Source organism: Aeromonas sp. QDB54 (assembly GCF_027707385.1).
Classification (GTDB): Bacteria; Pseudomonadota; Gammaproteobacteria; order Enterobacterales; family Aeromonadaceae; genus Aeromonas; species Aeromonas hydrophila.
This window is the reverse complement of sequence record NZ_JAPCIT010000008.1, coordinates 57,672-173,014: the sequence shown is the minus strand read 5'-3', so window position 1 is coordinate 173,014 and position 115,343 is coordinate 57,672. Positions and strand designations below refer to the sequence as shown.

Genomic DNA, 115,343 nt, shown 5'->3' with positions numbered 1-115,343 from the left:
GTCAAGGCCGTGCAGGGCGGTGATCTCGTGGCCCAGCATGTGGGTCGCCCAGTCCTGCGGTACACCGGCCCCGATCAGGCCGTTCAGCGCCAGGGTGGCGCTCCACATGATGTTGGCGCGCACCTCGTAGTTTTCCGGTTCCACCAGCGCCTTGGGGCCCTCTTCCAGCAGGGTCAGCAGCAGACCTTCGGCGAAGCGATCCTGCACCTTGGCGTTGACCGGATAGGTGAGGTACTGCTCCAGGATGTGGATGAAGGCATCCACCACCCCGTTGGCCACCTGACGGGCCGGCAGGGTGTAGGTCAGCACAGGATCGAGCACGGCGAAGCGTGGCATCACGAACGGCGAGAAGAAGTGCACCTTGTCGCCGCTGCTGCGACGGGTCACCACGGCGCCCATGTTCATCTCGGAACCGGTGGCAGGCAGGGTCAGCACGGCGCCGAGCGGGATGGCGGAGCGCACTTCGTTGCCCACGGTCTCGAGGATGTGCCAGGGATCCCGGGCCGGATCATAGTGGGCGGCCGCGGCGATGAACTTGGTGCCGTCGAGCACGGAGCCGCCGCCGACGGCCAGCAGGAAGTCGACCCGCTCGGCGCGGGCCAGCTCGACCGCCCCCATCAGGGTTTCATAGGTGGGGTTGGGCTCGATGCCACCGAATTCAAACAGGGTCATGCCGGCCAGCTCGCTGCGGATCTGGGCCAGCAGGCCGCTGCGCACCACGCTGCCGCCGCCGTAGGTGATGAGGATGCGGGCATCGCGCGGCAGCTGTTCACGCAGCTGGGCGACCTGGCCCTTGCCGAACAGGATCTTGGTCGGGGTATGCAGGGTAAAGTTGTTCATCGACATTGCCTTTGTGAGTATCTGGCGGCCTGGCCGCAAAAATGTGATTGCATTTTTCTCCAGACAACCAATACCATCAAGGCAACATCCTGCTTTATTTTTGCCTATTCCTACAAAGCAACCAAAACAGAACCCAAGAGCATCCCATGCAGACCCGCTACACCGATCTCGCCGCCAAGCTGGCCCGCCACGTCACCGCCCCCGGCATCACCCCCTCGCCGGTGGGTCAGGTGAGCCTCATCTACACCGCCGAATACCACGGCCGCACCCCGGTGCTCTATCAACCGCGGATGATAGTGATCCTGCAGGGGCACAAGGTGGGCTATCTGGCGGACCAGGTGTTTCGCTACGACCCCAATCACTACCTGCTGATGACCCTGCCGCTGCCCTGCGAGTGCGAGTGCTTCGCCTCCCCCGAGCAACCCCTCATCGGCTTCTCCCTCGAGATCAACCTGGTGACTCTGCAGGAGTTGCTGCTGGAGCTGGGGGATGCCCTGCCCGCCCCCACCCCGCAAAAGAGCGGCGTGCACTCGGTGCCCCTGTCGGAGGCCATGTTCTGTGCCGCCGAGCGGCTGATCGATCTGATGGACAAACCCCATCACGCCAGAGTGCTGGGGCCGCAGACGGTGCGGGAGATGCTGTTCTATGCCCTGCACGAGGGGGGCGGCTCCGCGCTGCAGGCGCTCGCCAACCGCCACAACCATGTGGGCCAGATTGCCCGTGTGCTGCGTATGATAGAGTCGCGTTACGCCGACAACCTGACCATGGAGGAGCTGGCGCGGGAGGTGAACATGAGCGTCTCCGCCTTCCACCACCACTTCAAGGCGGTCACCGCCACCTCGCCGCTGCAGTACATCAAGTCGTTTCGCCTCCACAAGGCGCGGATGATGATGCTGCACGACGGCATCAAGGCGGGGACCGCGGCGACCAGGGTCGGCTACGAGAGCAACTCCCAGTTCAGCCGGGAGTACAAGCGCTTCTTCGGCAGCACGCCGACGGATCAGGCCTCCCGCTTTCGGGAAGGCCAGCTGCGCATCATAGAGGGATAACCAGAGAGGAATTGTTCATGCGTGCACTGCTTTGCCTGCTCACCGCCTGTCTGCTGACGGCCTGTACCGGCCTCGCTGACGGCATCCGCCCCGTTACCGGCTTCCAGCTCGATCGCTACCTCGGCACCTGGTACGAGATTGCCCGCCTCGACCACGGTTTCGAGCGCGGACTGGAGCAGGTGAGCGCCACCTACAGCCTGCGCGACGACGGCGGGGTCAAGGTGCTCAACCGCGGCAAGCAGAGCGATGGCAGCTGGCGTGAAGCCGAGGGCAAGGCCTACTTCGTCGACAAACCGGACGAGGCACGGCTCAAGGTGAGCTTCTTCGGCCCCTTCTACGGCGGCTACAACGTCATCGAGCTGGATCCCGATTACCAGCTCTCGCTGGTGACCAGCTACAACCACGACTACCTCTGGATCCTCGCCCGCTCACCCAATCCACCCAAGGCCAACGTGGATGCGCTGGTCGCCAAGGCGGCATCGCTGGGCTTTGCCACCGATCAGCTGATCTGGGTCAAGCAGACCCCCTGAGCCTGCCGTGAAACAAGAAAGGGCAGCCCGCGGGCTGCCCTTTTTCATGGACGTTCGAGTGATAATCAGAGCCGGAAGCGGCCAATCTCCTGCTCCAGTCGCTCGGTCAGCCCCTTCAGCTCGGCCGCCTGCGCCGCCTCCTGATTGGCCTGCTCGGCCAGCTCCTGGGAAACGTGGCGGATGTTTTCGGTGTTGCGGCTGATCTCGCTGGTGACCGAGGTCTGCTCTTCGGCCGCCGCCGCAATCTGGGTCGCCATGTCGCTGATGGCGCCGATTGCCTCGTTGATCTGCCCCAGGCTCAGGTTGGCGGACTCAGCATCCTCCACGCTGGTGCCCGCCAGCTGGCGGCTGGTCTCCATGCCGCTCACCGCCCGGCGGGTGGTCTGCTGCAGGGTCTCGATCATCTGCTGGATCTCGTCGGTGGAGTCGTGGGTGCGGCGCGACAGCACCCGCACCTCGTCCGCCACTACCGCAAAACCGCGACCCTGCTCACCGGCCCGGGCGGCCTCGATGGCGGCGTTGAGCGCCAGCAGGTTGGTCTGCTCGGCGATGCCGCTGATGGTGGCCAGAATGCCGCTGATCTTCTGGGCATGGGCATCCAGCTCCACAATGATCTGGCTGGCGTCGGCCACTTCGTCCGCGAGCCCCGTGATGCTGCGCTGGCTCTGGCCGACCTGCGACTGGCCGGCGACCGCCAGCTTGACCGCATCGCCCGAGGTGGAGGCGGCAAACTCGGCGTTGCCGGCGATCTCCTGGGTGGCGGAGGCCATCTCGGTCACCGCGGTCGCCACCATCACGATCTCGTCCTGCTGCTGGCGTACCCGCTGGCTGCGGGACTGGGCGCCGGCCGCCTGGGCGCGAGACTGGGCCGCCAGCTCGACGGTGACGTCCCGCAGCCGGCTGACGATGCCGTGCAGCCGCGCCACGAACTGGTTGAAGCTCTCCGCCAGCTGACCCACCTCATCCTTGCTGCGGGTGTTGATGTGTACCGTGAGGTCCCCCTCGCCGTGAGCGATATCATGCAACGCGCCGGCCACCCGGCCCAGATCGGCAAACAGATACTTGAACATGGCGGTGAGCAGGGCGCTGAATACCAGCATCAGCACCAGAGTCAGCCCCACCAGCTGCCACAGCAGGGTGGCAAGCGGCGCCTCCAGCACGTCGCGATACATCACCATGGCCAGCAGCCAATCGGTGCCCGCCACCGGCTGCACCGCCAGCAGCACGTCACGCCCGTCCAGGGTGGCGGCGTGCAGCTCGTTGTTCTCGCGGCCCCACTGCTGGAAGGTGGCCGCCGACAGGTCGGGGGAGAGCTCAGCTATCTGCTTGAGCGCCAGCTCCTTGTTGGGGTGGCCGACGATGAGGCCGCTGCTGTCGAGCAGCATGGCGTACCCCTCGCCCTGCACCTGCATCGCCAGCACCTCGTCGATCAGCTTGTCGAGCGCCAGGTTGGCCCCCACGGCGCCGACCAGTTCGCCCTGATGGAGCACCGGCTCGGAGAGGGTGACCACCAGCTTCTGCATGGTGACGCTGACATAGGGAGCGGTGACGATGAGCTGCCCCGCCTTCACCGCGTCCTGATACCAGGGGCGCTCGCGCGGGTCATAGTTGCCGGTGTTGAGGGAGGGGTCCTGGCGGGTCATCACTCCCTGGGTCGAGCCAAAGTAGGTGAGCCCGAACCCGCCCGAGGTGTAGGCCTGCTTCAGGTGCGGCACCAGCTCGGCCTGCGGGTTGTCGGCGATCAGGTTCACCAGCGCGTGCACCGTGTTCTTGCGATCCGCCATCCAGTCGCCGATGGCAACCGAGTAGGCGTGACCATAGTTGATCGCCTCGCTCTGGATGGCGCTCATGGTGCGGGATTTGAGGGTGTGAAAGGCAACGATGCCGAGCAGTGAGGCCATCAGCAGCACCACCCCCAGACTGGTGGCCAGCAGCTTGCCGCGCAACGAAAGTGTCATGACTACGGATCCTTGTTGTTGTGACGGGCCAGGGAGAGACCCTTATTTAATCAAGGCTATCGGCGAACAGGTACCGGGACTTTAGTGACTCCGTTCAGTTTGTGCCTTTTAAGCCGCAGGACGTGCTACCGATCACGAAAATGGCGACATCCCTGTCTGCCAGCCCTCGTTTCGGCGAGCAAGGCGTCAGCTGTCGACGGGTCGATGCGACCTCAGAGCGGGGTCTCGCCACCCAGCTCGGTCAGCAGCAAATTCAGCAGCGCGGGCGGGCGCTCCCCGTGCCAAGCCAGCGCAGTGGTTACCACCTGCACCTCTCCCGCCAGGGGGCGGATCACCACGTTGGCCGGGGCGCTCTTGCGCAGGGTCTCGGGCACCAGGGCCACCCCCTGGCCACAGCCGACGAAGGCCACCTGGGAGGCTACGGTACGCGCCTCATGCAGCACCCGGGGAGCGAAGCCCGCCTCGTGGCAGCAGGCCATCAGGGTATCGAAATAGGCCGGGTTGAGGGCGCGGGGGAACAAGACGAAGGGATCCTCCGCCAGGGCAGCCAGGGGCACGGACGCTTCCCTCGCCAGCGGGTGGGTCAGGGGCAGGGCCACCGCCAGCCTGTCCTGCTTCAAGGGGCGCACTCGTATACTCCCCTCATCCCGCCCGGCCAGCCGCACCAGGGCCAGATCCAGTTCGCCGCTCTCCAGCGCCGGGATGGCGTCGGCGCTGTCTATCTCCCGCACCGAGACGGTGACGCCGGGATGGCTCAGCTTGAGCCGCTCGATCACCGCCGGCAGCTCGTCCAGCATGGCGGAGGTGATGGCCCCTATGGTCAGCAACCCCACCTGACCCGATGCCGCCTCCCGCACCGCCAGCTCCAGGTGTTCGAGCTGATCCGCCAGCCGCCGCACCGCAGGCAGGATCGCCTGACCCGCCGGGGTGAGCTGCACCCCCTTAGGGGTGCGATCGAACAACTTCACCCGCAGGGCATGCTCCAGCACCTTGATCTGCTCGGTCAGGGGCGGCTGGGTCATACCGAGGCGGCGGGCTGCGCGGCCGAAATGGCGCTCCTCGGCCACTGCCAGAAACAGCCAGAGATGGCGGACGAGTCGGAAATTGATCATGGTTGATAGCCTGTTCGAATCGGGTCGTTACTTTCTTTGAATTTTACGTATAGGCATAGGCTCACAACAATGACGCCGACCCTCTCAACAACATAGGAAGCGACGTGCAAGCCTACCTGATGTTTATCGCCATGGCAGGACTCACCATACTGAGTCCTGGCCCCAGCACCCTCAAGTCCCTCACCAATGCCCTCAATCACGGGCTGGGACCGGCCCTAGTCGGCATGGCCGGCCTCACCTGCGGGGTGCTGGGGGTGGCCACCCTCTCCGCCACCAGCCTGGGGGTGCTCCTCGCCACCTCCCCCACCGCCTTCGAGTGGGTGCGCTACGGCGGCGTGCTCTACCTGGCCTGGCTCGGGGTGAAGCTGTGGCGCAGCCCCCCTCCCAGGATGGGTGAGAACCCGCCATCGGCCCGCCACCGGCTGTTCTGGGAGGGTGTCATGCTGCAATTCACGAACCCCAATGCGCTGATCTTCTTCCTCTCCATACTGCCCCAGTTTATCGACCATCGGCGCGCCTATTTGCCGCAGTTCCTGTTGCTGGTTTCCAGCTTCTGCCTGCTGATGGTGCTGGTGCACGGCGGCTACATCTTCTCGGCCCGCAAGGCGCGGCGCTGGCTGCAAGGGGGTGGCGGGCGCTGGATCAACCGCCTCGGCGCCCTCGCCTTCGGGTTGCTCGCCATGGTGCTGCTGCGGGGCTAGGAGGCCCCGCACTCTCGATGCCCACCAGGGCGCGTATCACCCGGCGGCCATGTAGCGCTCGCTCTCTTCGAAGAACTCGGCCAGCGCCCACCACATCAGCACAGGGTTCGAATACATGGGGAAGTGGCCGCAGCGGGGGATCTCGGTCAGCCTGACCCCGGCCTGCGACAGCGCCCCCAGATAGGAGAGGTGGGCGTTCTGCTCCCCATACAGGAAGTGCCGGGGGCACGGCAGGGCGAGGAACTTGCCGAGCAGACCCCCCTCATCCGAATGGGCCACCATGGAGCGGAAGATGGGGCGCACCGCCTCGGTGCATACCTTGTGACGCAGGCTGGCGGCATAGAGGGCGCTCGCCATGTCCCGGCCATGGCGGGTGCGTTCGATGAAGGCGGCGAAGAAGGCCTCGTCACTCTGCGCCGGGTAGGCCTGCACCTGACGGCTCAGGAAGCAATCCTCCGGCGCCAAGTTGCCCTCCATGCTGGTGAAGCTGAGCACCCGCTCGGGATGGCGATATGCCAGCAGCAGGGCGGTCAGCCCGCCCATGGAGTGGCCCACCAGATGGAAGCGCCCGAACCCCTTGCTCTCGATCATCTTGAGTGCCGTCAGCACCAGCAGATCCAGATCAATGCGATCCGGCCTGTCCAGGGTGGTTGCCCCGCAGCCGGGGGCATCCCAGGCGAGGAAGGGGCGATCGTCGAAGTCGGGATGGTGGACGAGGTCGGCGTAATCCTCCTTGGTGGAGCCGAAGCCGTGCAGGAAGACGACGGGGGCACGCGTACCCGGGCGGCCGATGGCGGCGATGCCGAGCCGCACCTCCCCCAGTTGCAGGGCTTGGGTCCATTCGGTGAAGCGGGGGGACATGGGATCTCCTTGGTATGGATGGGCCAACGATGGCGGCCCCCGATTATGGCCAGCCCCGGCGAGCCGGTGAATTTTGATCAGCGTATCAACACCATTCGCTCAGACTATGACGATGGCGCTGTTCATTCGATTTACCAGTTCCTGCCCGCCCCTCGCGCCAATGAAAAAGGCCGCCATATGGCGGCCTTTTTAGGCAACATTATCCCTATCTCACCCGGGCGATGGCGGTATTGAGCCGCATATTGGTCGCATCCAGCCCTGGGGTCTGACCATGGAAGTCGAACTCCAGCCTGACACCGGGGCGGAACAGCAGGCAGTGGGTGGAGCCGCCGAAGTGGAACATGCCAAGCGGATCCCCCTTCTGCACTCGATCCCCCGCCTGCACCGTGATCTCGCAGCTCGACACCTCGGCCATCCCCACCGGCACCACGCACATCAGGCCGATTTTGGGGTTGTCGGCCTCGATGAAGATGAGTGCCCGGGTCGCCACCGAGGTGAGGAACGGCTGGGAATTGTTGGGGGCGCTGGGATCCGCCCCCTGCGGGTCGGCAAAGCCTTCGAACTGGTTTTCCAGATAGTAGGTGCCGTTGACGATGCGCACCTTGCGGATGGTGCCGCTCACCGGGCTGTGCCAGCGGTGGTAGCTGAGCGCGCTGAGGAAGGCCTGGTAGACGGTACCACCTTCGAAACGGGGTGCCAGATCGTCAAAATCGAGCATGTTGTCCAGCGAATAGGGCTGCCCCTTGAGCCAGAACTGATCGCTGCGGCTCACCTCCTTGCGCACCTGCAGCGGCGCCGATTCGCAGGCGTTGACGATGACACTGTCATCCGTCGGCGCAGATACCGGCCGCACCCCGGCCCGAAACCGGCGGGTGAAGAAGTCGTCCCAGCAGCTGAACCCGTGGTATTCGGCCGCCGGCTCGCACTCGAAGATCTGCTCGAAGCTGCCCGGCGTGGGGTTGGGCCCCTCCCCGACCGCCTCGTTCGCCACCTTGACCATCTCGGCCTTGGCCACCTTGCCAAGCCAGGGCACCACCAGGGTCTCCTGATCCAGCCGGCTGACCGGTTCATTCAACACGTAGCGGGAAGCCGGGCTCTGCAGGAACTGGGCCCAGTAGTCGAGGATCTTCTTGAACTGCTGGTTGATCAGGGCGTTGGCAAAGAAGTGATAGCCGGACTGGGTAGCCATGGGCCAGTCGAGCAGGGCATTGATGGGAAAGCCGATGAGACCGGATGGCTCGTGGCTGGGGATGTCCTGATACGCCTCGGGCGCCGTGGTCATGATGCCGTTGAGCAGCCCCAGGAACTCCTCGAACGAGCGTACCTCTGGCTGGCCGAGCGGGGTCAGGTGCTTGTGGCGCCAAGCTTCCTTGAACATGGCTTCGGCCTGGGCATGCAGCGCAGGGTCGGCATGGACCAGATCCCGCAGCTCGGCGATGGGGGGCACCAGCGCCCGCGGCTGCTGGGTCACGTAGTGCTTGATCCGCCGGATCCAGCGCTCGATATGGGCGCCATCCTGGGGGATCCAGCCACCGGGACGGGACTTGTTCAATCGGGTTTCAACTGCCTTGTTCATGGTTCGCTCTCCTCAGCTGATGTTCACGCCCACAATCCACGGCTTGAGCATTGAGTGCCGGCCTACCAACGGCTTGCCTGGGCACCGACCCTGTTATGTAGCACAGGGAACGCGGCGGGACGATTGCCAGAAACGACAGGGCAAACCGGCGCAACAACGACTAGCGGTCGGGATGAACGAGTACAACGGGAGGGAACGCCCTGCAACGACAGGCGAGACAAGGGACGACGAGAAAAAACGGGAGGCCCGGAAAAGCGAAAAGCCAGCTCAATGAGCTGGCTTCTCTGAAAAATGGCAGGGGCGGCAGGACTCGAACCCGCAACCATCGGTTTTGGAGACCGCTGTTCTACCAATTGGAACTACGCCCCTGCAACAAACGAGGCGAATTATACAAAGCCGGGATCAAAGGTAAAGGCTTTTTTCTCACTTTCGGTGCGATTGCACAAAGGACGAGCAGATCTCGTCACTTTTTACAGCCAAAGGGGGTAACTCGCTGTATTTACAGCCTTGTTTGGGTAGGAAAGCAGCGGCAATGGGGGTAGGGTGAAGAGGTGGCCAGGCAATGAGGAGGCTGCTCATGCTCAATTATCGGTTACTTCAACAACTTGCACCGCTCAACTTCCGGGATGAGAGCAAAACCGAGGCCCTGCCGGACTATCTGGCACGGGTCGCCCCGCTGGTGCCCTTCATTCCCGACAATGTGCTCTCCCAGTGGATTTACCGCCATTGGCGCGGTTTTGAATCCAACTGGAGCTTTATCGATCTCGCCCGCCACCAGTTCGAGTGTGAAAGCTGGCCGACCGCCAGGATCATCGAGCAGACCGGTTCCCGCCATATGGAGGTGGTCGAACGCTGGGGCGAGATGCTGAGGCACAACCGTTACGTCCGTCGCTCCTGGCTCGGGGAGTACATGCTGAGTCAGGGTACCTGGTCCGAACCCATCATAGTGCTGGCATCGGCGGCGGGCAGCAGCTACCCGGACGGTCACCCGCTGCCACAACCCTATTGTCTGCTGGAGGGGCATCACAGACTCGCCTATCTGCGCAGCATGGCCGCAGATGCGCAGCCCTTGCAGGCCGAACACCAGGTGTGGGTTTGCCGGCCAGTTCACGAAAGTTAAACGTTTTTCCGAGCAAATCTTGCCTTTGAAATAAATTTTTGACAATTCAAAATGCGACTCTATAATCTGTCCGGTTTGAAAAAAGGTCAGGACAGGACGATGCAGTTTTTGCTGAAAAAGACAGCCTTGCAGACGGGTGGAGCGCACCAGAGCGGCCCCGTTGTTTCCGGTTCCCGACCCACAGATCCCCAATTGTTTTTAAAAAAAGCCCCTGTTTCAGGGGCTTTTTTTTGTGCCCGAAAAACCTTCATTGATGTCAAAGGGAATGCAGACGATGACCAATCCACTCTATAAGAAACATGTCATCTCCATTTCGGACCTGACCCGGCCCGACATGGAACTGGTGGTCGCAACCGCACAGCGGTTGAAGGCCGAGCCCGACACCCGCTTGCTGAAAGACAAGCTGGTTGCCAGCTGCTTCTTCGAAGCCTCCACCCGTACCCGCCTGTCGTTCGAGACCGCGGTCCAGCGCCTGGGTGGCAACATCATCGGCTTCGCCGACGGTGGCAACACCAGCGCCAAGAAGGGCGAGACCCTGGCCGACTCCATCAAGATCATCGGCTCCTACACCGATGCGGTGGTGATGCGTCACCCGAAAGAGGGGGCTGCCCGCCTCGCCTCCGAGTTCTCCCGCGTGCCGGTCATCAACGGCGGCGACGGCTCCAACCAGCATCCGACCCAGACCCTGCTCGACCTCTTCTCCATCCACGAGACGCAAGGCAAGCTGGACGGCCTCAACGTCGCCTTTGTCGGTGACCTCAAGTACGGCCGCACCGTGCACTCGCTGGCCCAGGCCCTCAGCCTGTTCAACTGCCGCTTCTTCTTCATCTCGCCGGAAGCGCTGGCGATGCCGGACTACATCTGCGAGGAGCTGGAAGAGAAAGGCATCCAGTTCAGCGTGCACGAGACCATGGAAGAGGTAATGCCGGAGCTGGACATCCTCTACATGACCCGGGTCCAGAAAGAGCGCTTCGACGAGACCGAATACAAGCACATGGCCGCCAAGTTCGTGCTGGAAGTGGCCACCCTGGAAGGCGCCAAGCCTACCATGAAGATCCTGCACCCCCTGCCCCGCGTCGACGAGATCGACGTCGCGGTCGACAAGACTCCCCACGCCTACTACTTCCAGCAGGCGGAGAACGGGGTTTATGCACGCCAGGCGCTGCTGGCTCTGGTACTGAACGAAACCGTCTAAGGGAAAGGGGTATATCATGTCCGAGAAGAACCAACTGCAAGTCGAAGCCATCCGTCACGGCTCCGTCATCGACCACGTCCCCGCCGGCCAGGGCATCAAGATCCTCAAGCTGTTCCAGCTGATCGAGACCCAGGAGCGCATCACCGTCGGTTTCAACCTGAAATCCGGCGCACTGGGCAAGAAGGATCTCATCAAGATCGAGAACACCCGCCTGACCGAACAGCAGGCCAACCAGCTGGCACTGTTCGCCCCCAAGGCGACCGTCAACATCATCGAAGACTTCGCCGTGGTGAAGAAACACCAGCTGGAGCTGCCGGAGTTCATCGCCGGGGTGTTCCACTGCCCCAACTCCAACTGCATCTCCCACAACGAGCCGGTGGACAGCTACTTCCGGGTGCGCGAGGTGAAAGGCGTGGTGCGGATGAAGTGCAAGTACTGCGAGAAGTCCTTCACCCAGGACATCGTCAGCGAACGCTACTGATAGCCAGACTCAAAAGATATCCAGGTGGGCCCCAAGGGGCCCATTTTTGACCCCTGTCACATCACCAAATAACCAGTTGGTTATAATTTGCCATCCAAACAGAGCTATTCCCGCTCATTTCCTGCCAGTGCATTGATTGCCAGTATTTTTTGCTGATATTCAGCGAATTCGGCAGATATCGAGCGTTTACCGTCGGTCATCATCAAAGGAATTCGCCGTGGTCAAAACCCTCAGTCGTCCCGTGGAACAAGAGCCCGATCTGGCCCAGCTGGATGCCTGTCGCCAGATCATCGGCCAGCACTGCTACAGCACCCAGGAGGAGATCCGGCGCGAGCTGTCGGAGCGCGGTTTCGCCGACATCAGCCAGTCCACCATCTCCCGTCTGCTGCGCCGGCTCGGCGTAGCCAAGGCCCAGAACGCCAACGGCAAGAAGGTCTACACCCTGGTGGACGAGCAGCTGGAGCCCGCCGGCAGTACCCGCTCCATCCACGACATGGTGCGTGAAGTGGTGCACAACCAGCAGATGGTGCTGATCCACACCACTCCGGGTGCCGCCACCGTGGTGGCCCGCCTGCTGGATCGCAACGCCAATCCCGAGATCATGGGCGCCGTCGCCGGCAACGACGTGGTGCTGGTCGCCCCGCGCCACATCAGCCGCACCCGTCAGGCCCATGCCGCCGTGGTGCGCACCCTGGCACAAGCCCGCTAAGCCCTCTCCCCCGAAGAGATCGAGGCGACCAGAAGGTCGCCTTTTTGTTGCCGCTGATCTTCGCCAAAACGGTTCATCCGCATCCCCCCCCCTCCCCACGACTTGAGTCGTCATGAGTCAGCCATAAAAAAACGGGAGCCAGCGGCTCCCGTTTTCAGCTTTCTCTTCGTTGTAGATCAGAGCACAGCACCCAGGCTCAGGCAGACCACGATCAGCACTGTCAGCAGGCCAAGCAGCGGCGCCACCCATTTCAGCCAGCGTACGTAGGGCACCTTGGCAATCGCCAGGCCACCCATGACCACGGCGGAGGTCGGGGTCACCAGGTTCACCAGGCCGGAGGCGGACTGATAGGCGGTGACCACCAGCTCGCGGCCCACGTTGGCGAAGTCGGCCAGCGGCGCCATGATCGGCATGGTCAGCACGGCCAGACCAGAGGAGGACGGCACCAGGAAGGAGAGCACCACTTCCAGCACGAACATCACGTTGATGAACACCACGGTGGAGAGGCCGGTCACGATCCCTTCTGCGCTGTGCAGTATGGTGTGGGTGATCATGCCGTTGTCCATCACCACCACGATACCGCGGGCGATACCGATGATGAGGGCAACACCGAGCAGGTCGCGGGCACCGTCGATGAAGTTGGAGGTCAGCTCCTCTTCACTCATGCGGGAGATGACACCGACGATGATGGCGGCAGCCAGGAACACGCCGGAGATCTGCGCCATCCACCAGCCCAGCACGGCCACCCCGTAGATCATCACGGCGAAGGCGGCGACGAAGATACCCAGCACGATTTTACGGGTCAGGGTGAACTCCAGCATCTGGTCGCTCTTGTTGCCAAGGAAGTGGGCACGGTTCTCTTCCCACTTGTCAGCCACCAGGGATTTGCTCGGGTCGTTGCGCACCATCTTGGCGTAACGCATCACATAGGCCACGCACAGCAGCCAGCCGGCGACCAGCATGGCGACACGTAACCAGATGCCGTCGGTGAAGGAGATACCGGCCGCGTTGGCGGCAATCACGGTGGCGAACGGGTTGATGGTGGAGCCCAGGGTACCGATACCGGCCCCCAGCAACACGGTTGCGGCAGCCACCACCGGGTCGAAGCGGGCGGCCATCATCACAGGCACCAGCAGGGTGTAGAACGGCAGCGACTCTTCGGCCATGCCGTAGATGGTACCGCCCGCGGCGAACAGCGCCATCAGGATCGGAATCATCCACTCTTCACGGCCGCGCAGACGGTCGGTTACACGCTCGATACCGGCATCGATGGCACCGGTCTTGGTCACAATGCCAAGAAAACCACCGATGATCAGGATGAACAGGGAGACGTCGATGGCGCCTGCCTGATAAGTGTCATGGTTATAAAGACCGTCGATAGGTGCCAGCAGCACGTCGACGATCCCCTGGGGATTACCCTCCACCAGTTTGTAGGTACCCGCCACCGGCACTTCCTTGCCGAGGGCTTCGTTCATGGTCATTTCATATTTGCCGGCCGGCACTATCCAGCTCAGGGCGGCCACCAGGGCGATCAGCACGAACAGTATCGTGTAGGCTGACGGGAACTTGAATTTGGTCATGGTCCAGCTTCCTTCTGTGGGTGTGGTATCCATGCAGGCTGCGGGTCGTAGGGTTAGAGGTATTATGCCGCTGTCACATGGTCGAAAAGCCGGGGGTCACCCCCCGGCACCACTACTGCGACCTTAGTCGCCCAGCGTAGCAACCATCACTGCCTTGATGGTGTGCATCCGGTTTTCGGCCTCGTCGAACACGATGCTGTGCTCGGATTCGAACACGTCCTCGGTCACTTCCAGGCCTTTCATGCCATATTTGTCAGCCACTTCCTTGCCCATGGTGGTCTCATCGTTGTGGAACGCCGGCAGGCAGTGCATGAACTTCACATCCGGGTTCTTGGTGGCGTTGATGACATCCATGTTGACCTGATACGGGGTCATCAGTTTGACGCGCTGATCCCAGGCTTCTTTCGCTTCACCCATGGAAACCCAGACATCGGTGTAGAGGAAGTCGGTACCCAGCACACCCTCTTTGACGTCTTCGGTCAGGGTGATGCGTGCGCCGGTCTCTTCGGCGATCAGGCGGCACTTGGCAACCAGCTCTTCTTCCGGCCAGAAGGCTTTCGGCGCAACCAGGCGGATGTCCATGCCCATCTTGGCGGCACCGACCATCAGGGAGTTACCCATGTTGTTGCGGGCATCACCCAGGTAGGCGAACTTGATTTGATCCAGACGTTTTCCCTTGCCGTGCTCCAGCATGGTCATGAAGTCGGCCAGGATCTGGGTCGGGTGGAATTCGTTGGTCAGGCCGTTCCAGACCGGTACACCGGCGTAGGCACCCAGCTCTTCCACGATCTCCTGACCGTAGCCACGGTATTCGATACCGTCATACATGCGGCCCAGTACCCGGGCGGTGTCCTTCATGGACTCCTTGTGACCGATCTGGGAACCGCTTGGGCCGAGGTAAGAGACTTGCGCGCCCTGGTCGAAGGCCGCCACTTCAAACGCACAGCGGGTACGGGTGGAGGTCTTCTCGAAAATCAGGGCAATGTTTTTGCCGGTCAGGTGTTTACGCTCATAGCCACCGTATTTGGCTTTCTTCAGGTCGATGGCCAGATCGATCATGTATTGGATTTCGCGCGGGGTGAAGTCCAGCAGTTTCAGGAAGTTACGGTTACGCAGATTAAAAGCCATGATGAGTTCTCTCTATATTTGTTCAGACCAATTTAGGCAGTAGTGTTGACTACGCATTCTTCAGTACAGATTTGTAACTACGCATTCACAGTACGGGTGGCGACGATATTGGTACCGGCTTCGCCCTTGAGGATGGCCAGGCCATCTTCCAGCGAACCGATGCCGACCATGCCGCCGGTCGCTTTGACAAATTCACAGGAGGCTTCGACTTTCGGCCCCATGGAGCCAGCATCGAACTTGACCCCGGCCAGCTCGTCCGGGCTGGTGATCCGCAGCGGACGCTGGGTCGGTTTGCCCCAGTCCAGATAGACGGCATCGGCATCGGTCAGGATCAGCAGGGCGTCGGCCTTGATCTGCTTGGCCAGGTAGGCGGCTGACATGTCCTTGTCGATGACGGCTTCGATGCCGGTCAGGCTCTGGCCATCCCAGGTCACCGGGATGCCACCACCACCGGTACAGATGATGAGGTGACCCTGGGCGATCAGGGTTTCGATGGCGTCGCCTTCGACGATGCGCTGGGGCAGCGGGGACGGCACCACACGGCGGAAGAACTTGCCGTCAGCCTTGACCACCCAGTGCTTCTCTTCTGCCAGGGTGCGGGCTTCCGCTTCTTCGTAGACGGGGCCGATAAATTTGGTCGGATTGGCAAACGCCGGATCCTTGGGATCGACCTGCACCTGGGTCAGCAGCGCGGTGACGTTGCGGCTCGGCATCAGGTTTTTCAGCTCCTGGATCAGCATGTAGCCGATCATGCCCTGAGACTCGGCGCCCAGCACATCCAGCGGATAGGGGGATACCTTGGTGTAGGCACTGTTTTGCAGGGCCAGCAGACCGACTTGCGGGCCGTTGCCATGCACCAGCACCACGTTGTACTCCTGAGCGATCAGGGCGATGGTCTTGGCGGCGGTGGCGATGTTCTTGCGCTGGATGTCAGCTTCGAGCGGCTCGCCACGACGGAGCAGAGCATTGCCACCCAGGGCGACGACGACAGTTGGTTTTTTCATGAGTGTTACTCTCGAATCTTGGTATTTGTGGCGCCGGCCTCTTGCCGGTGCCACGCCGTCTTGTTAGATGCCGTCGCGTTCCATCGGGCAGCTCATGCAGCGGGCGCCGCCGCGACCACGTCCCAGCTCTTCACCCGGGATGGGCAGCACTGTGATGCCGGCCTTGTCATACTTCTCGTTGGTGTAGGTATTGCGCTCGTAACCCACCACCACGCCGGGACGCACGGTCAGCACGTTGTTGGCATCGTTCCACTGCTCGCGCTCGGCCTCGAAGGTGTCACCACCTGTGGTGATGAGCTTGAGCTGATCGACACCCAGTGCCTTCTCGATGGCGGTGACGAAGTAACCCTCTTCCTTGATGTTCATGCCGGTGGCGCCGCCCGGAGTCAGGCTCCAGCAGTTCACATCCTTGCGGATGACTTCCGGATAAACGGAGAAGGTGTCTATGTCCATGTGGGTCATGACGGTATCGAGGTGCATGCAGCTGCGGTGTTTCGGCAGTTGCATGGCGATGACCTGTTTGGCCTGGCCGTGTTTGAACAGACCGCGAGCCAGGTGTTCGACCCCTTGCGGTGTGGTGCGCTCGGACATGCCGATGAGCACGGAACCGCGGCCGATGACCAGTACGTCGCCACCCTCGATGGTGGAGTTGTCGTAGTCGCGATCTTCATCACCGAAGTATTTGATGAAGTCTTGGCCGGCGAACTGCGGGTGCCAGCGGTAGATGGCCTTCACATGGTTGGTCTCGCGACGACGGGCGGCCTTGGCCATGGGGTTGATGGAAACGCCACCGTAAACCCAGCAGGAGGTGTCACGGGTAAAGAGGTGGTTGGGCAGCGGCTCGATGATGAAGTCGGTCGGGGCGTGCATGCCGACGACCATGTTGACGCCGCTGTAGGGCATCTCGGAGTAGGTCAGGCCGCCGGAGAGAATGCGGGCCAGTTCACGGTGCGGCATGTCTGCCAGGAAGCAGCGCACGTCGTTGGCAAAGGAGGTGCCGAGGCGATAGTCGGAGACCTGATGTTGCAGCAGCCAGGTTTTGGCTTCCGGCACGTCCAGGGTTTCGGCCAGCAGATTGGTCAGCAGGAAAACTTCGACATTCTGATCGCGCAGTACCTGAGCGAATTTGTCGTGCTCCTGACCGGCACGTTCAACCGACAGGACGTCATCAAACAGCAGATCCTGGCAGTTGGAAGGAGTCAGACGCTTCAGACTGAGGTTGGGGCGGTGCAACATGACACGGCGCAATTGGCCAACTTCAGAACCTACATAAAATTTGCTCATGATTATATTCCGTCTAGCAGTGGTCCCTGCGAGTGATTGAATAGATTCCTTCTATTCATGCTCGTGGCTAAGGCGGGATATTCTGTATGTAGGGTAATCGGCTTGTGTTCTATCCTGCCCTTGCCTTTCGAGACCGAGGTTAGACCTGCGAATCACACCAAACTTAGACATTGATCACATTCACTTATAACTGAATAAAATCACGGTTTATTCTTTGATAGGGATAACAGAACTGACAATCTCCCATTCATCACCTTCGTTTAAATACGCACTTTTCATCGTGAATTTTTCATATTTCTTCTTGTTTCATTCATCTACTATATCTACTAAGGGATATATAGAAAAACAAAAAACCTTCAATTTCATAGAGATAAAAACATAATCAACATTCATTGAATTTAATATGCAAAAAATTGAATTTTATGAGATTTCAAAGCGGTGATACGGGGAAATAAATAGTCATTGCCTGCCTGCTCACTGAATAATCTGTTTGTTGTCCCAGATCATGGCATCTCGTCCAACCCGCTCGCGCAGGCCCGCTGCGGCGCACCTGCCGGCTCATCATTTATATGGATATGCACCCAGTCCGCATCTTGGCCGATCATTTTTCAGGACGCCTGCCATCGGCTCTTTTCAAACTTTTTTCATTAGTTGAATTTATTTCAGCACCTTGCGTCACCAACCACCTCGGCTTAACTCAGAAAGTGATCAGGATCACACCCGTTTTATCACCAAGGAGCTAACCATGAAGATCAAATCACTGCTGTTGTTTGCAAGCCTGCTGCTGCCCATGACCCCTGCATTGGTCAGTGCAGAAGGGGCGCCGGCCATGCCGCTGGTGGTATGCCAGGTCGATAAGGCTCCCCAGATGCTGGTACCGGCCTATATCTGTCAGTGGTATGGCGGCAGCCAGTACTACTGATAGTGAGAGCCCAAGAGGAGGCCACCTCCTCTTGGCTTGTCATGGCCCAACCCCCTCCTATACTCAATGCAGCTGTTTTTCATAGGGATAGGAGACGGTCATGATCCTGCTGGTCGGTGGCGAAAAAGGGGGGAGCGGCAAGAGTTGCCTGGCCCAGAATCTGGCGGTTTACCTCAGGACCCAGTTTCATGGCGAGGTGTTGCTGGTCGATTGCGATCCACAGCGCACCACCTCGGACTGGATCCAGGAGCGCAATGACAATCCGGACCTGCCCCAGATAAATTGTGTTCAACTCTACGGCAACATCCGCAACGACCTGCTCAGCCTGAAAAACCGCTATGACTATCTCATTGTCGATTGCGGCGGCCAGGACAACCGGGCACTGCGTTCCACCATGGCTGTCGCCACCCACGCCCTGATCCCGCTACGTCCCAAACGCCGCGACCTCAAGACCTTGCCGCACATGGAAGACCTCATCACCACCTGCAAGATGGTCAACCCCAGCCTGCGGGCAGCCGTGGTGCTGACCCAGTGCCCTGCCCTCCCCAATCAGGTGAAACGGATCCTGGAGGCCAAGGAGGTGTGCGCTTCCTTCGGTGTCGACGTACTCAACTCCATTACCTATGGCCGCAATGTCTACGATGACAGCGAGGAGAAGGGGTTGTCGGTGATGGAAATAGAACCGGATGGCAAATCGGCCGAAGAGATCCGGGCCATTGCCAAGGAGTTTCTGGAGCTGGGGGTGTGAGATGGGCCTTGCCGACCTGAAGAAAAAACACAATCTGCATCATCAGAAGAAGTTCACCATTGACGAGTTCATCGAAGATGCTGACTTCTACGCCAAGGGCAAACCCCAGGTTGTCAGTCTGGAGCTGAATCTGCATCGGGAGGAAGCCCTCACTGCACTCGCCTTCATCGAGAATGGTGAACACCTGAAACCCAGCTACAAAAAAGCGACCTTTTCACTGAGCACCACGGCCATCGATGAGCTTGGCAGCCTGACCCAGCAGGATGGCATGAACAAATCCCTGTTGCTGCGTCTGTTTACCCATTACTTCTCCTCCTTGAGCCCGGAAGAACGCCAAACCATCTATGAACGGCTTCAGGAACACAACTGACACGACAGTCGTGACACTTGTTATCGCCCCCAGCTCCCCGCGCTCTGCTCCCCTTATCCCTTTCTGAACCCCGGTTAAACGGCGTGTGAGATATTCGCCATTCACCTCGTGAGCAAAGCGCCGGAAAAGCTCTCGTAATAGTCGGAAGATAGGATCAAAAAACCTGAACACAAATAAACCAACTAACTGATTTAAAATGAAATATATCGAAACAAGTTTCCTTCGTAACGAGATGCGTAAAAACGTTTTTCAATCTACCGTTGTCGTGCCCCGTGAAATCCTTATAGTTACTCCTGCACGGACGCAATGAAGTCGGTCAGGAAGACTGGCTGCCAGGGTTGGGCAAATGGACTCACCACAGGATGTGGTAAAGGACACCTCCCAGGACGGAGAAAGTGCGACGGGAACGGATGACTCGTCAGGCCATGATGGCTAAAGGACACCCCAAAGGATTGGGAAGGGGAAACCTAAAGGAAGAGGTATAGTCAGGGATTGCAGGGAGCAACTTCGTTCAAGGACATGAGCGATAAGACTATCGGGGGCGACGCAAGTCGCCCCCATCTTTTTTGGCCATTTTTCTTCGACGGCCAGCCTCCAACATCTACTCGAGCCGGAAGTGGCCCACAATCTCCCGTAACCTGTCGTAGGTCTGCTGCATCGCGGCGGAGCTGGCTACCGTCTCCTCCCCGTTGTGAGTCAGCTGGCGGATCACCTCGGCAATCGCACTCATGTTGCGATTGATCTCTTCGGCTACCGCACTCTGCTGTTCCGCCGCCGTGGCGATGTGGCTGATAAGATCGTTGATCTCCACCACCTCTCCCGCCATCAGATCCAGCGATTCATTGACCCGGGTGGTGTTCTCGGCGGCGCCCTGGCAACTCTGCTTGGTGTTGCTCATGGCATCCACCACCGTCTGGGTACCCCGCTGCAGACTGGCCAGCATGGTCTGGATCTCCGCCGTGCTCTGCTGGGTGCGAGCGGCGAGGGAACGCACCTCGTCGGCCACCACCGCAAAGCCACGCCCCTGTTCACCGGCGCGGGCCGCCTCGATGGCGGCGTTGAGGGCCAGCAGGTTGGTCTGCTCGGCTATGCTGCCGATCACGCCCAGTACTGAACCAATCTGCTGCACATCTTGCTGCATGGCCTCGATGGAGCGGGCAGTGGCCTCCACCTCGTCCACCAGCGCCATCACGCTGGCCATGGCCTGATCCACCACCTGGCGGGACTGGCTCGCCAGCTGCTGGCTCTGGCCGGTCAGCTGGGCCGTGCTGGCCGCACTCTCCGACACCGAGACGGCGGTACGGCTCATCTCGTTGATGGCGGTCACCACCTGCTCGGTCTCCCGCACATGATCCGCCAGCAGGGACTGGACGGCACCGGTCTGGCTGGCCAGCCCCTCGATACCGCTGTTGAGCTGGCCACTGGCTTGCCGCACCTCGTTCATCATCTCCTGCAGCCGCTCGATAAAGCGGTTGATACCGGCCGAAATCTGGCCCAGATCATCGGTACTGGTTACCGCCAGCCGACGGGTCAGATCCCCGCTGCCACGGGAGAGCTCCAGCACCAGATCCCGCAGCGAAAGGATGGGACGATAGGCCAGATTGAGCGCCAGTACGGCGAGCACCATCACCACCACCGCCACCCCGAGCAACGCCATGATGATCTGGCCGTTGAGCGCCTGGGTCATGGTACGGATGTAGTCGAGATCGATGTAGCCAGTCAGCGTCCAGCTGCTGCCACGGATATCCAGCGGATTGGGACGAGCCTCGTTCTCCCCCTGTGGCTTGCTGCTGTAGAGCACATTGCCCTGGCCATCGGCCAGCGAGAAGTAACGCCCCTCGCCGCTCACCTTCTCCAGCAGGTTCTTGAACTCGCTCATGTCGAGGTAATAAAGGTAGGCAGAGTCGGCCCCTCGCGGCACCAGAATGGAGATGACGGGCTTGCCATCCACCTGCTGCAGCGGGCTGACGGTGATCTGGTTGTTGGCGGCGGGGATCAGCTTGCGCAGCGCATCGACCTTGGCCGTATCGTTGATGACCCCGCTCACGTCGAACGCCATGTCGCCGATCACCTTGACGATATTGTGAAAGCCGGTCTCTTCCAGCGTCTTCTTGACGTTGGTCACCCCGAAGTTGAGGTTGGCCGCCAGCAGGATTTTTTGATTGATGTCGCTGGCCAGCTTCTCTTTGACCAGGGAGATCTGCTCGTTGATGTTCTGGGTGGCCTGAGTGCGGATGTAGGCGCTGATGAAGTGATTGACGCTGAACCAGGCAGTGCCGATGGTGACCAGAATGGCCAGCAGCAGCAAGACGTAAATCTTGACCTTGAATGGCATGGGATCCCTCCAGAAGAGAGGGCTGGCACTGCCAACCCTCTCTGCCAATCGTTATTTCTTCTTGGCGTACTTCATGGAGTCCAGCGCCACCGCCAGAATGATGATGCCGCCCTTGATGATGAACTGCCAGTAAGGGCTGACCCCGATATAGGTCAAACCATAGTTGATCAATGTAAAGATGAGTACCCCGGTGATCACCCCGGCGACCGTGCCCACCCCGCCGGCAAACGACACCCCACCCACCACGCAGGCGGCGATGGCATCGAGTTCATACATGAAGCCGAGGTTGTTGGTGGCACTGCCGATCCGGCCTGCTTCCAGCATACCGCCGAAGGCGTAGAACACCCCAGCCAGCGCATAGATCATCACCAGGTTGACCGCCACGTTGACGCCTGAGACCTTGGCGGCTTCCGGGTTGCCGCCGATGGCGAAGATGTTCTTGCCAAAGCGGGTCTTGTTCCACAGTACCCAGACGAACACGCTGGCGATGGCGGCATAGAAGGTCAGATAGGATAGCTTGAAGCCGCCCAGCTTGATGAACCCCTGCGCGAAGCTGGAGAAACGGGGGTCAAAACCGGCTACCGGCGAGGCGCCCACCGAGTCAAAGTAGAGGGAGTTGATGCCGTAGACGATGATCATGGTGCCCAGGGTGGTAATGAACGGGGTGACGTTCAGATAGGCCACGATGAGACCGTTGACCAGACCAATCAGGGCCCCCACCACGCACACCAGCAGGATCACCGCAGGAATGGGCACTTCGCCCAGGCTGGGAAACACCTTGTTGACGTTGGTCAGCGCCTGCAGCATGGTCGCCGCGATGAGTGCCGCCAGGCCGACCTGACGACCGGCCGACAGATCCGTACCCTGGGTGATGATGATGCCAGCCACCCCCAGCGCGATGATGACCCGTACCGAAGACTGGGTCAGGATGTTGCTGAAGTTGGTGAGACTCAGGAAGGAGGGTTCCTTGATCACGATGATCATGAGCAGCACCAGCAGCACCACGTAGATGCCGTTCTCCTTGAGCGCCCGCATCAGATTGAAATTTTTAGCCGACTCCATAAATGTCTTCCTGTCTCTAGAGGTACAGAGATGCCAGGCGCAGTATCTCGCTCTGGTCAGTTTCTTTGGTATTGACGATCCCGGCGACCCGGCCATTGCTCATGACCATGATGCGATCCGTGATGCCGAGCAGTTCGGGCATTTCCGACGAGATGATGATGATGCCCTTGTCCTTCTTCGCCAGCTCCAGGATGAGCTGATAAATCTCGAACTTGGCCCCCACATCGATGCCACGAGTCGGTTCATCCAGCATCAGGATCTCTGGTTGGGTCAGCAGCCAGCGGCCGATGATCACCTTCTGCTGGTTGCCCCCCGAGAGGGAGCCGATCTGGGTCTGCTGGGTCGGTGTCTTGACCCGCATGGAGTCGATGACCCACTGGGTATCGCTCTTCATCTTGTTGTCGCTGAGCAGCCCCATGGAGCCCTTGTAGTTGTCCATGTTGGCGATCAGGGAGTTGAAGGCGATATCGAGGCGCGAATAGATGCCGGTGGAGCGCCGCTCCTCGGTCACCAGTGCAAAACCGTTGCGGATCGCCTCGTGGGCATTGTGGTTCGCCACCGGCTGACCGTGCAGCTTGATGACCCCTTCACTGCGATCACGGATGCCGAACAGGGTCTCGACGATGTCGGTGCGCTTGGCCCCCACCAGTCCGGCGATGCCGAGGATCTCCCCCTTGTGCAAGTTGAAGGTGATGTCCTGAATGGAGGGCTGGTTCTTCGCCGTCAGGTGCTCGACTTCGAGGATCACCTCTTTCGGCTGGTTGGTCTTCTCCGGGAAGCGCTGGGTCAACTCACGGCCGACCATCATGCCGATGATCTGATCCATGGTCATGCCCTTGAGCGGCTGGGTCGCCACCCACTGGCCATCCCGCAATATGGTGATCTCGTCACACAGCTGGAAGATCTCTTCCATCTTGTGGGAGATGTAGACGATGCCGCAGCCCTTCTCCTTGAGCTTGTTGATGATCTTGAAGAGGTGGCTCACCTCTTTCTCGGTCAGCGAGGAGGTGGGCTCGTCCATGATGACGATCTTGGCGTCATAGGAGAACGCCTTGGCGATCTCGATCATCTGCATCTGGGAGACGGAGAGGGTTCCGACCTTGACCCGCGGGTCGATGTCGATGTCCAGCTCGTCGAAGATATGCTTGGTGTCCTGATACATCTTGCCGTGGTCGACGAACAGCCCCTTGGTGGGATAGCGGCCGAGCCACATGTTGTCCATCACCGAGCGTTGCAGCACCAGGTTCAGCTCCTGATGCACCATGGAGACGCCATTCTCCAGCGCCTCTTTGGAGGAGGTGAAGTTGATCTCCTGCCCCTTGAAGAAGATCTTGCCCTGATCCTTCTCGTAAATGCCGAACAGGCACTTGAGCAACGTGGATTTTCCTGCCCCGTTCTCGCCCATCAACGCATGCACAGAATGAGGACGGACCCGTAAATTGACATTATCGAGTGCCTTGACGCCGGGAAAGCTTTTACTGACGTCAATCATCTCCAACAGCCATTCTGATTGTTGCTGTGTTGTCATATCAGCCATCACATCTGGTTGAAACTGAGGGCAAGGGGAGACCCCTTGCCCGGGAGGAGGGAATTATTCGAATTTGGACAGGTTGTCAGCATCGACACCAACGTAGGGAACGCGCACAACCTTGTTGACGATGTTCCACTTGGTGCCTTCACCGGCCGCTTTGCCTTCTGCCAGGTTCTTGGTCAGCTCGTAAGTCGCCTTGGCCTGGTTGGCGGCATCGTTCAGCACGGTACCGGCCATGGCACCGCTCTTGACCAGTGCCAGCGCTTCCGGCAGAGCATCAACCCCGAATACCGGGATGGCGGTCTTGCCCTGAGCCTTCAGCGACTCGACGGCACCCATCGCCATGCCATCGTTGTTGGCGATGACCACTTCGATCTTGTTGGCGTTGGGGCCGGAGATCCAGGCGTCCATCTTGTCCTTGGCCATGGCGGTATCCCACATACCGGTATCCATGTGCAGCTGCTCGGTCTTGATGCCGCCGTCGTTCAGGGTCTTGATGACGTAGGTGGTACGGGCTTCCGCATCGGGGTGACCCGGCTCCCCTTTCAGCAGCACGAACTGGATGACGCCATCCTTGTTCAGATCCCAGGCCGGGTTGGCTTTCCAGTGCTTGGCGATCAGCTGACCCTGGATGATGCCTGACTCCTTGGAGTCGGTACCCACGTAGTAAGCCTTGTCATAGCTGGCGAGATCGGCAGCGCTCGGCTCCTTGTTGTAGAACACCACGGGCACATCCTCGCCACGGGCCTTCTCGATCACGACCGGGGCCGCCGCCGGGTCAACCAGGTTGATGGCCAGCGCCTTCACGCCTTTGGCCAGCAGTACGTCGACCTGATCGTTCTGCTTGGACTGGTCATTCTGGGAGTCATTCATCAACAGCTCCACCCCCGGGTTGGCCGCCGCTTCCTTCTCGATTGCCTTGCGCACTACCGCCATGAAGTTGTCGTCGTATTTGTAGACGGTCACCCCGATGCGGGTTTCGGCATGAGCGGTGGCCCCAGCCATCAGGCTCATCAATACGGCGGCAATGGTCGTGATCTTTCTCATTGTTATGCTCCGATCTCTCTATCTGTTTTTGTAGGGAATGCTGTACACCAAGTGAACTGGCGCCAGCCTAATGTAATCAGTTTGTTGTATGACAATCTGTGATCATGACAACAAAATGAAAACGTTTACACTCTGTTACATAGCAACAAATAAATTAAAAATCATGCAGTTACATTTGATTGTCGAGGGTAAAGCCCTGAACGAAGCTCTTTCTTGTTAAGCAATCGCTCAGATTCAGCGTAGAACACAGTTCCAATAGTAGCCGCCCGGCTGCAACCAATATTCCGGCCGCACGCTCTGGCTCCAGGAGTCATCGCCCCCAATCCCCATATGAAAGCCATCGAGACAGAGGTGCAGCCCTCCCTCGGCCACCAGATCGGTCTGGTGGCGGGCCTGTGCCAGCTGCTGCTGACTGAAGCGGCTCAAGCTGAAATGGAACAGCCCCTCGACCTCGACACTACCCAGCTGCAGCTGGCGGGTGTCACAGCGCAGTCCGTTGTCGGTCGGGAACACATACGCGGTGTGCAGCGCATCGAGCGACGACTGCCAGCGACCGAGGTCGGCAGCCAGCAGGCGATCCGGATAATTCTCATGCGGACCGCGCCCCAGCCAGCTCACCTCCTCCCCTGTCACCAGCACCTCGTCGGTCAGCCAGAGCCGGGCGCCGATACGTGGCAGAGAGAGCATCTCGGCCGCTACCTGCACCTCGATGGCAAGGCGCATGGCCCCATCCTGATCGAATTCGTGGCGCCAGCGGGTCAGCAGCTTGAGCGTATCGCCGACGAAGTAACCGTGGCGTACCGTCACAACCCCTTGGTCAGGGCTCACTACCAGGTCGAGGCAGCGGTGCTGCAGCTCATTGAGCCCGGCCTCCTGCCAGCGCGCGATCCAGGCGTTGGGATCGGCGTGGTCTGCCTCGCTGGTGCCGATGTCGTTGTCGAGCGGCGCCCGATAGAAGTGATCGGCAATGGCCTCTTTCAGTTGCTCGCGGCCCAGCTTGCACCAGCTTTGGACGCGGCCGCTGGCCTTGTCCAGCCGCCACTCGCTGGTGGCCGCCCGGATCTGCCAGCCATCCGCCAGCTCGATAAAGGTGGCTGGCGGGCGGGTGGCGGGCAGTGCCAGCGGCGCAGGCAGCATGCATTGCTGGCGCGCTACCTCGTGACCAGCCGCTGACCAGTGCGTGGCAGCGGGCTGCACGATGGCGAGATCCAGCCAGGCGAGCGCCCCCGGCGCAAAGGCCGGCAGCCGTTCCAGCAGAGTCAGCGTCACGCTGCCCTGCGGTGCCAGGATGAGTGGGCATTCACCCTGGCTCACCACTACACCGTCTTCACACAGCCGCCACTGCAACCGCTCGTTGTCCGTCTCGCGAAACAGGTACTCGCTGCGGATCTCGACCGTCAACGGCTGGCGTTCGAGCAACGTCAACCCGAACGGCTGCTGGGCACGTTTTGCCTCAAACAGGGCGGGATGGGGGGTGCGGTCGGGGAACACCAAACCGTTGCAGCAGAACTGGCGATCATTCGGGGTATCGCCGAAATCACCGCCATAGGCCCAGAAATGGCGGCCGTCATCGGTCAGCTTGTCCAGTCCCTGATCGACCCAATCCCAGACGAAACCACCCTGCAATCGCGGATGATCACGAAATGCCTGCCAGTAGTGGGCATAGCCCCCCAGGCTGTTGCCCATGGCGTGGGCGTATTCACACAGGATCAGCGGGCGGGTCTCGCCCGGCAGGCCGATCCACTTGGCCAGCGCCCACTTGGGCACCGCCGGGAAAGGCTGATCCTGATGGGTGCGGGCATACATGGGGCAGATGATGTCGGTGGCCGGCGTATCGGCCCCACCCCCTTCGTATTGCACCGGACGGCTCGGATCCGCCCGCTTGACCCAGCCATACATGGCATCGTGGGCCGGGCCATAACCCGACTCGTTGCCAAGGGACCAGATGATGATGCAGGGGTGGTTGAAGTCGCGAGCCACCATGCGGGTCACCCGCTCTAGGAAGGCGTTGCTCCAGACGGGATCCCGCGCCAGCCGCCCCATGGGGGTCATGCCATGGGTCTCCAGGTTCGCCTCGTCCACCACGTAGAGACCGAGCCGGTCGCACAGCCGATACAGCTCGGGGTGATTGGGGTAGTGAGAGCAGCGCACCGCGTTGAAGTTGTGCCGCTTCATCAACAGCAGATCCTGCTCGATGGCGGCGGGGGTCACCACATGGCCACTGGCCGCATCGTGTTCGTGACGGTTGGCGCCGCGAATGAGCAGCGGCTGGCCGTTGACCCGCAGCAGGCCGCCACGGATCTCCACCGCCCGAAAGCCCACGTCATAGGCTTCGCTCTCGATAGGTTCCCCCTGCTCGTCCAGCAGGGTCAGGGTGAGGCGATAAAGGTGGGGGGTCTCGGCGCTCCATTTGCGCGGGGCCGCCACCTCGAGCCAACACTCGGCGCGATCGTCATACGCCCCTTTCTCGTCAATGGCTTGCGTGCCGATCGGCTGACGCAGGGTCGCCACCCGCTCACCGCCGTCATAGAGATTGGCCACCACCGACAGACCGGCCCCATTGGCCGCCTGCAGCGCGATCTTGAGGCGGCCATCGCGATAGCAGGCGTCCAGCTCTGGGGTGACCCTAATGTCCATCAGATGACGGGCCGGTTTGTGCAGCAGGCTGACGGAGCGGAAGATGCCGCTCATGCGCCACATGTCCTGATCTTCCAGATAGGAGCCGTCAGACCAGCGCAGCACCAGCACTGCCAGCCGGTTGTCACCGCCGCAGAGGAAAGAGGTCAGGTCAAACTCGGCAGGCAGCCGGCTGTCCTGGGAGTAACCGACCCAGCGACCGTTGCAGAAGAGGTGAAAGGCACTGTCCACCCCGTCAAAGATGATCCGGGTCTGGCCGCTGGCGAGCCAGTCGGCCGGCACGCTGAAGTCGCGGGAATAGCAGCCGGTGGGATTCTCGGCCGGCACCCGCGGTGGATCGCACGGGAAGGGATATTTGATGTTGGTGTAGATGGGCACATCCGTCGCAGGCCGCAACCCTGGGTAGGCCGCATCCAGCTGCCAGTTGCCCGGCACCTTGATGGCACAGGCATCCGGCAGATCCTCGACCAGCCAGTGCTCCGGCACCAGCTCGGGCGCCGCGAAGAAGGAGAAACGCCACTCCCCATCCAGCAGGGTGCGCGATGGCGAGGCGAGATCATCTCGCGCCGCGGCTTCGCTACGCCAGCTGAACAAGGGGGTATGGGCAGACAGCCGATTCACTGCGGTAATTGCCTGGGTCTGCCAGTCCTGACGGGCCACTATCTCCCTGAGCATTCTTCTCTCTCCCTGCATGAACGCCGAAAACGTATGCAGTGTAGGGGAGTTTTGCCCGGTGATCGGCGATCTCGCTCACACAGATGTAAACGATTACACTGAATTTGTTAAGTAAAACAGGGTAAAAATGCGCTAAATGCAGGTAAAAGGCGAAGGCTCCGGATCACGCGCCGCAAAAACGGCGCTCCGGAGCGATAAACGGAGGTAAATGAAAGGGATCAGCTTCGAACGGGAGCCACCGAGTGGCGGTTGATCAGGGTCGGGGTGTAAATGCGGCTCTGCACCGCCTCGCTTTCGCCCGCCGCCAGCTGCAGTGCCAGCTTGGCCGCCTGGGCAGCCATCAGTTCAACCGGGTAGCGCATGGTGGAGAGCTTGGGGCGCAGGTATCTGGCATAGATGATGTCATCGAAGCCCACCACCGACACCTCCTCCGGCACCTTGAGGCCGTTGTCCGCCAGCACCGAGATGGCCCCCGCCGCCATGGCATCGTTGTAGGCCACCACGGCCGTGATGGGCAGCCCCTTGGCCAGCAGGTTGAGCATGGCGCGCTCGCCACCCTCCTCGTTGGGCATGCCACTCTCCACCAGCTCGGGATCGGCGCGCAGCCCCGCCTCGGCCAGCGCATCCTGATAGCCCTGCAGCCGCAGGATGGCATCTTCGATGGCGTGATCCGAACTGAGGAAGGCGATGTGGCGGTGGCCCAGTTCCAGCAGATGGCGGGTCGCCGTGGCGGCCCCCTGGCGGTTGTTGAGGGCGATGCAGCGCCCCTTGAGCGCCGGAATGTCGCGGTTGATCAGCACCATGCCGGGCACCCGCAGCGCGTAGTCGATCAGCTCCTCGTCGCTCAGCGCCTTGCTGTGCACCACCAGCGCCTCGCAGCGCTTGCCGATCAGCAGTTCGATGGATTCGCGCTCCTGCCGTGCCTTGTGAAAACCATTACCCATCAACAGGTGCAGACCCTGTTCCACCGCCACCGCAGCCACCCCCTTGACCAGGGCGCCGAAGAAGGGATCCGCCACGTCGCCCACCAGCACCCCCATGGTGTCACAGGTCTGGCTGACCAGTGCCCGCGCGTTGGCATTGGGGGTGTAGCCCAGTTCGGCCATGGCCTTCTGCACCACCTCGCGGGAAGCGGCACTGGCCTTGGGTGAGTTGTTCATCACCCGTGAAACCGTTGCCACCGATACGTTGGCCAAACGGGCGACATCCTTGATGGTACTCATGCTGTTTTCACTTATTTCACGGCTCGGGATGGCGCCATTATACCGAGCAATGTCACTGATAACAGGGGGGAAAACCATATTGCTGAAATGATGACCATCAAAACAAGTGTAATCGTTTACACATATTTGTTAGCCAGTTCACAGTTTGCCCGCCGGCCCCTCAGCTAGACTCCTTCACAGGCTTTTTTCAGCGTGGAGATGAGGATGAAAGTACTGGTCACCGGCGGCTGCGGCTACATCGGCAGCCACACCTGCCTGGCACTGCAAGCGGCTGGCATGGAGCCCGTGGTGGTGGACAACCTCTGCAACAGCAAGGCGGGCGTACTGGCTCGCATCGCCGCCATCAGCGGGCGCGAGCCCCGCTTCTATCAGGGGGACATCCGTGACCCGGCTCTGCTGGATCGCATCTTCAGCGAGCAACGGATCGACGCCGTGATCCACTTCGCCGCCCTCAAGGCGGTCGGCGAGTCCACCCGCCTCCCCCTCGCATACTACGAGAACAACCTGAGCGGCACCCTGGTATTGCTGCAGGCGATGCAGCGGGCCGGCGTCCATAACCTGGTGTTCAGCTCGTCGGCCACCGTCTACGGCGACCCGGCCAGCACCCCCATCCGGGAAGATTTCCCGCGCAGCGCCACCAACCCCTACGGCCGATCCAAGCTGATCATCGAAGAGATCCTCGAGGATCTGCAGCGGGCGGAGCCGCACTGGAGCATGACCCTGCTGCGCTACTTCAACCCGGTCGGCGCCCACGAGTCGGGTACCATGGGGGAAGATCCCCAGGGGATCCCCAACAACCTCATGCCGTTTTTGACCCAGGTCGCCATCGGCCGGCGCGACTGCCTTTCCATCTTTGGTAACGATTACCCCACCGTCGACGGCACCGGCGTGCGCGACTACATCCACGTGATGGATCTTGCAGAGGGGCACGTCAAGGCGCTGCAGCACTGCGCCAGCAAGGGTGGCGTACACGTCTACAACCTCGGCACGGGCCAGGGCCAGAGCGTGCTGCAGATGGTCGCGGCGTTCGAGGCGGCCAGCGGTCGCACCTTGCCCTATCGCATCGAGCCAAGACGCCCGGGCGACATCGCCGAATGCTGGGCCGATCCCGCCAAGGCCGAGTGCGAGCTGGGCTGGCGTGCCCGGCGGGATCTGGCCGCCATGTGCGCCGACAGCTGGCGCTGGCAATCCGCCAACCCCCAGGGGTACGAGGCGTGATGTCCGTTTTGCTCCCTTCTCCCGTCGCGGGAGAGGGGCCACAGATGAGCGGCGAACCCGCCCTCATCACTGCCCGCAATTCCTTTATTGAGCTTGAGGAGTGATGATGTTCAACCCGGTTGATCACCCCCACCGTCGTTTCAACCCGCTGACCGGCCAATACGTGCTGGTCTCCCCTCATAGAGCCAAGCGCCCCTGGCAGGGCCAGGTCGAGAAGGTGAGCCAGGCGCCGAGCCAGGCCCATGATCCCGACTGCTTCCTCTGTGCCGGCAACAAGCGCGTCACCGGCGACCAGAATCCCGACTATCGGGACACCTTCGTCTTTACCAACGACTTCGCCGCCCTGATGCAGGACACCCCGGCCGCCAGTGGCGAGCAGGATCCCCTGCTCAAGCTGGAAGCCGCCCGTGGCACCAGCCGGGTCATCTGCTTCTCGCCGGATCACGGCAAGACCCTGCCCGAGCTGCCCCTGCCGGCCATCGAGCAGGTGATCACCACCTGGATGGAGCAGGTGGCCGAGCTGTCGGCCCAGTGGGAGTGGGTGCAGGTGTTTGAAAACAAGGGCGCCGTCATGGGTTGCTCCAACCCTCATCCCCACGGTCAGCTGTGGGGCAGCGACTTCCTGCCCAATGAAATTGCCCGCGAAGAGCAGCACCAGCGCGACTGGCTGGCGGAGCACGGCCGCCCGCTGCTGGTCGACTACGTGGAGCGGGAGCTGCAGGATCGCTCCCGCATCGTGGTGGAGACCGCCCACTGGCTGGCGGTAGTTCCCTTCTGGGCGGCCTGGCCGTTCGAGACCCTGCTGCTGCCCAAGCGCCACGTTCCCTCTCTGCTCGACCTCACTCCCGAGCTGCAGCAGGATCTGGCCATCGCGCTCAAGGAGCTCACCAGCCGCTACGACAATCTGTTCGAGTGCAGCTTCCCCTACTCCATGGGCTGGCACTTTGCCCCGCCCCGCTCCGACTGCCCAGAGGCGTGGCAACTGCATGCCCACTTCTATCCGCCGCTGCTGCGCTCCGCCACGGTGCGCAAATTCATGGTGGGCTTCGAGATGCTGGCCGAGACCCAGCGTGACCTCACTCCCGAGCAAGCCGCCGAACGGCTACGTGCCCTGAGCCCCATTCATTACAACCAGACCAATCAGGCCAACGAGGAGGCCCTATGACCCCGAGCCAGCGCGTCAGCGCCGTGTTTGCCGAGCAGTTTGAGCAACAACCCGACCTGCTGGTGCGGGCCCCCGGCCGCGTCAACCTCATCGGCGAGCACACCGACTACAACGACGGCTTCGTGCTGCCCTGCGCCATCGACTACGAGACCTGCGTCGCCATCGGCCTGCGCGATGACAGCCTGGTGCACGTGATCGCCGCCGACTACGGCAACCAGCGCGACCTGTTCGATCTCGACCAGCCCATCGGCCACCATGCCGACCAGCGCTGGAGCGACTACATCCGCGGGGTGGTGAAGTACCTGCAGGAGCGAGGCTATCCGCTACGCGGCCTCAATCTGGTGGTCTCCGGCAACGTGCCGCAGGGGGCCGGCCTCTCCTCTTCCGCCTCGCTGGAGGTGGCCATCGGCCAGGCCTTCAAGGAGGCGCTGGGGCTCGCCATCACGCAGGCCGAAATTGCCCTCAACGGCCAGCAGGCGGAGAACCAGTTCGTCGGCTGCAACTGCGGCATCATGGACCAGATGATCTCCGCCAGCGGCAAACAGGATCATGCCCTGCTGCTCGACTGCCGTTCGCTGGAAACCCGACTCATCCCCATGCCCACCGATCTGGCGGTGCTGATCGTCAACTCCAACGTACGCCGCGGCCTGGTGGACAGTGAATACAACACCCGCCGCCAGCAGTGCGAAGCAGCCGCCCGTCACTACGGGGTCAAGGCGCTGCGCGATCTGGATCTGGCGGCGCTGGAAGCGGGCAAGGCCGGGCTGGATGAGGTCTGCTATCGCCGCGCCCGTCACGTGGTGGGCGACAACAGCCGCACCCTGGCCGCCGCCGACGCGCTGGCGCAAGGGGATCTGGTGCGCCTCGGCGAGCTGATGGCCGACTCCCACGCCGCCATGCGCGATGACTTCGAAATTACCGTGCCCGCCATCGACGGTCTGGTGGAGATCATCAAGGCCAGGATCGGCACCGAGGGCGGCGTGCGGATGACCGGTGGCGGCTTCGGTGGCTGCGTGGTCGCCCTGCTGCACCCCGACAAGGTGGCCGAGGTGATCGCCGCGGTCGATGCCGAGTACCCGGCCCGCTTCGGCCTCAAGGCCGACAGCTACGTCTGCCGCGCCAGCGCGGGGGCGGGAAAACTATGAGCCCATTGATGATGCAGGCCGACGGCGACGTCGGCCGGATCGGCAACACAGGTGCAGGCAGACTATGAGCGATGCCATGATCCCGTTCGAGCTGGAAAACGAGGAGGGGCTGCGCCTGCGCGGCCTCGATTTTGGCGCCACCCTCACCTCCCTCACCCTGCCGGTGGCGGGCGGGCGCCGCGAAGTGCTGCTGGGCTGCGCCGATGAGGCCTACCCCGCTCAGCAGGTGTGGCTGGGGGCGGTGGCGGGGCGCTTTGCCAACCGCATCGGCAACGCCGAGCTGCTGCGCGACGGCCAGCGCTGGCCGCTGGATGCCAACCAGCCGCCCCACTGCCTGCACGGCGGACGGGCGGGGTTTCATCGCCAGCACTGGCAGATCAAGGAGCGGGAGGCGGACCGGGTCAGACTGACCCTGCTCTCCCGGGCAGGGGATCAGGGCTTTCCCGGCAACCTGCGGGTCACGCTGGAGTACCGGCTGGAGCAGTGCGATCTGGTGGTGGATTTCGTCGCCAGCACGGATGCCGCGACCCCGGTCAGCCTCACCAGCCACACCTACTTCAATCTCGATGACAACCCGGACGGTGGCGATGTGCGCAACCACCTCATCCGCCTCAATGCCGACCGTTTCCTGCCGACCGACCCGAGCGGACTGCCGCTCGCGATCGCACCGGTGGAGGGGCCGTTCGATCTGCGCCACGAGCACCTGATCGGACAAGATTGGCTGAGCCACCCCCAGCAGCAACAGGCCAAGGGGTATGATCACGCCTTTGTGCTCAACGGGCCGAGCGCCGAGTGGGCGGCGCGGGTGGTCTCGGGGGATCGCCAGCTGGCCATGGAGGTCTATACCAACCAGCCCTCGCTGCAGTTCTACACCGGCAACTGGCTGGCCAATACGCCAGCACGCGATGGCCAACTCCATCAGGATCACGCCGGCTTCTGTCTGGAGGCCCAGCAGCTGCCGGACAGCCCCAACCGGCCCGCGCTGGGGGATCCCTGGCTGTTGCCGGGGCAGACCTATCGCCACCAGACCCGTTATCGCTTTATCGCCGCCGGCTGACCCCGGCGCCCTCCGCCAAGCCTGCGCTGACCACCCCAGGCGAGGCCGGGGCGGCGTCACCGTTTCGCGGCACTCTGACTACACGCTGGCCCCGCGCGATCTTCCCCACGCCGATATGGCGGATGAAGAGGGCGCGGGGTCACCCGTCACATCCGCTCGCATACAAGTCCACGCAAGGAGTCGTTATGGATGATCACTACCTCGCCGCCCCCGACCGCTATCAGCGCCAGCCCTATCGACCCGCCGGTCGCCACGGCCTGCGCCTGCCCGGCATAGCTCTCGGCCTCTGGCACAACTTCGGCGCCGAGTGCGATCCCGCCACCGCGAAAGCCATGGTGCACCAGGCGTTCGATCTGGGTATCACCCACTTCGATCTGGCCAACAACTACGGGCCGCCGCCGGGGTCGGCCGAGATCACCTTCGGCAAGCTGCTCAAGGGGAGCCTGGCTCCCTATCGGGACGAGCTCATCATCGCCAGCAAGGCGGGATACATCATGTGGGATGGCCCCTACGGCGACGGCGGCAGTGCCAAATACCTGTTTGCCAGCCTGCACCAGAGCCTGCGCCGGCTCGGTCTGGACTACGTAGACATCTTCTATCACCACAGACCGGATCCGCGCACCCCGCTGGAGGAGACCTGTCAGGCGCTGGCCCTGATGGTACGTCAGGGCAAGGCGCTCTACGTCGGCCTCTCCAACTACCCGGCCCCGCTCGCCGCGCAGGCCGCCGCCCGGCTGGCGGAGCTGGGCACCCCCTGTCTGGTCAATCAGCTCAAATACTCCCTGTTCCAGCGCGATATTGAGCCCGAAACCCTGCCGGTCTGCCGCGAGCACGGCATGGGGGTGGTCGCCTTCTCCCCGCTGGCCGGCGGGCTGCTGAGCGATCGCTACCTGGCCGGCATTCCAGCGGATTCGCGCGCCGCCAGTGCCAGCCCCTTCCTCAAGCCCGAGCAGATCACTGCCGGCAAGCTGGCCACCATCCGTGCCCTGCACGCGCTGGCGCAGCAGCGGGGCCAACCGCTGTCGCAACTGGCGCTGCAGTGGGTGCTGCGCGACTCTGTGGTGAGCTGCGCCCTGATCGGTGCCAGCAGCCCGCAGCAGATTGTCAGCGCGGTGGAAGCCCAGGCCCAGCCCCCGCTGGATGCGGCGCTGCTGCAGCAAATCGAGGGGATCCTGGCCGGTCAGGGCACCGCCTGATCGGGGCCGATGCCGACGGCGAACAAATCTGACCCGAACGAAAACCCATGGCCCCGCCGTCGATCCCGTCGGCGGGGGCCTGGCGCCGACACAATATTCACTGGTTGCCCGCCCGATTTTCCTCCATCATTGGTCGCCCCTGGCTCGGCTCGGGGCCGACTTCATCCGGACCAATAATCAAGAGATCTGAAACATGACAGAGTCTTACGCCCTGTTTGTCGCCTTCGTGCTGGGCATAGTGGAGGGCCTGACCGAGTTCCTCCCCGTCTCCTCCACCGGCCACATGATCATCGTCGGCCACCTGCTTGGCTTCGACGGCCCCAAGGCTGCCACCTTCGAAGTGGTGATCCAGATGGGTTCCATCCTGGCGGTGGTCGCCGTGTTCTGGCGCCGCCTGTTTGGCCTGATCGGCATCCACTTCGGCCAGAAACCGGCGCAAGGACACGCCACCCTCTCGCTGGTGCACATCATTCTCGGCATGCTGCCCGCCGTGATCATCGGCCTCGCCATCCACAGCTGGATCAAGGCTCATCTGTTCGGCCCGCAAACCGTGATGTACGCCCTGGTGGCCGGCGGCATCCTGCTGATCATCGCCGAGAAGTTCCGCCCGGCGGTGCGCTCCGAAACCCTGGACGACATCAGCTACAAGCAGGCGCTCGGCATCGGCCTGTTCCAGTGCCTGGCGCTCTGGCCCGGTTTCTCCCGCTCCGGTGCCACCATCAGCGGCGGCATGCTGATGGGGATCAGCCGTCAGGCGGCGGCCGAGTTCTCCTTCATCCTGGCGGTGCCCATGATGGTGGCGGCCAGCGGGCTGGATCTCTACAAGAGCCGGGATCTGCTCTCCATGGCCGACTTCCCCATGTTCGCGGTGGGCTTCATCACCGCCTTCGTGGTGGCCATGATCGCCATCAAGACCTTCCTGGCGCTGATCCGTCGCCTCGACTTCATCCCGTTCGCCATCTACCGCTTCGTGGTGGCCTTCGCCGTCTATCTGGTGTTCGTCGCCTGATCCGGCCGCAACACCATGCAAAAAGGGACCTCGAGGGTCCCTTTTTTATTGCCGCCATGGCTCAGTAGAGGCGATGGCTGATGCCGTTGAGCAGCCGCGACAGCCCCTTGGTGAACTGCACCGGCGCATCCTGCACCGTGTAGCAGAGGCAGCCGTCCGGGGTGTGCGGACTGTGGGCGTGGCTGGCATCACGCCAGATGAAGTCCCCGGCCTGATAGCGGGTGTCGCCATCTTCGATGGTGCCAGCCAGCAGCAGGGTCAGCTCATAACCCTTGTGGGTGTGCTCGGGAATGCGGCCGCCCGCCTCTATGTGCAGCAGGCTGGCGCGGGCCCCCTGCTCGTCGAGCGGCAGGCTCACCTGCCGGATGGCGCCGATGTGGCGCCAGCTGGGAGCGTGATGACGAGCCAGTACCCGTGGCAACCGGTACGACTGGCCCGCTACCTGCAGCTCGGGTTGGACCGCCGCCGACTGACTCAACGCGGCGGCACTGGCCACCGGCTGCTGCAGGATGCCGGCCAGCATGGCATCGAACGCCACCGGCAAGGGCTCGCACTCTTCGGTGGGCGCCAGGTATTGCCGGGCCAGCTCCTCTTCGCAGGCCCGCAAGCGGGCCGCGCAATCGGGGCAGAGCTCGCAGTGGGCGGAAACGCCGACGGCCAGCGGCAGGGGCAGTTCGTCGGCGGCAAAGGCGCGCAACATGGCCTGAACGGGATGGGCTTTAATCATGGCCTTGCTCCACTTGTTCCTTCAATTTTTGTAATGCCAATCTGAGGCGGGATTTGATGGTGCCGAGCGGCACGCCGAGCCGGTCTGCCAGCTCCTGCTGGGAGAGCTCCTGCAGATAGATGCCGCGCACCACCTGCTGCTGCGGTTCCGGCAAGGTGCCGACGTAATGGGCCATCTGGCGGGTCAGCACGGCGTCTTCGCCGCCGCTCAGGTGCTCCTCTTCCGCCCTGAACTCCAGCATGGGCCACAGCTCTTCGGCACAGAGTTCTTCTTTGCTGGCGCGGCGTCGGCGCAGCATGTCGAAGCTCTGATTGCGCATCACGGTATAGATCCAGGTGGTGGCAGCCCCCTTGTCGGGGTGATAGAGCCGGGCCTTCTGCCACACCAGCAGCATGGTCTCCTGTACCAGCTCCATGGCGTTGGCCTCGCTGCCGAGGTGACGCAACCCGTAGCTGCGGATGCGCGGGGCAAAGTGCTGGAACAGGGTGGCGAAGGCGGCCTTGTCGCCATGCTCGGCCACCCGCACCAGCAGGGATTTCAGATCGCCGGCGGTGTCATCCATGGGGGGCGATATCCTGTGCGGAGTCGATTGTGATTGGCCAGTATATGCCATGGCGCCGTACCTTGAAGAGGGTGATGCGTACCAATACGTGCGCCGCGGCAAAAGGATCACCGGCGCCGTATCAAAGAGAGTTCAGTGACTGGCGACCAGCAACCCGCTCAGCAGGGAGAGCGCCGGCTGGTTGTCTTCCGCCGCCACCAGCCACTGCTTCTGCTCCACCGGGATCGGCAGCACCTCCAGCCAGCGCTGGGCCACCCAGCTGGCATCACCCCAGTCGGGGTTGCGATAGAGGGCCGCGTATTCCGGGTAGTCCTCGAACACCTCCTGCAGCGCCCTGGCCAGCGAGTGCTGGTCGGCATTGAGCCGGCCGGTGCGCCAGGGGGGCAATTGCTCCACCTCCCCGATCCGCAAGCCGTCTGCCTCCTGCCACAGATCGGTGATCCTGACCCGCTCCATGCCGAGCACTGTGATGCCGAGCAGGCCGTCCGGCAGTTGATCGAAGTCGACGATCCGCACCCGGGTGGCGATGGGGTACATGTTGCGCAGCGCATCGGGCTGGCGGGGATCCAGCATGCAGAGGGCGAAGCCCTGATCTCCCGCCTGGGCGATCATGCGCTGGTATCTGGGCTCGAAGATGCGCAGCGGCATGATGCCGCCGGGCAGCAGATGGGCCGAGAGGGGAAACAGCGCCAGTTTCATCGACAGATTCCTCGGTAAAAGGTCCCTGTTGATACGACCGTGCCGACGGGGCAGATCATTCAGAACGAGTTGGAATAAAAAACCCCTTAACAATCAGGGGAAAATAGCCTGGACAAGCCGCTTCGATATGCAGTAGAAATGGATAAGCACCACAATTTCCGTCCAATATTCTGGATTACGGTGCCAAATGCAGTGAAATATCCGCCCGTCCAACTCCGGCGGGCCGTCCCTATAGTTTTCTCGGGCCGATGCGGGTAAAATTCACGCCCTTATATATCAGTCATTTTTCGACGCGCAACCTTGGTGGTCAGTTATGAAAGAGCATATTCATCATCTACTTGAACAAACGGTAGCCAATCTGAAGTCAGCGGGCGTCCTGCCGGCGGACCTGGAAGCCCGCGTGCAAGTAGACCGATGCAAGGAGAAGGCTCACGGCGACCTGGCCACCAACCTGGCCATGCTGCTGGCCAAACCGGCCCGCAAGAATCCCCGTGAGCTGGCCGCTGCCATCATCGAGCACCTGCCCGCCTCCGATCTGATCGCCAAGGTCGAGATCGCCGGCCCCGGCTTCATCAACTTCTTCTTCGACCCGAGCTGGCTGGCCGACCAGGTGGAGGCCATGGTCGCCTCTGCCAACGCCAACGTGAAGCTGCCGGCGCCGCAGACCGTGGTGGTGGACTACTCCGCCCCCAACGTGGCCAAGGAGATGGCGGTGCACCACATCCGTTCCACCGTTCTCGGTGACGTGGCCGCCCGCGCGCTGGAGTTCCTCGGCCACAAGGTGGTGCGTGCCAACCACATCGGCGACTGGGGTACCCAGTTCGGCATGCTGATCGCCTATCTGGAGAAGATGGCCAACGAGCACGCCTCCGACATGGAGCTGCGCGATCTGGAAGCCTTCTACACCCAGGCCAAGCGCCACTACGACGAAGACGAAGCCTTCGCCGAGCGCGCGCGCAACTACGTGGTCAAGCTGCAGGGCGGCGATGAGTACTGCCGCACCATGTGGAAGAAGCTGGTCGACATGACCATGGAGCAGAACCAGCGCAACTACGACCGCCTGAATGTCTCCCTGACCAACAAGGACATCATGGGCGAGTCCATGTACAACGACATGCTGCCGGAGATCGTCGCCGATCTGAAAGCGCGCGGCCTGGCGGTCGAGAGCGAAGGCGCCACCGTCGTCTTCCTGGACGAGTACAAGAACAAGGATGGCGAGCCCATGGGCGTCATCATCCAGAAGAGCGATGGCGGCTTCCTCTACACCACCACCGACATCGCCTGTGCCAAATACCGTTACGAAACCCTGGGCGCCGACCGGGTGATGTACTTCATCGACTCCCGTCAGCACCAGCACCTGATGCAGGCCTGGACCATCACCCGCAAGGCGGGCTATGTGCCGGAATCCGTACCGCTCGAGCACCACGCCTTCGGCATGATGCTGGGCAAGGACGGCCGTCCCTACAAGACCCGTTCCGGCGGTACCGTCAAGCTGGTCGAACTGCTGAACGAAGCCGAAGAGCGCGCCAGCGCCCTGCTGGAGAGCCGCAACAGCGACCTCTCCGCCGAAGAGAAGGCCCAGGTGGTGCACGCCATCGCCATGGGCGCGGTCAAGTATGCGGATCTCTCCAAGAACCGTACCACCGACTACATCTTCGACTGGGATCTGATGCTCTCCTTTGAAGGCAACACGGCGCCGTACCTGCAGTACGCCTACACCCGTATCCAGTCCATCTTCCGCAAGGCCGGCGTCGATGCCGACACCCTGAGCGGTCATGTGATCCTCAGCGAGGAAGCGGAAGAGGTGCTGGCCCAGAAGCTGATCCAGTTCTCCGACGCGGTCAACGGCGTGGCGGACAAGGGCATGCCGCACCTGCTCTGTACCTATCTGTACGAGCTGTCCGGCAACTTCATGACCTTCTACGAAGCCTGCCCGATCAACAAAGATGGCGTCGACGAAGCGACCCGTCAGAGCCGTCTGCTGCTGTGCGCCGCCACCGCCAAGGTCCTCAAGCTGGGTCTGGGCGTACTGGGCATCCACACCCTGGAGCGCATGTAATAGATGGCGACCCGGGATTATGTCGGCAGCCGCCCGCGACGTCGGGCGGGTGGTCGCAACACCAAGAAAGCGGCACCTCGCCGCTTTCCTGTTATCCCGGCCCTGCTGGCCGGGGCGCTGCTGGCAGGGTTCGGCGGCTTCCTCTACACCATCAGTGGCAAGGGTCATGATGCCCCGACCATCGAAGAGCAGGTGAAAGCCAACAAGCCCAAGGCACAGAACAACGGTCTGCCGCAGGAGAAGTGGAGCTATATCGAACGGCTGGAGAACAAGCAGGTCGATATCACCGAGCCGCCGCCCCAGCCGGGCGTGCTGCCACCACCGCCGGCGGAAACCATGACCCTGCAGCCGGAGAAGCTGCCGCAACCGGTGCCGACCGACATTCCCCAGCCGGGTACCCCCATCGGTCAGGTACAGCCCTACAAGCCGCAACCGGTACAACCGGCCAAACCGGCCACCGGCGCACCGGTGGCCAGTGCCCAGGAGCAGGTGATCGACCGCAAGGCCGAACGGGATCGGATGGAGCGGGAGCTGCGTGCCGAACTGGAGCGGGAACGAGCCGAAGCCGCCAAGGCCAAGGCGGCGACCCCGCCCGCGACGGCCGACAACGAACGCTACATGATGCAGTGCGCCGCGCTGCGCTCGCAGGATTCCGCCGAATCGCTCAAGGCGCGCATCGCCTTCACCGCCGGGCTATCTTCCAGCCTGCAGGTGGTCAACGGAGCCGGTGGCGCCGTCTACAAGGTGATGGTCGGTCCCTTCAGCGGCAAGGCGGCGGCCGATGCGGCCAACCGCAAGCTGCAGGGCTCCGGCATCAGCGGCTGCATCCCCAAGAAGGGCTGATCGCAGCATTCATACCACAGGGCCGGGTGGCAACACCCGGCCCTGTTTCTTTTGGTGCCAGTTGCCACCGCGCCTCTCCCGCCCCGTTGGTCGCTCCACACCGCAGGCTTGAAAAGCCGGTTTGCCATCCCCATCTTTCTTGCCATGCACAGTCAGGCCGTCATTCGGCTCAAGCGAGGTAAGTAAAGTGACTACCATAGTTTCAGTTCGCCGCAACGGTCAGGTCGTCATCGGTGGCGATGGCCAGGTTTCCCTTGGCAACACCGTCATGAAGGGCAACGCCCGCAAGGTTCATCGCCTCTACAACGGCAAGGTACTGGCTGGTTTCGCCGGCGGCACCGCCGACGCCTTCACCCTGCTCGAGCGCTTCGAAGCCAAACTGCAGGCCCATCAGGGCAACCTGGAGCGCGCCGCCGTGGCGCTGGCCAAGGACTGGCGCACCGATCGCGCCCTGCGTCGCCTCGAAGCCCTGCTGGCCGTCGCCGACGAGCACAAATCCTTCATCATCACCGGCAACGGTGACGTGGTGCAGCCGGAGCACGATCTCATCGCCATCGGCAGCGGCGGCAACTTTGCCCAGTCCGCCGCCATCGCCCTGCTGGAGAACACCGAGCTCGACGCCAAGAGCATCGTCGAGAAGTCCCTCAAGATTGCGGGCGACATCTGTGTGTTCACCAACGGCAACCACACCATCGAAGTGCTGGATTATTCAGCTAAATAAGTCGGCGAAATAGGGCCGCCAAATAAGGCCGCCAGCCAAACCCCATTTTCCAAGGGGTGGGCCCTGCCCGCCCCGGATACAGGAACGCCATCATGTCCGAGATGACCCCGAGAGAAATCGTCCACGAGCTGGATCGCCACATCATCGGCCAGGCCGACGCCAAGCGCGCGGTCGCCGTCGCCCTGCGCAACCGCTGGCGCCGGATGCAACTCGATGAAGAGATGCGCCATGAAGTGACCCCGAAAAACATCCTGATGATCGGCCCGACCGGTGTCGGCAAGACCGAGATCGCCCGTCGTCTGGCCAAGCTGGCCAACGCCCCCTTCATCAAGGTGGAAGCAACCAAGTTCACCGAAGTGGGCTATGTCGGCAAGGAAGTGGACAGCATCATCCGCGATCTGACCGATGCCGCCATCAAGCTGGTGCGCGAAACCGAGATGGAGAAGATGAAATACCGCGCCGAGGAAGCCGCCGAAGAGCGCATCCTCGACGCCCTGCTGCCCAACCCGCGCAACAGCTGGGGCGAGGAAGAGAAAGCCGACAACTCCAACACCCGCCAGATCTTCCGCAAGAAACTGCGGGAAGGTCAGCTGGATGACAAGGAGATCGAGCTGGAGCTCTCCGCCTCGCCGATGGGCGTCGAAATCATGACCCCGCCGGGCATGGAAGAGATGGCCAACCAGTTGCAGGGGCTGTTCCAGAACCTGGGCCAGAACCAGAAGAAGAAGCGCAAGATCAAGGTCAAAGAGGCCATGAAGGCGCTGATCGAAGAGGAAGCAGCCCGTCTGGTCAATCCGGAAGAGCTGAAGCAGAAAGCGATCGCCGCGGTCGAGAACAACGGCATCGTCTTCCTCGACGAGATCGACAAGATCTGCAAGCGTGGCGAGAGCTCGGGCCCCGATGTATCCCGTGAAGGGGTACAGCGCGACCTGCTGCCGCTGGTTGAAGGCTGCACCGTCAACACCAAGCACGGCATGGTCAAGACCGACCACATCCTGTTTGTCGCCTCCGGCGCCTTCCAGATCGCCAAGCCGTCTGACCTCATCCCCGAGCTGCAGGGCCGCCTGCCGATCCGGGTCGAGCTGACCGCGCTGACCACCGATGACTTCGAGCGGATCCTGACCGAGCCGAACGCCTCGCTGACCGATCAGTACCAGGCGCTGATGGCTACCGAAGGGGTCAAGATCGAGTTCACCAAGGATGGCATCCGCCGTCTGGCCGAAGCGGCCTGGCAGGTCAACGAGCGCACCGAGAACATCGGCGCCCGCCGCCTGCACACAGTGATGGAGCGCCTGATGGAAGACATCTCCTACGACGCCTCCGAGAAGTCCGGCGAGACCTTCGTCATCGATACCGACTACGTCAACGCTCACCTCGGCAAGCTGATTGAAGACGAGGATCTGAGCCGCTTTATCCTGTAAATCGAGAACGAGGAGCTGAGCGATTTAATATCCTGTAAGCGAACCGCTCAATCTCATCACAAGACGCCTCCCCTGTGGAGGCGTCTTTGTTTTCAGCCACCTCCCGACTCGCAGCCTGCCCGGATCGTGCCGTCCGGCGTACGGCACTGGTCTCTTCCCGCCAGCCAGAGCGCGGCCAGCAGCAACACGCCGCTCAGGGCGAAACTGGCCTGCATGGCGAAGTGCAGCTCGCTGGCACTGGCGACGGCAGGATCGCCCCCTCCCGCCAGGCTGGCAAACAGGGCGCCGAGCCCGGCCGCCCCCGTCAGCTGACCCAGATTGCGCGCCAGGGTCAGCAACCCGGCCACAGCCCCGCGGGCCTGTCCGCCGCTGCCACCCATCACGGCGCTGTTGTTGGCGGTCTGAAACAGGGCGTAGCCGGCGGTCAGCAACAGGATCGGCAGCAGATAGCCGAGCGGGCCAAGGGCTGGGCTGAGCACCGCCAGCAAGGCCGCGGCGGCGCTCATCAGCAGCAATCCCAGCCGCACCACTGTGATGGCGCCGACCCTGTCCACCAGCCAGCCGGCGGGCAGCCCGGTCAGCGCCGCCAGCAGGGGCCCGCCCGAGATGAGCAAGCCACTGGTGAGCGGGTCGAGCCCGAATGTCCCCTGCAAATAGAAGGGGCCGATCAGCAGGGTCAGCACCATGATGCCGGCCACCAGTGCACTGGCCGCCAGACCACCGCGCAGCCGACGGGTACCCAGCAGCGCCAGCGGCAACAGGGGGGCGGCAGCGCCCAGCTCGCTGCGCACCAGCCAGGCGGTGGCCAGCAGCGCCCCGCCCCCCAGCCAGAGGGCCAGCGCCCCCGTCGAGGTGAGGGCCAGCCCGTAGCAGAGCAGCGCCACCAGCAAGAGCGACAGACTCGCCAGATTGAGCCTCTCTCCCTCTGTACACGCCGCATCCCGAGGCAGACCGAACAGGCCACAGACCAGCGCCAGCAGGCCGATCGGCAGCAGCGCGAGAAAGGCCGGCTGCCAGCCGGCAACATCCAGCAGCAGACCGCCAAACGAGGGGCCGAGGGCCGTGCCGCAGGCCGAGAGGGTACCGAGCAGCCCCATGCCCCGGCCACGCCGGGCCGGCGACACCAGCTGGCCCACCATGGCCAGCGACAGCACCAGCATGCAGGCCGCTCCTCCCCCCTGCAGCACCCGGGCTGCAAGCAGCCAGCCGATGGTCGAGGCCTGCGCGCAGAGCAGGCTGGCCAGCACAAACAGCCCCATGCCCCAGAGCAGCAGGCGGCGCCGGCCGAACCTGTCCCCCAGCCGGCCCGCCACCACCGTCAGGCAGGTGAGCCCCAGCAGATAGGCCACCAGCACCCACTGCAAGCTGGCGAAGGGAACGGCAAAGTCCGCGCCCAGTGCCGGCAGCAGCATGCTGGCCATGCTCCCAGCCAGCATGGGCAACAGGGTGGCGAGACCAAGCGCCAGCAGACCGAGGCGGCGTGCAGCGGGAGTTAAAACGCGGGTGAAGGATGACATGATCCGGGCTCCACAAAGGGGTGATGACGACAAGGCTAGTGGGGCCGGTGAACAGGCGGAAGACGCACCCGTTGCAATTTATCAATGCACCAGACGCCATATGAGGGGGCCCGTTCTCGGGTATGATGAAGCAGGCACCTTGCTCCCACCTCGATGAAGGCATGCACATGAGCACTCCCGACCTCAACCTGCTGATCACCCTGGATGCCCTGCTGGACGAAGGCAGCGTGGCGGGCGCGGCCAGACGACTGGGCTTGAGCCTCTCCGCCATGAGCCGGGCCCTGGCCAGGCTGCGGGAGACCACCGGCGACCCGCTGCTGGTGCGGGCTGGCCGCGGCCTGGTACCCACTCCCAGGGCGTTGCTGCTGCGCGAGCAGGTCGGCCGGCTGGTGCAGGAGGCCGAGGAGGTGCTGCGCCCCCGGCTGGAGGTCGACCCGGCGCGGCTGGAGCGCACCTTCACCCTGCGCGCCAGCGAGGGGCTGGTGGAACTGTTCGGCGCCGCCCTGCTGAGCCGGCTCGCCGCCGAGGCGCCGGGGGTGCGGCTGCACTTTCTGGCCAAACCCGACAAGGAGAGCGGCCCCCTGCGCAGCGGCGAGCTGGATTTCGAGACCGGGGTCATCAGCGCCACCACGGCACCCGAGTTGCGTACCCAGGCGCTGTTTCAGGACCACTTCGTCGCCGTGCTGCGCCCGGGTCATCCACTGTGCGACGGCCCGCTGACCGCCAGCCGCTATGCCGAGGCGCGTCACGTGCTGGTGTCCCGCCGCGGCCAGCCCCACAGCCCGGTCGATGAGGCGCTGACCAAGCTGGGGTTGACCCGCACCGTCGCCACTCTGGTCCCCGGCTTTGCCACCGCGCTGGCACTGGTGCGCGGCAGCGATCTGGTGGCTACGGTGCCGGAGCATCACTGCGCCGCCCTGCTGGGCGATCTGGTTGCACGGCCCCTGCCCTTCACCCTGCCCGGGATCCGGGTCGCCCTGCTCTGGCATCCCCGGCTGGACGCGGATCCGGCCCACCGCTGGCTGCGCACCCTCATCCGCGACATCTGCGCCCAGCGCCCCTACCACCCCCTGCCGTAGGCCCCTCGTCTTGCCAAACTGCCAATGAAGGAATCTTTCACGTCTTTTGGCGGTACGGGCATTGCTTTACGTGGTCAGCCAGGCCGCCCCTGCTGCTGTGGTCCCGATCCGCATTCCGCCACCAATTGCACTACTGGTATACCCATTTCTGTATAGCTTTGAATTATCAGGAATTACCCCTGAGGGGATATATAAATAGACACTTGATTTGCATCAATCGTCTGCCCCTGCCGACTGGGTAGCCTAGCCTCAGAATGATGTTTTATTACTCCAAACTTGAGGCAACTATGAGCAAAGTCAGACTGGTCGTTGTGGGCAACGGCATGGTGGGGCACCGCTTCATCGAAGAGCTGATCGAGCGAGCCGACCCGGGCCGCTACGAGATCACCGTCTTCGGTGCAGAACCCCGTCCCGCCTACGATCGCGTCCATCTCTCCTCCTACTTCTCCCATCACACCAGCGAAGATCTCTCCCTCGTCAAACCCGGCTTCTACGACAAGCACGGCATCCGCCTGCTGCTCGGCGAAGCGGTGAAAAAAATCGACAGGGCCAACCGCGAAGTGCACTCAAACAAGGGCACCGTGGTCGAGTACGACAAGCTGGTGCTGGCCACCGGCTCCTACCCCTGGGTGCCGCCCATCCAGGGCAGTCAGCACCATGAGTGCTTCGTCTATCGCACCATCGAGGATCTGAAAGCCATTCGCAGCGCCGCCAAGAGCGGCAAGAGCGGGGTGGTGATCGGGGGTGGTCTGCTTGGCCTCGAAGCCGCCGGTGCCCTCAAGGCACTGGGCCTCGAGACCCACGTGGTGGAGTTTGCGCCGGTACTGATGGCCGAGCAGCTCGATGGTCAGGGTGGCCAACTGCTGCGCCGCAAGATTGAATCCATGGGCGTGCAGGTGCACACCAGCAAGAGCACCAGCGAGATCCTGATGCACGGCGGCCGCGACGCCCAGCACCGCCTCGCCTTCGCCGACGGTAGCCAGCTGGAAGTAGACGTGGTGGTCTTCTCCACCGGCATCCGCCCGCAGGACACCCTGGGCCGTTACTGTGAACTGGCCATTGCCGACCGTGGCGGCGTGCTGATCGACGATCACTGCCTCACCTCCGACCCCGACATCTACGCCATCGGCGAGTGCGCCGCCTGGCAGGGCCGCTTCTTCGGGCTGGTGGCGCCGGGATACAAGATGGCCCAGATCACCGTCGACCATCTGCTCGGCGGCGACAGCCGTTTCGAGGGGGCGGACATGAGCGCCAAGCTCAAGCTGCTCGGCGTCTCCGTCGGCTCCATCGGTGATGCCCACGGCCGCACCCCGGGCAGCCACAGCTATGTGTTCCAGGATGACCAGGCCGGCGTCTACAAGAAGATCGTGGTGAGCGAAGACAACAGCCGCCTGCTCGGTGCCGTGCTGGTGGGTGACGTGGAAGATTACGGCAACCTGCTGCAGATGATGCTCAACGCCCTGCCGCTGCCGAGCCACCCGGACACCCTGATCCTGCCCGCCTACGCCGGTGCCAAACCGACCCTGGGGGTGGATGCCCTGCCGGAAAGCGCCCAGATCTGCTCCTGCTTCGACGTCTCCAAGGGTGACATCGCCAAGGCGGTGGCCGAGGGTCACACCACCCTGGCCGCCATCAAGCAGCACACCAAGGCCGGCACCGGCTGTGGCGGCTGCGTGCCGCTCATCAGCCAGGTGCTCAACGCCGAGCTGGTGAAGCAGGGCATCGAGGTCAACAACCACCTCTGTGGCCACTTCCCCTACTCCCGTCAGGAGCTGTTCCACCTGGTCAAGGTGGAAGGGATCAAGAGCTTCGACGAGCTGCTGGCCAAGCACGGTCACGGCCATGGCTGCGAGGTGTGCAAACCGACCGTCGGCTCCATCCTGGCCTCCTGCTGGAACGACTATGTGCTGAGCCCGCTCAACACCCAGCTGCAGGACACCAACGACATCTTCCTCGGCAACATGCAAAAGGACGGCAGCTACTCCGTCATCCCGCGCATGGCCGGCGGCGAAGTGACCCCGGAAGGGCTGCTGGCGGTGGCCGAAGTGGCCCGCGACTACAAGCTCTACACCAAGATCACCGGCGCCCAGCGCATCGGCCTGTTCGGGGCCCAGAAGGATGATCTGCCCGCCATCTGGCGCAAGCTGCTGGCGGCCGGTTTCGAGACCGGTCAGGCCTACGCCAAGGCGCTGCGCATGGCCAAGACCTGCGTCGGCAGCACCTGGTGCCGCTTCGGCGTGCAGGACAGCGTCGGCCTCGGGGTCTTCCTCGAGAACCGCTACAAGGGTATTCGCACCCCCCACAAGATGAAGTTCGGCGTCTCCGGCTGTACCCGCGAATGCGCGGAAGCTCAGGGCAAGGACGTCGGCATCATCGCCACCGACGCGGGCTGGAACCTCTATGTAGGCGGCAACGGCGGCATGAAGCCGCGTCACGCCGATCTGCTGGCCTCCGATCTCGACCGCGAGACGTTAGTCCGGTTGATAGACCGCTTTATGATGTTCTACGTCACCAGCGCCGACAAACTGCAGCGCACTTCGGTCTGGCTCGGCAATCTGGAAGGGGGCGTCGACTACCTGCGCGAGGTGATCGTCAACGACAAGCTGGGGCTGGCCGACACCCTGGAGCGCGATATCCAGACCCTCATCGACAGCTACGAGTGCGAATGGTCGCGCACCCTCAACGAAGAGGAAGCGCTCAAGCGTTTCAGCCACTTCATCAACAGCGACAAGCGCGATCCGGACGTTCAGTTCGTCAGCGAACGCGACCAGCACCGACCGGCCACCCCGGCCGAGCGCATCCCCGTCTACCAGATCGAGGTGGAGACCAAATGATGAAATTAGCCTGCCAACTCAACGACATCCTGCCTGGCACCGGCGTCTGCGCTCTGCTCGAGGGGCGTCAGAATATGCCTGTTTCGCTCGATGTGGAGGTTCAATCATGAAATTAGCCTGCCAACTCAACGACATCCTGCCGGGAACCGGTGTCTGCGCACTCATTGAGGGTCGCCAGATCGCCCTGTTCCGCCCGAGCGCGGCGGCCGAGGTGTTCGCCATCGACAACCGGGATCCCTTCTTCGCCGCCAACGTGCTGTCGCGCGGCATCGTAGGCGAACACGAGGGTGAGCTCTGGGTCGCCAGCCCGCTCAAGAAGCAGCACTTCCGTCTGCGCGACGGCCACTGCCTCGAGAACGCCGCCATGTCGGTGCAAAGCTATCCCGTTGAAGTACGCGACCAGCAGGTCTGGGTTGCCGTCTAACACCATGCATATCAGGGCTACCCGCGGGCGGCCCTCTTGAAGGAAACAAAGATGTATACCGAAACCATCAACAAGTGCGCCGCCAACGCGGCCCGCATCAATCGCTTCGAGCGCAGCGACAAGCTCGGCTTCTGGCTCAGCTCCGCCATGGCGGGGGCCTATGTTGGCCTTGGCATCATCCTCATCTTCACCCTCGGCAATCTGGTGGATCCGAGCATCCGTCCGCTGGTGATGGGGGCCACCTTCGGCATCGCCCTGACCCTGGTCATCATCGCCGGCTCCGAGCTGTTCACCGGCCACACCATGTTCCTCACCTTCGGGGTGAAGACCGGCAAGATCGCCATGGCCGACCTGCTGCGCATCCTACCGCAGACCTGGGCTGGCAACCTGCTCGGCTCCATCGCGGTGGCGCTGATCTACTCCTACGGCGGCAGCCTGCTGCCGGACGCGGGCAGCCTGGCGCACAAGGTGGCGCTGGCCAAGACCCAGGCACCGGCGCTGACCCTGTTCATGAAGGGCGTGCTGTGCAACTGGCTGGTCTGCCTCGCCATCTGGATGGCGCTGCGCACCGAGGGTGCCGCCAAGTTCATCGCCATCTGGTGGTGCCTGCTGGCCTTCATCGCCTCCGGCTACGAGCACTCGGTCGCCAACATGACCCTGTTCGCCCTCTCCTGGTTCGGTGCCCATTCCGAGGCCTACACCCTGGGTGGCATCGGCCACAACCTGCTGTGGGTGACCCTGGGCAACACCGTCTCCGGCGCCCTCTTCATGGGCCTCGGCTACTGGTATGCCACCCCCAAGGCTGAGCGCCCGGTCGCGGTGAGCGAGACCACCACCACTGCCAGCCAGACCCAAACCGCCTGATCAGGAGGCCCCATGGACTACTTGCCCATCTTTTGCCGACTCGACAACAAACCCGTGCTGCTGGTCGGCGGCGGCGAGGTAGCGGAGCGCAAGGCGCGTCTGCTGCTGGATGCCGGTGCCCAGCTCACCGTGGTCGCGCCCGAGCTCGACCCCGAGCTGGCGGAACTGGCTGCCAACGGCAGCATCGAGTGGCTGGCCGGTGAATTCGCGCCGCAGCAACTGACGGGCAAGTGGCTGGTGGTGGCCGCCACCGATCGGCGCGAGGTGAACGCCCTGGTATACCAGAGCGCCAATCAGGCGCGGATCTTCGCCAACGTGGTGGATGACCCGAAACGCTCCAGCTTCATCATGCCGTCGATCATCGACCGCTCGCCGCTGATGGTGGCCATCTCCTCCGGCGGCAAGGCCCCGGTGCTGGCCCGCTTACTGCGGGAAAAACTCGAAGCCATGCTGCCGCAACATCTGGGCGCCGTCGCGGCCTTCGCCGGCAGCCTGCGGGATCGGGTCAAGGCCCGCTTCGCCAGCATGGGCGAGCGGCGCCGCTTCTGGGAACGGCTGCTCGGGGCGGATCGGCTCGGGCAGGCACTGGCACGGGGCGATAGCGCCTCTGCCAATCAGCTGGCCGACAGCCTGTTTGCCGACGAAAGCCAGACCGGTGGCGAGGTGGTACTGGTGGGGGCCGGCCCCGGCGATCCGGGCCTGCTCACCCTGCACGCCCTGCGCCAGATGCAGCAGGCGGACGTGGTGGTCTATGACCGGCTGGTCTCCGACGAGGTGATGGCGCTGGTGCGCCGCGATGCCAAGCGCATCTTCGTCGGCAAGCAGGCGGGCAATCACTGCGTGCCGCAGGAGGGGATCAACCAGCTGTTGCTGGACGAAGCGAAGAAGGGGCAGCGGGTGGTGCGGCTGAAGGGAGGCGACCCCTTCATCTTCGGCCGTGGCGGCGAGGAGCTGGAGACGCTGGTGGGCAGCGGCATCGGCTTTCAGGTGGTGCCGGGGATCACGGCGGCCAGCGGCTGCGCCGCCTACGCCGGCATTCCGCTGACCCACCGCGATCACGCCCAGAGCGTGCGCTTCGTCACCGCCCACGGCAAAGGGGGCCCCCAGGATCTCGACTGGCCGCTGCTGGCCAAAGACAAACAGACCCTGGTGTTCTACATGGGGCTCTCCTCCTGCGCCACCATCCGCGAGCAGCTGCTGACCCACGGCAAGGCGGGTGACACCCCGGTAGCGCTGATCGAGCGCGGCACCCAGCCAAGCCAGCGGGTCATTCGCGGCACCCTCGATCAGTTGCCCGAACTGGCGGTGGGGGTCGAGAGTCCGGCCCTCATCATGGTGGGATCTGTGGTGACCCTGGCGGATCAGCTTGCCTGGTTCGGGCAAGGATGCGCCGCTGACGCGGCCCTGGCCTCGGCCTGATCGCGGCATCCATTCCAACGCCACCCTCGGGTGGCGTTCCTTTTTCTGCATTTACTGTCATAACCTCTTGTTTTGAGTCTGGTATCCTATGGGGTGTGTCAGCCGGACCACCGAATTCAGGAATTCTGCTTCATGTCCCTCCCCGCCAAGAACAGCGCCAAACAGCGTGAACAAGACAGATCGCGCATTCTCACCCTGCTGCTGGCCGATGATGCCCTCACCGACAGCCTGCTCGACCCGCAAGGGGTGCAGGACGCCACCCTGCGGGATCAGACCAGCGAGCTCACCCGGCTGGTCAACAGCCTGCCCGCCGCCGATATCGCCGATGCGCTGGAATCCCTGCCGCCGGACGAGCGTCACGTGCTGTGGCAGCAGGTGGACGAGGAGAAGCACGGCCAGATCCTGGTCGAGGCGTCGGAGACGGTGTGGGACAGCCTGATCAGCGGCATGAGCGACAAGGAGCTGCTGCACGCCCTGCGCACCCTCGACATCGACGATCAGATCTATCTGGGCCAATACCTGCCCCGCAACCTGATGGGGCGGCTGCTCACCTCCATGGCCCCGGCCCAGCGCGACCGGGTGCGGGAGGTGATCCGCTACGGCAAGCACACGGTCGGCGCCATGATGGACTTCGAGCTCATCACGGTACGGGCCGAGGTGAGCCTGGCCACGGTGCAGCGCTACCTGCGCCTGCGCGGCAAGATCCCCGCCAACACCGACAAGCTGTTCGTCACCGACCGGCGCAACCGGCTGCAGGGGGAGCTGCCGCTCACCACTGTGCTGCTGCACAGACCCGAGACCCTGGTGCGCGACGTGATGGAGAAGGATCCGGTCACCTTCGATCCGGAAGACAACGATGAGGCCGCCGCCCGCACCTTCGAGCGGGACGACCTGGTCTCCGCCGCCGTCATCGACGGCCGTGGCAAGCTGATGGGCCGGCTCACCGTCGCCGAGGTGGTGGATCTGGTCTATGAGGAGAGTGACACCGACCTGCGCCGGATGGGGGGGATCAGTGAAGAGGAGGACGTGTTCGCGCCCGTCTCCAAGGCGGTCAAGACCCGCTGGGCCTGGCTCGCCATCAACCTCTGCACCGCCTTCGTGGCATCGCGGGTGATCGGTCTGTTCGAGCACACCATCTCCCAGCTGGTGGCGCTGGCCGCGCTGATGCCCATCGTCGCCGGCATCGGCGGCAACACCGGCAACCAGACCATCACCATGATAGTGCGGGCGCTGGCGCTGCAGCATATCCAGACCGGCAACGTCTCCTTCCTGCTGTGGCGCGAGCTGGGGGTGGCCCTGATCAACGGCCTGGTGTGGGGCGGCACCATGGGGGTGGCCACCTACATCCTCTATCAGGATGCGGCACTGGGTGCCGTCATGACGCTCGCCATGATGCTCAACCTGCTGGTGGCGGCGCTGATGGGGGTCATCATCCCCATGACCATGAGCCGGCTGGGCCGCGATCCGGCGGTGGGGGCCAGCGTGATGATCACCGCCATCACCGACACCGGCGGCTTCTTCATCTTCCTGGGGCTGGCCACCCTGTTCCTGCTTTAATCCGCTTAGCAATAAAAAGGGAGCCTTTATGGCTCCCTTGTTCATTTGGCGCGGCCGCTACACCCGGTATTTGGCCACCGCCTGGTTGAGCAGCTTGGCCTGCTCGGTCAGGCCGTGGCTCGACTTGGCGTTCTCCTCCGCCATCAGGCTCGACTCCTGGGCGATGTCGCGGATGTTGTTGACGTTGCGGTTCACCTCATTGGCCACCAGGCTCTGCTGCTCGATGGCGGCGGCAATCTGGGTGCTCATGTCCATGATGTGGGTGACGTCCTGGGTGATCTGCTCCAGCAGTTCGCCCGCCATGCTGGCCTGCTCCGAGCTGCTGTTGCCCTGCTCGCGGCAGGTCGCCATCATGCCCACTATGTTGCCGGTCTGCTTCTGCAGCGAGCTGATGATACCGGCGATCTCCTGGGTCGACTTCTGGGTGCGGATGGCGAGGCTACGCACCTCGTCCGCCACCACCGCAAAGCCGCGCCCCTGATCCCCCGCCCGCGCCGCCTCGATGGCCGCGTTGAGAGCCAGCAGGTTGGTCTGCTCGGCGATGCCGCGGATCACGTCCAGCACAGAGCCGATGGTTTCGCTCTCCTGCTGCAGCTGGGCCACTTCGCGGGAGGAGTTCTCCAGATTGTCGGCCAGGGAGCGGATCTGGCTGACGGTGTTCTCCACCGCACTGCGTCCCTCCATCGCCTTGTTGTTGGTGGTCTGGGCATTGTTGGCGGCCTGCTCGGTGTTGCGGGCAATCTCCTCTATGGTGGAGCCCATCTCGGTGGAGGCGGTCGCCACCATGTCGGTCTCCTGCAGCTGGCGAGCGGCCCCCTCGCTGGTACGACGGACGTTGCCGGAGAGGTGATCCGCCGCCTCGGTCAGGGTGTGCACGCTCTGCTTCACGTCGCCGATGAGGTGGCGAAAGCCCCCCAGCATCACATCCAGATTGCCTGCCAGCTGGGCCATCTCGTCCGCCCCCTGCAGCTCTATCTTGAGACGCAGGTCGTTGTCTTGCCGGATGCGGTTGACGGTGTCGTTCACCCGCGAGATGGGGCGGTCGATGCTGCGCCCCAGCAGCATGCTCATGATGCCAATCAGCACTATGATGATGCCGCCGCAAACCAGCATCAGGGTATTGAGGCGCGAAGTCTGCCGCACCAGCTCGTCGGCGATGTGCTTGCCGACGGCGGTAAAGCCCTGCTCGGTCTGATGCACCAGGCCCCGCATCTCATTGCGCAGCCCCTCATCTTCACTCAGTCCCAGCACTTGCATGCCCTGCACCAGCGCGACGAAGTCCTGCCGGTACTGCTCGCTGGCCTGCTCCAGCTTGCCGCGATCAGCCTCCGGCAAGGTTGCCAGTCGCTGCTGGAAATCCTTGTGCAGAGTCTGGAAGCGCTCCAGATACTGGATGTCGGAGCGCAGCATGAAGTCTTTCTCCGCCCGCCGCAGCTGCAACATGGTGATGAGCAGCCCCTGTTCATCCAGCTGCTTGAGCCCCTCTTCCACCTGATGCACCGCGGTTCTCAAACGCCCGTAGAGGCCGTCTTCCGGCCCCAGCCCGATGATTTGCTGCTGGGCCACCAGATCGTTGAAGGCCTTGCCATAGGCCCCCATCTGCTGATCCAGCCGGGTCAGCTCGCCCTGCACGGCGCTGAGGTTGTCATCCTGACCCAGGGTCTGGTTGAGCTGGTGAAAATTGGCCAGCACCTCGTTGAAGCGGGTCACGAAGGCCGGATCCTTGCGGATCAGGAAATCCTTCTCGGCCCGTCGCAGGTTGAGCATGGCGATCTCGAGCCCGTCCACGTTGCGCTGGGCCTCGGTCAGATGGCGACTCACCTGGTTGGAGTAGAGAAACAGGCCGCTCAATACCAGCATGGCAACGGCGACCAGCGCGGTATTCAGGATCAATTTATGACGGATCAGCACGATGAACCTCTCACAAGCACGGGATGGACTGCATTGAGCTTATGCGGAAAACGTTATCCCCGTTGTTGTTCAAGGAATATTCATTGAAATGCCGGTCCCACTCCTTATACTGGATCCCACCTGTTTCCAGCGGTGGATTTGACACAATGGAATACAACACTTCAGAACTGTGCGACATCTATCAGGACATGGTGGATGTGCTCGAACCCATGCTCTGCTCCTTCGGCGGCCGCGCCTCTTTCGGCGGCGTCATCACCACAGTAAAATGCTTCGAATCAAACGGCCTGATCCGTGAACTCGTCAAAGAGAACGGCGTCGGTCGGGTGTTGCTGATCGACGGCGGTGGCTCCATGCGCCGCGCCCTGATCGACAGCGAGATCGCCACCACGGCGGCCGAGAACGAGTGGGAAGGGATCGTCTGCTACGGCTGCGTGCGCGAGGTCGACATTCTGGAAGATCTGGATATCGGCATTCAGGCGCTGGCAGCCATTCCGGTGGGAGCCGACAGCAAGGACGTGGGCGAGACCGATCTGCCGGTCAACTTCGGCGGCGTCACCTTCCTGCCGGACGACCACCTCTACGCCGATACCACAGGGGTGATCCTCTCCCCCGATGCACTCGACATCGAGTAAGCAGAGCAGAGTGAAAATGGGAGCCAAGGCTCCCATTTTTTATGCCCGTCGCTGGCCGAAAACACGCAAAAAAAGAGGGCCAGTAAAAACTGGCCCCTTAACTGGAAGCAATGTGAGCAATGTCGTGCCTTCACAAGAAGTCCATCACGTTGGAACGAATGAAGTCTTTCCCGGAAAACAAGGTAACAATAATCATTCTCATTTAACTTGGCAACTCTTATTTGCCAAAAATGCAAAAAAATTGACCACCCATGGGGGTGGTCAATCTCGTCAGGCTTGCCGTGTGGCCGTTTGCAGGCCGGCCAATCCGGCCTCGCCCACCAGCTTGCGGCTGAGATAACGCAGCAGCACGCCGTAGAGCGGCACAAACAATCCCAGGCTTATCAGCAGCTTGAATACGTAGTCCACGGTAGCAATCTCGACCCAGTGCTCGGCCATGAAGGGATCCGTGCTGCGCCAGAAGGCGATGGTGAAGAAAGCGATGGTGTCCACCAGATTGCCGAACAGGGTGGAGGCAGCCGGTGCCACCCACCATGCCTTGAGCAGCCGCAGCCGGTTGAACACCACCACGTCCATGAACTGGCCCACCAGATAGGCCATAAAGCTGGCCAGAGCGATGCGCGCCACGAACAGATTGAATTCGGCCAGGTTGCCGACGCCCTGGAAGCTGCCCTCGAAGAACAGCACCGACAGGGCATAGGAGATGGCCAGCGCCGGCAGCATCACGGTCTGGATGATCTTGCGCGCCAGACCGGCACCAAAGATCCGCACCGTCAGGTCGGTGGCCAGAAAGATGAACGGGAAACTGAAGGCACCCCAGGTAGTGTGGAAGCCGAAGATGGTGATCGGCAGCTGCACCAGGTAGTTGCTGCTGGCAATGATCAGGATGTGGAACAACGAGAGGCGCACCAGCGCCGTCTGGTGCTGAGCAGGGGTCAGATTCATATTGTGACCTTTTTGGTTAATGGGGTTAGGGAACCCATACCGCCACCATTGGCGATAATTGAGGGGCGAGATTATACGCCCCCACACTGATAGTTCAATCTTTATGCGGTTGCTTGAGGCTGCGGCGCCTGCTCAGCCCTGATGCTGACGGGCCAGCCAGAGCAGCACCTCGGCATCGGCCGGCTGCTCCACCGCCAGCCAGCAGCCGCTGTAGTGTTCGTATTCGAGCCGAAAGCGGCTCCCCTCAAACTCCAGCAACCAGCTGTGACGATCGGCGCCGCACTCCCGCTCGAGCACCACCAGCTCCCACTCCTGCAACAGAGCCTCGGCCAGGGTCGGAAAGCTGTCCCAGTCGAGCGCGGGGTTCACCAGCATCACCACCCCGGCGTCTCTGTCTATCTGCGCGATATGCCAGTTCATCTGCGGCTCCTCAACTGCTGCAAGAGAGCTCGCCACCGCAATACCATGCTGGTTGTGGAGTAGCGAGATCCTCGTATTCGGGTTGCTCATCATAGGGGTGCTGCAGGGCCGAAAACAGTCGCTCGAACGGTGCCATGTCGCCCTGTTCGGCGGCCTCGATCACCCGCTGGGCCAGCGCGTTGCGCAGCACATACTTGGGGTTGACCGCATCCATCAGCCCCTTGCGCACACCATCCTCGCTCCCTTCCCGGGCCAGGCGCGCCCGATAGGCCTCAAGCCACCCTTGCCAGGCGGCAGGATCCGGCAGCAGGGCCAGCAGGCTGGCGGGCCACGCTCCCTCTCGCGTCACTTCACCGAGACGGCGCAGGAACAGGTGGTAATCCACCCCGTGCGCCGCCAGCAGCCGGAACAACTCGCGAAACAGCGCCGGATCGTCGTCTTCCCACACCGCCAGCCCCAGTTTGGCGCGCATCAGTTCCGAGTAGTGCAGCATCAACTGGTGTTCGTACTGGGCCAGGGCCGCAGCCAGCGCGTCCCCATCGACGTGGTCGGCCAGCGCCTGCGCCAGCTTTTGCAGGTTCCAGTAACCGACCGCCGGCTGCTGATCCAGCGCATAGCGGCCGCCCGGATCCGAGTGGTTGCAGACAAAGTCCGGCACATAGGCATCGATGAAACCGTAGGGGCCGTAATCCAGGGTCAGCCCGAGCAGCGACATGTTGTCGGTGTTCATCACACCATGGCAGAAGCCTGCCGCCTGCCACTTGGCGATGAGCCGCGCGGTGCGGCGCACCACTTCGGCAAACAGCTCGGCACCATCGGCCAGCTCGGGGAAATGGTGGCGCAGCAGATAGTCGATAAGGGTCGGGATCCGCTCCCCCTGCCCGCTCCAGGCGAAATACTCGACATGGCCGAAGCGCAGATGACTCGGGGCTGTACGCAGCACGGTCGCACCTGTCTCCACCTGTTCGCGGTAGACCGGCTCCTGACTGCCCACCAGCACCAGAGCCCGGGTGGTGGGGATGCCGAGGGCATGCAGTGCCTCGGAGGCGAGGTACTCGCGAATGCTGGAGCGGAGCACGGCGCGGCCGTCGCCGAAACGGGAGAAGGGGGTCTTGCCCGCCCCTTTCAGGTGCAGGTCCCAGCGGCTGCCATCCGGCGCCTGCTGCTCTCCCAGCAACAGGGCACGGCCATCGCCAAGACGCGGGCTGTAGCCGCCGAACTGGTGGCCCGCATAGACCTGGGCTACCGGCTGCATACCCGGCAAGGGCTGCCCATGGCCACAGCAGGCCAGCCAGTCGGCCTCGCTCACCGCCCCCAGCCCCAGCTCGCCGAGCAGCGCACGGTTGAGGTGCAGCAGGCCGGGAGCATACAGTGGCTGGGGCGCGACGGGCTCGCAGGCCCAGGGCAGTTCGGTGGCAAAAGTGTTGATCAGCTTCATGGTGGTGCGATTCGTCCCTGCGTATGCTCGTGTCACTCTTTATACCGCCGTCGGCCAGCACTGGCTAACGGACGATGCGCTATTTCATTTCAAGGAGAAGAAGATGCAAAGATGGTTGGGCGCCCTGCCCCTGTTGCTGTTGTTGTGGGGGCCGGCCCAGGCGGCCGATGTCGAGGCAGGCAAGGCCAAGGCCGCCGTTTGCGCCGCCTGTCACGGGGTTGAAGGCAAGGCTCTTATTCCCAACTATCCCCATCTGGCGGGACAAAACGCCGCCTATCTGGTGAAACAGCTGAAGGCCTTCAAGGATGGCAGCCGCAAGGAGCCTTTGATGGTACCCTTCATGGCGCCGCTCACCGATGCGGACATGGAGAACCTGGCGGCCTATTACGCCAGCCTCAAATAAGCTGGCGCGCCCGGCAGACGAGCGCCGCCCGGTGCAACTTCGCCAACATTTTACCGACGGCAGTAGTCGATGATCAGGTCCATAAAGGCTTCGCCGAAGCGTTCCAGCTTGCGGTGACCCACGCCGTTGACCGCCAGCATTTCCGCCTCGGTCATCGGCATCAACTGCGCCATCTCGACCAGGGTGGCGTCGTTGAACACCACGTAGGGCGGCACCTCTTCATCCTCGGCGATCTGCTTGCGCAGGGCGCGCAACTCCTTGAACAGCCGCTTGTCGTAGTTGGCGTTGTCGAGCAGGCCGTTGCGCTTCTCCTTGCGGCTGGAGATGGGCTGCAGGCGCGGCACCGCCAGATCCAGCTTCACCTCGCCGCGCAGCACAGGGCGGGCCGCCTCGGTCAGTTGCAGCACCAGGTTGCGGGTGATGTTCTGGGTCAGCAGCCCCTTGTGGATCAGCTGGCGGATGACGCTCATCCAGTACTCGTGGCTCTGATCCTTGCCGATGCCGTAGGTCGACAGCTTGTCGTGGCCGTGGTCCTTGATGCGCTGGTTCAGCGACCCGCGCAGCACCTCCACCACATAACCCACCCCGAAATTCTGCCCCACCCGCCAGACGCAGGAGAGCGCCTTCTGGGCATCTTCGGTGCCGTCGTAGCTCTGGGGCGGGTCGAGGCAGATGTCACAGTTGCCGCACGGCTTGTCGTTGTACTCGCCGAAGTAGTTGAGCAGCACCTGCCGGCGGCAGGTCTGAGCCTCGGCGAAGGCCGCCATCACGTTGAGCTTGTACTGCTCCACCTGCAACTGCTGGGGGTTTTCGATGTTGTCGAGCAGCCGGCGCACCCGGCCGATGTCGGCTGGATCGTACAGCAGCAGCGCCTCGGCCGGGGTGCCGTCGCGGCCGGCCCGGCCGGTCTCCTGATAGTAGGATTCGATGTTCTTGGGGATGTCGTAGTGCACCACGAAGCGCACATTGGGCTTGTCGATGCCCATGCCGAACGCCACCGTCGCCACCACTATCTCGATGTCGTCCTTGAGGAAGGACTCCTGAGTGCGCTGGCGCAGCTCGAGCGGCAGGCCGGCGTGATAGGGCGCCGCCTTGCAGCCGTGGCGGGAGAGCCGCTCGGCCACCTCTTCCACCCGATTGCGGCTGGAGCAGTAGACGATGCCGCAGTTGCCCTTCTGGCTCTGCACATAGCGCAGCAGCTGCTCCGCCGCCTTGAACTTCTCCACCAGGCTGTAGCGGATATTGGGCCGATCGAAGCTGGCGGTATGGATAAAGGGGTCGTGGAGTTCCAGCCGATGCAGCATGTCGCTGCGGGTCGCCTCGTCGGCGGTGGCGGTGAGCGCCACCACGGGCACCTGCGGGAACCACTGCTTGAGCCGGCCCAGCGCCGCGTATTCCGGTCGAAAATCGTGTCCCCACTGGGAGACGCAGTGCGCCTCGTCGATGGCAAACAGGCCGAGCGGCAGCTCCGCCAGCCGATCCATGAACTCGTGCTGCAGCAGGCGTTCGGGGGAGACATAGACGATTTTTATCTCGCCGCGCCGCATGGCGGCAAAGTTCTGGATCATCTCCTCCCGGCTGAGGGCCGAATTGATGTAGACCGCCGCCACGCCGTTGGCGCGCAGGCTGTCCACCTGATCCTTCATCAGCGAAATGAGGGGAGAAACCACCACCCCGAGCCCAGGACGCAACAGCGCCGGGATCTGGTAGCAGAGCGACTTGCCGCCACCGGTCGGCTTGAGCACCAGCGCATCACGCCCCGCCACGATCTGCTCGATGATTTCGAGCTGGCCCGGCCGGAATTGCTGATAGCCGAACACCGCCTGCAGCAGGGCAAGCGGATTCTCTGGCTGGGGGTCAGGCAGGGTTTCGGCAATGGCGGTCATGGGCTCTCCTTTGGGGTCGCCATTCTAAAGCAGCCGCCGCCCACAATAAACCTGCCATTGCGACTGTTAAGGAAGTGTTGCAGACTGGCTGGAGTTTTTACTCGGTCGTACTGCCAGGGATCGGACTCAAGGAATGAAACAGATGCTCAAGAAGATGGCGCTCAGTGGCATTGCCAACCTGTTCGCCGAGAGGATGCCGTTCAACAAGCTGATCGGCATGCAGGTGACGCACTACGACTTCGACAAGGTAGAGCTGCGCATCAAGATGGAGGAGAAGCTGATCGGCAACCCCTTCCACAACATCCTGCACGGCGGCGTCACCGCCAGCCTGCTCGATGTGGCCGGCGGCATGATAGTCGCCGCCTCCTGCATCGACGAGCTGGAAGACTTCTCCCCCAGCTATCTCAAGGAGCGCTTCTCCCGCCTTGGCACCATCGATCTGCGGGTCGACTACCTGCGACCGGGGCGCGGCAACGAGTTCATCGCCACCGCCCACATCATCCGGGCCGGCAGCAAGGTCGCGGTTGCCCGCATGGAACTGCACAACGAAGAAGGGACTCATATCGCCTTCGGCACCGGCACCTACCTGGTGGGCTGAGCCAGCCTATTGCATAAAAACCACGCTGCTAATCTGATTTTAATCATTAGAAACCTTACCCCCTCTGCCGCCACCGGGTTCATACTGAAAGTCGGGATTGTGTGCAGAGGGAGGATTGCAGGCGATGAGTGCGAAACTGGCCACCAAACCATCCAGAGCCTTGTTGAGGCAGCTCGAGTCCATGCTCGACGAGGTGCAGACACCCGAGTGTCGCCACTGGCTGGAACAGGAGCTTGAGGGATACTCTCTCTGTTCGCCCCTGCCCTGGTATCGCATCATAGCCTGTCGGCAACGCGGTCACTTCTTGGACCTGAAGACGGGAAAATACCTGACCTGTCATATCAACAGTCAAACGCTAAGCCAACGCGATCTGGCCCAAATTCAGTTCATCTATGCCCGTGAACCCGCCGCCCACTATTTGCTGCAACGCAATTCCGGTATTGAGCCCTGGCCAGAACAGCTGCTGGAAGATTATCAGGAGCAGCTGATCCCCGGCCATCTATGCCTGCAAGCCTGGCATGAGCCCGTGTCTTCATTACGTGAACAACTGATGGAGGGAATCGAACATTTCATTAGTGAGTACCCCAAGCACGCGGCCTTGCAACCTCAGCACGGCTTCAAGGCATTGCGGCATCAGCACTGGCATATCTAACAGGCGCCTGGCGCGCAAGGAGGGCACCATAGACAGAACCCAATCAGAGATTGCCACAATCTAGAGTGCCGGAGTCAGGATCAGACTCCACCCTGGGCCACCGAGCGGTGGCCCTTTTATTGCCCAGCGCCGGGCAACGGAACTGACGAGATGGATGGAACAGAGGAACAGAGGAGCAGAGGAGCAGAGGAGCAGAGGAGCAGAGGAGCAGAGGAGCAGAGGAGCAGAGGAGCAGAGGAGCAGAGGAGCAGAGGAGCAGAGGAGCAGAGGAGCAGAGGAGCAGAGGAGCAGAGGAGCAGAGGAGCAGAGGAGCAGAGGAGCAGAGGAGCATTGCAGTTACCCTAGCAAGCCGCCAGCCTGAATATCGCCCTCCACTTGCGCGAACGCCAAATGCGAAAAGGCCGCTCTATTGAGCGGCCTTTTCTAATGTGGTCGGTGTGAGAGGATTCGAACCTCCGACCCCTTCGTCCCGAACGAAGTGCGCTACCAAGCTGCGCTACACACCGATGTCTGCGGGACGGTAATTTACCGAAAGCCCCGACTCGACACAAGCCTTTTTTACGTTTGGAAGCAAAAAAATGCCTGTTCGCTCAACTATTCGTCAGTTCCATCCATCTTGAGCCGTCAGCGGCCAAAAAATGGCCTGGCAACGCTTATGACGAAGCGAGCTGGAATTCGGCCGGGCCGAGCAAGCGCCGACGCCAGTCAGCGACTACACCATGCTCCAGCCAGTCTGCCGCATGCTTGCGCCAGTTGGGCGAAAGAGCCGGATTTTCCAGCAGCAACAGCAGGTCAGCCTCGTTGCGCAGCTGGTTGAACAGGATGTCGGCGGTGCGCTTTACCGTGAGTTCAGGGTAGGGCCTGTCCACCAGCTCCAATCGCTCCTGCGGCATCACCATCCCCTCCTCCAGCACCCGCAGCAGCCAGCCACAGCGGCCGCTGAGCTGCATCACCTGCGACATCTGGCCATAGCCGAAACGCTGGTTGAGCTTGAAGCAGGGGGATCTGGGCTGGCTTATCTGGATCAGCGCCTCGCCGAGACGATAGACATCGCCGATACAGGCCTGCTCCTCGGTCAGCCCGACCCCGGAGAGGTTCTCGCCGAAGGCGGCCGGTTGCCAGGGGGTACGCGGGGTCGGCAGGCCCAGCGCCGTCTGCCAGTTGTGCCACCAGGGGTAGTGATCGGCGGGATAGTAGTGCAGCGCCCGATCCGGGCCGCCATGGTGGCGCTGGTCGCACTGTTCGTCGCCAGCCAGACCATTGGCACCGCACCAGAGCGGTATGGAGGTGGCTTGTTTGTGGATGGCGCTGACAAGGCCGGGAACCAGTTCGGTACCCTGGCCGCTAAAGATGGAGATCCGCATTCTCATCCTCCGGATTGACGAGAGAATGCGGATCTTAGCACGAGGTCAGGCGACTGCCTGCATCTGGGTGGTCATGGCGATCTCGGCGCGGCGACGTTTCTCCGCCTTGGCCATCAGATACCAGCTGCCGAAGGTGAACAACGACACCGACAGCAGGATCAGGCTGGCCACCGCGTTGATCTCGGGTTTCACCCCGAGTCGCACCGCCGAGAAGACCTCCATCGGCAGGGTGGTCGAGCCCGGGCCGGAGACGAAGCTCGCCAGCACCAGGTCATCCAGCGACAGGGCAAACGACATCATGCCGCCCGCCGCCAGCGAGGGGGCGATCATCGGGATGGTGATCAGGAAGAACACCTTCCAGGGCTTGGCCCCCAGATCCATGGCAGCCTCCTCGATGGAGAGATCCAGCTCCCGCAGGCGGGCCGACACCACGATCGCCACATAGGCAGTACAGAAGGTGGTGTGCGCGATCCAGATGGTCACCATGCCCCGCTCGGCGGGCCAGCCCACCAGCTGGGCCATGGCTACGAACAGCAGCAGCAGGGAGAGACCGGTGATCACCTCGGGCATCACCAGCGGCGCCGTCACCATACCGCCGAACAGGGTCCGGCCACGGAAGTGCGGGATCCGGGTCAGCACGAAGGCCGCCACCGTCCCCAGTGCCACCGCCGCGATGGCGGTATAGAAGGCGATCTCCAGCGAACGCAGTACCGAACCTATCAACTGCTTGTTGTCGAGCAGGCCGAAATACCACTTCAGCGACCAGCCACCCCATACAGTCACCAGCTTGGAGGCGTTGAAGGAGTAGATCACCATGATGATCATCGGCAGGTAGATGAACAGCAGCCCCAGCCACAGCATCAGCTTGGCAAAACCAAAGCGCCTCATACTTTACCCTCCAGCTCTTTGGCCTGGTTGCGGTTGAACAGGATGATCGGAATGATCAGCACCGCCAGCATCACCACCGCCAGGGCGGACGCCACCGGCCAGTCACGGTTGTTGAAGAACTCCTGCCACAGCACCTTGCCGATCATCAGGGTCTCGGGGCCGCCCAGCAGCTCCGGAATGACGAACTCGCCCACCACCGGGATGAACACCAGCATGCAGCCAGCGATGATGCCGTTCTTGGAGAGCGGCACCGTGATCTGCCAGAACCGGGTCAGGTTGCGGGCGCCGAGGTCGGAGGCCGCCTCCAGCAGGCTCTGGTCGTGCTTGACCAGGTTGGCGTAGAGCGGCAGCACCATGAACGGCAGGTAGGAGTAAACGATGCCGATGTAGACCGCCAGGTTGGTGTTGAGGATCTGCAGCGGCTCGTTGATGAGGCCGATGCCCATCAACAGACTGTTGAGCAGGCCGTTGTTGCTGAGAATGCCCATCCAGGCGTAGACCCGGATCAGGATCGCGGTCCAGGTCGGCATCATGATGAGCAGCAGCAGAACGGTCTGGGTCTCCTTGTTGGCCCGGGCGATGGAGTAGGCCATCGGATAGCCGATCAGCAGGCAGAGCACTGTGCTGATGAAGGCCATCTTGAGGGAACCGAGGTAAGCCGCAATGTAGAGCTCATCCTCCTGCAGCAACAGGTAGTTGCCCATGTGCAGCAAGATGGTGAGCTGATCGTCGGCCCAGCTCACCACGTCGGTGTAGGGCGGGATCGCCACGTCCGCTTCGGCGAAGCTGATCTTCACCACTATGATGAAGGGCAGCAGGAAGAACAGGAACAGCCAGAAGAACGGGATGCCGATCACCAGCTGCCGCCCCCCCAGTGCCTTCAGTCGTCTCAATGCCATCATGATTGCAGCACCACGCCGCTGTCATCTTCCCAGTAGAGGAACACCTGGTCATCCCAGGTCGGCCGCTTGCCGTGGCGTTCGGCGTTGGCGATGAAAGCCTGAACGATTTTGCCCGAAGGCAACTGGATGTGATAAACCGAATGACCGCCCAGATAGGCGATGTCATAGACTTCGCCCTTGGTCCAGTTGAAGTCAGGATGCTCGATCTCCACTGGCTTTTGCAGGCTCATCAGCAGTTTTTCCGGCCGCAGGGCGTAGGTGACCTTCTTGTTCTCGGCGCGGGAGCTGATGCCGTGGCCCACATAGATGGGCTGCTCCAGATCGGCGCATGCGATGGTGGCGTGGTCCTGCTCATCCTCCACCAGCAGGCCGTCGAACAGGTTGACGTTGCCGATGAACTCGCACACCAGCCGGCTGGCCGGGGTTTCGTAGATGTCCATCGGGCTGCCGATCTGTTCGATGCAACCCAGGTGCATGATGGCGATCCGCTCGGCCATGGTCATCGCCTCTTCCTGATCGTGGGTCACCATGACACAGGTTACCCCGACCCGTTCGATGATCTCGACCAGCTCGAGCTGCATCTGGGAGCGCAGCTTCTTGTCCAGCGCCCCCATGGGCTCATCCAGCAACAGCAGCTTGGGCCGCTTGGCCAGGGAGCGCGCCAGTGCCACCCGCTGGCGCTGGCCACCGGAAAGCTGATGGGGCTTGCGGCGGGCATACTGGGTCATCTGCACCAGCTTGAGCATCTCCTCCACCCGGGCATCGACCTCCGCCTTGGGCAGGCCATCCTGCTTGAGGCCGAAGGCGATGTTTTGCGCTACCGTCATGTGGGGGAACAGGGCGTAGGACTGGAACATCATGTTAATGGGGCGTTCATAGGGCGGTATGTCGGTGATGTCGACCCCGTCGAGGAACAAGCGCCCCTCGGTGGGACGCTCGAACCCCGCCAGCATCCGCAGCAGGGTCGACTTGCCGGAGCCGGACCCGCCCAGCAGGGCGAAGATCTCGCCCTTGTGGATGTTGAGGGACACGTTGTCGACCGCCAGCGTTTCATCGAACTGCTTGCTTACCCTGTCTATCTTGACCAGCACTTCTTTGCGTTGCTGGCTGCCCTCGAGGGCTTTCTTGTAGGCACTGGAGGCTATCGCCATTACCAAACTCCCAAAGGTAATACCGGCCGGGGCCGATCCATAAAACAGTCTGGCGCCCCGGGATGGGCGCCAAGGTTAGGTTCCGGACTTGATCTTGGTCCAACTCCGGGTGATCAGGCGCTGCACCGCGCGGGGATGTGCCTGCTGCACATACAGCCGCTCCAGCACCGCCTGGGGTGGATAGACGGACTCGTCATTGCGCACGTGCTCCTCCATGAACTCCCCCGCCTTGGCGTTGGGGTTGGCGTAGCCCACATGATTGCTGATCTGGGCAATCACCTCGGGCTGCAGCACATAATTGATGAGGGCGTGCGCCTCTTTCACGTTGGTGGCATCGGCCGGGATCGCCATCATGTCGAACCAGAGGTTGCCCCCCTCCTTCGGTATGCTGTAGGCGATCTTGATCCCCTTGCCGGCTTCGTCGGCACGGGCCGCCGCCTGCAGGATGTCGCCGGAGAAACCGGCTGCCACACAGATGTCGCCGTTGGCGAGATCGCCGATGTACTTGGAGGAGTGGAAATAGGCCACGTAGGGACGCACCTTGAGCAGCTGCTCCTCGGCGCGCTTGAGATCCGCCGGATCCTGGCTGTTGGGGTTGAGCCCCAGATAGTTGAGCGCCGCCGGGATCATCTCGTCTGCCGAGTCAAGGAAGGCGACCCCGCAACGGGCCAGTTTCTGCATGTTTTCCGGTTCGAAGATCACGGCCCAGGAATCAATCTTGTCGACCCCCAGCACGGCCTTCACCTTGTCGATGTTGTAACCGATGCCGTTGGTACCCCACAGATAGGGCACGGCGTACTGATGACCCGGATCCACCTTGTCGAGCTGCTTGAGCAGCACGGGATCCAGATTGGCCAGATTGGGCAGCAGGGCGGGATCCAGCTTCTGGAAGGCCCCCGCCTTGATCTGTTTGGCCAGGAAATTGTTGGAGGGCACCACCAGATCGTAACCGGTGCGTCCGGTCAGCAGCTTGCCTTCGAGGGTTTCGTTGGAATCAAACACGTCATAGACGGTCTGGATCCCGGTCGCCCGCTGAAAGTCGCTGAGGGTGGTCTCGCCGATATAGTCGGACCAGTTGTAAAAGTGGACCACAGGGGCTGCCTGAGCCACATTTGCCAACCCCAGAGCCAGGGCCATCGTCACTATCTTGGTTGTGTGCACTTACTCAGTCCTCTTAATGTGTGATTTGCCAGTCGCGCATCCTTACGCGCCGTCCAACCTGTCGGGTGGGTCACCTCCCTCCCGGCCGAACTGCGGACCGGGAGGGGCACTCGTCACTTACTTGCCTGACTTGATCTTGGTCCAGCTACGCGTCATCAGACGCTGCACCTTGGCCGGCAGATCCGGGAAGGTGTAGATCTTGGCCAGCGTCTCGTCGCTCGGGTAGATGCCCGGATCGTTGCGGATCTTCTCGGACACCAGCGGCACGGAAGCCTTGTTGCCACTCGGGTAGCTGACGGCGTCGGAGATCTTGGCGATCACCTCCGGCTTCATCAGGTAGTTCAGGAACACATGGGCCGCTTCCACGTTCTTGGCATCGGCCGGGATGGCCAGCATGTCGAAGAAGCTGCCTGCCCCCTCTTTCGGGATCACGTAGGTCAGGTTGACGCCGTTCTTGGCCTCGATCGCCCGCGACTTGGACTGCTGCAAGTCACCGGAGTAACCGACCGCCACGCACAGGTTGCCGTTGGCCAGATCCGAAATGTATTTGGAGGAGTGGAAGTAGGCGGTATAGGGACGGATGGAGAGGAACAGCTCCTCCGCCTTCTTCAACTCGTCCGGCTTCTGGCTGTCCGGCTTGAAGCCCAGGTATTGCAGGGCAGCCGGCAGCATTTCGGTCGGCGAGTCGAGGAAGGAGACACCGCACTCCTTCAACTTGGCCATGTTTTCCGGTTTGAACACCAGATCCCAGGAATCCACCGGCGCCTTGTCACCCAGCACGGCTTTCACCTTCTCCGGGTTGTAGGCATAACCGATGGTGCCCCACAGGTAAGGAATGGAGTACTGGTTACCCGGGTCGCTCGGTTCGAGCGCCTTGAGCAACGAGGTATCCAGGTTTTGCCAGTTGGAGAGCTTGGACTTGTCCAGCTTCTGGAACACGCCCGCCTTGATCTGCTTGGCCAGGAAGGGGTTGGACGGCACGACGATGTCATAGCCCGAACTGCCGGCCAGCAACTTGGCTTCCAGCACCTCGTTGCTGTCGAACACGTCGTAGACCACCTTGATGCCCGTCTCTTTCTGGAAGTCTTCCAGCGTGTTTGGCGCGATATAATCGCTCCAGTTGTAGACGTGCAACACCTTGTCCTCGGCCATCGCCCCGGTACTCATCATGACCAGTGCCACAGAGGCTGCAATCATTCCCGTTTTGAAAGACATCGTCCTTGTCTCCTAAGCAAATTGTATGCGCAAGCCAACCTGCCCGGCGCTCGCCTATCCCCGCAGCTTTGCCGCCGTCAGATCGAGACTGAGCCTGGCCAGATTGACCAATTCATCCACCTGTTCCTCGGTGATCACCAAGGGGGGCGATATGATCATGGTATCGCCGACCGCCCTCATCACCAAGCCATTGTTAAAGCAGAACTCCCGACAGGTCATACCGGCCTGCAGCCCAGCCGGGAAGCGGCTGTTGGTCTGCTTGTCCTGCACTATTTCCAGCGCGGCCACCAAGCCTTTGCCACGGGTTTCACCCACCAGCGGATGGTCCGCCAGCTCCGCCCAGCGGCGCTGCAAATAGGGGCCGATGGTATCATGAACTCGCTTAACTATGCTTTCGTTTTGCATAAGCGTAATGTTGGCAATCGCCACGGCGCAGGCCACCGGATGACCGGAGTAGGTGAAGCCGTGGTTGAACTCGCCCCCCTCTTCCACCAGCACCTTGGCGACCCGGTCCCCCACCATCACGGCCCCCATCGGCAAATAGCCTGAGGTGATGCCCTTGGCCAGGCACATGAGATCCGGCTTGATGCCGAAGCCTTCGCTGGCGAACCAGTGGCCGGTACGGCCAAAGCCGCAGATCACCTCGTCGGCGATCAGCAGGATGCCGTACTTGTCGCAGATGCGCTGGATCTCCGGCCAGTAGCTGTCGGGCGGGATGATGACGCCGCCGGCGCCCTGGATCGGCTCGCCGATGAAGGCGGCTACCTGGTCTACCCCCAGTTCCAGAATCTTCTCCTCCAGCTGACGGGCACGGGCCAGCCCGAATTCATGGGCGCTCATCCCCTGCCCCTCGCCGAAGTGATAGGGCTGGTCGATGTGCACGATACCGGGGATCGGCAACCCGCCCTGGGCGTGCATCCCCTTCATGCCACCCAGGCTGGCGCCCGCCACGGTGGAGCCGTGGTAGGCGTTGTGGCGGCTGATGATCACCTGTTTGCCCGGCTGCCCCTTGCTGGCCCAGTAGTGGCGCACCATGCGCAGCACGGTATCGTTGCACTCGGAGCCCGAGCCGGTGAAGAAGACGTGGTTGAGGTGCGGCGGCGTGATCTCGGCCAGCAGGGTCGCCAGCTCGGCAGCGGGCGGGTGGCTGGTCTGGAAGAAGAGGTTGTAGTAGGGCAGTTGCTGCATCTGGCGGGTGGCGGCGTCCACCAGCTCCTGGCGGCCATAGCCCAGGTTGACGCACCACAGGCCGGCCATGCCATCCAGAATGCGCTTGCCTTCAGAGTCTTCCAGATAGACGCCTTCGGCCCGGGTGATGATGCGGCTGCCTTTCTTGTTCAGTGCCTGAAAATCGGTAAACGGATGCAGGTGATGGCTGGCTTCCAGTTGCTGCCACTCACGGGTGGTATGCTGCATTGCTTGCTCCTCGGTTCCTTCGATTTAAGCGATGTTTGTTGGTCAGTTGATGAGGTACAGACAACTCCCCCGGTCACGGTGACGCACCGGGTGTCGTGCAGTGCCTGCGCCCCAACTGTCTCGATTCACGCGGGAGGGGCTGGCGGCCCCTCCGGGCAGGGTGATGCGCGACCGACGCGCATCCGGGTCACACGTTCAGCAGCAGGAACTCCCGTTCCCAGCGGCTGATCACCCCGAAGTAGGTCTCATATTCCTTGCGTTTGACCGCCACGAAGGCCCGGGTAAAGCGCTCGCCCAGCATCTCCTTGATAGGGTCGCACTGCTCCAGGTGGCTCAACGCCTCCTCCAGCGAGCGGGGCAGGCTGTAGGGCAGCTCATAGGCGCTCGACTTCATCTCCGGCAGCGGTTCCAGCTTCTCCATCATGCCGAGGTAGCCGCAGGCCAGGGTGGCGGCCAGCGCCAGATAGGGGTTGGCGTCGGCGCCGGCGAAGCGGTTCTCCACCCGACGGGCACTGGCTTCGGAGAAGGGCACCCGCAGCCCGCAGGTACGGTTCTCCACCCCCCACTGCACGTTGCGCGGCGCACTCTCGCCAAAGGTGAGGCGGCGGTAGGAGTTGACGTTGGGGGCCAGCAGCGCGGTCACCGCCGGCGTGTATTTCTGCAGGCCGGCGATGAAGTGCATGAACAGCTCGGAGTGGCCGCCGTTCTCGGTGCCAAACAGGTTGCGGCCGTTCACATCTTCCAGACTCTGGTGGATGTGCATGGCGGAGCCGGGCTCGTCGCTCATCGGCTTGGCCATGAAGGTGGCGTAAATCCCGTGGCGGTGGGCCGCTTCCCGCATGGTGCGCTTGAACAGGAACACCTGATCCGCCAGATCGACGGCGTCGCCGTGCAGGAAGTTGATCTCCATCTGGGCAGCGCCGGACTCGTGGATCAGGGTGTCCACCTCCAGCTCCTGCGCCTCGCAGTAGTCGTACATGTCTTCAAAGATGGGGTCGAATTCGTTGACCGCGTCGATGCTGAACGATTGGCGGGCTGTCTCGGGGCGGCCGTTGCGCCCTACCGGCGGCACCAGCGGATAGTCGGGGTCTTCATTGCGCTTGACCAGATAGAACTCCAGCTCGGGAGCGACCACCGGTTTCCAGCCCTGCTTCTCGTAAAATGACAGGACCCGACGCAGCACGGAGCGCGGCGCGATGTCGATCAGCTTGCCATTGATGTCGAAACAGTCGTGGATCACCTGGGCGGTCGGCTCCAGCGCCCAGGGTACGAAACGAATGGTGTTGGGATCGGGATAGAGCTGCATGTCCCGCTCCAGCGGGTCGATCATGCTGTCGTCATCCGGATACTCGCCGGTCACCGTCTGGGTGAAGATGACCTCGGGCAGGCGCATGCCCCCCTCGCGCAGAAACTTGTTGGCTGGAATGATCTTGCCTCGGGCATTGCCGGTGAAATCCGGAAACAGGCACTCCACTTCCGTGATGCGATTGCTCTCCATCCAGCCCTTGATACTGTCCATGTTAAACCCCGACTCTACGGTTGCCATTGGCAAGGGTGTCTAATATATGGAACACCCTTGTTATCAAATTGTAATCAACACCACCATAAAAGCCCGCCATCAGGGGCAATGTCAAGCGGTGGTGTTTAAAAAACTATAAATAACGGCGCATATAATGACCATCGCGGGAACAAATACTAAACACCCTGGCGTGGTAACGACCCACTGCAAGCCCGGTGCCAACAAGCTTGCAGGATCCCCCATGTTCTCAGTCAGCCCCTGTCTGAATCGGGTCATTTTTTTGCAAGGGCGCACAATACTTGTCCTCTTTGCTTTGCATGCCTGCATTTTTTTGGTACAAGGCCCGCCCTGATTTGCACTCTCCTGCTTGGATTTGGTGCAAATTCAGGACACAGGGCTTGGTCTGCAGGCAGACAGCCCCCATAAACAGGGATAATTGGGTTAGTAAACTGACTGGTAGTAAATCGTATGTGTGATTTCATGACTGAAGACCAACTGGCCTTTTACAAGGGACAGATCGAGCGCCAGATCCTCGAACTCGAAGATCGCCTCAACTCCCAGGCCAGCCAGGCCATCGCCACCGATACCAACGAGATGGCTGATGAAATTGACCGTGCCAGCATCGAGGAAGCCCGTCGTCTGGAGCTGAACCGCATCGAGCATGACAAGCTGCATCTGCGCAAGCTGCGTGGTGCCCTCAAGCGCATCAGCGAAGGGGATTTCGGTTACTGCGAATCCTGCGGTGACGAGATCTCCCTCAAGCGGTTGCAGGCTCGGCCCGAGTCCCGCTTCTGCGTCGAATGCCAGAGCACCAAGGAGTTCAACGATACCCACGTGTATCGTCGCGTCGCCTGACGCCTCGCTGCCTGCTCACATTCGTGCGGCGAGCGTCGCCAGCGGGGTGGGCATGCAGGTGATAATGAGGACACCAGGCTGCTCACCCTGGCGGCTCACGGCTACGCAGCAACAGAGTGACAAGTTCTGTTAGACTCCGGGCAAGCCCGGAATCTACAGGAGAGCAGAGAGTGAAATGGTTCCTCAAACTGTGCTTGTGTCTGCCGTTGCTGGCACAAGCACAGACCCTCACGGTCAAGGTTCCCAGCCGGCCGATCAACGACCTCGACAAAGAGTACCAGCTCAAGCTGCTGGAACTGGCGCTGACCCATGCCGACCAGCCGTTTCGCATCAAGCAGGTCGAACTCAACCTCAACCAGTACAGCCTGCAGCAACAGCTGAGCAAGGGCCAAACCATCAATGTGTTCTGGATGGGCACCTCCAGCGCCCTCGAATCCTCACTCATCGCCGTGCCGATCCCGCTGTTTCGCGGGCTGGAAGGGCTGCGGCTCTCCTTCATCCACAGCGACGCCCAGGAGAAGTTCAACCAGATCAACTCGCTGGCCGACCTCAAGCAGCTGAAGGCGGCACAGGGGGTGGGCTGGGCCGACAACAAGATCCTGGAGAACGCCGGCATCCCCACCTACTCGGGGCGCTACAGCAACCTGTTTCGGCTGATCAACGACGGTGACAAGCTGGACTTCTTCCCGCGCAACCTGGTGGAGATCTTCGCCGAGCGCAGCGAGCTGGTGGCACAATATCCCAACCTGGTCATCGATCAGCACCTGCTGATCCGCTACCCCTTCGCCGAGTTCTTCTTCGTCAGCCCGGAATCCCCCAAGCTGGCCAAGGCGATCCAGACCGGGCTTGAGCGGGCCTATGCCGACGGCAGCTTCATGAAGTTCTTTCGGGAGAACCCCAAGATCCGCGAGGCCCTGGCCAGCGCCAATCTCGAGCGGCGGGTCACCATCTCCCTGCCCAATCCCGACATGACACCGTTGCTAAAATCCATTCCGGCCCAATATTGGGAGTATCCCCCGCAGGGATGACGAATCTGCCACCTCAACCGGGGTGGCACCCACAGCGCGCCAGGGAGGTGCCATGAAGGGAATCGAGGAGTGGTTTGAACTGTACGGCCAGAGCCACCGGCACCCGGTCAATGTGGCGATCCACAAGCTGGCGGTGCCCGGTATCTATCTCTGCGCCCTGGCCCTGCTCTGGTGCCTGCCGGCCGGGCCGCTGCCGCCGTCGCTCAACTGGGCCGCGCTGGTCGCCATCCCGGTGCTGGCCTTCTATCTGCGGCTGTCGTTTGCGCTGTTTGTGGGCATGACGGTGCTGACCGCACTGGGACTGGTCATTTGCCACAGCTGGCGAGGCTCCTTGCTGTGGCCGGCGCTGGCCGGGTTCGTGCTGCTCTGGATAGCCCAGTTCGTCGGTCACAAGATCGAGGGCAAGCGCCCCTCCTTCCTCGCCGACCTGCAATTTTTGCTGATCGGCCCCGCCTGGGTGCTGGCCAGCCTCTATCGTCGTTTGGGCATTCCCTACTGAGGGAAGCCAACAGGAGAAACCATGAGACATCATCACACTCTTGCTCGCGCCCTGCCGCTGCTGCTGGGCGCACTGATTGCCGGCCCGGCGCTGGCCGACAAGGCCGACCCCGTCGGCGAGGTGAGCACCGCCTTCAAGCTGTTTGGCCCCAACCACAAGATCCTGGTGGAGGCGTTCGACGACCCGCGCATTGATGGCGTCGCCTGCTATCTGGCACGCCCCAAGACCGGTGGCGTCAAGGGCGGACTCGGGCTGGCGGAAGATCCCTCCCACGCCTCCCTCTCGTGCCACCAGATCGGCCCCATCACCCTGCCCGCCAAGCTGAAAGCGGGGGAAGAGGTGTTCGACGTCAGCACCTCGCTGGTGTTCAAGGAGCAGAAAGTGGTGCGCTTTTACGATCAAAAGCGCAACGCGCTGGTCTATCTGACTTACAGCACCAAGCTGGTGGATGGCTCTTACAAGAGTGCGGTCAGCGCCGTGCCCATCATGCCGTGGGGCTGAATCCCCACCATTTATCCCGTGATGACGACCAACATTTGTTGTAATTTAACCACATCATTATCTGCGGAGAGCGCACCATGAGAGTCGCCGTTTTCAGTACCAAGAGCTACGACAAAGAGCACTTCAATCAGGCCAACAGCCAGTACGGTTATGAACTGGAGTTCTTCGACGTGCGGCTGGAGGCCAAGACTGCCCGGCTGGCCCACGGCTTCCCCGTGGTGTGCCTGTTCGTCAACGACGATGCCGACCGTGAGGTGCTGACCGAGCTGGCCACCCACGGCACCAAGGTGATCGCCCTGCGCTGCGCCGGCTACAACAACGTGGATCTGGCCGCCGCCAAGGAGCTGGGGCTGAAGGTGGTGCGAGTGCCCGCCTACTCCCCGGAAGCGGTCGCCGAGCATGCGGTAGGCCTGATGATGACCCTCAACCGTCGCATCCACAAAGCCTATCAGCGCACCCGTGACGCCAACTTCTCGCTGGAGGGCCTGGTCGGCTTCAACATGCACGGCCGCACCGCCGGCATCATCGGCACCGGCAAGATCGGCATCGCCACCCTGCGCATCCTCAAGGGCTTTGGCATGCGCCTGCTGGTGAGCGATCCCTATCCGAACCAGGCGGCCATCGATCTCGGCGCCGAGTACGTGGATCTCGATACCCTGTTCCGCCAGTCCGACGTCATCAGCCTGCACTGCCCGCTGTTCAAGGAGAACTACCACCTGCTGAACAAGGAGGCGTTCGCCAAGATGAAGGACGGGGTGATGATCATCAACACCAGCCGGGGCGGTCTGCTCGACTCCAACGCCGCCATCGAGGCGCTCAAGACCGCCCGTATCGGTGCGCTGGGGCTGGACGTCTACGAGGAAGAGGAGGATCTCTTCTTCGCCGACAAGTCCAACGAGGTGATCACCGATGACGTGTTCCGCCGCCTGTCGGCCTGCCACAACGTGCTGTTCACCGGTCACCAGGCCTTCCTCACCCGCGAGGCGCTGCACGCCATCGCCGACACCACCCTCAGCAACATCCGCGCCATCGACAGCCAGGGGCGCTGCGACAACGAGGTGGAGTAAACCACCGCGCAATAAGCGAGGCGCCGGGTTGTGAGACCCGGCGCCTTCGGGTAGGCTACCAGCCCTTTTTTGCTCAGGAGTCTGGCTGCCCATGTTTATCGGATTTGATTACGGTACCTCCAACTGTGCCGTCGCCGTGATGGAACAAGGCAGCCCCAGGCTGCTGAACCTGAGCGGTACCCACTACCTTCCCTCCACCCTGCATGCGCCCCACCGGGATGCCATCGCCGGCCTGCTGGCCGAAGGGCTGGCACCCGCCCAGCAGAGCGAGTACCTCAAGCTGCGTGGCCCCGTGGTAACCCGGGCCCAGGCGGTACGCCGCCAAATGCGCGAAGAGGGGCTGATCGACGAGCTCAGCTTTGGCGCCGCGGCGCTGGAGCGTTATCTGGAAGAGCCGGACGACGGCTACTACCTCAAGTCGCCGAAATCCTTCCTCGGCGCCTATGGCCTCAAGGCACCACAGATCGCCCTGTTCGAAGACATCGTCTGCGCCATGATGCTGCACGTGCGGCGCGAGGCGGAGCAGCAACTCGGCGCACCGATCCGCCGGGCCGTGGTCGGCCGCCCGGTCAACTTCCAGGGGCTGGCGGGGGAAGAGAGCAACCGCCAGGCCATCGCCATCCTGAGCGAGGCGGCCCGCCTCGCCGGGTTCGAACAGGTGGAGTTTCTCTATGAGCCGGTAGCGGCGGGCTTCGAATTCGAGGCCCGCCTGACCGAGGATGCGGTGGTGCTGGTGGTGGACATCGGCGGCGGCACCACCGACTGCTCGGTGCTGCGGATGGGCCCGAGCCACCGCGACCGGCTCGATCGCGATGGCGATCTGCTCGGCCACAGCGGCCAACGTATCGGCGGCAACGACTTCGACATCCGGCTGACGGTGGAGGGCATGATGCCGCTGCTCGGCATGCACGAGACCCTCAAGACCGGCAAACCGCTGCCCCACCCGCTGTTCTGGGACGCCGCCGCCATCAACGACGTCAGCGCCCAGAGCCGCTTCTACAGCCTGGAGACCGCCCGCCAGCTGCAGGATCTGCAACTCGACAGCCAGCCCGGCAGCAAGCTGGGCCGCCTCGCCAGTCTGCGTGCCCACAAGCTGAGCCACCAGCTGGTGTGGCGCGCCGAGCAGGGCAAGATCGCCCTCTCGACGCAGGAGTCCAATCACCAATCGCTGAGCGAGCTGGAAAAAGGGCTGGAGGCGGAGCTGACCCGCGAACAGCTGGCCAATGCCTCTGCCCTGCTGCTGGAGAAGATTGGCGAGCTGATGGATGAAGCCATCGCCGCCGCCGGAGTGCAACCGGATCGGGTCTTCATCACCGGCGGCAGCGCCCGCTCCCCGCTGATCCAGGCCTTCATCCGCCAGAAGCTGCCCCAGGTGCCGCTGGAAGGGGGCGATGACTTCGGCTCGGTCGCCTCCGGTCTGGCCCGTTACGCCGAGCGACTGTTTGGCAGCGGTCAACCTACCCCGATCTGACCCAACTGCAGCCAGGCATGGGGGCTGTGTTGCCATTTAACGACACAGGCCCCACCCACAGGGCGACAGAAGCAGTCGGGGGCACTCCCCCTCGCCCTGCCTGAAAGCACACACAGAGGGTATGCTTGTCACTCCCACTACCGGAGCCCTTTCATGCCCAGATTCTTGCTACTGCTGCTCGCCCTGCTTCTGCTCAGCGCCTGCAGCAGTACTCCCCGCTTCGCCTCGCAAGACCTGCAGCACCACCACTGGGTGCTCGACAAGCTGAATGGCCAGCCCGTTGCCGCGCCGCGAGACAACCCACCCGATTTCGAGATAGGTGAGCACTTCACCGTCAACGGCATCGCCGGTTGCAACCGCTACTTCGGTCAGGGCCACCTCGAGGGGAACAAGTTCTGGGTGACCAGTCTGGGCAGCACCGAGATGGCCTGTCTGGCCCCGCTCGATGCGGTGGAGCAGGCGGTGCTGACCACCCTCACCGAAGGTGCCACCCTGGATGGCACCACCCAGACCCTGATCCTGCAGGGCAAACGGCATCGTTTGGAATACACCCTGCGCGACTGGGTGCTCTAGGGCTCACAAACCGGCATCACAAACAGGAACATGTGCCCCGCCTGTGGCACAATATGAGGCAGTGCTCGCAATGGAGGCTGCCTCAGCCATGTCGATGGACCGTCTGTTTGACAAGATCAAGCAACTCCCCACTATCCCGCAACTGCTGCATGAGTTGATGCAGAGCTTCAGCGATGAAAATGCCCGCATCGACGAGATCGCGGCCAAGATCGCCATGGACCAGGTGATCAGCGTCAAGGTGCTGCGAATGGCCAACTCGGCCGCCCTGCGCCGCGGCAACGAAGTCACCTCCATCGAACAGGCGGTGATCCGCCTCGGTTTCAACCGGCTGCGCTCTGTGGTGGTCGCCTCCGGCATCATCGGCAGCTTCAAGGCGCCTCCCAGCTTCGACAAGAACAAGTTCTGGACCGAGACCTTCCAGGTCGCCACCATCGCCAAGACCCTGGCCCAGGAGGCCAAGGTGCTCGACCCAGAAACCGCCTTTACCTGCGCCCTCATCCACAACATCGGCGAACTGCTGATCCAGAGCACCTTGCCGGAAGAGGCCGAGCTCATCAGTCTGGCGATCCAGAAGGGGAGCAGCCGGGTCGAGGCCCAGCGCGAGATGCTGGGTTACGACTACGCCCAGCTCGGCGCCGAGCTGGCACGGCGCTGGAACCTCTCCGAGGCCTTCGTCGATGCCATCTCCCAGCAGCTGGATCCCCTCTCTCACGACCCGGTCAGCAAGGAGGCGGTGCTGATCCGCCTGGCGGTTTTCATCTCCTTCGCCTGGAACGCGGGGGTGCCGGCCCAGGCCATCATCGCCCGCTTCCCCAAGCCACTGGCCGACCAGCTGGGGCTGGATCCCAAGTCGCTCGCCGGCCAGCTCGAAACCTTGCATGAACAGGGCAATGCCCTCGCCGATCTTCTGACTCAATAAGCATCATGACCCATCCATTTCTGTTTCATCCCCAGGTGGCGCCCTGGTTCAAAGAGAGCGCTGATGCCCTGCAACTGACCCTGTTCAGCGAGCTGGATGCCCCGATCCGCGAGGTGTGGCTGCGCCATGAGCCGGACAACGAGGAGTACCTGATCCCGATGACGGCGGTCTCCACCCGCGACCGGCTGCAGGTATGGCAGGCGACCCTGCCGCTCATCAAGGGGCAGGACATTCACCTCTACTGCTTCAAGTGCCTCACCGATGAGGAGCAGTGGTGGCTGCACGGGGCCGGCGTCAGCGCCGCCATGCCGCCGCGCGAACAGCATTTTCGCTTCAACAGCCTGCACCAGCCGCCTGCCTGGGTGCAGGACCAGGTGTTCTACCAGATCTTCCCCGATCGCTTCTGCAACGGTGACCCGTCGCTCAGCGTCAAACATCACGAATACGAATACCGCGGCAAGGCTGTGATCAGCAAGGCGTGGGGCGAGCCGGTCAGCCGCCACGAAGAGGGCCACGGCGCCTGCGAATTCTACGGCGGCGACCTGGCGGGCATCGATGCCAAGCTGCACTACCTGCAATCTCTCGGGGTAACGGCGCTCTATCTCAACCCTATCTTCGATTCGCCGAGCAACCACAAGTACGACACTCAGGACTACTTCAAGGTGGATGCGCACCTCGGCAGCAACGCCCAGTTTGCCGAGCTGACCCGCAACCTGCACCAGCGCGGCATGAAGATCATCCTGGATGCGGTGGTCAACCATACCTCGACCGAGCACCCCTGGTTCTGCCCGCCGCTCGGCGCCCAGCGCAACCCGGACTCACCGTGGCGCAGCTTCTACACCTTTGACAACGAAGGGGATTACGTCAGCTGGAAGGGGATCCGCAGTTTGCCCAAGCTGGATTTCTCCAGCGAGCAGGTGCAGGACGCCGTCTACCGAGCCGACGACGCCATCCTGCGCTACTGGATGCGCGCCCCCTACCAGATCGACGGCTGGCGCTTCGACGTCATCCACATGCTGGGGGAACGTGGCACCGCCGAGGGCAACCGCGGCCACGTGCGCGCCATTCGCGGCGCGGTGAAGCAGGAGAACCCGGACGCCTACGTACTGGGCGAACACTTCTTCGAGGCGAGCCAGTGGCTGCAGGGGGATCAGGAGGACGGTGCCATGAACTACTACGGCTTCGCCCACCCGATCCGCGCCTTCCTGGCGGGGCAGGACATCGCCTACCACCCCATCAAGATCAGCGCCGAAGAGCTGGATCGCTGGCTCAAGCTGGCGCGGGCCCACATCCCGTTCAAGAACCAGCTGGCCCAGTTCAACCTGCTGGACAGCCACGATACTGCCCGCTTCCTCCACCTGCTGGGGGAAGACAAGCAGCGGATGCGGCTCGCGGCCACCCTGCTGCTCACCTACATCGGCGTGCCGTCCATCTACTACGGCGATGAAGTGGGGCTCTCTGGCGGCAATGACCCGGACTGCCGCCGTTGCTTCCCGTGGGAGACCACCGCCTGGGATCACGTGCTGCACGACCACTACCGCCGGTTGATCCAGATCCGCCGGCAGCGTCCGGCCCTGCGTCGCGGCGACATCCAGACCCTCTATGCCGGCCCGCACAGCTATGTGTTTGCCCGCACCCTGCAAAGCGATCAGGTAGTGGTGGCCTGCAACCGCCACCCCAGCGAGCCGCGCACCATCAGCCTGCCCCTGTGGCAGACCGCGAGCCCGGCCAGCCGCTTCACCGACGCCTTCAACGGCGATAAATTCGAAGTGGTGCAGGGCGAGGTGCAGCTCACCATCCCCGCCAACTCGGCCAGAGTGCTGCTCTCCAGCTAGGCGTCAAAAAAGCGGAACCCTGTGTTCCGCTTTTTGTTAAAGCCCCCGAGATCGCATAAAGTTGTTTGAGCTGGGTTGGATTTCTCTATGAATCATCTAGTTAGTTCACTCAGAGTGGAATAAAACTGGCATCATACAAGACCGCTTCCGACCCTTTTCGGCTAAACTGGCCCAAGGCACATAAATTGCTTGTCACTTGGCATCACTAGCGAGAATCCGTCATGTTCGACAATAAAACCCTATTGATTACCGGCGGCACTGGCTCGTTTGGCAAGATGCTGGTCAAGACAGTGCTGGAACGCTACAAGCCGAAACGGCTGATCATCTACTCCCGCGACGAGCTGAAACAGTTCGAGATGCAGCAGGTCTTCAACGCCCCCTGCATGCGCTACTTTATCGGTGACGTGCGGGACGCCAACCGGCTCACCATGGCGATGCGCGGGGTTGACTATGTGGTGCATGCGGCGGCGCTCAAACAGGTGCCGGCTGCCGAATACAACCCCATGGAGTGCATCAAGACCAATATCCACGGGGCCGAGAATGTCATCCAGGCCGCCCTGCTCAATCAGGTCAAGAAGGTGATCGCCCTCTCCACCGACAAGGCTGCCAACCCGATAAACTTGTACGGCGCCACCAAGCTGGCCTCCGACAAGCTGTTCGTCGCCGCCAATAACATCGCCGGCCAGGATCCAACCCGTTTTGCGGTGGTGCGCTACGGCAACGTGGTGGGATCGCGTGGTTCTGTGGTGCCCTTCTTCCAGAAACGAATCGATCAGGGCGCCACCACCCTCCCCATCACTCACACCGAGATGACCCGTTTCTGGATCACCCTGCAGCAGGGGGTGGACTTCGTGATGAACAACTTCCCGCGCATGAAGGGGGGTGAGATTTTCGTGCCCAAGCTGCCCTCGGTGCGGATCACCGACCTGGCTACCGCCATGGCCCCTCAGCTGGACCAGGAGATCATCGGCATCCGCCCGGGTGAAAAACTGCATGAAGTGATGTGCCCGTGTGACGACTCCTACCACACCTTCGAGTTCGACGACTTCTTCATCATCGGACCAACCATCAACTTCAACAATCGCAACAATGACTTCTCCGTCACCGCCTCAGGTGAAAAGGGAGCCATGGTGGCCCAGGGATTCGAGTACAACTCCCGTGACAACGAGGATTTCCTGACGGTTGAACAGCTGAAAGAGTTGAACAGCAAGGTGGTAATGGAATGATCCCGTACGGCAGACAGTCGATCAGCGAAGCGGATATCGAAGCCGTGGTCGAAGTATTGCGGTCCGATTTTCTGACCCAGGGGCCAGTGGTGCCGCGCTTCGAGCAGGCAGTGGCGGATTACTGCGGTGCCCGCTTCGGGGTGGCGGTCAACTCCGGAACTGCCGCCCTGCACATCGCCTGTCTGGCGCTGGGTGTCGGCCCAGGTGACTGGGTCTGGACCTCCCCCATCAGCTTTGTCGCCTCGGCCAACTGCGCTCTCTACTGCGGAGCACAGGCCGACTTCGTCGACATCGAGCCCGATACCGGCAACATGTGCGCCATGGAGCTGGAGCGCAAGCTGGTAGCAGCCAAGGCGCAAGGATGTCTGCCCAAGGTGGTCATCCCGGTACACTTCGCAGGCCTGCCCTGCGATATGCAGGAGATCCATCGCCTGGGACAAGAGTACGGCTTTCGGATCATCGAGGATGCCTGTCATGCTCTCGGTGCTCGCTATCACGGTGAACCCACCGGCAACTGCCGCTACAGCGATATCACCGTCTTCAGCTTCCATCCGGTGAAGATCATCACCACCGGCGAAGGCGGCATGGCGATGACCAATGACCCTGCGCTCGCCAAAACCATGAGCATGTTGCGCAGCCACGGCATCACCCGGGATCCGGCCGACTTCATCAATGAGCCAGATGGCCCCTGGTACTACGAGCAGCAAATGCTCGGTTTCAACTACCGGATGACCGACATCCAGGCTGTGTTGGGGCTAAGTCAGATGGCCAATCTTGAAGCCTGGATCGCCAAGCGTGGCGAAATTGCCCATCGTTACTTTGAAGCATTGGCCCCCGAACGTCTGCCCCGTTATTTCAGTGCAGAACGACGCAGCGCCTTCCACCTGTATGTACACCATGTAGCCCCCGAACAGCGCCGCAATCTGTTCCAGCGACTACGCGATCATGGTATCGGGGCCAACGTGCACTATATGCCCATCTACAAGCAGCCTTGGCACCAAGAAGGCCACCAGTCAGCCCTACCGATGGCAGAGGCGCACTATTACGGAGCCATCACTCTCCCGCTTTTCCCTCATTTAACGACAGCGGAACAACATCAGGTATTTACATTGGTAACTGCCGATGAATAGCAGTACATAAAAGAACAAGCAGGCTCTGAGCTTGCCGTCAAAAGGTCCAGATAGTCGATATACAGAGAGATAAAATGACGGATACAGCAATCTTGCCAGTTGTGATGGCTGGGGGGTCAGGTAGTCGGCTTTGGCCTCTTTCTCGTGAGTTATATCCAAAGCAGTTCATGCCGCTTTTGGGTGAGGCCTCAATGCTGCTGGATACTATTGGCAGGGTCAAAGAACTTGCCACTCACCCATTCACCGTGGTTTGCAATGAGGCCCATCGCTTTATTGTCGCGGAGCAGTTGCGGGAGGCCGGAATACAGAACCATATTCTGCTGGAGCCTTCAGCACGCAATACGGCCCCAGCTATCGCTGTGGCGGCTCTGCACGGTATGACGATCGCTGATGATCCCGTGTTGATGGTGCTGGCTGCAGACCACGCAATCAAGGAGCCGCACGCCTTCCGACAAGCCATAGAAGCCGCATACCCCTTTGCAGTCAATGGCAAACTGGTGACATTCGGCATCGTCCCCCAAACACCTGAAACCGGTTATGGCTACCTCAGAGCAGGGGAATCTCTTGGGGGGGGAGTTTCTCGCGTCGACGCCTTCATCGAGAAACCGGATCTGGACACGGCGAAACAGTATCTCTCCTCTGGAAAATACCTCTGGAATAGCGGCCTCTTTATGTTCAAGGCCAGCCGCTACCTTGAGGAACTTAAACTTTATCGCCCTGATATCCTGGCCGCTTGTGAAAAAGCGTTTAGCACCAGACAACATGATCTCGATTTTATCCGTGTCGGTAGCGCGGCTTTCGAGGAATCGCCCAGCGAGTCAGTGGATTATGCGGTGATGGAAAAAACGCAAGATGCCGTTGTCGTGCCCATGGATGCCGGATGGAGCGATGTGGGCTCTTGGTCCACCCTGTGGGAGGTGAACGAGAAAGACGGGCAAGGGAATGTCCTAGAAGGTGACATCTTGGCGCTTGACACAACAGACTGTTATATCAAAAGCAGTTACCGGCTAGTAACCACCATTGGATTGGACAAGCTAGTCATAGTGGAAACCAAGGATGCCATACTCGTTGCCGCACACGACAAGGTTCAAGAGGTCAAGACACTGACATCACATCTTAAAAGTATGAATCGCACAGAAACCGAACGTCATCGCGAGGTTTACCGCCCATGGGGCAAATATGATGCTATCGACAGCGGAGAGCGTTTCCACGTCAAACGCATCACCGTCAAGCCTGGTGCCAAGCTTTCTCTACAACTGCATCACCACAGGGCCGAACACTGGATAGTAGTCTCCGGAACAGCCAGGATGACACTGAATGGTGTCGAGCGTTACATCACGGAAAATGAGTCCGTCTATATCCCTATTGCAACCGTTCACTCGTTGGAAAACCCGGGTAAAGTCGACTTGGTACTTATCGAAGTTCAATCAGGCTCCTATTTGGGGGAAGACGACATTGTAAGGCTGGGAGAGCACTACCACAAAGATGGGAGCGAGCCATGCTGAGAACCAAGACGATTATCCAGCATAGTGGTTTGGGCTTTGGTACAAGCGGTGTCAGAGGGTTAGTCAACCAGTTGACAGCAGAAGTTTGCCAAGCATTTACGCATGCCTTCATTTCTGTCATGCGTGATCGCTTCACCTTTAAGCATGTAGCGTTGGGCATAGACAACAGACCCAGCAGCCTCGGCATGGCAGGCGCCTGCGCCGCCGCCCTGCAACAACTTGGCGTTGAGCCCCTCTTCTATGGGGTACTACCAACACCGGCCTTGGCATTACAAGCCATGCGTTGCCGCATTCCGGCCATCATGGTTACCGGTAGCCATATCCCACATGACCGAAATGGTCTCAAGTTCTATGGCCCTGGTGGAGAGATCACCAAAGCTGAAGAACGACAGATCCTAGAAGCGGATATAGTGTTCTCCAAGATAATGGCACAACCCACGCTGCAGCCCTCCACAGAGGCAGCAGAACGCTATACAGAGCGTTACTTGCATTTTTTCAACAAGAGTGCACTGGCACATAAACGGATCGGCATTTACGAACACAGCAGTGCCGGGCGAGATATTTACCCGTCGATTTTCCAAGCATTGGGAGCAACAGTTATACGATTGGGGCGGAGTGACGACTTTATTCCCATCGATACCGAAGCATTGAGCACTGAGGATGAACAGAGAGCCCTATCTTGGACTCAACAATATAGCCTGGATGCTCTATTCTCGACCGATGGTGATGGGGATAGACCTATGCTCGCCGATGAACAGGGGCATTGGCTCAAAGGGGATATTCTCGGACTACTCTGTTGCCAATACCTAGGCATACAAAGCGTGGCCATGCCACTTAACTGCAATAGTGCCGTTGAACGATCGGAAATTGTCACACAAGTCATACGCACTCGGATTGGATCTCCTTATGTATTGGAAGCGATGGGGGCCCTCGCAGGCAAAGTAGCCGGTTTTGAAGCAAATGGAGGCTTCATGTTAGGCAGTCGCATTGATCATGAAGGGCGGCATCTTTCGGCCCTCCCCACTCGTGATGCCCTGCTACCAGCATTGGCTGCATTGATCCAGGCAAAAGAAAAAGGGCTTGCTGCCATCTTGGCCACACTACCAAACCGCTTTACTCATAGCGACCGGATCAAGGTTAATCCGACGGACTTGATGCAAAAAGCCAGCAATGAGCCCACTTGGCTTCTTCAGTTACTGGGGCTGGCAACAGATGCGTATCTTGATATAGATCTGACTGATGGAATAAGAATCCAGCTTACGGGTAACAATATCTTACACTTGCGAGCTTCCGCCAATGCGCCGGAACTTCGCTGTTATGCAGAGGCTAATACCCAAGCTCAAGCCATAACATTAGTAAATAACAACCTGAAGCTTATTAAACGACTGATCGATATGGAGTAGAAATATATTTTCTCAACAAGTCTTAAGTAATTGATGACTTCGTTGATGACTTTCTAAATTTTTCGACCATAGCTTCACATTAATTTATATTATCATCAGATTTCAGACAGGGCAAAGGATCATGAATAACATTTTTGACTTTTTGTTAGCTGAAGACCTAATCTCACCAAACAGAAGTATAATTATAAGTCCAGCGTGCAGAGACCTGAATATAGCCGTATACAAAGATACATTAACTGGCATAATCTATTTAGACCCTGCTTATGCCGGAAAAGCAGCACATTATTATACACAGAAAAACTCGATGGGATGTGGAAGGTATCGCAGTGAAGTGGACTTGCTTGATGCAGAAAGAAGAACGAAAGTTTTATCCTCTCTGATACCTGGACGTCGCTGGCTAGACTTTGGATGTGGCCCTGGTTACCAGTTACGCAAAGATGCTCATCTTTGTTTGTCTGCAATAGGTATAGAGATAAATGAAGGAGATAGGGATCAACTCCGGCAGGATGGCTTCCATATCGAGTCATCTTTGGAACAAGTTACTAATTTTCAGCCTGAAGTGATTAGTCTCTTTCATGTTTTAGAACATCTGCTTTCCCCTCAAGATATATTGGAAGAACTAAAATCGATAGCATCCAAAGGCTGCCAACTAATCATTGAGGTTCCGCACGCCAAGGATTGGTTGTTGTTGAATGGCCCTGAAGAATATCGTCAATTTACTTTCTGGTCAGAGCATCTTGTCTTACATACAAGGGCATCGTTACACCGATTACTTGAAAAAAGTGGTTGGACAGTACAATCGGAAGTAGCTGTACAGCGTTATCCCATATGGAATCACCTGTATTGGCTGACTGATAAAAAACCCTCTGGGATGGGCAATACGATAATGGATGAATCGGCACGTATACTGCATGAGGCTTATGGTAATTATAATGCCATAAGAAATTGTACTGACACTTTATTGTTTATTGCTCGTTGTTAAGCTTCAGGAAGAAGATAAATGAAATTCACTGCACTTATCCCTGCAAGGGGAGGCTCAAAAGGTGTCATTGATAAAAACATCAGACCTATCATGGGGGCGCCACTCATCAGTTGGAGCATCCGTCAAGCCTTGGCTTGCAACCAGATTAGTCGAGTGATTGTTTCTACTGATTCAGTACACATCGCCAATGTCGCCCAGAGTTGGGGAGCTGAAGTACCAGAACTCAGACCCTCTGAGCTTGCTCAAGATCACACTTCAACTGAAGAAGTCATGCTCCATGCCATGGAGCATTGGTTAGACGCTGATGATGATGAAGTTGTCGTGCTGCTTCAGCCTACCTCACCTTTACGCATGCCGGAAAGCATTGCCAACGCCATAGATCAGTTCTGCCGCGAACGAGCTGATTCACTCGTATCCGTTTGCGAGAGTCATGCTTTTTTCTGGAAATCTCCTTCTTCACCTAGAGCGCTTTACGATTATGAGAATCGCCCCAGAAGGCAGGATATTCGAGAAGCAGATCGTCAGTATCGTGAAAATGGGTCCATATATCTTACTAAAATCCCCTTGCTAAGAGCGAAGAAAAATCGTCTTGGGGGTAAAATAGCTATGTACTCTATGCAAGAATATGAGTCTTGGGAAATAGACTCTCTAACTGACTTTGCTATTGTAGAAACTCTGATGCGGGAATATCTTTAATGATCATTGATAGAAATGTTACTCGTTATGTTGTTTTCAGCGATGAAACCATAATGCATGCATTACAAAAAATGAGTCTGAACAAGAGTGGTATCGTTTTTGTTTTGACTCAAAATGGTGTTCTCGAAGGAGTAATGACAGATGGTGACTTAAGACGCTGGTTACTAGAGGAAACTAACTTCGACTTGTCCTTACCAGTTGCCATAGTTAGCAACCATAATTTTACGAGTGCAGACATAGAAAGTCCTCACGAGAGTATTTCCGCTCTGTTTTCAAGTCGAATTAAATATCTCCCTCTACTCGATAGACAACATCGCTTGATGGCAGTTGCTACACAACACAACCAGCCAATCCAGATAGATAATTTCGTAATAGCAGAAGAAAGTCCGACCTTTATAATAGCCGAGATTGGCAACAACCATAACGGTGACATTGTATTGGCAAAAAAACTGGTAGACTTGGCTGTTGCTAGTGGGGCCAATTGTGCCAAGTTTCAAATGCGCCATTTAGCTTCCATGTATCGTCAAAATACACCCCAAAAAACGGCTGGAGAAGATCTCGGATCAGAGTATACGCTTCAGTTGCTAGAGCGCTTCCAGCTGACTACTAAGGAACTGATTGAAGTATTCGATTACTGCAAAGAGAAAGGCATTATCCCTCTCTGCACACCTTGGGATGCAACCAGCCTTGATGAATTGGAAAACTATGGCATGCCGGCGTACAAAGTAGCCTCAGCAGACCTGACAAATCATGAATTCCTAGAAAAACTGATCCTTACACGTAAACCACTGATTTGTTCTACTGGTATGTCCAGTGAGCAAGAAATAAAAAATGCTATTGCTCTCTTTCAGAGAAATGGTACCCAATTCATAATTTTACATTGCAACTCGACTTACCCTGCGCCCTTCAAAGACATCAATCTAAAATACATAAGTCGCTTACAGGAACTCATTCAAAGTGGCCATGTTGGTTATTCTGGTCATGAACGTGGAATGTCGGTCGCTATGGCAGCAGTTAGTTTGGGAGCAAAGGTTATTGAAAAACACTTCACTCTGGACAGGAATATGGAAGGCAATGACCATCGAGTCAGTTTGCTGCCAGATGAATTCACTATGATGGTTCAGGGGATTCGTGAAATAGAGCTCGCTATGGGACATCGCAAAGCTAGAGAAGTCACTCAGGGAGAAATGATGAATCGAGAAGTGCTTGGAAAGAGTCTAATATGTACCAGGGATCTAAAAATTGGAGAAATTATCACGTCGAACGCTGTAGACATACGTAGTCCCGGAAAAGGATTGCCTCCATATGAAAAAAATAAACTCATAGGTATGGTTGCTCGACGAGATATCGCTGTTGGTGATTTCTTCTATCCATCTGATCTTAATGAAAAGACCACACATGCTCGTCAATATTCATTCAATCGTCCTTTTGGTATCCCAGTCCGCTACCATGACCTGAAAGATATGCTTGGGAAGACTAATCTAGATTTAGTTGAGTTTCACCTTAGCTACAAGGACCTAGATCTTGATCCTGCAGATTATTTAGCATCTGAAGGCTATGACCTTGATGTAATAGTACATAGTCCTGAGTTATTTTATGGCGACCATATAATGGATCTCTGTTCAGAAGATAAAATATATCGTGAACACTCTATTAAAGAAATGCAAAGGGTTATTGATAAAACTCGTCAGATAGCCTCTTACTTTCATCGCGCGACTAAACCTCTAATCATCATCAATGCAGGTGGATTCACTTTAGATAGTTTCATGCCACGTTCAGAGCGCGAGGTTAAATATAAGCTAATCGCGGAAGCTATAAAAAAGCTTGACAGCCAAGGGGTCGAAATTATTCCTCAGACAATGCCTCCTTATCCATGGCATTTTGGTGGGCAACGCTATCACAATCTATTCATGGAGGCCGACGAGATTTCTGACTTCTGTGAAAGACAGGGGATGAGAGTATGTTTGGATATATCACATTCAAAACTTGCCTGTAACCTGAATAAGGATTCCTTTGCAAGATTTATTCGACAAATAGCTCCATATACGGCTCACTTGCACCTTGTTGATGCTAAGGATGTTGATGGCGAAGGGCTGCAAATCGGTGAGGGAGAGATAGACTTTGACGAAGTCTCTGAATTATTGAAGCAACACGCACCAACAGCATCCTTTATTCCTGAAATATGGCAAGGGCACAAAAATAACGGCGAAGGATTCTGGATAGCACTAGAGAGACTCGAGCAATTTAAGCTTTAATGAGGCGGTAGCTATATTACTTTCCAGCGAAACATAACAAAAATCATCTTTTTTGATATACCATAGTTTATCAAAATCTGATCATTATCCTAATTGCTATAGTATGAAAAAAATAGATCTGGGTTCTTAATGAGCCCAGCATTTTCTTGAATCTGCTCATCATCCCAATCCCACCAACATATTCTTTTCAATATTGAAATTTGTTCCTTATTAAAGCGTTGACGAATAACTTTAGCCGGGACTCCCACCACGATGGCATAGTCAGGTACATCACGAGTCACTACAGCACCAGCCCCGACCACAGCACCATCGCCAATTGTCACCCCAGGTAATATAATTGCATTAGCACCAATCCATACATCATTGCCAATCGTAATCTTTTGATTGGAAGACATGTTATACAAATCCAATAGGTCGTCATTCTCCCAGATACCAGGAACACCTTCATAACCTAGAATATCATGTTTGGATATATAGAGTAGGGGATGGGATGTAATACAATCGAGAGGGTGATTGAACTCGCCGATTTTAACTGACTCATTAATGGAACAGAAAGCACCAATGCTTTCAAGTAATGAACCTTTGAAACAATGGCGTTCATAGCCGTATGTATACTTTCCAACCTCAACGCCATTGATACTACGTTTTGAGGTTGTCGATACATCTACATTTTTAAAGACCTGAATGAAGTGTTCCCCCTCCTTTAAGCCAATATCACGCAAATATTGGCTTATTTCTATAAAAAACGAACTAACAATTACTATAAAAGCCTCATTAATGGGCTGTGAATAACTATCCGGAGTAACAACTTCTTTGCCAAGAAAGCATTCTTTCTCAGGACGTGAAGTCATAAAAAAAGTCACTTGTGAATACAACCAAGAATTTTTATTAATAAAATCCTCTGCCGCAGACCCAGTACCATAGATGATTAAATTTCTACCACGAGAGAGTTTATCTTCAATCATAAGGCGATGTAACATTAGCATAAAGGCTTTCCTTATAGAAAAAAATCTGCCTTCTTATTAACAAAACAATCTAACTCACCAGACGTTATATTGTATACCTTCTGCCCTCTTCTTTCGGCAAGTCGACGAATATAACCATACTCTAACTTTTGTCGTTCAATAGTTTCTCGCAGTCCATGAAAACCCAATTCCTTATATGCATCGAGTGATATTTTATCATCCACCGAAGTATGTTGGTAAACATGCGGAATAACCTTTCCAGACAATATATCCTCCTTAGTAAAAGCCCACCAAGTATGATCAAATCCAACCAAACAAATTTCTTCATATCCAAGATAAAGGGCCAGTAGTATCGCAGGACATAATACATTCTGAGCACAATGCTGCATTTTCGCACTAAAGTCACAGCTTATTATCTCATCTGTAGCAAGCCCAGATGACATATCATAGAAATAGAGGTTATCCATTTCCGCTTTTTGCCTGTCAAAATAATGTAAAGCATCAGCATTGACTACTAATCTGGTATCAGGAAGTTTAGTCGACAGCACGTTCATTATTGGTTCTAGTAATAAATCACTTTTCAACCAAAAGAGAGGGTCTGCCAATATCCAGAATTGAGGTAATAATTTAACAATCTCATGGCTTTTATAGGCATGATTAACCGCAATACAGTCAAACTGGGCTAACTTGCTTAAATTTATAGTTTTCAGTGAAGGTCCATTGCCAATGATAAAACAACGATCAGTTTTTCGCTTATCTTTAAGTTGCTTATTCTTGTTCAACACATGGCTAGAAATAATACTATCATATGTACTATAATCCATGATGGTGTGTTTAACACCCAACTCACTTAGTTGGCACTGGAGCTCTGTCACATAAGATGACGTAATGATTATCTTACTATCACTTTGCAAATATTCATTTATATTAGTGACCAGATCAATCGTTATACCATTAAACAAGCGACCACTTTTCTTTGGATCATTATCCAAAATAACTCTAGGGACTGTATCACCATAAATACGAACCCATTTATTAAAAAGCTTTTCAGCCAAGCTTGAAGCACCAATCCACACAACACTCATAAAAAACCTTATTCTTTTAAATTAACATTATTAACATACCAGTCCCACGCATTTCGCATGCCTAACTCCAATGTAGTGGTTGCCTGCCAACCCAATTTATTCAATCTTGTTACATCCAGTCTTTTTACAGGAGTACCCTCAAGTTTATTCTCATCAAAACAAAACTCTCCGGTGAAACCACTGATAGCTTTAAGAAGCTCTGCCACTTCACGAATAGAGCAATCAATACCAGTTCCAATATTAATATGAGAACATCTAGGATCAGTCAGTGACTGTAAATTTTGTTTAGATATAGACATAATATGTAAGCATGCTGCCGCCAAGTCATCGACATGCATGAATTCACGACGGGCGTTGCCACTACCCCAGATCTCTACAAACTTATCGCCTTGTTCAATGGCTCGATAGAACTTTCCTATTAAAGCAGGGATAACATGACTGTACTGAGGGTGAAAATTATCATATGGGCCATAGAGATTGGTCGGCATGGCACAGCGATAATCTCTTCCATATTGCCTATTGTAACTTTCACACAGTTTAATACCGGCAATTTTGGCAATAGCATAAGGTTCATTGGTCGGCTCCAATGGGCCGGTAAGAAGTGCCTCTTCCGAAATGGGTTGTGGGGTCAACTTTGGATAAATGCAACTAGATCCCAGAAATAGCATTTTCTGTACATCAACAAGATGTGCACTGTGAATTAAATTAGCTTCAATCATCAAGTTTTGGTAGATGAATTCGGCTGGGAAACTTTCGTTTGCATAAATTCCTCCAACCTTGGCAGCCGCCACATATATTTCATCTATTTGTTGATGCATCAGAAACCGTTTTACCGCTTGTTGATCTGTCAGATCTAGCTCACCTCGAGTAGCGGTCACCAGTTCAACTGAATCCAGCATCGTAAGTTGCCGACACAAGGCTTGTCCTACCATGCCGAGATGTCCAGCAACAAAGACTCTCTTCTTAGCCATATATTCAGTCCCCCATGGACTCACCAATCTCAAATCCGTGTTTTTTCAACAAGGCATGGCACTGCGCTACTTTCACATCTGCAGCAACCATTTCGGCACACATTTCTCTGACTGTAATACTGGGTTTCCAACCCAGTTTTTCTCGTGCTTTACTCGCATCACCTAACAAAGAATCAACTTCTGCAGGACGGAAATACCGGGGATCAATACGAAGGACCACATCACCAGGACGAACTGCCGGAGCCAGCTCTCCCTTGGCTGATACCACCACTGCAACTTCTTCAACACCCTTGCCTTCGAAACGTAATTGCATACCTACATCTTCTGCTGCCCAAAGAATGAACTGACGCACAGAATACTGCTCGCCAGTCGCTATCACAAAGTCTTCAGGTTCTTCTTGCTGTAACATGAGCCATTGTAGTTGTACATAATCCTTTGCATGACCCCAATCCCGTAGAGAATCAATATTCCCCATGTAGAGACAACTATCCAAACCTTGGGCAATATTGGCCAAACCTCTGGTAATCTTTCGAGTAACAAAAGTTTCTCCCCTACGGGGAGATTCATGATTGAAAAGAATACCGTTGCATGCATATAAACCATAAGCCTCACGATAGTTCACCGTGATCCAGTATGCATAAAGTTTGGCAACGGCATAAGGAGAGCGTGGATAGAAGGGGGTGGTTTCTCTTTGCGGTATCTCTTGGACCAGGCCAAACAACTCTGACGTCGAAGCTTGATAAAACCGGGTTTTTTTCTCCAATCCCAGCAACCGGATAGCCTCTAGCAGGCGCAGTGTGCCCATAGCATCCACATCGGCCGTATATTCAGGAGACTCAAAGCTGACGGCTACGTGAGATTGAGCCCCCAAATTATATACCTCATCTGGTTGAACCTCTTGAATAATACGGGTCAAGTTAGAGGAGTCCGTCAGATCACCATAATGCAGTACAAAGTTTTGATGTTCAATATGAGGGTCTTGGTAGATATGGTCTATACGTTGAGTATTGAACGATGACGCTCGACGCTTGATCCCATGCACCTGATACCCTTTTTCTAACAGAAACTCGGCCAAATAGGAGCCATCCTGCCCGGTTACACCAGTGATAAGTGCGACTTTCTTATTCATAGATTTCATGCCACTTGATGATCCGTGCTACAGGAGCCTTGTGTTGTAACTTCAAAACTATTTCATCACCATGCTCTCCCTCTACGGAGTTAAATAAAATATCCACATTGGAGGGGAAATCATGTAAAGACCAGACTTGTCTACCATTAAAGGTACTGTCACTCCCCAGAGAGGTAATAAAGAAGTCTGTCACAATACCCGATTTTTCAAGCAGCATGTATATTATGTTAGCCATAATACCGGTACCAAAGATACCAATACGTCTTCCTTTCAGTACTGAAACATCTTGCTCCTTCTCCAAATAACGATGAAAAAGCCGCTTCAATAACGTCATATTTTTATTTGCAAATGCCAAAGCTACGTCTTGTTGGTTTACCCTTTCCAAATCAAGAAGTTCGTAAATAATCCTGGTTTCCCGATTGATTAGGTTATAGTTTTCAATATTACTGCTCAGCCCACCAAGATAGAAATGGGCCACTGTTCTGTCAGAAAAATCCCCACGCTTAAAAAGAATGGTCTTCAACATAATATAGGAATCAGCAGCTATATTAAAAGACCGGGGAAAACCACCATATTCCTGCAGCAGGGCTCGCTTCATGAAAAAGCCTTGATGATGAGGATGGCTAAATTCCTGTTCACCTTTACGCAACTCATTTCCATGCAAAATCCACTCAGCATTGGTCGCAGGATCTTTTATAATAACTCTAGCAGCCAAATAATCTAGAGAATCGTCTCTTTCAAATTCGGTCAAAATATCATAAATGACATCTGAGTCACAGAGGTGATCATCTGAACTAAGATAATAAATAATTTCACCCGTTGCAGCAGCTAATCCTTTGTTGAAAGCATCATAAACGCCGTTATCTGCTTCTGACACCACTTTTGCTATATGTGGAAATGTAGACACTAGGGTGAGTGTCTGATCTGAAGATCGGCCATCGACAATGATATGTTCTATCTGGGAAATGGCGGTTTGCTTAGCCACACTACATAAGCATCTTTCGATAGTTGCAGCACTATTATATGTTGCTGTGATGATAGAAACTTTCATTTAATTTTCATCCATTAGAGCAGTATAAAGGGCATTCTAAACCAAAGGTCAGCTACGAACGCCTGCCGCTTTTCTCAATACACTGATACAATCCATATCCTTGCATTCCCAATCGATGAGTGTTTGTTCTACAACCTCGAAATTATGGTGCTGGGCAATCAAAGCAACATCATCTTTTGAGATCCTACTACGTCCGGCCGGATTCAGATTCCATTGGTCGAACACTCTCATCTTATCCACCAATGCACCAAGATTGGAGTGATGCATTACTACATACCCCTGATCTTTCAGTACACGGTTGAATTCGCCGAGATAGAAATCCAAGCTTTTATAAGAGAAATGGACCATCGCATCCCAAGAATATATCAGACTTAGAGAGCTGGCTTGCTGAGGTAACTGATCTGTACCATTGCATTGCATACTAATATTTGAATATTTAGCAAAGCGCTGGCGGCAGAACTCTATTGCGTCAAAGCTGGCATCAACCAACTGTAGATACTGACAACGAGTATGCACTATCTCTGCAATACGTCCCTTACCACAGGCAAAATCAAGGACATTGCTATAATCCAACACACCTTCCAGCCGGCTCAATACAGGTTGAATGAATCTATTATATTGGGCTTGGGCTGAATTTTCTGCCAATTTATAGTAGGCATCCCATTCATCATCTGCCGGGGTAGCATTCAGTCTGGTTTGAATCAGGTCTAGCACATCAATTTTCTGCTCAGCGCTGATACCTACAATTCTCGTAGGATCAACGCCCTCACTAACAAGATACTTTGTTATCTCTTCTTCAAATAATTGAGAAGCAATAATAATTTGATCAGGCTGTTGCCAATCCATCAACGCCGGTGGTAAACAAATGAGTTGTTGCTGTTTTCCCAAGGACTTAAATTTTTTATCGACCAGCCAAACCACATGACAAAAAGGAACTGCAGCCAACTGTCGCAGGAAATATTCGCCAATTTCTCCAGCACCATAGATAGCAATGCTTGCTCCCTTGATGACACGATCGAAGGGAAACAGTATGAGATTCATGAGTTAACCCTGCTTATTATAGTTCAATACGGGTGGCGTCTTGTACAGCCAGGTCACGGGGCGAAACCCAAACAGGCCATCTTTCTTATTTGTATGTCCATTCAACGCACAAAGTCTGGCCCAACGTTCAGATATCACGCCAAAATCATCCTTCCAGTTAGCTCTGATACTGCTACTGAGTTTTTCTAGCCATAAATAAATTCGTTCTAACTCTACATCACTTAAATCACTTCGCAGATCACAGCACCATTCATGCGCCTCAATATCTATGTCCGCGACGCCGAGAGTTAGCATGTATTTGCTCATAATCTGCCGATAAAGAATCATTTGACGCGTTCGTTTTATTTTTGAGACTTGAGCATCATGAACTCTGTAATGGACCAATACTTCCGGGATGTTGGCAAATTTAACTCCACTACAAAGTGCCATTCTGGACCAGAGCTCAGTATCCTCGACATCTTCATATTTTTTGTCATATGCAAAATTCTGAAAAAACTCGATTTTACCCATGATAGAGCTATGGCTGAACCCAGATGAACGAAACAACAGCATGAATTTAATAAATGTATCTTCCCGGCGGTGATGCCAGACCTCGCTGCGAGCCCCGAAAAGCTGCACCCAGCTTCCAACAATGTCTACCTCTGGGTGAGCGTTGAGAAAAGCCAACTGACAAGAGAAACGATGGGGCTCACAAATATCATCGCCATCCATGCGGGCCAACCATCTGCCCTGGGCTAATGCCACCCCTTCGTTAAGAGAATCGACAATTCCGCGATTTTCCCGGGAAATGATCTTGATCCGTTGATCATGACAAGCTATACGCCGAACAATTGCAGGTGTCTCATCACTGCAACCGTCATCGATCACCAGCACTTCAAAGTCTGTGAAAGTTTGAGCCTGGATACTAGCAAGAGCTTCTTCGATATATTCTGCACAGTTATAGACAGGCATTAATACAGATAACAGTGGTTTGGTCACGGCATGTGTATCCAAGGTTCAAAGAGTTGTCGTGTGCTTGGCAAAGTGATTCAACGCATTGTTCACCGCATCATCCATATCAAAATAGCGATATTCGGCAAGGCGGCCCAAAGCAATCAGCTGCGGGAATCGGGTCAACTCATCACGGCACGCTTGATAATGCTGTTTGGCTACATCGGTAAACAGCGGGTAGTAGGGCTCTAGCCCCTGTTCTAGCTGATAGTCACAGGGATATTCGTAAACGATGCTGGTACCGGGATGTACCTGCCCGCTGAAATGCTTGAACTCGGTGATCCGTGTGAAGGCTTCTTCATTTGGATAATTGACGGTGGTGACCGGTTGAAATTGCTCCAGTGCCAGATGGCGATGCTCAAAACGCAGTGAACGATATGGCAGGTAATTCCCCTCTGCCGGCAGCAGATGATCCAGCATCCCGGTATAGATCAAGGGGCCATCAAATTGCTCGCCATCCAGCAGCACCCGCTTCTGCTGCCAATCCAGCCTGACGTGCTCTGCCATGGGGGTCGACAGCCTCACGTCAATCAGCGGATGCGCAAGCATGCGCTCAAACATGGCGGTATAGCCTACGGCCGGCACCGCCTGCCAGGGGTCGGTGAAGTAGCGATCATCCCGGCTGACCACCACAGGTACCCGCGCCGTCACCTCGGGGGAGATCTGCTCGGGGGGGACTCCCCACTGTTTGCTGGTGTAGTTGACGAACGCCTTCTGATAGATGAAATCCGCCAGTTCACCCAGCAGGGGAGACTGCTCCTTGCGCAGTTCGAGAATCGGCACTCTGGCGCCATCCCCGAACCGGGTACGCAGGGCCTCAATCATGGCGCCGGCCTTCTCGGCGGGGAAACAGCGTTCGATGCTGGTCAGGTTGAACGGGATAGGCACCAGTTGCCCATCGATGCGCGACAGCACGCGATGCTCGTAAGGCAACCACTCGGTAAACTGCGACAGGTAATCCCACACTTCCTTGCTGTCGGTATGGAAGAGGTGCGGCCCATAGCGATGGATCAGCACCCCATGCTTGTCATACTCGTCGAAACAGTTGCCCCCGATGTGGTCGCGCTGTTCCAGCACCAGCACCTTCCAGCCAAGCTGGCTGGCCATTCGTTCAGCCATGACGGCGCCCGAAAGCCCGGCGCCAATGACGATTGCCTGATATTTCATTTATATTTTGCTCTAAGAATTTTTGCTTTGGGCATATAGCACTGTTTCCATCCAGTTGTTTCTATGATGCCCCAAATAAAAAAGATAATCTGGATTAAGTGACTTTATATACTCTGGTATACGCCATAAATCCGCTTGACAGTGATAAAGACTGATCGCTAATTTTGGTTTTCGAGTAGTAATTGTATTTTTTGCCCCCACAAGAGCATGCATTTCAGCGCCCTCAATATCTAGTTTGATAACCGTTGGAGCTATGCCATTCGACTTTACATAGTCATCAATGCTAATCGCATTGATAGCCACCTCGCCTTTTTCATCGACTCTTCGTCCATACGAGATGGTATCATTATCCGAAAAATTGAGCTCTTGTGCTGATGACCATAAGCCTAAATTGTTAGATACCACTTTTAACTTTGTTTTATCTCCATAACGGAGCAGAGCTTGAAAATTTTCTGAATCTGGTTCAAAAGCATGAATTTCTCGCACAATAATATTGTGCTCATCCAAGCTTTTAATCGTATCGCCAATGTATGCCCCGCCATCAATAATTATATCAGCGGTTGAATATCCAACATTGGGTGACATATATTGTGGATAGCTACTAACGGATATACTATCTACATTACCACAACGGAAGGAAATGAGGTCAATCAAACTTTTCTTAGAAGCATCATCTTCTAATGATGAATAAAAATTGATTAGCTCATTCTTATCAGTAATTGTCATGCGTTCAAATACAGTAACAAAAGGATCTATAACAAACACTTCCCCTACAAACCCAGCACGTCTTAAATCTAGCGTTATTTCTTTTGCCCATGTAGATGCGATCAGTAAAGGTGCTGTTTTTGAGGAGATATATTTTATAGTCTTAAGCGGAAGGTTCATAAATATACCTTCATCTTCATTTCTACCTACAAAATAGGATGCCGTATGCCCAAACTTTATAAGTTGATCATAACAATTCTGAGCAAGCTGGCCTGTTCCAAAAATTCCAAATACAGCTCGGTTTTCTATTAGATCTATTAGTCTATTGCTCTTTATATACAAGAGCTCAACTTGTTGGGAAAACACATTATTCATTTAAGTCCTCTTGGCTGATGTTAAAACAACCGTGCGAATACTGATTTCGGGGTCTTCCGTTCTTCCCACGCCAGTTGATGCCGCTCGTCGAAGAACCAGCCTGGCGCCAACTCCGCAACCTCTACCACCGACTGATCGATGAGCTGTGTGAAGCGGGCGACGTCATCCTGCCGCAAAAAGTAGAGCGCGGCAGAGTAGTAGTGATGGGCACGCCCCTGAGCAATGACCACCGGGTCAGCGCCAAACGCAGCCGCATTGTCACAGGCGCGCAGCAGATCGCGCAGCGACTGCTCACGCCGCTCTGCCGACTTGCGGGTCTGCCCGCCGAAGCTCTGGGTATGAAAGCGATAACGCCCCAGCAGCTCGGGGATGAAATCCAGGGTGCCCGGATTGAGGGAGAGATTCAGGATGTGCCAGGGGTAATCGAGAATGATCTTGCACCCTTCATCGATGGCATCAGTCATGCCGTCATAGTGGCGGAACATGATGGAGCTGGCATTGACGAAGACCCCGAAGCGGATCAGCGCCTCCCGCGTCATCACGGGTTCGAGGTAACGGGCATTGTAGTAATCGCGGGTGAAGAACTTGATGCGCGCATCGGTCTCATCATCGAACATCTCCGCCTCGTGATAGCAAAGCGTGCAGCCGGGGTGCACGTCCAGATAGTCGGCCTGACGCTGCAGCTTGCCCGGCAAAGCCAGATCGTCGCCATCCACATAGGCAAGGTAGGCCCCTTTTGCTTCACCAAGCAGCCGCTTCTGGGTTCTGGCCAGCCCCATGTTCTGTTCGTTTTGCAGGGCCCGCAGGGCCGGCCACTGCCGTGCCAGCCGCTGCATGATGGACCAGGAGTCATCACTCGAGCCGTCATCGATGGCGATCACCTCGAACTCGAAATCCGTCTGCTGCTCGAGCAGGCTGAGCAGGCAGGGTTCGATGAAGCGCGCCAGATTGTAGACGGGCACCAATACGCTGACTTTCATAGGGAAATCCAAGGGAAAATGAATAGAAAAGAAGCGGATGGGAGAAAATGGGCAAGGCTACCGCACGGTCCCTGTCAACCCTTCTCCCTCTCTGTCAGGTTTTACTGCAAGAGCTATGCCTGACCAAGCTAATCCATTGAAGCTGCGGGATTTATGTGAGCCACACCCGATTATTCACGTCGGCTGAGGCCACGGCTGCACAGTTGCAGCATGTCGATGCCATCCCAGTGCCATTCGAATGCGAGCGCCTGTCCCGGCGCCACCACCCGGTCAATCCGGCAGGTGGGGGCAGTCGGCAGCGCCGCTTCGACCCCGGCCCTGTCACCGCCGACCCAGACGCAGGTCTGCATGTCCCAGGGCTGTGCCAGCAGCTCATTCAGGGTATCGGCCACAAATTCGGCAACTGTACCTCCTCCGACGTGTGCGAGCCGCAGCGTGCTGGTCGGAGTCAATAAGGTGACGCCGGGCAAGCAGGTCACCTTCATTCCTCCCTGCTCGGCGGCATTTTGTTGACTGTGGATGAGTCGTTCCATCACCAGGGCGGGATCGGCGGCAAAGGGAGCAAACAGGGCTTCCAGCAAGCGGCGGCGCAGTCCCTCATCGGGTTCACCCAGCCAGCAGAAGGTGGTTGGTGAGGCGCAGGCCTGCTGGTTGAAACGGGTGCAGTCCTGCTGCAAGGCATCCAGCATCCGTTGCCACTCTTGCGGCTCCAGCCCGGCCAGCCAGCGGCTGTCGAGTACCGCCATCGAGCGGCGATCCGGAAACACCACTTCCTGTGCCATGGGGGCCAGGGGAATGGCTCGCACCTGGCGAATGGTCTCGTCGCCACCCCAGATGATGCGCAGCCGGCAGCGCGCCGACAGCCAGGCGGTGATGCCCTCGTCGTGCTCATAGCGAATAAAGCGGGTACGGGCAGCGATCTCTTGCCATTCACCGAGGCTGAACAGTTCGTTGAGGATCGCCAGCATGGCCTCCTGCTGCGGAGCGCGGCGTGACGACAGCCGCACCACGCAGGGGTTGCCCATCAACAGAGCCACCAACCAGGAGTAGAAAGCCACCGTCGGCACGTTGGAGGGCACCAGGTGAAAGGTGACCCCCAGCGGCCCCCGTCCCTGCAAGCGCAGCTGTTCTCTAGCCAGCTGGCGCGGCCGCAGCCAGAAACCGAACGCGGCCAGATCGGGGTGACGACGCCCCTCCTGCTGCAGGCGGGCCGACAGCGCCGCCACGAAGTCGCAGATGACGGGGGCAAAGCAGGGCAAGGGCTGCGGGCTGAAGGTTTGCCAGCCCGCCGTCGGCGCCACGAAGCCGACCGCCGGCCCCTCCTGCCAGAGCCCGGTGGTCGCCCCGGACGGGGTCATTGGAAGGTGTCGCTGCATCCCCTCACCTCGGCGCCTTGCTGGCGTCCCGCTACGTGAAAATAACGGCCATGGCGGCCACAAGGGCAGTCATCCTCTCCCAGCAGCACGCCGAGATCCTCGCTCAGCAGGCTGTGGCCGGGATAACTGCCGGGGATGGCGGAGAGCACCTGCAGCAGGCCTGGACTGCCAATCCCGAGCGGCTGATGGGTGAGCGGATCGCGCACCTGTACATCGGCAAACACGGGAGCATGCAGGTGTCCCTGCTCGCACTCGACGAAGATGGAGCCCACCTGCTCCACCATGCCATAGAAGTTGTGTACCCGACCCAGCCCCAGCTGTTCGCGGCAACGGGCCTTGAAGGCAGGATTGTCCATCGCCAGGTGCTGCAGCTTCTTCCAGCCGCCGCTGTGAAACAAAATGCCCTGCGTCAGCGGTAGTTGCAGGCCGCGCTCGCGCAGCGGTTCCAGCAGGCATTGCCAGACCATGAAGGTGAAACCGAACAGCAGCACCGGCTGGCCGGCATATTTGTCACAAAAAGCCTCTATCACCGGCCAGTTGGGCCGCATCTGCTCGTCGAGAGCATAGGTATGATCACGGCCGAGGAAAGAGAGCCCCAGCGCGCCCGCGCCGCGCGCCGAAAAGCCGCTGCGGTTCTGGATGAGGGCGGGTTGCTCCACCAGCAGCATGGGCAGGCGCTGCTTGCCGACAAACTCCTGCAGGATCTTCACCAGCACCTTGCTCTGCAGGGCGGCGGTCTCCCTGTCCAGCACGATCCGTGATGGTGAACCCGTGGTGCCCGACGAGGTGAGCACCTTGAACACCTCGCTCTGCGGCACGCTCTGCCACTGGGCCAGTTTGAACAGCCGGGCCGCCAGGTAGGGCAGCGCATCGTAGTCGGTCGCTGCGGCTGTCCAGCCGAAGGCTTGCAGCACATTGTCATAGGCCGTGCAGTGCGCCTGATGGTACGCAGTCAGCGCGTTGAGACGCGCCAGCAGCAGCGCCTGTTTGGCGGCCTGGGGCAGGGCGAAGACCGGCGCGCTCAGCAAGTGCTCCATCACGCCTCCCCCGCCAGTCTGGCCAGAGCGGCGTAGTCAATCTTGTGATTGGCGGTGCGCGGCAGTTGCGTCACCTGCACCACCTGCACCGCCCGCGGCGGGGCCTGCAGCCACTGCGCCAGCTCGCGCTGCAAGCCGTCGGTCGGCTGGTCACCGCGAGGCTCGACGGCCACCAGCAGGCTGTCATCACGCCCGCCGCACGCCCCCGACCAGCCCCAGCGATGGAGCTGGCTCTCGACCTCTGCCAGGCTGATCCGCTTGCCGAACAACTTGAGAAAACGACTGAGACGGCCGCAGATGTAGTAGCGGCCCGCCTCGTCACTGCGAGCCAGATCGCCGGTGGCCAGCTCCTGCAGCAGGGCGCCCTGCACCAGATCCTCGACGGTAGTGGCATAGCCCAACATGACGTTGTCGCCGCGATAGACCAGCTCCCCCTCCCCGGGCTTGCCCCCCTCCAGCTCGCGCAAGGCGAAGTGGCCTCCGGGAATGGCGCGGCCGATGGCATCCGGATGGGTGACCACCTCGTGCGCCGCCAGCCAGGCCATGCGCGCGGTCGCCTCTGTCTGGCCATACATGACGAAGAAGCGCCGCCCCAGCCGCAGGGCCTGTTCGGCAAACTGCTGCGCCAGCGCGGGCTCTAAACGCCCGCCCGCCTGAGTCAGGGTTTGCAACGAGGGGTAGCGGGCCCAGTCAAAGCGCAGCCGGGCCAGCATCTGATAGGTAAAGGGTACTCCGGCAAAGCTGCTCACCTCGTGCAGATCGACCTGCTGCCAGAAGTCGCGCTCCAGCACGCTCCCTTCGTGCTGCACCAGGGAGGCGCCCACCAGCAGATGGCTGTTGAGCACCGACAAGCCGTAGGAGTAGTACAGCGGCAGGCTGGTGATGGCCCGCTCGGCCGCCGTCAGCGTCAGATAGTCGGCGATGGAGGTGGCGTTGGCAGCCAGATTGCGCCCCGACAGCCGCACCCACTTGGCGCTGCCGGTGCTGCCCGAGGTCGGCAGCAATACTGACAGTTCCGGGTGCAGGGTGGGCGTCGTCGCGGCAAGCCGCTCCAGCTGACCGGCGTCATTGACCCGCCAGCTCACGCCAAACTGCCGGCAGCTGGCATCGTGCTGGCTCGCTGGGAGGGCCGGGTCTGCCAGCATCACGACATGCCCCAGCTTGAGCGCGGCCAGATAGTGCAGCAGGTGGGCGGTGCGGGTGAAAAAGGGCAGATAGACCAGGCTGCGCTCGTCCGGATAGCCGGCCGCCAGCCGCGCCACCCGCCGTGCCAGCTCGCCGTAGGAGAGCCAGCCCTCTTGCGGGTCGCGCCAGGCCGGCGCCGGGTTGTCTTCCCGCAGGTGGGCGAGCAGTGCGTGCGCGTGATCCATCAGATCGTCATGCCCCCATCCACGCCGATGACCTGACCGGTCACGTAACTCGACAAGTCGGAGGCGAGAAACAGCGCGACCTTGGCCACTTCGTCCGGCGTGCCGATGCGCCCCATGGCGATGCTGGCGAGCCGCTCGGCGAACTTGTCGTCCGGGATGGCGTGGGCCATCTCGGTGTCGATGAAGCCGGGGGCGATGGCATTGACCCGGATCTGGCTGGCAGCCAGCTCCTTGGCCAGCGACTGGGTGATGCCGATCACCGCCGCCTTGCTGCCGGCATAGCTGCAAAGCCCGGCCGCACCTACCCGCCCCATCAGGGAGGCCAGATTGATGATGCTGCCGCCACCGCTGCGCTGCATCAGGCGGGCGGCATACTGGCTGCAATAGACCACGCTGAAGGTGTTGTGGCTGAAGGTCTGCTCCAGCTGGGCCTGGTTGACCATGCCGAGCAGCCCCTCTTCCAGCATGCCGGCATTGTTGACCAGCACGTCCAGCTGGCGCGTCTGGGCAAACAGCTGCTGAAAGGCCTGCTTGACTGCCTGCGGCTGTGCCACATCGACACAGAGCGAGTGACAAGACACGCCGAACTCGGCGCCGAGTTCATCGGCCAGCCGGCTCAGGGCCGCCTCGTCACGCCCCGCCAGCCACAGCTCGGCCCCCTGCGCGGCAAACAACCGGGCAATGGCGAGCCCGATGCCGCGCCCGGCGCCGGTGATCAACACCCGCTTGCCTTGCAGCAGCCCCTGCATCAGAGGGCGATCCCGTACTTGGCGAGGATCTCCCGCGCCTTGGCGACCGAGCTCATGTCGATGATGTCATCGGTATCGAGCAGCACGCCGTAGCAGTCCTCCAGCTGGGCGATCAGGCCCATGTGGGCGACGGAGTCCCACTGGGGAATGCTGTTGTAGGCCAGCTGGTCGCTGACGCTGCCGACGTCGATGCCGAGGGCATCGGCAAAAACCTGTTCCAACGCTGTAGTCATCTGAAAAATCTCCGTAGCCGTTCTCGGGCGGCATAATAGTCGGCGGGCTGCAGTTCAAGCGCGATGAAGTCGCCCTGTTGCCCCTGTTGGCGATAGCCGAGCTGCGCATTGAGGCGCAGGGCGGCGTCATTGCCGGTGCGCACCAGGGTGCGGATGCAGCCGAGCTCGAAGGTATCGAAGCCCTGATCGAGCTGTGACAGGGCGGCGGCGACGGCCAGCATGGGGTGGCGCACGCTGGAGCGGCCCAGATAGAGACCGGCATCGGCCACCGGCTGTCCCTGCAGCGATTGCCGCGCCTCCCCTTTCAGGTTGACGTAGCCGGCCCGCAGGCCGCGGCACCAGAGCACCCAGTGCTGCTGGTCAGGCCGTTCCAGGCTGCTGACGAACCACTGCCGTTGCTGGCGGGGGGAGATGAGCGCCTGCTCCACCATCTGCAACCGCACCTCGTCCTGGTTGCGCCAGCGTCGCAGAGTGGGCAGATCCCAGGGCTGGAGCGGGCGCAATTCGACACCATAACTCATGTTCAATACCAAAGACGTCCCATCACTTGCCCATGTTATCGACCATCGCCGGGCAATTCCGTAGCAAAGCTCAATAATATAAGATGAAAACTCGGTATAATCTCAAAAATAATCAACGAGTTGTCATCAATTATCCGGCCCGGCGACCACGTCGGGCTCCTCAGGGAGAGAGCATCATGGCCATCGCCATCATCCCGGCACGGGGCGGCAGCAAGCGCATTCCCCGCAAGAACATCCGTCCCTTCTGCGGCTTGCCCATGATTGCCTACGCCATTGAGGCGGCCAGAGACTCGGGCTGTTTCAGTCGGGTGGTGGTCTCCACCGATGACCCGGAGATCGCCGAGGTGGCCCGTCGCCTCGGGGCTGACGTGCCCTTCCTGCGGGGCGCCGCGCTGGCCGATGACCATACCGGCACCACCCCGGTGGTGATCGACACCATCCAGCGGCTCGACCAGCTCGGCATCCAGGCAGAGCACTACTGCTGCATCTATGCCACCGTGCCGCTGATCCAGGCCGCCGACCTGCGCGCCGCCCACGCTCGCCTGCTCGCCAGCCAGGCTCCCTTCGTCTACACGGTGGCCGAATTCGGCTTCCCGATCCAGCGGGCGGTGCGCATGGACGAACAGGGCCGGGTCACGCCGTTCTGGCCGGAGCAGATGGCGAAACGCTCCCAGGATCTGGAGCCCGCCTATCAGGATGCCGGCCAGTTCTACTGGGGCAGTCGCGCGGCCTGGCTGGGAGGGATCAGCCCGGTGGGGGGAGAGGGGATCGGCCACATATTGCCAAGGCACAGGGTGGTCGACATCGACACGCCGGAAGATTGGCACCTGGCCGAACTGCTCTATCAAGTGCTGGCCCAAGATGACGTTTAAGGTTGCCTTCCGGCTAGACGCTGGCGCCGATATCGGCCTGGGCCACCTGATGCGCTGTCTGGCCATCGCCGATCGGCTGCACGCCGCCGGGGCCGAGTGCCACTTCCTCTGCCACGATCTGCCGGCGCACCTGCTGTCGTTGCTGCGGCCCCATCACCATCATCCCCTGAGCGCGTTCGATGACGCTGGTGCCCTGCCTCGCCTGCTGCCCGATTGGCTGGTGTTCGATCACTACCAGATTGACCAGCGGCTTGAAACCCAGCTGGCCGCCCACTGCGGCCGCGTGCTGGTAATCGATGATCTGGCCGACCGGCCGCACCACTGCCAGCTGCTGCTGGATCAGGGCCCCTTGCGCCGCGCCGCCGATTACCAGCCGCTCACCCCCGCAGATTGCCGGCTGCTGCTGGGCACCGATTATGCCCTGCTGCGCCCCGCCTATCGCCAGCTGGCGCGGCAACACGCCAGTCAGTGGCAACGGGGCCTCATCTGCTTTGGCGGCGCCGACCCGGCCGGCGCCTGCCTCATCACCCTCAACAGCCTGGCACGGCTGCCCTGGGCCCGCACCATACGCTGGACTCTGGTGGCGGGCGGCGCCAATCCCTTCTGGCCCGAGCTGGAGCAGAGAGTGGCCGAACTGGCCGACCTCGATTTGGTGCTGCTGCGCCAGAGCGACCAGATGGCCGACCTGATGAGCCGGCACGACTTCGCCATCGGCGCCGCCGGCGGCATGACCTGGGAGCGGGCCTGTCTCGGCCTGCCGACCCTGGCGGTGTCCATCGTCGACAACCAGCAGTTCAACGACCAGGTGATCGCCCGCTTTCAGCTGGCCGAGCGGCTGACCCTGAGCGAGCTGGCCGAGCCTGAGCGACTGCTGCAGGCTCTGCAACGGCTTGAACAACAGTCAGACGACTACCGCCACCGTGGCCAGCAGCTGGTGGACGGGTTGGGGCTGGATCGGCTCACCGCCCGGTTGCTGCAACAATCGGATTATCAGCTGTTACCAGATGGCCAACAGTGGCAACTACGCCATGATGACCAACCGCTGCTCACCCTGACGCTGAACGGCCAGCGACTGACATGGCAGGCCACCCGGCCACTTCAGCCCACGCAGTGGCAAGAGCTGGCACATCGCTTGCAAACAATTTTCTCCCAATTTCCCCTCTATCTTGCCGAGCCACCGCAGATAGCGCCCCCTGCCCCTTGGCAGCCGGCGCCGCAAGGCTGGCAACTTGGCACAGGAGTCTGAACACAGATGCAGATCGCCCATCAATCCATCGGCCCGGCGCAGGCTCCCTATGTGATCGCCGAACTGTCGGCCAACCACAACGGCAACCTGGAGCGTGCACTGGCCATCATGACCGCCGCCAAGGAGGCCGGGGCCAGTGCGGTCAAGCTGCAGACCTATCGGCCCGACACCATCACCCTCAACAGTGATCGGCCGGAATTTCAGATCCACGGCGGTTTGTGGGATGGCCACAACCTCTATGACCTCTATGAGTGGGCGCACACCCCCTGGGAGTGGCATCAGGCCCTGTTTGCCAAAGGGCGCGAGCTGGGCCTGACGGTCTTCAGCAGTCCGTTCGACTTCAGCGCGGTGGATCTGCTGGAATCTCTCGACTGCCCGGCCTACAAGATCGCCTCCTTCGAGCTGGTGGATCTGCCTCTCATCCGCTACGCCGCCCAGACCGGCAAGCCACTCATCATGTCCACCGGCATGGCGAACGAGGCCGAGATCGCCGCCGCGGTCGAGATGGCGCTCAAGCACGGCAACGGCCAGCTGGCCCTGCTGCACTGCGTCAGCGGCTATCCGGCGCCGGCAGCTGAGTACAACCTGCGTACCATCCCTATGTTGCGCCAGCGCTTCGGGGTCGAAGTGGGGCTCTCCGATCACACCCTGGGATCGGCCACGGCCATCGCCGCCACCGCGCTCGGGGCGACCCTCATCGAGAAACACTTCACCCTGGCCCGCGCCGACGGCGGGCCGGATTGCGCCTTCTCCATGGAACCGGCCGAACTCACCGAGCTGGTAGCCTCGGTCAATACCGCTCATGCCGCCCTCGGGGTAGCCGATTACCAACTCACCGCCAGTGAACAGGGCAACCGCGCGTTTCGCCGCTCCCTCTATCTGGTCAAGGAGATGGCCGCCGGCGAGGCGCTCACCGCAGAGCATATCAAGTCGGTGCGCCCCGCCCTTGGCCTGCCCCCCGCCGATTACGATCGGCTCATCGGCAAGCGGGTCAACCGCAGCCTGAGTGCCAACCAACCGCTGAGCTGGGAGTGGATAGACAACGATGAGTGATGATCTCTTCAACCAGCACGGCAGGCTCATCAGCCAGCGCTGGCCCGCCCTCTGGCCCCGCCTGCTGGCACAGGACGTTGAAAGCCTGCCGGCCGAGCTGACCGAGGGGCTCGGCTCCACCCTCAGCCTCCACGGCATCCAGCTCACCAGCCGGCACGACCGGGTGAAGGAGGCCGAGCTGCAGGCCGCCAGCCTGCCCGAGCAACCGGTGCTGCACCTCTACGGCACCGGGCTCGGCGATCTGCCGCGCGCCCTGCTGGGGCGCAACAGCCTCAAGCGGCTGGAAGTGAAGATCATGAATGGCGCCCTGTTTGCCCTGGTGCTGCGGCTGCTGGACCAGCAGGACTGGCTGACGGACCCCAGGGTCGAGCTGATGATGGCCGGCGACGAAGGGGAGGTGCGGCTGCCCTTTTTCGCCCTGCCGCCCGAGCTGCTGCTGGTGGAAGATGCCGCCGCCCGCATCCGCGACCGGCTGGTGAGTGAAATAGACTTGCCGTTCGCCCGGGCCAGGTTCGACGCCGAGCACCCCGACGTCACCCGGCGGCTGGCGGAAAACCGCGATCTGCTGGCCAGCGACGGCGATGTGGCGTCCCTGTTTGGTCTGGCTCAGGGCAAGCAGGCCCTGATCGTGGCGAGCGGCCCGACCCTGCAGCACAACCTGACCACCCTGCAGGCCCAGTTGCAGCGCCGTCGGCAGGATTACCTGCTCATCAGCGTCGATACCGCGCTGGCGTTTTTGCTTGGCCACGGCATCCGGCCCGACATCGTCGTCACCATAGATGACGCCATCGACGGCAACCGGCTGCCCGCCGCCCAGTCGGCCCAGACCACCCTGGTCTATTACCCCACGGTTCCCACGGCAGCCCTGCTGGCCTGGCAGGGGCCGCGCAAGACAGCCTACTCCCGCAGCCCCATGTATCAGCAACTGCGGCAGACGCTCCCCAAGGGCGTGCTGCACTCGGGTGGCAGCGTCATTCATCCCGCCGTGGATCTCGCCGTGCAGATGGGTTGCCACCAGGTCATCCTGCTGGGCACCGACTTCGCCTTTCCCGGCGAGCTCACCCACTCGGGCTGGGCCGACGGTGCGCTCGGCCCCAGCGCCGCGCTGGCACTCAGCTGGGCCCTCGACGGCCATGGCCGGCGGGTCAAGACCAATCCGAACTTTTCCGCCTACCGCACCGAGCTCGAGCGCTACATAACGCGCCACCCCGAGGTGCAGTTCTGGAACTGCAGCCGGGAAGGCGCGGAAATCGCTGGCTGCCACTATCACCCGGAGTACGTGCAATGAAAAACGGCCAGATCACCCGACTCACCGCCCTGGCGCACCAGTTTCGACTGGGGCAGTCGGTCGCCGCGAGTCAGGCATTGCCGGAACTGCTGCAAGAGGTGCTCACCGAGCAGGGCAACCTGCCGCCCGGGCTGGTAGCCGCCCTGCTGCAGTGCCAGGAACGCCAGGACTGGCTGGGGCTGGCCGACTACCTCGAATATGAAGTGGTGCACTGCCTGTCGACCCCGGCCGGCGACACCACCACAGGAGACCACTGATGATCAAGGCCATGTCCAACGCCTCCGAGCAGGAGCTGTCACGCCGTCAGACCTTCAGCGAGTTGCTGCACGCCAGCCCGCTGCCCGCGGCCGAGCTGCAGAACAACCTGGGCCTCTACCTCAAGCGCCAGTCGCTCTCCCGCATCCTGTTCATGCACGAGCTGTATCAGAAGATCGTGCCGGTCCACGGCGTCATCATGGATTTCGGTACCCGCTGGGGTCAGAACCTGGCGCTTTTCTCCTCGTTTCGCGGCATGTATGAACCCTACAACTACAACCGCAAGCTGGTGGGATTCGATACCTTCAGCGGTTTCCCTTCCCACGCCCCGCAAGATGGCAGCGACGCCGCCATCCAGCCCGGTGCCTACGGGGTGACGCCGGGCTATGAGCAGCATCTGGCCCAACTGCTCGCCGCCCATGAGGCGGAAAGTCCGCTGGACCATATCGTCAAGCATGAGCTGGTGAAGGGAGATGTGACCGAGACGCTGCCGGCCTATCTGGCTCGTCAGCCGGAGACCATGGTTGCGCTGGCCTATTTTGACTTTGATCTCTACGAGCCGACCCGCCGCTGCCTCGAGCTCATCAAGCCGCACCTGACCAAGGGATCGGTGCTGGCATTCGATGAGCTCAACTGGCCCGCCTTTCCGGGGGAGACCCTGGCCCTCAAGGAGGTGCTGGGGCTGGATCGCTACGCCGTCCGTCGCACCCCGCACAACCCGGGGCCAGCCTATCTGGTGATCGAGTAGTCCGGTTGCGGGCTGAGGCGACGCAGCAGCCCGGCATCCAGCAGCATCCGCGCCAGCGGCTCCACCCGCCAGAACGGCGCCCCTATGATCTCGGCGATCTCGAACAGGGTCAGTTTGCCGTCGCTGTAGGCCAGCAGATTCATCATCTCCCGCACCTGCCAGCCCGAATAGCGGGTCGACAAATCCGGATAGAGCCCCCGCTTGCCGAGCTGGGGTTCGCCCAGCACTGTGACCTCGCAGCGCTCGTCCAGCTCCAGACACTCGATGGCCCGGCGCAGCGCCATGAATCCGCCCGCCAGACCGGCCGGCGTCACCAGCGAGAGGTCATCGAGCGAGGTGTGGTACTCGGCATAACAGCCGTATCTGCTGCGCATCACCGAGGTGACCGGCAGATCGATGCCGGGCGCGCACAACTGCCGCTCGTTGGAGCCCCGCTCCAGGAAGCTGTAAGCCTGGTAGCCCGGCGCCAGATGGCCGAGCACATGGCGACCGATGCGATCCGCCAGCGAGTTGCCTTGGCGGGAAGGCAGGAAGGAGTAGCCTCGATCATCACCAAGGCAGGTCAGATTGAACCCGGCCAGGGTGCGCTGCTTGAGCTGGTCCAGATGGCGGGAGAGATAGACGATGGCCCCCAGGGTTTCAGGGACCAGCATCAGCCGGTAGCTGTAGCGACGTGTTGGCAGTGACGCCAGCCAGGCCATCAGGAAGACGCCGACGCAGGGGCCGGAGAGCTCGTTGTTGGCCATGGAGGGGTGGCAGGTGTAGCTCGACAGCAGGATCTCCTGCTCGCTCTCCCCCGGCAGCACCCAGTCGCCATAGGTGAGCGAGCCCGGGGCCAGGGTGGCATCGATCACCACCTGATATTCTCCCTCCGGCAGCGCCTCTCGCAGCCGATGGGGCAGACAGAAGCCCCAGCGGCGCTTGTAGTAGGAGGTCACATAGGGAATGGCGTCCGGCTGCTCGGGCAGAGAGTGAAGATGGGGCTGCAACTCGGCCAGCGAGAGGGTGCAGCGCACCGGCTCCGAGTAACCGACCAGATGCAGGTTGTGATCCTGGAAGTCCACCACCCTGCGTCCATCCGGCCCCACTATGTAGGCCTCCCGCACGTTCCACTCGTCAGGCACGGTCCAGTCGAAGCACTCGGTACCGCTGGCCACTTCATGGATCTGCAGCTCGGGCAGGCAGTGCTCGCGCCACAGGGCCAGCGACTGCCGAACCCCGTCCCCGGTCAGGCTGCGATTGAGCGGAAACAGCAGGGTGAGCAGCCGATGCAGCTGTTCACCGATCTGTGCCTGGTCGTCCCAGTCGGTGGGCAGATAACCGCTCTTGGGTGAAAAACTCATGGGATGGGTGCCTCGATCAATTCGACAATGTGGCCAAGCGGGCTCAGGAAAAACTGGACATGGGCACCGCCAAAGGCGATGGCTGGCTGGCTGGACCCGAGGGGCAGGTGGCGCTGTGTGCGCAGCCGTTCGGCACTCTCCTGCAGGTTGTTCACCCGATAGGCAAGGTGGTTGATGACGTTGCGCCGGGTATTGAGCACCTGGGCAACCGGGCTCTCCTCGCCGGCCGGGGCGACCAGCTCGTAGCAGAGACCATGGTCGTCATGCACAAACTGCACCCAGACCCGTTGCAGCGGATCTTCCACCGCCTCCGAGCAGCGGCTCAGCCCCAGCACGTCGCGGCAATAGGCCACACCGCTCGCCAGGTCCGGCACCACCAGTCCGATGTGATCAAACTGCATGGGGTTCTCCTCCTGCCCGGATCAGGGCGTATGGGGCCGCCGCCAGCAACTCGCTGGCAGCCAGGATGAAGTCGCGGCACGACACCGCCCAGACCGGCACCCGCTGGCACAGCGTCTGGCGCCAGGCGCCCCGCTCCTGCAGCAGGGCCACCAGCCGGGAGAGGTCGATTTCGCTGGCCAGCGACAGGTCGCGCACATAGTAATCCGCCTGCCACTCCCGCACGCGGCCGTCGACGCGCACCTGACCCGCAAACATCTTGTGATAGCGATAAGAGACGGCCAGCCGCTGCTCCACGTAGTGGGTGAAGGTGATGCGGTCGGGGTGGCAACCCAGCCCCAGCAGCCAGCCGTTCTGCTCCGCCAGCCAGCCGAACGGGCTCTCCTGGCCGAAACAGTCGTGACACTCCCGCGCCACCAGCGCAGGCCCCTGTGGGCCGCTGATCGCCATGCTGAAGACGGGATCCAGTGTGCGCACCACCCCTTCCCGCTGGCGGAACAGCTCCGTCATCAAGCCCACCTTGCTCGGGGTCTGCGCAGGGTCGAAGCATTCGTCCGCCATCGGGCTGTAACTGAAGGTCGGCACCAGCAGGTGTCCATCCAGCCACTGCTCCAGGCATGCCCAGAAGGCCGCGATGCCCTCGGCGTTGCCCATGCCGGCAAACTGTGCCACCACCATGGCATCCGAGTGCACCATCAGGGCACCGCCTCTGGGGATCCCCAGCTCGGTCAGCGCCTGCTCGAGTGCCTGTTTCACACGGCAACCCCTTTGCTCTGCAGGGCTTGCTGGATGTCGGCCAGGCTCTTCAACTCGGCCAGCTCCTGCGGCTCGAACCGCACGGCATAGTGCTGTTCGACCAGCAACAGCAGGTTGAAGTGACCCAGAGAATCCCACTCGGGAAAACTGCCGAGGGCAGACTGTGCATTGACGCTGGCCTGAGGGAACTGCTGGTGTGCCAGCGCGATAAGGTCATTCATTGGCATAGAACTCCAAAAACGGGAGAGAAAGAGAGCAGAGATCCAGACTGAGGAACACCTCGTCCGCCAGCGGCAGCAACCCCGCTGGAGTGGTTATCGGCCGGGTTGGCAGGCTCGCCAGAAAATCCCGTGCCGGCTGGTTGCGGGTGGTGGCAACCAGGCTGATGACCAGCTCGGTCACGCCTTGCACCCGCAGATGGTTTGCCAGTTGCGCCAGCAGCCAGTATTCAAAGCCGCGCCCCAGCACCCGGCAGCTGATGGCCAGGGTATCCAGCAGCGCCCTGCCCTCCTCGAGCGGGCGCACCACCAGCAGCGCCGTCATGCCGTGATCGGCGAACCTGTCTCGCAGGCTGGCCAGCCAGACGTCGCCTCCCTCGGCGGCCAGCCGGGCCAGCTCCGCCGCCTGATAGCGGCGGCCGGAGAGGTTGAACTGATTGGTCTTCTGGCTGAGCTGTTCGGCTCGCAACTGGTTGCCCGGGGAGAACGGCTGCCAGTCAGCCTGCAGCGCCAATTGTCGCAGGAAGGCGTGCTCGTCGCCCAGTTGCCGGCGCACCGCCTCGGCCTCGGCCTGGGCCTGATAAGAGTGCTGCCGCAGGCCGTCATCCCGGCTCTGGTAGCGACTGCACAGAGCCGGCAACGTCAGCAGGGCATCCGGCCAGCTCCAGAGATCGGCCGGCGGGGTCATCACCATCACCTCGGGGCAGTTGGCCCGCACCTCGGCCCGCTCCAGCTCGCTGTCATCCCAGAAGACCAGGCTGTCCAGCCCGACATTGAGGCGGGCGGCCAGCCGCCGCAGCCCCTGGGACTTGGACTCCCAGCCGATCTCGGCGGCGGCGATCTGCGTCCGTGTCAGCACCATGCCGGGATGCTCGTCAAACAGCCGCCACACATCGTCCGCCAGATTCTTGGAACAGAGCGCCAGCACTATGCCCTGCCCGTGCCAATGGCTGGCCGCCTGCTGGAAGGCCTGGTAGAGCCGACCCATCCCGTCCTGTCCCAGCAGGACGCCGCCGACACCGTCTTCGCCGACCACGCCGCCCCACAGGGTATTGTCGCAGTCGAGCACCAGCACCTTGTGGGCGGGTCGCTGCAACCGCTGCAACAAGGGGAGAATCCACTGCGCCAGGCTGGCCAGACCGGCCATGGAGAAGGGGCAGGACATCAGATAGAGGTTGCGCCGATCGAAGCAGTGCTGGCGGCCATGCTGTTGCAGCCAGAGCGGCAGGTGCAGGTCGTCCAGGCCGGGTTGCTGCAGGCGCAGGCGGGCCATCTGCTGCTCGAACGCACTGGCCAGCGCGGCGAGCACGGCAGGGGCCGGGCCATAGACACAGAGCGGGGCATGGCTGCAGGCCCCCACCAGCAGATGATCCTGCGGGCGGCGCTGCAGATGCTGCAACAGAGGCTGGCAGAGAGCGTCGACGAAGGCGGCGACCGCCAGCTGCTGCTCATCCTGCGCCAGACGGCCCCACTCCTGCAGGGTCCGGGCTGGCACCAGATCTTCCCACAGCCAGATGATGATGTGGGTCCCGGCCGCAGCCTCGGCGCTCTGGTGCATCAGGGTCTGCAACCACTGGCCGTGGGGGGCCACCTGTACTTCGCCGTATTCAGCCAGGGGTCGCCAGGCGAGATTGCCCGGCATCAAGAACGAACTGCCACTGAGATGAAGCATGGTCATGACCTTCCCCACTGCGCTACCGGAACCATCCCGGCGACCGACAAATGGGATGATCGTGTTTGATCTTCATGAAAAACAAAAGCTTTTTTGGCCGTATTCAGT

At 60.1% G+C, this 115,343-nt stretch carries 107 protein-coding genes and 2 tRNA genes (2 of these 109 cut by a window edge); 53 read left to right on the top strand and 56 right to left on the bottom strand.

The window, feature by feature from the left end:
* Positions 1-840, bottom strand: the 5' portion of a protein-coding gene (yqhD, locus tag PG881_RS10385) for an alcohol dehydrogenase (protein ID WP_026080327.1). The gene continues 324 nt to the left of window position 1, outside the view; only the first 840 of its 1,164 coding nucleotides appear in the window; the start codon lies at positions 838-840; its stop codon lies beyond the left edge, outside the window.
* 146 nt (positions 841-986) lie between these two features.
* Between yqhD and PG881_RS10380 the strand changes: the two genes are divergently transcribed.
* Complete coding sequence (locus tag PG881_RS10380) at positions 987-1,889, top strand: AraC family transcriptional regulator (RefSeq protein WP_270799802.1); 903 nt, start codon at positions 987-989, stop codon at positions 1,887-1,889.
* 17 nt (positions 1,890-1,906) lie between these two features.
* Positions 1,907-2,419, top strand: coding sequence for a lipocalin family protein (locus PG881_RS10375; RefSeq protein WP_016352297.1), 513 nt, complete (start codon positions 1,907-1,909; stop codon positions 2,417-2,419).
* A 65-nt stretch (positions 2,420-2,484) separates the two neighbouring features.
* On the opposite strand, the gene PG881_RS10370 is transcribed toward PG881_RS10375, so the two are convergent.
* Both PG881_RS10370 and PG881_RS10365 read right to left on the bottom strand, forming a co-directional pair.
* Entirely contained in the window at positions 2,485-4,377 is a 1,893-nt protein-coding gene (locus PG881_RS10370; RefSeq protein ID WP_270799796.1) for a methyl-accepting chemotaxis protein, read from the bottom strand.
* Positions 4,378-4,589: 212 nt separating this feature from the next.
* Positions 4,590-5,489, bottom strand: a complete 900-nt coding sequence (locus PG881_RS10365) for a LysR family transcriptional regulator (RefSeq protein WP_270799794.1) — start codon at positions 5,487-5,489, stop codon at positions 4,590-4,592.
* 104 nt (positions 5,490-5,593) lie between these two features.
* On the opposite strand from PG881_RS10365, the gene PG881_RS10360 reads away from it, so the two are divergent.
* Complete coding sequence (locus PG881_RS10360) at positions 5,594-6,190, top strand: LysE family translocator (protein ID WP_039212991.1); 597 nt, start codon at positions 5,594-5,596, stop codon at positions 6,188-6,190.
* A 36-nt stretch (positions 6,191-6,226) separates the two neighbouring features.
* Here PG881_RS10360 and PG881_RS10355 read toward each other — a convergent pair whose 3' ends face one another.
* The 3 genes from PG881_RS10355 to PG881_RS10345 form a co-directional block, all read right to left on the bottom strand.
* The gene (locus PG881_RS10355; RefSeq protein ID WP_270799790.1) at positions 6,227-7,051 is read right to left on the bottom strand and encodes an alpha/beta fold hydrolase; all 825 of its coding nucleotides are present in this window, start codon (positions 7,049-7,051) and stop codon (positions 6,227-6,229) included.
* Between the two features lie 205 nt (positions 7,052-7,256).
* Positions 7,257-8,627 carry a phosphatidylserine decarboxylase family protein gene (locus PG881_RS10350; RefSeq protein WP_252376263.1) on the bottom strand — a complete coding sequence of 457 codons (1,371 nt, stop codon included), beginning with the start codon at positions 8,625-8,627 and terminating at the stop codon, positions 7,257-7,259.
* Positions 8,628-8,919: 292 nt separating this feature from the next.
* Positions 8,920-8,996: transfer RNA gene (locus tag PG881_RS10345), tRNA-Trp, on the bottom strand.
* A gap of 208 nt (positions 8,997-9,204) precedes the next feature.
* Here PG881_RS10345 and PG881_RS10340 point away from each other — a divergent pair.
* The 5 genes from PG881_RS10340 to PG881_RS10320 all read left to right on the top strand — a co-directional run bounded on the left by PG881_RS10340 (position 9,205) and on the right by PG881_RS10320 (position 12,132).
* Positions 9,205-9,747, top strand: a complete 543-nt coding sequence (locus PG881_RS10340) for a hypothetical protein (RefSeq protein ID WP_077095701.1) — start codon at positions 9,205-9,207, stop codon at positions 9,745-9,747.
* Between the two features lie 99 nt (positions 9,748-9,846).
* Positions 9,847-10,041, top strand: coding sequence for a hypothetical protein (locus PG881_RS10335; protein WP_123785055.1), 195 nt, complete (start codon positions 9,847-9,849; stop codon positions 10,039-10,041).
* Positions 10,022-10,942, top strand: a complete 921-nt coding sequence (gene pyrB, locus PG881_RS10330) for an aspartate carbamoyltransferase (protein ID WP_016352301.1) — start codon at positions 10,022-10,024, stop codon at positions 10,940-10,942. The genes PG881_RS10335 and pyrB overlap by 20 nt, the downstream gene beginning before the upstream one ends.
* Positions 10,943-10,958: 16 nt before the next feature.
* Positions 10,959-11,423 carry an aspartate carbamoyltransferase regulatory subunit gene (gene pyrI / locus PG881_RS10325; protein ID WP_011707750.1) on the top strand — a complete coding sequence of 155 codons (465 nt, stop codon included), beginning with the start codon at positions 10,959-10,961 and terminating at the stop codon, positions 11,421-11,423.
* 217 nt (positions 11,424-11,640) lie between these two features.
* Positions 11,641-12,132, top strand: a complete 492-nt coding sequence (locus PG881_RS10320) for an arginine repressor (protein ID WP_016352302.1) — start codon at positions 11,641-11,643, stop codon at positions 12,130-12,132.
* A 176-nt stretch (positions 12,133-12,308) separates the two neighbouring features.
* On the opposite strand, the gene PG881_RS10315 is transcribed toward PG881_RS10320, so the two are convergent.
* From PG881_RS10315 to arcA, 4 genes are all read right to left on the bottom strand, one after another.
* Complete coding sequence (locus tag PG881_RS10315) at positions 12,309-13,712, bottom strand: YfcC family protein (RefSeq protein ID WP_011707752.1); 1,404 nt, start codon at positions 13,710-13,712, stop codon at positions 12,309-12,311.
* A 123-nt stretch (positions 13,713-13,835) separates the two neighbouring features.
* A complete protein-coding gene (gene argF, locus PG881_RS10310) occupies positions 13,836-14,840 on the bottom strand; it encodes an ornithine carbamoyltransferase (RefSeq protein WP_017409770.1) in 1,005 nt (334 codons plus the stop codon).
* Positions 14,841-14,917: 77 nt separating this feature from the next.
* Complete coding sequence (arcC, locus tag PG881_RS10305; protein WP_011707754.1) at positions 14,918-15,844, bottom strand: carbamate kinase; 927 nt, start codon at positions 15,842-15,844, stop codon at positions 14,918-14,920.
* Between the two features lie 63 nt (positions 15,845-15,907).
* Entirely contained in the window at positions 15,908-17,128 is a 1,221-nt protein-coding gene (gene arcA / locus PG881_RS10300; RefSeq protein WP_011707755.1) for an arginine deiminase, read from the bottom strand.
* A gap of 745 nt (positions 17,129-17,873) precedes the next feature.
* On the opposite strand from arcA, the gene PG881_RS10295 reads away from it, so the two are divergent.
* The 3 genes from PG881_RS10295 (at position 17,874) to PG881_RS10285 (ending at position 19,168) form a co-directional block, all read left to right on the top strand.
* The gene (locus PG881_RS10295; RefSeq protein WP_270799783.1) at positions 17,874-18,050 is read left to right on the top strand and encodes a hypothetical protein; all 177 of its coding nucleotides are present in this window, start codon (positions 17,874-17,876) and stop codon (positions 18,048-18,050) included.
* A gap of 100 nt (positions 18,051-18,150) precedes the next feature.
* Entirely contained in the window at positions 18,151-18,798 is a 648-nt protein-coding gene (locus tag PG881_RS10290; protein ID WP_073352123.1) for an AAA family ATPase, read from the top strand.
* Position 18,799: 1 nt separating this feature from the next.
* Positions 18,800-19,168, top strand: coding sequence for a CopG family transcriptional regulator (locus PG881_RS10285; protein WP_106551536.1), 369 nt, complete (start codon positions 18,800-18,802; stop codon positions 19,166-19,168).
* Between the two features lie 601 nt (positions 19,169-19,769).
* On the opposite strand, the gene PG881_RS10280 is transcribed toward PG881_RS10285, so the two are convergent.
* The 6 genes from PG881_RS10280 to PG881_RS10255 all read right to left on the bottom strand — a co-directional run bounded on the left by PG881_RS10280 (position 19,770) and on the right by PG881_RS10255 (position 29,678).
* On the bottom strand, positions 19,770-21,503 hold the full coding sequence (locus PG881_RS10280) for a methyl-accepting chemotaxis protein (protein ID WP_270799781.1): 1,734 nt from the start codon (positions 21,501-21,503) through the stop codon (positions 19,770-19,772).
* Positions 21,504-21,554: 51 nt separating this feature from the next.
* Positions 21,555-22,565, bottom strand: a complete 1,011-nt coding sequence (gene mglC / locus PG881_RS10275) for a galactose/methyl galactoside ABC transporter permease MglC (RefSeq protein WP_011707760.1) — start codon at positions 22,563-22,565, stop codon at positions 21,555-21,557.
* 16 nt (positions 22,566-22,581) lie between these two features.
* Positions 22,582-24,102 (bottom strand): galactose/methyl galactoside ABC transporter ATP-binding protein MglA, encoded by a 1,521-nt coding sequence (gene mglA, locus PG881_RS10270; protein WP_029302302.1) that lies wholly within the window; start codon positions 24,100-24,102, stop codon positions 22,582-22,584.
* Between the two features lie 54 nt (positions 24,103-24,156).
* Complete coding sequence (gene mglB / locus PG881_RS10265; protein ID WP_270799777.1) at positions 24,157-25,143, bottom strand: galactose/glucose ABC transporter substrate-binding protein MglB; 987 nt, start codon at positions 25,141-25,143, stop codon at positions 24,157-24,159.
* A 234-nt stretch (positions 25,144-25,377) separates the two neighbouring features.
* Positions 25,378-28,455 carry a beta-galactosidase gene (locus tag PG881_RS10260; protein WP_270799775.1) on the bottom strand — a complete coding sequence of 1,026 codons (3,078 nt, stop codon included), beginning with the start codon at positions 28,453-28,455 and terminating at the stop codon, positions 25,378-25,380.
* A 218-nt stretch (positions 28,456-28,673) separates the two neighbouring features.
* Positions 28,674-29,678 (bottom strand): substrate-binding domain-containing protein, encoded by a 1,005-nt coding sequence (locus PG881_RS10255; RefSeq protein WP_011707764.1) that lies wholly within the window; start codon positions 29,676-29,678, stop codon positions 28,674-28,676.
* Between the two features lie 204 nt (positions 29,679-29,882).
* On the opposite strand from PG881_RS10255, the gene galE reads away from it, so the two are divergent.
* The 6 genes from galE (at position 29,883) to bacA (ending at position 36,468) form a co-directional block, all read left to right on the top strand.
* Positions 29,883-30,896 carry a UDP-glucose 4-epimerase GalE gene (galE, locus tag PG881_RS10250; RefSeq protein WP_270799772.1) on the top strand — a complete coding sequence of 338 codons (1,014 nt, stop codon included), beginning with the start codon at positions 29,883-29,885 and terminating at the stop codon, positions 30,894-30,896.
* 106 nt (positions 30,897-31,002) lie between these two features.
* Positions 31,003-32,061 (top strand): UDP-glucose--hexose-1-phosphate uridylyltransferase, encoded by a 1,059-nt coding sequence (locus PG881_RS10245; protein ID WP_042862890.1) that lies wholly within the window; start codon positions 31,003-31,005, stop codon positions 32,059-32,061.
* Positions 32,058-33,206, top strand: a complete 1,149-nt coding sequence (gene galK / locus PG881_RS10240; RefSeq protein WP_011707767.1) for a galactokinase — start codon at positions 32,058-32,060, stop codon at positions 33,204-33,206. The genes PG881_RS10245 and galK overlap by 4 nt, the downstream gene beginning before the upstream one ends.
* A gap of 64 nt (positions 33,207-33,270) precedes the next feature.
* A complete protein-coding gene (gene galM / locus PG881_RS10235) occupies positions 33,271-34,263 on the top strand; it encodes a galactose-1-epimerase (protein ID WP_270799770.1) in 993 nt (330 codons plus the stop codon).
* A 185-nt stretch (positions 34,264-34,448) separates the two neighbouring features.
* The gene (locus PG881_RS10230) at positions 34,449-35,459 is read left to right on the top strand and encodes an aldo/keto reductase (RefSeq protein WP_270799769.1); all 1,011 of its coding nucleotides are present in this window, start codon (positions 34,449-34,451) and stop codon (positions 35,457-35,459) included.
* 193 nt (positions 35,460-35,652) lie between these two features.
* Positions 35,653-36,468, top strand: a complete 816-nt coding sequence (bacA, locus tag PG881_RS10225) for an undecaprenyl-diphosphate phosphatase (protein WP_011707770.1) — start codon at positions 35,653-35,655, stop codon at positions 36,466-36,468.
* A gap of 61 nt (positions 36,469-36,529) precedes the next feature.
* Here the strand turns inward: bacA and PG881_RS10220 are convergent, their stop codons facing one another.
* From PG881_RS10220 to PG881_RS10210, 3 genes are all read right to left on the bottom strand, one after another.
* Entirely contained in the window at positions 36,530-37,195 is a 666-nt protein-coding gene (locus tag PG881_RS10220; RefSeq protein ID WP_270799767.1) for a ChrR family anti-sigma-E factor, read from the bottom strand.
* Positions 37,188-37,757: a sigma-70 family RNA polymerase sigma factor gene (locus tag PG881_RS10215; protein ID WP_270799765.1), complete on the bottom strand. Its 570-nt coding sequence runs from the start codon at positions 37,755-37,757 to the stop codon at positions 37,188-37,190. The genes PG881_RS10220 and PG881_RS10215 overlap by 8 nt, the downstream gene beginning before the upstream one ends.
* Before the next feature lie 132 nt (positions 37,758-37,889).
* A complete protein-coding gene (locus PG881_RS10210; RefSeq protein ID WP_049045479.1) occupies positions 37,890-38,456 on the bottom strand; it encodes an LON peptidase substrate-binding domain-containing protein in 567 nt (188 codons plus the stop codon).
* A gap of 313 nt (positions 38,457-38,769) precedes the next feature.
* On the opposite strand from PG881_RS10210, the gene argS reads away from it, so the two are divergent.
* The 4 genes from argS (at position 38,770) to hslU (ending at position 43,500) form a co-directional block, all read left to right on the top strand.
* Positions 38,770-40,515: an arginine--tRNA ligase gene (gene argS / locus PG881_RS10205; protein WP_270799762.1), complete on the top strand. Its 1,746-nt coding sequence runs from the start codon at positions 38,770-38,772 to the stop codon at positions 40,513-40,515.
* A 3-nt stretch (positions 40,516-40,518) separates the two neighbouring features.
* Positions 40,519-41,358, top strand: a complete 840-nt coding sequence (locus PG881_RS10200; protein ID WP_011707775.1) for an SPOR domain-containing protein — start codon at positions 40,519-40,521, stop codon at positions 41,356-41,358.
* Between the two features lie 187 nt (positions 41,359-41,545).
* Positions 41,546-42,079 carry an ATP-dependent protease subunit HslV gene (hslV, locus tag PG881_RS10195; RefSeq protein WP_005306539.1) on the top strand — a complete coding sequence of 178 codons (534 nt, stop codon included), beginning with the start codon at positions 41,546-41,548 and terminating at the stop codon, positions 42,077-42,079.
* 92 nt (positions 42,080-42,171) lie between these two features.
* The gene (hslU, locus tag PG881_RS10190; protein ID WP_024945162.1) at positions 42,172-43,500 is read left to right on the top strand and encodes an HslU--HslV peptidase ATPase subunit; all 1,329 of its coding nucleotides are present in this window, start codon (positions 42,172-42,174) and stop codon (positions 43,498-43,500) included.
* 92 nt (positions 43,501-43,592) lie between these two features.
* Here hslU and PG881_RS10185 read toward each other — a convergent pair whose 3' ends face one another.
* Positions 43,593-45,017: an MFS transporter gene (locus tag PG881_RS10185; protein ID WP_270799757.1), complete on the bottom strand. Its 1,425-nt coding sequence runs from the start codon at positions 45,015-45,017 to the stop codon at positions 43,593-43,595.
* Between the two features lie 167 nt (positions 45,018-45,184).
* Here PG881_RS10185 and PG881_RS10180 point away from each other — a divergent pair, with 167 nt between their 5' ends.
* The 6 genes from PG881_RS10180 to mgtE all read left to right on the top strand — a co-directional run bounded on the left by PG881_RS10180 (position 45,185) and on the right by mgtE (position 53,194).
* Complete coding sequence (locus PG881_RS10180) at positions 45,185-46,096, top strand: LysR family transcriptional regulator (protein WP_270799755.1); 912 nt, start codon at positions 45,185-45,187, stop codon at positions 46,094-46,096.
* Between the two features lie 287 nt (positions 46,097-46,383).
* A complete protein-coding gene (gene nirB, locus PG881_RS10175) occupies positions 46,384-48,930 on the top strand; it encodes a nitrite reductase large subunit NirB (protein ID WP_270799753.1) in 2,547 nt (848 codons plus the stop codon).
* A 106-nt stretch (positions 48,931-49,036) separates the two neighbouring features.
* On the top strand, positions 49,037-49,354 hold the full coding sequence (gene nirD / locus PG881_RS10165; protein WP_017787078.1) for a nitrite reductase small subunit NirD: 318 nt from the start codon (positions 49,037-49,039) through the stop codon (positions 49,352-49,354).
* A 51-nt stretch (positions 49,355-49,405) separates the two neighbouring features.
* Positions 49,406-50,218 (top strand): nitrite transporter NirC, encoded by an 813-nt coding sequence (nirC, locus tag PG881_RS10160; RefSeq protein WP_106551519.1) that lies wholly within the window; start codon positions 49,406-49,408, stop codon positions 50,216-50,218.
* 12 nt (positions 50,219-50,230) lie between these two features.
* Positions 50,231-51,637, top strand: a complete 1,407-nt coding sequence (gene cysG, locus PG881_RS10155) for a siroheme synthase CysG (RefSeq protein WP_270799746.1) — start codon at positions 50,231-50,233, stop codon at positions 51,635-51,637.
* Positions 51,638-51,769: 132 nt separating this feature from the next.
* Positions 51,770-53,194 carry a magnesium transporter gene (gene mgtE, locus PG881_RS10150; protein ID WP_039213006.1) on the top strand — a complete coding sequence of 475 codons (1,425 nt, stop codon included), beginning with the start codon at positions 51,770-51,772 and terminating at the stop codon, positions 53,192-53,194.
* Positions 53,195-53,251: 57 nt separating this feature from the next.
* On the opposite strand, the gene PG881_RS10145 is transcribed toward mgtE, so the two are convergent.
* Entirely contained in the window at positions 53,252-55,105 is a 1,854-nt protein-coding gene (locus PG881_RS10145; RefSeq protein WP_017409750.1) for a methyl-accepting chemotaxis protein, read from the bottom strand.
* A 146-nt stretch (positions 55,106-55,251) separates the two neighbouring features.
* Here PG881_RS10145 and rraA point away from each other — a divergent pair, with 146 nt between their 5' ends.
* Complete coding sequence (gene rraA / locus PG881_RS10140; protein WP_005306574.1) at positions 55,252-55,737, top strand: ribonuclease E activity regulator RraA; 486 nt, start codon at positions 55,252-55,254, stop codon at positions 55,735-55,737.
* Between the two features lie 270 nt (positions 55,738-56,007).
* Here the strand turns inward: rraA and PG881_RS10135 are convergent, their stop codons facing one another.
* The 3 genes from PG881_RS10135 to PG881_RS10125 all read right to left on the bottom strand — a co-directional run bounded on the left by PG881_RS10135 (position 56,008) and on the right by PG881_RS10125 (position 58,540).
* Positions 56,008-56,682, bottom strand: a complete 675-nt coding sequence (locus PG881_RS10135) for a 7-cyano-7-deazaguanine/7-aminomethyl-7-deazaguanine transporter (protein WP_011707785.1) — start codon at positions 56,680-56,682, stop codon at positions 56,008-56,010.
* Positions 56,683-56,814: 132 nt separating this feature from the next.
* Complete coding sequence (locus PG881_RS10130; RefSeq protein WP_270799741.1) at positions 56,815-57,102, bottom strand: DUF3630 family protein; 288 nt, start codon at positions 57,100-57,102, stop codon at positions 56,815-56,817.
* 10 nt (positions 57,103-57,112) lie between these two features.
* A complete protein-coding gene (locus tag PG881_RS10125; protein WP_270799738.1) occupies positions 57,113-58,540 on the bottom strand; it encodes a protein adenylyltransferase SelO in 1,428 nt (475 codons plus the stop codon).
* Between the two features lie 103 nt (positions 58,541-58,643).
* Here PG881_RS10125 and PG881_RS10120 point away from each other — a divergent pair, with 103 nt between their 5' ends.
* Entirely contained in the window at positions 58,644-58,943 is a 300-nt protein-coding gene (locus tag PG881_RS10120; RefSeq protein WP_049045451.1) for a c-type cytochrome, read from the top strand.
* Positions 58,944-58,993: 50 nt separating this feature from the next.
* Here the strand turns inward: PG881_RS10120 and recQ are convergent, their stop codons facing one another.
* Positions 58,994-60,829, bottom strand: coding sequence for an ATP-dependent DNA helicase RecQ (gene recQ / locus PG881_RS10115; RefSeq protein ID WP_011707789.1), 1,836 nt, complete (start codon positions 60,827-60,829; stop codon positions 58,994-58,996).
* Between the two features lie 133 nt (positions 60,830-60,962).
* On the opposite strand from recQ, the gene PG881_RS10110 reads away from it, so the two are divergent.
* Both PG881_RS10110 and PG881_RS10105 read left to right on the top strand, forming a co-directional pair.
* A complete protein-coding gene (locus PG881_RS10110) occupies positions 60,963-61,427 on the top strand; it encodes a thioesterase family protein (RefSeq protein WP_029306122.1) in 465 nt (154 codons plus the stop codon).
* Positions 61,428-61,551: 124 nt separating this feature from the next.
* Complete coding sequence (locus PG881_RS10105) at positions 61,552-62,079, top strand: AbiTii domain-containing protein (RefSeq protein ID WP_011707791.1); 528 nt, start codon at positions 61,552-61,554, stop codon at positions 62,077-62,079.
* A gap of 429 nt (positions 62,080-62,508) precedes the next feature.
* Here PG881_RS10105 and PG881_RS10100 read toward each other — a convergent pair.
* From PG881_RS10100 to PG881_RS10060, 9 genes are all read right to left on the bottom strand, one after another.
* Positions 62,509-62,585, bottom strand: a tRNA-Pro gene (locus PG881_RS10100).
* 147 nt (positions 62,586-62,732) lie between these two features.
* A complete protein-coding gene (locus PG881_RS10095; protein WP_024945575.1) occupies positions 62,733-63,443 on the bottom strand; it encodes an MOSC domain-containing protein in 711 nt (236 codons plus the stop codon).
* 45 nt (positions 63,444-63,488) lie between these two features.
* Entirely contained in the window at positions 63,489-64,331 is an 843-nt protein-coding gene (locus PG881_RS10090; RefSeq protein WP_011707793.1) for an ABC transporter permease subunit, read from the bottom strand.
* Positions 64,328-65,233: an ABC transporter permease subunit gene (locus PG881_RS10085; RefSeq protein WP_017409743.1), complete on the bottom strand. Its 906-nt coding sequence runs from the start codon at positions 65,231-65,233 to the stop codon at positions 64,328-64,330. The genes PG881_RS10090 and PG881_RS10085 overlap by 4 nt, the downstream gene beginning before the upstream one ends.
* Positions 65,230-66,384, bottom strand: a complete 1,155-nt coding sequence (gene potA, locus PG881_RS10080) for a polyamine ABC transporter ATP-binding protein (RefSeq protein WP_270799736.1) — start codon at positions 66,382-66,384, stop codon at positions 65,230-65,232. Before potA ends, PG881_RS10085 begins: the two co-directional genes overlap by 4 nt.
* 75 nt (positions 66,385-66,459) lie before the next feature.
* Entirely contained in the window at positions 66,460-67,521 is a 1,062-nt protein-coding gene (locus tag PG881_RS10075) for a polyamine ABC transporter substrate-binding protein (RefSeq protein WP_219255756.1), read from the bottom strand.
* A 141-nt stretch (positions 67,522-67,662) separates the two neighbouring features.
* Positions 67,663-68,760 (bottom strand): polyamine ABC transporter substrate-binding protein, encoded by a 1,098-nt coding sequence (locus tag PG881_RS10070; RefSeq protein WP_016352333.1) that lies wholly within the window; start codon positions 68,758-68,760, stop codon positions 67,663-67,665.
* 54 nt (positions 68,761-68,814) lie between these two features.
* On the bottom strand, positions 68,815-70,176 hold the full coding sequence (locus PG881_RS10065; protein WP_270799734.1) for an aspartate aminotransferase family protein: 1,362 nt from the start codon (positions 70,174-70,176) through the stop codon (positions 68,815-68,817).
* A 187-nt stretch (positions 70,177-70,363) separates the two neighbouring features.
* Entirely contained in the window at positions 70,364-71,695 is a 1,332-nt protein-coding gene (locus PG881_RS10060; protein ID WP_011707799.1) for a glutamine synthetase family protein, read from the bottom strand.
* A gap of 468 nt (positions 71,696-72,163) precedes the next feature.
* On the opposite strand from PG881_RS10060, the gene PG881_RS10055 reads away from it, so the two are divergent.
* From PG881_RS10055 to PG881_RS09980, 16 genes are all read left to right on the top strand, one after another.
* Positions 72,164-72,550, top strand: coding sequence for a TraR/DksA family transcriptional regulator (locus PG881_RS10055; protein WP_010635769.1), 387 nt, complete (start codon positions 72,164-72,166; stop codon positions 72,548-72,550).
* A gap of 170 nt (positions 72,551-72,720) precedes the next feature.
* A complete protein-coding gene (locus tag PG881_RS10050; RefSeq protein WP_270799732.1) occupies positions 72,721-73,578 on the top strand; it encodes a hypothetical protein in 858 nt (285 codons plus the stop codon).
* A 52-nt stretch (positions 73,579-73,630) separates the two neighbouring features.
* On the top strand, positions 73,631-74,077 hold the full coding sequence (locus PG881_RS10045; protein WP_270799730.1) for an Mpo1 family 2-hydroxy fatty acid dioxygenase: 447 nt from the start codon (positions 73,631-73,633) through the stop codon (positions 74,075-74,077).
* Positions 74,078-74,098: 21 nt separating this feature from the next.
* Positions 74,099-74,578, top strand: coding sequence for a CreA family protein (locus tag PG881_RS10040; RefSeq protein ID WP_029304959.1), 480 nt, complete (start codon positions 74,099-74,101; stop codon positions 74,576-74,578).
* 77 nt (positions 74,579-74,655) lie between these two features.
* Complete coding sequence (locus tag PG881_RS10035; protein WP_017409740.1) at positions 74,656-75,645, top strand: 2-hydroxyacid dehydrogenase; 990 nt, start codon at positions 74,656-74,658, stop codon at positions 75,643-75,645.
* A 91-nt stretch (positions 75,646-75,736) separates the two neighbouring features.
* On the top strand, positions 75,737-77,116 hold the full coding sequence (gene yegD / locus PG881_RS10030) for a molecular chaperone (RefSeq protein WP_270799727.1): 1,380 nt from the start codon (positions 75,737-75,739) through the stop codon (positions 77,114-77,116).
* Positions 77,117-77,269: 153 nt separating this feature from the next.
* Positions 77,270-77,689 carry an META domain-containing protein gene (locus PG881_RS10025; RefSeq protein WP_270799725.1) on the top strand — a complete coding sequence of 140 codons (420 nt, stop codon included), beginning with the start codon at positions 77,270-77,272 and terminating at the stop codon, positions 77,687-77,689.
* Between the two features lie 70 nt (positions 77,690-77,759).
* Positions 77,760-78,608 carry an HDOD domain-containing protein gene (locus PG881_RS10020; protein WP_017409738.1) on the top strand — a complete coding sequence of 283 codons (849 nt, stop codon included), beginning with the start codon at positions 77,760-77,762 and terminating at the stop codon, positions 78,606-78,608.
* A gap of 5 nt (positions 78,609-78,613) precedes the next feature.
* On the top strand, positions 78,614-80,443 hold the full coding sequence (gene malZ / locus PG881_RS10015) for a maltodextrin glucosidase (RefSeq protein ID WP_139705013.1): 1,830 nt from the start codon (positions 78,614-78,616) through the stop codon (positions 80,441-80,443).
* Positions 80,444-80,664: 221 nt separating this feature from the next.
* Complete coding sequence (gene pseB / locus PG881_RS10010) at positions 80,665-81,669, top strand: UDP-N-acetylglucosamine 4,6-dehydratase (inverting) (RefSeq protein WP_024945564.1); 1,005 nt, start codon at positions 80,665-80,667, stop codon at positions 81,667-81,669.
* The gene (gene pseC / locus PG881_RS10005; protein ID WP_106551504.1) at positions 81,666-82,799 is read left to right on the top strand and encodes a UDP-4-amino-4,6-dideoxy-N-acetyl-beta-L-altrosamine transaminase; all 1,134 of its coding nucleotides are present in this window, start codon (positions 81,666-81,668) and stop codon (positions 82,797-82,799) included. The genes pseB and pseC overlap by 4 nt, the downstream gene beginning before the upstream one ends.
* Positions 82,800-82,873: 74 nt before the next feature.
* The gene (locus tag PG881_RS10000; RefSeq protein WP_106551503.1) at positions 82,874-84,304 is read left to right on the top strand and encodes a mannose-1-phosphate guanylyltransferase/mannose-6-phosphate isomerase; all 1,431 of its coding nucleotides are present in this window, start codon (positions 82,874-82,876) and stop codon (positions 84,302-84,304) included.
* Positions 84,298-85,707 (top strand): phosphomannomutase, encoded by a 1,410-nt coding sequence (locus tag PG881_RS09995; RefSeq protein WP_106551502.1) that lies wholly within the window; start codon positions 84,298-84,300, stop codon positions 85,705-85,707. Before PG881_RS10000 ends, PG881_RS09995 begins: the two co-directional genes overlap by 7 nt.
* A gap of 121 nt (positions 85,708-85,828) precedes the next feature.
* Positions 85,829-86,689, top strand: a complete 861-nt coding sequence (locus tag PG881_RS09990; protein WP_106551501.1) for a class I SAM-dependent methyltransferase — start codon at positions 85,829-85,831, stop codon at positions 86,687-86,689.
* A gap of 18 nt (positions 86,690-86,707) precedes the next feature.
* Positions 86,708-87,385, top strand: a complete 678-nt coding sequence (locus PG881_RS09985) for an acylneuraminate cytidylyltransferase family protein (protein ID WP_106551500.1) — start codon at positions 86,708-86,710, stop codon at positions 87,383-87,385.
* A complete protein-coding gene (locus PG881_RS09980) occupies positions 87,385-89,640 on the top strand; it encodes an N-acetylneuraminate synthase family protein (RefSeq protein ID WP_270799712.1) in 2,256 nt (751 codons plus the stop codon). Before PG881_RS09985 ends, PG881_RS09980 begins: the two co-directional genes overlap by 1 nt.
* Before the next feature lie 89 nt (positions 89,641-89,729).
* On the opposite strand, the gene PG881_RS09975 is transcribed toward PG881_RS09980, so the two are convergent.
* The 16 genes from PG881_RS09975 to PG881_RS09900 form a co-directional block, all read right to left on the bottom strand.
* Complete coding sequence (locus PG881_RS09975) at positions 89,730-90,626, bottom strand: CatB-related O-acetyltransferase (RefSeq protein ID WP_270799711.1); 897 nt, start codon at positions 90,624-90,626, stop codon at positions 89,730-89,732.
* 11 nt (positions 90,627-90,637) lie between these two features.
* On the bottom strand, positions 90,638-91,690 hold the full coding sequence (locus tag PG881_RS09970) for a hypothetical protein (RefSeq protein WP_139705015.1): 1,053 nt from the start codon (positions 91,688-91,690) through the stop codon (positions 90,638-90,640).
* An 8-nt stretch (positions 91,691-91,698) separates the two neighbouring features.
* A complete protein-coding gene (locus PG881_RS09965; RefSeq protein WP_106551497.1) occupies positions 91,699-92,661 on the bottom strand; it encodes a GDP-L-fucose synthase family protein in 963 nt (320 codons plus the stop codon).
* A 4-nt stretch (positions 92,662-92,665) separates the two neighbouring features.
* On the bottom strand, positions 92,666-93,790 hold the full coding sequence (gene gmd / locus PG881_RS09960) for a GDP-mannose 4,6-dehydratase (protein WP_017781250.1): 1,125 nt from the start codon (positions 93,788-93,790) through the stop codon (positions 92,666-92,668).
* A complete protein-coding gene (locus tag PG881_RS09955) occupies positions 93,783-94,841 on the bottom strand; it encodes a glycosyltransferase family 2 protein (protein ID WP_106551496.1) in 1,059 nt (352 codons plus the stop codon). Before PG881_RS09955 ends, gmd begins: the two co-directional genes overlap by 8 nt.
* A gap of 48 nt (positions 94,842-94,889) precedes the next feature.
* Entirely contained in the window at positions 94,890-95,882 is a 993-nt protein-coding gene (locus PG881_RS09950) for a class I SAM-dependent methyltransferase (RefSeq protein ID WP_106551495.1), read from the bottom strand.
* Positions 95,883-95,885: 3 nt separating this feature from the next.
* Positions 95,886-96,860 (bottom strand): glycosyltransferase family 2 protein, encoded by a 975-nt coding sequence (locus PG881_RS09945; protein ID WP_270799701.1) that lies wholly within the window; start codon positions 96,858-96,860, stop codon positions 95,886-95,888.
* 18 nt (positions 96,861-96,878) lie between these two features.
* Positions 96,879-98,039 (bottom strand): UDP-galactopyranose mutase, encoded by a 1,161-nt coding sequence (gene glf, locus PG881_RS09940; RefSeq protein ID WP_106551493.1) that lies wholly within the window; start codon positions 98,037-98,039, stop codon positions 96,879-96,881.
* 12 nt (positions 98,040-98,051) lie between these two features.
* Entirely contained in the window at positions 98,052-99,119 is a 1,068-nt protein-coding gene (locus tag PG881_RS09935; RefSeq protein WP_139705021.1) for an FkbM family methyltransferase, read from the bottom strand.
* 20 nt (positions 99,120-99,139) lie between these two features.
* Positions 99,140-100,111 (bottom strand): glycosyltransferase family 2 protein, encoded by a 972-nt coding sequence (locus PG881_RS09930; RefSeq protein WP_270799680.1) that lies wholly within the window; start codon positions 100,109-100,111, stop codon positions 99,140-99,142.
* A 158-nt stretch (positions 100,112-100,269) separates the two neighbouring features.
* A complete protein-coding gene (locus PG881_RS09925) occupies positions 100,270-101,457 on the bottom strand; it encodes an acyl-CoA reductase (protein WP_270799847.1) in 1,188 nt (395 codons plus the stop codon).
* Complete coding sequence (locus PG881_RS09920; RefSeq protein ID WP_270799678.1) at positions 101,454-102,512, bottom strand: LuxE/PaaK family acyltransferase; 1,059 nt, start codon at positions 102,510-102,512, stop codon at positions 101,454-101,456. Before PG881_RS09920 ends, PG881_RS09925 begins: the two co-directional genes overlap by 4 nt.
* A complete protein-coding gene (locus tag PG881_RS09915) occupies positions 102,512-103,882 on the bottom strand; it encodes an AMP-binding protein (RefSeq protein ID WP_270799675.1) in 1,371 nt (456 codons plus the stop codon). Before PG881_RS09915 ends, PG881_RS09920 begins: the two co-directional genes overlap by 1 nt.
* The gene (locus tag PG881_RS09910; protein ID WP_270799673.1) at positions 103,882-104,631 is read right to left on the bottom strand and encodes an SDR family NAD(P)-dependent oxidoreductase; all 750 of its coding nucleotides are present in this window, start codon (positions 104,629-104,631) and stop codon (positions 103,882-103,884) included. Before PG881_RS09910 ends, PG881_RS09915 begins: the two co-directional genes overlap by 1 nt.
* The gene (locus tag PG881_RS09905; protein ID WP_257685983.1) at positions 104,631-104,864 is read right to left on the bottom strand and encodes an acyl carrier protein; all 234 of its coding nucleotides are present in this window, start codon (positions 104,862-104,864) and stop codon (positions 104,631-104,633) included. The genes PG881_RS09910 and PG881_RS09905 overlap by 1 nt, the downstream gene beginning before the upstream one ends.
* A complete protein-coding gene (locus PG881_RS09900) occupies positions 104,861-105,397 on the bottom strand; it encodes a GNAT family N-acetyltransferase (RefSeq protein ID WP_025202506.1) in 537 nt (178 codons plus the stop codon). The genes PG881_RS09905 and PG881_RS09900 overlap by 4 nt, the downstream gene beginning before the upstream one ends.
* 164 nt (positions 105,398-105,561) lie before the next feature.
* On the opposite strand from PG881_RS09900, the gene pseF reads away from it, so the two are divergent.
* Genes pseF through PG881_RS09870 form a run of 6 tightly spaced genes read left to right on the top strand, consistent with a single transcriptional unit; the run spans position 105,562 to position 110,847 of the window.
* Positions 105,562-106,257 carry a pseudaminic acid cytidylyltransferase gene (pseF, locus tag PG881_RS09895; RefSeq protein ID WP_039213028.1) on the top strand — a complete coding sequence of 232 codons (696 nt, stop codon included), beginning with the start codon at positions 105,562-105,564 and terminating at the stop codon, positions 106,255-106,257.
* A complete protein-coding gene (pseG, locus tag PG881_RS09890) occupies positions 106,247-107,503 on the top strand; it encodes a UDP-2,4-diacetamido-2,4,6-trideoxy-beta-L-altropyranose hydrolase (protein WP_270799665.1) in 1,257 nt (418 codons plus the stop codon). The genes pseF and pseG overlap by 11 nt, the downstream gene beginning before the upstream one ends.
* A 6-nt stretch (positions 107,504-107,509) precedes the next feature.
* Positions 107,510-108,556: a pseudaminic acid synthase gene (gene pseI, locus PG881_RS09885; protein ID WP_270799663.1), complete on the top strand. Its 1,047-nt coding sequence runs from the start codon at positions 107,510-107,512 to the stop codon at positions 108,554-108,556.
* The gene (locus tag PG881_RS09880) at positions 108,549-109,844 is read left to right on the top strand and encodes a motility associated factor glycosyltransferase family protein (protein WP_257689630.1); all 1,296 of its coding nucleotides are present in this window, start codon (positions 108,549-108,551) and stop codon (positions 109,842-109,844) included. The genes pseI and PG881_RS09880 overlap by 8 nt, the downstream gene beginning before the upstream one ends.
* On the top strand, positions 109,841-110,101 hold the full coding sequence (locus PG881_RS09875) for a hypothetical protein (RefSeq protein WP_010635733.1): 261 nt from the start codon (positions 109,841-109,843) through the stop codon (positions 110,099-110,101). The genes PG881_RS09880 and PG881_RS09875 overlap by 4 nt, the downstream gene beginning before the upstream one ends.
* Entirely contained in the window at positions 110,101-110,847 is a 747-nt protein-coding gene (locus PG881_RS09870) for a class I SAM-dependent methyltransferase (protein WP_257689631.1), read from the top strand. Before PG881_RS09875 ends, PG881_RS09870 begins: the two co-directional genes overlap by 1 nt.
* Here PG881_RS09870 and PG881_RS09865 read toward each other — a convergent pair.
* The 6 genes from PG881_RS09865 to PG881_RS09840 all read right to left on the bottom strand — a co-directional run.
* Positions 110,829-112,190 carry a DUF4910 domain-containing protein gene (locus PG881_RS09865; RefSeq protein ID WP_270799655.1) on the bottom strand — a complete coding sequence of 454 codons (1,362 nt, stop codon included), beginning with the start codon at positions 112,188-112,190 and terminating at the stop codon, positions 110,829-110,831. The genes PG881_RS09870 and PG881_RS09865 overlap by 19 nt on opposite strands.
* A complete protein-coding gene (locus tag PG881_RS09860; RefSeq protein WP_270799652.1) occupies positions 112,187-112,591 on the bottom strand; it encodes a VOC family protein in 405 nt (134 codons plus the stop codon). The genes PG881_RS09865 and PG881_RS09860 overlap by 4 nt, the downstream gene beginning before the upstream one ends.
* Entirely contained in the window at positions 112,581-113,345 is a 765-nt protein-coding gene (locus PG881_RS09855; protein WP_270799648.1) for an AAC(3) family N-acetyltransferase, read from the bottom strand. Before PG881_RS09855 ends, PG881_RS09860 begins: the two co-directional genes overlap by 11 nt.
* A complete protein-coding gene (locus PG881_RS09850; protein WP_270799646.1) occupies positions 113,342-113,566 on the bottom strand; it encodes an acyl carrier protein in 225 nt (74 codons plus the stop codon). The genes PG881_RS09855 and PG881_RS09850 overlap by 4 nt, the downstream gene beginning before the upstream one ends.
* Positions 113,559-115,241 (bottom strand): HAD-IIIC family phosphatase, encoded by a 1,683-nt coding sequence (locus tag PG881_RS09845; RefSeq protein WP_270799643.1) that lies wholly within the window; start codon positions 115,239-115,241, stop codon positions 113,559-113,561. Before PG881_RS09845 ends, PG881_RS09850 begins: the two co-directional genes overlap by 8 nt.
* Before the next feature lie 97 nt (positions 115,242-115,338).
* Positions 115,339-115,343 carry the 3' end of an ATP--cob(I)alamin adenosyltransferase gene (locus PG881_RS09840; protein WP_146062447.1) on the bottom strand. Its footprint extends 529 nt past the window's final position, so only the last 5 of its 534 coding nucleotides appear in the window; its start codon lies off the right edge, out of view; the stop codon is at positions 115,339-115,341.

Excerpts from the sequence above, each read along its gene's own strand:
- PG881_RS10380 (WP_270799802.1), top strand. The coding sequence starts at position 987 with ATGCAGACCCGCTACACCGATCTCGCCGCCAAGCTGGCCCGCCACGTC.
- PG881_RS10375 (WP_016352297.1), top strand. The coding sequence starts at position 1,907 with ATGCGTGCACTGCTTTGCCTGCTCACCGCCTGTCTGCTGACGGCCTGT.
- PG881_RS10370 (WP_270799796.1), bottom strand. The coding sequence starts at position 4,377 with ATGACACTTTCGTTGCGCGGCAAGCTGCTGGCCACCAGTCTGGGGGTG.
- PG881_RS10365 (WP_270799794.1), bottom strand. The coding sequence starts at position 5,489 with ATGATCAATTTCCGACTCGTCCGCCATCTCTGGCTGTTTCTGGCAGTG.
- PG881_RS10355 (WP_270799790.1), bottom strand. The coding sequence starts at position 7,051 with ATGTCCCCCCGCTTCACCGAATGGACCCAAGCCCTGCAACTGGGGGAG.
- PG881_RS10350 (WP_252376263.1), bottom strand. The coding sequence starts at position 8,627 with ATGAACAAGGCAGTTGAAACCCGATTGAACAAGTCCCGTCCCGGTGGC.
- PG881_RS10340 (WP_077095701.1), top strand. The coding sequence starts at position 9,205 with ATGCTCAATTATCGGTTACTTCAACAACTTGCACCGCTCAACTTCCGG.
- PG881_RS10335 (WP_123785055.1), top strand. The coding sequence starts at position 9,847 with ATGCAGTTTTTGCTGAAAAAGACAGCCTTGCAGACGGGTGGAGCGCAC.
- pyrB (WP_016352301.1), top strand. The coding sequence starts at position 10,022 with ATGACCAATCCACTCTATAAGAAACATGTCATCTCCATTTCGGACCTG.
- pyrI (WP_011707750.1), top strand. The coding sequence starts at position 10,959 with ATGTCCGAGAAGAACCAACTGCAAGTCGAAGCCATCCGTCACGGCTCC.
- PG881_RS10315 (WP_011707752.1), bottom strand. The coding sequence starts at position 13,712 with ATGACCAAATTCAAGTTCCCGTCAGCCTACACGATACTGTTCGTGCTG.
- argF (WP_017409770.1), bottom strand. The coding sequence starts at position 14,840 with ATGGCTTTTAATCTGCGTAACCGTAACTTCCTGAAACTGCTGGACTTC.
- arcC (WP_011707754.1), bottom strand. The coding sequence starts at position 15,844 with ATGAAAAAACCAACTGTCGTCGTCGCCCTGGGTGGCAATGCTCTGCTC.
- arcA (WP_011707755.1), bottom strand. The coding sequence starts at position 17,128 with ATGAGCAAATTTTATGTAGGTTCTGAAGTTGGCCAATTGCGCCGTGTC.
- PG881_RS10295 (WP_270799783.1), top strand. The coding sequence starts at position 17,874 with ATGAAGATCAAATCACTGCTGTTGTTTGCAAGCCTGCTGCTGCCCATG.
- PG881_RS10290 (WP_073352123.1), top strand. The coding sequence starts at position 18,151 with ATGATCCTGCTGGTCGGTGGCGAAAAAGGGGGGAGCGGCAAGAGTTGC.
- PG881_RS10285 (WP_106551536.1), top strand. The coding sequence starts at position 18,800 with ATGGGCCTTGCCGACCTGAAGAAAAAACACAATCTGCATCATCAGAAG.
- PG881_RS10280 (WP_270799781.1), bottom strand. The coding sequence starts at position 21,503 with ATGCCATTCAAGGTCAAGATTTACGTCTTGCTGCTGCTGGCCATTCTG.
- mglC (WP_011707760.1), bottom strand. The coding sequence starts at position 22,565 with ATGGAGTCGGCTAAAAATTTCAATCTGATGCGGGCGCTCAAGGAGAAC.
- mglA (WP_029302302.1), bottom strand. The coding sequence starts at position 24,102 with ATGGCTGATATGACAACACAGCAACAATCAGAATGGCTGTTGGAGATG.
- mglB (WP_270799777.1), bottom strand. The coding sequence starts at position 25,143 with ATGAGAAAGATCACGACCATTGCCGCCGTATTGATGAGCCTGATGGCT.
- PG881_RS10260 (WP_270799775.1), bottom strand. The coding sequence starts at position 28,455 with ATGCTCAGGGAGATAGTGGCCCGTCAGGACTGGCAGACCCAGGCAATT.
- PG881_RS10255 (WP_011707764.1), bottom strand. The coding sequence starts at position 29,678 with ATGAGTACCATCAAGGATGTCGCCCGTTTGGCCAACGTATCGGTGGCA.
- galE (WP_270799772.1), top strand. The coding sequence starts at position 29,883 with ATGAAAGTACTGGTCACCGGCGGCTGCGGCTACATCGGCAGCCACACC.
- PG881_RS10245 (WP_042862890.1), top strand. The coding sequence starts at position 31,003 with ATGTTCAACCCGGTTGATCACCCCCACCGTCGTTTCAACCCGCTGACC.
- galK (WP_011707767.1), top strand. The coding sequence starts at position 32,058 with ATGACCCCGAGCCAGCGCGTCAGCGCCGTGTTTGCCGAGCAGTTTGAG.
- galM (WP_270799770.1), top strand. The coding sequence starts at position 33,271 with ATGAGCGATGCCATGATCCCGTTCGAGCTGGAAAACGAGGAGGGGCTG.
- PG881_RS10230 (WP_270799769.1), top strand. The coding sequence starts at position 34,449 with ATGGATGATCACTACCTCGCCGCCCCCGACCGCTATCAGCGCCAGCCC.
- bacA (WP_011707770.1), top strand. The coding sequence starts at position 35,653 with ATGACAGAGTCTTACGCCCTGTTTGTCGCCTTCGTGCTGGGCATAGTG.
- PG881_RS10220 (WP_270799767.1), bottom strand. The coding sequence starts at position 37,195 with ATGATTAAAGCCCATCCCGTTCAGGCCATGTTGCGCGCCTTTGCCGCC.
- PG881_RS10215 (WP_270799765.1), bottom strand. The coding sequence starts at position 37,757 with ATGGATGACACCGCCGGCGATCTGAAATCCCTGCTGGTGCGGGTGGCC.
- PG881_RS10210 (WP_049045479.1), bottom strand. The coding sequence starts at position 38,456 with ATGAAACTGGCGCTGTTTCCCCTCTCGGCCCATCTGCTGCCCGGCGGC.
- argS (WP_270799762.1), top strand. The coding sequence starts at position 38,770 with ATGAAAGAGCATATTCATCATCTACTTGAACAAACGGTAGCCAATCTG.
- PG881_RS10200 (WP_011707775.1), top strand. The coding sequence starts at position 40,519 with ATGGCGACCCGGGATTATGTCGGCAGCCGCCCGCGACGTCGGGCGGGT.
- hslU (WP_024945162.1), top strand. The coding sequence starts at position 42,172 with ATGTCCGAGATGACCCCGAGAGAAATCGTCCACGAGCTGGATCGCCAC.
- PG881_RS10185 (WP_270799757.1), bottom strand. The coding sequence starts at position 45,017 with ATGTCATCCTTCACCCGCGTTTTAACTCCCGCTGCACGCCGCCTCGGT.
- PG881_RS10180 (WP_270799755.1), top strand. The coding sequence starts at position 45,185 with ATGAGCACTCCCGACCTCAACCTGCTGATCACCCTGGATGCCCTGCTG.
- nirB (WP_270799753.1), top strand. The coding sequence starts at position 46,384 with ATGAGCAAAGTCAGACTGGTCGTTGTGGGCAACGGCATGGTGGGGCAC.
- nirD (WP_017787078.1), top strand. The coding sequence starts at position 49,037 with ATGAAATTAGCCTGCCAACTCAACGACATCCTGCCGGGAACCGGTGTC.
- nirC (WP_106551519.1), top strand. The coding sequence starts at position 49,406 with ATGTATACCGAAACCATCAACAAGTGCGCCGCCAACGCGGCCCGCATC.
- cysG (WP_270799746.1), top strand. The coding sequence starts at position 50,231 with ATGGACTACTTGCCCATCTTTTGCCGACTCGACAACAAACCCGTGCTG.
- mgtE (WP_039213006.1), top strand. The coding sequence starts at position 51,770 with ATGTCCCTCCCCGCCAAGAACAGCGCCAAACAGCGTGAACAAGACAGA.
- rraA (WP_005306574.1), top strand. The coding sequence starts at position 55,252 with ATGGAATACAACACTTCAGAACTGTGCGACATCTATCAGGACATGGTG.
- PG881_RS10135 (WP_011707785.1), bottom strand. The coding sequence starts at position 56,682 with ATGAATCTGACCCCTGCTCAGCACCAGACGGCGCTGGTGCGCCTCTCG.
- PG881_RS10130 (WP_270799741.1), bottom strand. The coding sequence starts at position 57,102 with ATGAACTGGCATATCGCGCAGATAGACAGAGACGCCGGGGTGGTGATG.
- PG881_RS10125 (WP_270799738.1), bottom strand. The coding sequence starts at position 58,540 with ATGAAGCTGATCAACACTTTTGCCACCGAACTGCCCTGGGCCTGCGAG.
- PG881_RS10120 (WP_049045451.1), top strand. The coding sequence starts at position 58,644 with ATGCAAAGATGGTTGGGCGCCCTGCCCCTGTTGCTGTTGTTGTGGGGG.
- recQ (WP_011707789.1), bottom strand. The coding sequence starts at position 60,829 with ATGACCGCCATTGCCGAAACCCTGCCTGACCCCCAGCCAGAGAATCCG.
- PG881_RS10110 (WP_029306122.1), top strand. The coding sequence starts at position 60,963 with ATGAAACAGATGCTCAAGAAGATGGCGCTCAGTGGCATTGCCAACCTG.
- PG881_RS10105 (WP_011707791.1), top strand. The coding sequence starts at position 61,552 with ATGAGTGCGAAACTGGCCACCAAACCATCCAGAGCCTTGTTGAGGCAG.
- PG881_RS10095 (WP_024945575.1), bottom strand. The coding sequence starts at position 63,443 with ATGCGGATCTCCATCTTTAGCGGCCAGGGTACCGAACTGGTTCCCGGC.
- PG881_RS10090 (WP_011707793.1), bottom strand. The coding sequence starts at position 64,331 with ATGAGGCGCTTTGGTTTTGCCAAGCTGATGCTGTGGCTGGGGCTGCTG.
- PG881_RS10085 (WP_017409743.1), bottom strand. The coding sequence starts at position 65,233 with ATGATGGCATTGAGACGACTGAAGGCACTGGGGGGGCGGCAGCTGGTG.
- potA (WP_270799736.1), bottom strand. The coding sequence starts at position 66,384 with ATGGCGATAGCCTCCAGTGCCTACAAGAAAGCCCTCGAGGGCAGCCAG.
- PG881_RS10075 (WP_219255756.1), bottom strand. The coding sequence starts at position 67,521 with ATGGCCCTGGCTCTGGGGTTGGCAAATGTGGCTCAGGCAGCCCCTGTG.
- PG881_RS10070 (WP_016352333.1), bottom strand. The coding sequence starts at position 68,760 with ATGTCTTTCAAAACGGGAATGATTGCAGCCTCTGTGGCACTGGTCATG.
- PG881_RS10065 (WP_270799734.1), bottom strand. The coding sequence starts at position 70,176 with ATGCAGCATACCACCCGTGAGTGGCAGCAACTGGAAGCCAGCCATCAC.
- PG881_RS10060 (WP_011707799.1), bottom strand. The coding sequence starts at position 71,695 with ATGGACAGTATCAAGGGCTGGATGGAGAGCAATCGCATCACGGAAGTG.
- PG881_RS10055 (WP_010635769.1), top strand. The coding sequence starts at position 72,164 with ATGTGTGATTTCATGACTGAAGACCAACTGGCCTTTTACAAGGGACAG.
- PG881_RS10045 (WP_270799730.1), top strand. The coding sequence starts at position 73,631 with ATGAAGGGAATCGAGGAGTGGTTTGAACTGTACGGCCAGAGCCACCGG.
- PG881_RS10040 (WP_029304959.1), top strand. The coding sequence starts at position 74,099 with ATGAGACATCATCACACTCTTGCTCGCGCCCTGCCGCTGCTGCTGGGC.
- PG881_RS10035 (WP_017409740.1), top strand. The coding sequence starts at position 74,656 with ATGAGAGTCGCCGTTTTCAGTACCAAGAGCTACGACAAAGAGCACTTC.
- yegD (WP_270799727.1), top strand. The coding sequence starts at position 75,737 with ATGTTTATCGGATTTGATTACGGTACCTCCAACTGTGCCGTCGCCGTG.
- PG881_RS10025 (WP_270799725.1), top strand. The coding sequence starts at position 77,270 with ATGCCCAGATTCTTGCTACTGCTGCTCGCCCTGCTTCTGCTCAGCGCC.
- PG881_RS10020 (WP_017409738.1), top strand. The coding sequence starts at position 77,760 with ATGGAGGCTGCCTCAGCCATGTCGATGGACCGTCTGTTTGACAAGATC.
- malZ (WP_139705013.1), top strand. The coding sequence starts at position 78,614 with ATGACCCATCCATTTCTGTTTCATCCCCAGGTGGCGCCCTGGTTCAAA.
- pseB (WP_024945564.1), top strand. The coding sequence starts at position 80,665 with ATGTTCGACAATAAAACCCTATTGATTACCGGCGGCACTGGCTCGTTT.
- pseC (WP_106551504.1), top strand. The coding sequence starts at position 81,666 with ATGATCCCGTACGGCAGACAGTCGATCAGCGAAGCGGATATCGAAGCC.
- PG881_RS10000 (WP_106551503.1), top strand. The coding sequence starts at position 82,874 with ATGACGGATACAGCAATCTTGCCAGTTGTGATGGCTGGGGGGTCAGGT.
- PG881_RS09995 (WP_106551502.1), top strand. The coding sequence starts at position 84,298 with ATGCTGAGAACCAAGACGATTATCCAGCATAGTGGTTTGGGCTTTGGT.
- PG881_RS09990 (WP_106551501.1), top strand. The coding sequence starts at position 85,829 with ATGAATAACATTTTTGACTTTTTGTTAGCTGAAGACCTAATCTCACCA.
- PG881_RS09985 (WP_106551500.1), top strand. The coding sequence starts at position 86,708 with ATGAAATTCACTGCACTTATCCCTGCAAGGGGAGGCTCAAAAGGTGTC.
- PG881_RS09980 (WP_270799712.1), top strand. The coding sequence starts at position 87,385 with ATGATCATTGATAGAAATGTTACTCGTTATGTTGTTTTCAGCGATGAA.
- PG881_RS09975 (WP_270799711.1), bottom strand. The coding sequence starts at position 90,626 with ATGCTAATGTTACATCGCCTTATGATTGAAGATAAACTCTCTCGTGGT.
- PG881_RS09970 (WP_139705015.1), bottom strand. The coding sequence starts at position 91,690 with ATGAGTGTTGTGTGGATTGGTGCTTCAAGCTTGGCTGAAAAGCTTTTT.
- PG881_RS09965 (WP_106551497.1), bottom strand. The coding sequence starts at position 92,661 with ATGGCTAAGAAGAGAGTCTTTGTTGCTGGACATCTCGGCATGGTAGGA.
- gmd (WP_017781250.1), bottom strand. The coding sequence starts at position 93,790 with ATGAATAAGAAAGTCGCACTTATCACTGGTGTAACCGGGCAGGATGGC.
- PG881_RS09955 (WP_106551496.1), bottom strand. The coding sequence starts at position 94,841 with ATGAAAGTTTCTATCATCACAGCAACATATAATAGTGCTGCAACTATC.
- PG881_RS09950 (WP_106551495.1), bottom strand. The coding sequence starts at position 95,882 with ATGAATCTCATACTGTTTCCCTTCGATCGTGTCATCAAGGGAGCAAGC.
- glf (WP_106551493.1), bottom strand. The coding sequence starts at position 98,039 with ATGAAATATCAGGCAATCGTCATTGGCGCCGGGCTTTCGGGCGCCGTC.
- PG881_RS09935 (WP_139705021.1), bottom strand. The coding sequence starts at position 99,119 with ATGAATAATGTGTTTTCCCAACAAGTTGAGCTCTTGTATATAAAGAGC.
- PG881_RS09925 (WP_270799847.1), bottom strand. The coding sequence starts at position 101,457 with ATGACCCCGTCCGGGGCGACCACCGGGCTCTGGCAGGAGGGGCCGGCG.
- PG881_RS09920 (WP_270799678.1), bottom strand. The coding sequence starts at position 102,512 with ATGGAGCACTTGCTGAGCGCGCCGGTCTTCGCCCTGCCCCAGGCCGCC.
- PG881_RS09915 (WP_270799675.1), bottom strand. The coding sequence starts at position 103,882 with ATGGATCACGCGCACGCACTGCTCGCCCACCTGCGGGAAGACAACCCG.
- PG881_RS09910 (WP_270799673.1), bottom strand. The coding sequence starts at position 104,631 with ATGCAGGGGCTGCTGCAAGGCAAGCGGGTGTTGATCACCGGCGCCGGG.
- PG881_RS09905 (WP_257685983.1), bottom strand. The coding sequence starts at position 104,864 with ATGACTACAGCGTTGGAACAGGTTTTTGCCGATGCCCTCGGCATCGAC.
- pseF (WP_039213028.1), top strand. The coding sequence starts at position 105,562 with ATGGCCATCGCCATCATCCCGGCACGGGGCGGCAGCAAGCGCATTCCC.
- pseG (WP_270799665.1), top strand. The coding sequence starts at position 106,247 with ATGACGTTTAAGGTTGCCTTCCGGCTAGACGCTGGCGCCGATATCGGC.
- pseI (WP_270799663.1), top strand. The coding sequence starts at position 107,510 with ATGCAGATCGCCCATCAATCCATCGGCCCGGCGCAGGCTCCCTATGTG.
- PG881_RS09880 (WP_257689630.1), top strand. The coding sequence starts at position 108,549 with ATGAGTGATGATCTCTTCAACCAGCACGGCAGGCTCATCAGCCAGCGC.
- PG881_RS09875 (WP_010635733.1), top strand. The coding sequence starts at position 109,841 with ATGAAAAACGGCCAGATCACCCGACTCACCGCCCTGGCGCACCAGTTT.
- PG881_RS09870 (WP_257689631.1), top strand. The coding sequence starts at position 110,101 with ATGATCAAGGCCATGTCCAACGCCTCCGAGCAGGAGCTGTCACGCCGT.
- PG881_RS09865 (WP_270799655.1), bottom strand. The coding sequence starts at position 112,190 with ATGAGTTTTTCACCCAAGAGCGGTTATCTGCCCACCGACTGGGACGAC.
- PG881_RS09860 (WP_270799652.1), bottom strand. The coding sequence starts at position 112,591 with ATGCAGTTTGATCACATCGGACTGGTGGTGCCGGACCTGGCGAGCGGT.
- PG881_RS09850 (WP_270799646.1), bottom strand. The coding sequence starts at position 113,566 with ATGAATGACCTTATCGCGCTGGCACACCAGCAGTTCCCTCAGGCCAGC.
- PG881_RS09845 (WP_270799643.1), bottom strand. The coding sequence starts at position 115,241 with ATGACCATGCTTCATCTCAGTGGCAGTTCGTTCTTGATGCCGGGCAAT.